This is a genomic window from Pseudoalteromonas sp. APC 3691 (assembly GCF_030408135.1).
In the GTDB taxonomy this organism is placed as follows: domain Bacteria; phylum Pseudomonadota; class Gammaproteobacteria; order Enterobacterales; family Alteromonadaceae; genus Pseudoalteromonas.
On sequence record NZ_JASDCB010000005.1, the window covers coordinates 1 to 110,321 of the forward strand.

The 110,321-nt window shown below is 39.1% G+C and carries 95 protein-coding genes, 6 tRNA genes and 2 pseudogenes; 50 read left to right on the forward strand and 53 right to left on the reverse strand.

Annotated elements, in window-relative coordinates; genetic code table 11:
* The 3 genes from QL998_RS02625 to QL998_RS02635 all read right to left on the reverse strand — a co-directional run.
* A partial coding sequence (locus QL998_RS02625) for a reverse transcriptase domain-containing protein (RefSeq protein WP_290192101.1) occupies positions 1–557 on the reverse strand: 557 nt, incomplete at its 3' end.
* Between the two features lie 794 nt (positions 558–1,351).
* Positions 1,352–1,654 carry a DUF6172 family protein gene (locus QL998_RS02630; RefSeq protein WP_002961433.1) on the reverse strand — a complete coding sequence of 101 codons (303 nt, stop codon included), beginning with the start codon at positions 1,652–1,654 and terminating at the stop codon, positions 1,352–1,354.
* Between the two features lie 179 nt (positions 1,655–1,833).
* Positions 1,834–2,361 carry a VC2046/SO_2500 family protein gene (locus tag QL998_RS02635; protein WP_182196896.1) on the reverse strand — a complete coding sequence of 176 codons (528 nt, stop codon included), beginning with the start codon at positions 2,359–2,361 and terminating at the stop codon, positions 1,834–1,836.
* Positions 2,362–2,473: 112 nt separating this feature from the next.
* Here QL998_RS02635 and QL998_RS02640 point away from each other — a divergent pair.
* Positions 2,474–2,558 (forward strand) — tRNA-Tyr (locus QL998_RS02640).
* Positions 2,559–2,607: 49 nt separating this feature from the next.
* Positions 2,608–2,692 (forward strand) — tRNA-Tyr (locus QL998_RS02645).
* Between the two features lie 95 nt (positions 2,693–2,787).
* Here the strand turns inward: QL998_RS02645 and QL998_RS02650 are convergent.
* On the reverse strand, positions 2,788–3,486 hold the full coding sequence (locus QL998_RS02650) for a SprT family zinc-dependent metalloprotease (RefSeq protein WP_290192102.1): 699 nt from the start codon (positions 3,484–3,486) through the stop codon (positions 2,788–2,790).
* 316 nt (positions 3,487–3,802) lie between these two features.
* Between QL998_RS02650 and QL998_RS02655 the strand changes: the two genes are divergently transcribed.
* Complete coding sequence (locus tag QL998_RS02655; RefSeq protein WP_165742752.1) at positions 3,803–7,135, forward strand: MHYT domain-containing protein; 3,333 nt, start codon at positions 3,803–3,805, stop codon at positions 7,133–7,135.
* Between the two features lie 3 nt (positions 7,136–7,138).
* A complete protein-coding gene (locus QL998_RS02660) occupies positions 7,139–8,131 on the forward strand; it encodes a two-component system response regulator (protein WP_002961438.1) in 993 nt (330 codons plus the stop codon).
* Here the strand turns inward: QL998_RS02660 and QL998_RS02665 are convergent.
* Together QL998_RS02665 and QL998_RS02670 are read right to left on the reverse strand one after the other, a co-directional pair.
* Complete coding sequence (locus tag QL998_RS02665; protein WP_182672825.1) at positions 8,128–8,568, reverse strand: VOC family protein; 441 nt, start codon at positions 8,566–8,568, stop codon at positions 8,128–8,130. The two genes, QL998_RS02660 and QL998_RS02665, sit on opposite strands and share 4 nt — an antisense overlap.
* Position 8,569: 1 nt before the next feature.
* Positions 8,570–9,226 carry an HD domain-containing protein gene (locus QL998_RS02670; protein WP_039487345.1) on the reverse strand — a complete coding sequence of 219 codons (657 nt, stop codon included), beginning with the start codon at positions 9,224–9,226 and terminating at the stop codon, positions 8,570–8,572.
* A 140-nt stretch (positions 9,227–9,366) separates the two neighbouring features.
* Here QL998_RS02670 and QL998_RS02675 point away from each other — a divergent pair, with 140 nt between their 5' ends.
* Positions 9,367–10,557, forward strand: a complete 1,191-nt coding sequence (locus QL998_RS02675; protein WP_290192103.1) for a class I SAM-dependent methyltransferase — start codon at positions 9,367–9,369, stop codon at positions 10,555–10,557.
* Positions 10,558–10,587: 30 nt separating this feature from the next.
* On the opposite strand, the gene QL998_RS02680 is transcribed toward QL998_RS02675, so the two are convergent.
* From QL998_RS02680 to QL998_RS02730, 11 genes are all read right to left on the reverse strand, one after another.
* Complete coding sequence (locus tag QL998_RS02680; protein ID WP_007581065.1) at positions 10,588–10,884, reverse strand: PilZ domain-containing protein; 297 nt, start codon at positions 10,882–10,884, stop codon at positions 10,588–10,590.
* A 9-nt stretch (positions 10,885–10,893) separates the two neighbouring features.
* Complete coding sequence (locus QL998_RS02685) at positions 10,894–11,274, reverse strand: response regulator (RefSeq protein WP_024597850.1); 381 nt, start codon at positions 11,272–11,274, stop codon at positions 10,894–10,896.
* A gap of 75 nt (positions 11,275–11,349) precedes the next feature.
* Positions 11,350–15,237, reverse strand: coding sequence for an ATP-dependent RNA helicase HrpA (gene hrpA / locus QL998_RS02690; protein WP_290192104.1), 3,888 nt, complete (start codon positions 15,235–15,237; stop codon positions 11,350–11,352).
* A 194-nt stretch (positions 15,238–15,431) separates the two neighbouring features.
* Positions 15,432–16,463, reverse strand: a complete 1,032-nt coding sequence (locus tag QL998_RS02695) for an isoaspartyl peptidase/L-asparaginase (protein WP_290192105.1) — start codon at positions 16,461–16,463, stop codon at positions 15,432–15,434.
* Positions 16,464–16,590: 127 nt separating this feature from the next.
* Positions 16,591–17,295, reverse strand: coding sequence for a SapC family protein (locus tag QL998_RS02700; protein WP_290192106.1), 705 nt, complete (start codon positions 17,293–17,295; stop codon positions 16,591–16,593).
* 336 nt (positions 17,296–17,631) lie between these two features.
* The gene (gene pgl, locus QL998_RS02705; RefSeq protein ID WP_290192107.1) at positions 17,632–18,342 is read right to left on the reverse strand and encodes a 6-phosphogluconolactonase; all 711 of its coding nucleotides are present in this window, start codon (positions 18,340–18,342) and stop codon (positions 17,632–17,634) included.
* Between the two features lie 2 nt (positions 18,343–18,344).
* Positions 18,345–19,817 carry a glucose-6-phosphate dehydrogenase gene (gene zwf, locus QL998_RS02710; RefSeq protein ID WP_197153092.1) on the reverse strand — a complete coding sequence of 491 codons (1,473 nt, stop codon included), beginning with the start codon at positions 19,815–19,817 and terminating at the stop codon, positions 18,345–18,347.
* Between the two features lie 269 nt (positions 19,818–20,086).
* Positions 20,087–21,733, reverse strand: a complete 1,647-nt coding sequence (gene pgi, locus QL998_RS02715) for a glucose-6-phosphate isomerase (protein ID WP_290192108.1) — start codon at positions 21,731–21,733, stop codon at positions 20,087–20,089.
* Positions 21,734–22,132: 399 nt separating this feature from the next.
* Complete coding sequence (locus QL998_RS02720) at positions 22,133–24,388, reverse strand: aminotransferase class V-fold PLP-dependent enzyme (protein ID WP_290192109.1); 2,256 nt, start codon at positions 24,386–24,388, stop codon at positions 22,133–22,135.
* Between the two features lie 135 nt (positions 24,389–24,523).
* Complete coding sequence (locus tag QL998_RS02725) at positions 24,524–25,600, reverse strand: AI-2E family transporter (protein ID WP_024606584.1); 1,077 nt, start codon at positions 25,598–25,600, stop codon at positions 24,524–24,526.
* Complete coding sequence (locus QL998_RS02730; protein ID WP_002961455.1) at positions 25,593–25,811, reverse strand: sulfurtransferase TusA family protein; 219 nt, start codon at positions 25,809–25,811, stop codon at positions 25,593–25,595. Before QL998_RS02730 ends, QL998_RS02725 begins: the two co-directional genes overlap by 8 nt.
* A gap of 145 nt (positions 25,812–25,956) precedes the next feature.
* Here QL998_RS02730 and QL998_RS02735 point away from each other — a divergent pair, with 145 nt between their 5' ends.
* From QL998_RS02735 to QL998_RS02755, 5 genes are read left to right on the forward strand one after another with little or no spacing between them, the layout of a single operon-like run.
* A complete protein-coding gene (locus QL998_RS02735) occupies positions 25,957–26,622 on the forward strand; it encodes a hypothetical protein (RefSeq protein ID WP_290192110.1) in 666 nt (221 codons plus the stop codon).
* A gap of 1 nt (position 26,623) precedes the next feature.
* Positions 26,624–28,081, forward strand: a complete 1,458-nt coding sequence (locus QL998_RS02740; RefSeq protein ID WP_290192111.1) for a M48 family metalloprotease — start codon at positions 26,624–26,626, stop codon at positions 28,079–28,081.
* Between the two features lie 53 nt (positions 28,082–28,134).
* Positions 28,135–28,482 carry an arsenate reductase (glutaredoxin) gene (gene arsC / locus QL998_RS02745; protein WP_182196880.1) on the forward strand — a complete coding sequence of 116 codons (348 nt, stop codon included), beginning with the start codon at positions 28,135–28,137 and terminating at the stop codon, positions 28,480–28,482.
* Positions 28,482–29,036 carry an NAD(P)H:quinone oxidoreductase gene (gene wrbA / locus QL998_RS02750; protein ID WP_182196879.1) on the forward strand — a complete coding sequence of 185 codons (555 nt, stop codon included), beginning with the start codon at positions 28,482–28,484 and terminating at the stop codon, positions 29,034–29,036. Before arsC ends, wrbA begins: the two co-directional genes overlap by 1 nt.
* Positions 29,033–29,476 (forward strand): DUF2069 domain-containing protein, encoded by a 444-nt coding sequence (locus QL998_RS02755; protein WP_002961460.1) that lies wholly within the window; start codon positions 29,033–29,035, stop codon positions 29,474–29,476. The genes wrbA and QL998_RS02755 overlap by 4 nt, the downstream gene beginning before the upstream one ends.
* An 82-nt stretch (positions 29,477–29,558) precedes the next feature.
* On the opposite strand, the gene QL998_RS02760 is transcribed toward QL998_RS02755, so the two are convergent.
* Positions 29,559–30,896 (reverse strand): ankyrin repeat domain-containing protein, encoded by a 1,338-nt coding sequence (locus QL998_RS02760; RefSeq protein WP_182194280.1) that lies wholly within the window; start codon positions 30,894–30,896, stop codon positions 29,559–29,561.
* Positions 30,897–31,126: 230 nt separating this feature from the next.
* Positions 31,127–31,720, reverse strand: coding sequence for an ABC transporter substrate-binding protein (locus QL998_RS02765; RefSeq protein WP_101163304.1), 594 nt, complete (start codon positions 31,718–31,720; stop codon positions 31,127–31,129).
* Between the two features lie 244 nt (positions 31,721–31,964).
* Between QL998_RS02765 and QL998_RS02770 the strand changes: the two genes are divergently transcribed.
* Both QL998_RS02770 and QL998_RS02775 read left to right on the forward strand, forming a co-directional pair.
* Positions 31,965–32,501 carry an acyloxyacyl hydrolase gene (locus QL998_RS02770; protein ID WP_101163303.1) on the forward strand — a complete coding sequence of 179 codons (537 nt, stop codon included), beginning with the start codon at positions 31,965–31,967 and terminating at the stop codon, positions 32,499–32,501.
* 126 nt (positions 32,502–32,627) lie between these two features.
* The gene (locus tag QL998_RS02775; RefSeq protein ID WP_007583912.1) at positions 32,628–32,774 is read left to right on the forward strand and encodes a DUF2897 family protein; all 147 of its coding nucleotides are present in this window, start codon (positions 32,628–32,630) and stop codon (positions 32,772–32,774) included.
* 30 nt (positions 32,775–32,804) lie between these two features.
* Here QL998_RS02775 and QL998_RS02780 read toward each other — a convergent pair whose 3' ends face one another.
* Together QL998_RS02780 and bamC are read right to left on the reverse strand one after the other, a co-directional pair.
* Positions 32,805–34,175: a YjiH family protein gene (locus QL998_RS02780; RefSeq protein WP_138489349.1), complete on the reverse strand. Its 1,371-nt coding sequence runs from the start codon at positions 34,173–34,175 to the stop codon at positions 32,805–32,807.
* Positions 34,176–34,241: 66 nt separating this feature from the next.
* Entirely contained in the window at positions 34,242–35,303 is a 1,062-nt protein-coding gene (gene bamC, locus QL998_RS02785) for an outer membrane protein assembly factor BamC (RefSeq protein WP_182194271.1), read from the reverse strand.
* A gap of 358 nt (positions 35,304–35,661) precedes the next feature.
* On the opposite strand from bamC, the gene QL998_RS02790 reads away from it, so the two are divergent.
* Positions 35,662–36,195, forward strand: coding sequence for an ACT domain-containing protein (locus tag QL998_RS02790; protein WP_007583906.1), 534 nt, complete (start codon positions 35,662–35,664; stop codon positions 36,193–36,195).
* Positions 36,196–36,206: 11 nt separating this feature from the next.
* Positions 36,207–36,686 carry a thioredoxin-dependent thiol peroxidase gene (bcp, locus tag QL998_RS02795; protein ID WP_002963124.1) on the forward strand — a complete coding sequence of 160 codons (480 nt, stop codon included), beginning with the start codon at positions 36,207–36,209 and terminating at the stop codon, positions 36,684–36,686.
* 576 nt (positions 36,687–37,262) lie between these two features.
* On the opposite strand, the gene QL998_RS02800 is transcribed toward bcp, so the two are convergent.
* From QL998_RS02800 to queE, 4 genes are all read right to left on the reverse strand, one after another.
* Positions 37,263–38,441 (reverse strand): AAA family ATPase, encoded by a 1,179-nt coding sequence (locus tag QL998_RS02800; protein WP_290192112.1) that lies wholly within the window; start codon positions 38,439–38,441, stop codon positions 37,263–37,265.
* A 26-nt stretch (positions 38,442–38,467) separates the two neighbouring features.
* Entirely contained in the window at positions 38,468–39,451 is a 984-nt protein-coding gene (locus QL998_RS02805) for a hypothetical protein (protein WP_290192113.1), read from the reverse strand.
* Between the two features lie 363 nt (positions 39,452–39,814).
* A complete protein-coding gene (locus QL998_RS02810; protein ID WP_290192114.1) occupies positions 39,815–40,558 on the reverse strand; it encodes a class I SAM-dependent methyltransferase in 744 nt (247 codons plus the stop codon).
* A gap of 285 nt (positions 40,559–40,843) precedes the next feature.
* Positions 40,844–41,509 carry a 7-carboxy-7-deazaguanine synthase QueE gene (gene queE / locus QL998_RS02815; protein ID WP_024591014.1) on the reverse strand — a complete coding sequence of 222 codons (666 nt, stop codon included), beginning with the start codon at positions 41,507–41,509 and terminating at the stop codon, positions 40,844–40,846.
* A 145-nt stretch (positions 41,510–41,654) separates the two neighbouring features.
* On the opposite strand from queE, the gene queC reads away from it, so the two are divergent.
* Positions 41,655–42,311 carry a 7-cyano-7-deazaguanine synthase QueC gene (gene queC / locus QL998_RS02820; RefSeq protein WP_002960416.1) on the forward strand — a complete coding sequence of 219 codons (657 nt, stop codon included), beginning with the start codon at positions 41,655–41,657 and terminating at the stop codon, positions 42,309–42,311.
* Positions 42,312–42,404: 93 nt separating this feature from the next.
* On the opposite strand, the gene QL998_RS02825 is transcribed toward queC, so the two are convergent.
* Positions 42,405–42,854 (reverse strand): isoprenylcysteine carboxylmethyltransferase family protein, encoded by a 450-nt coding sequence (locus QL998_RS02825; RefSeq protein ID WP_290192115.1) that lies wholly within the window; start codon positions 42,852–42,854, stop codon positions 42,405–42,407.
* 469 nt (positions 42,855–43,323) lie between these two features.
* Between QL998_RS02825 and QL998_RS02830 the strand changes: the two genes are divergently transcribed.
* Entirely contained in the window at positions 43,324–43,566 is a 243-nt protein-coding gene (locus tag QL998_RS02830) for a hypothetical protein (protein ID WP_010553668.1), read from the forward strand.
* Positions 43,567–43,570: 4 nt separating this feature from the next.
* On the opposite strand, the gene QL998_RS02835 is transcribed toward QL998_RS02830, so the two are convergent.
* From QL998_RS02835 to QL998_RS02855, 5 genes are all read right to left on the reverse strand, one after another.
* Positions 43,571–44,593: a hypothetical protein gene (locus tag QL998_RS02835; protein WP_290192116.1), complete on the reverse strand. Its 1,023-nt coding sequence runs from the start codon at positions 44,591–44,593 to the stop codon at positions 43,571–43,573.
* 101 nt (positions 44,594–44,694) lie between these two features.
* A complete protein-coding gene (locus QL998_RS02840; RefSeq protein ID WP_182194257.1) occupies positions 44,695–45,375 on the reverse strand; it encodes a tRNA (adenine(22)-N(1))-methyltransferase TrmK in 681 nt (226 codons plus the stop codon).
* A complete protein-coding gene (locus QL998_RS02845; RefSeq protein ID WP_290192117.1) occupies positions 45,376–46,314 on the reverse strand; it encodes a class I SAM-dependent methyltransferase in 939 nt (312 codons plus the stop codon).
* Between the two features lie 2 nt (positions 46,315–46,316).
* Positions 46,317–48,311, reverse strand: a complete 1,995-nt coding sequence (uvrB, locus tag QL998_RS02850; RefSeq protein WP_290192118.1) for an excinuclease ABC subunit UvrB — start codon at positions 48,309–48,311, stop codon at positions 46,317–46,319.
* Positions 48,308–49,687, reverse strand: a complete 1,380-nt coding sequence (locus tag QL998_RS02855) for an MATE family efflux transporter (RefSeq protein WP_290192119.1) — start codon at positions 49,685–49,687, stop codon at positions 48,308–48,310. The genes uvrB and QL998_RS02855 overlap by 4 nt, the downstream gene beginning before the upstream one ends.
* A 1,051-nt stretch (positions 49,688–50,738) precedes the next feature.
* On the opposite strand from QL998_RS02855, the gene QL998_RS02860 reads away from it, so the two are divergent.
* The 13 genes from QL998_RS02860 (at position 50,739) to QL998_RS02920 (ending at position 62,464) form a co-directional block, all read left to right on the forward strand.
* Positions 50,739–50,815, forward strand: a tRNA-Asn gene (locus QL998_RS02860).
* Between the two features lie 21 nt (positions 50,816–50,836).
* Positions 50,837–50,913 (forward strand) — tRNA-Asn (locus QL998_RS02865).
* A 21-nt stretch (positions 50,914–50,934) separates the two neighbouring features.
* Positions 50,935–51,011: transfer RNA gene (locus QL998_RS02870), tRNA-Asn, on the forward strand.
* A 29-nt stretch (positions 51,012–51,040) separates the two neighbouring features.
* Positions 51,041–51,117 (forward strand) — tRNA-Asn (locus QL998_RS02875).
* Positions 51,118–51,265: 148 nt separating this feature from the next.
* Complete coding sequence (locus tag QL998_RS02880) at positions 51,266–53,209, forward strand: GGDEF domain-containing protein (RefSeq protein WP_290192120.1); 1,944 nt, start codon at positions 51,266–51,268, stop codon at positions 53,207–53,209.
* A gap of 212 nt (positions 53,210–53,421) precedes the next feature.
* Positions 53,422–54,003, forward strand: a complete 582-nt coding sequence (rsxA, locus tag QL998_RS02885) for an electron transport complex subunit RsxA (protein WP_008134172.1) — start codon at positions 53,422–53,424, stop codon at positions 54,001–54,003.
* 1 nt (position 54,004) lies between these two features.
* Positions 54,005–54,559 carry an electron transport complex subunit RsxB gene (rsxB, locus tag QL998_RS02890; protein ID WP_002960333.1) on the forward strand — a complete coding sequence of 185 codons (555 nt, stop codon included), beginning with the start codon at positions 54,005–54,007 and terminating at the stop codon, positions 54,557–54,559.
* 8 nt (positions 54,560–54,567) lie between these two features.
* A complete protein-coding gene (rsxC, locus tag QL998_RS02895) occupies positions 54,568–57,126 on the forward strand; it encodes an electron transport complex subunit RsxC (protein WP_290192121.1) in 2,559 nt (852 codons plus the stop codon).
* Entirely contained in the window at positions 57,123–58,181 is a 1,059-nt protein-coding gene (gene rsxD, locus QL998_RS02900; protein WP_290192122.1) for an electron transport complex subunit RsxD, read from the forward strand. The genes rsxC and rsxD overlap by 4 nt, the downstream gene beginning before the upstream one ends.
* A complete protein-coding gene (rsxG, locus tag QL998_RS02905) occupies positions 58,178–58,819 on the forward strand; it encodes an electron transport complex subunit RsxG (protein WP_170072889.1) in 642 nt (213 codons plus the stop codon). Before rsxD ends, rsxG begins: the two co-directional genes overlap by 4 nt.
* Entirely contained in the window at positions 58,816–59,514 is a 699-nt protein-coding gene (locus QL998_RS02910) for an electron transport complex subunit E (RefSeq protein ID WP_007585346.1), read from the forward strand. The genes rsxG and QL998_RS02910 overlap by 4 nt, the downstream gene beginning before the upstream one ends.
* Before the next feature lie 49 nt (positions 59,515–59,563).
* Complete coding sequence (gene nth, locus QL998_RS02915) at positions 59,564–60,196, forward strand: endonuclease III (RefSeq protein ID WP_182194139.1); 633 nt, start codon at positions 59,564–59,566, stop codon at positions 60,194–60,196.
* A 357-nt stretch (positions 60,197–60,553) separates the two neighbouring features.
* A complete protein-coding gene (locus tag QL998_RS02920) occupies positions 60,554–62,464 on the forward strand; it encodes an aminotransferase class V-fold PLP-dependent enzyme (RefSeq protein WP_290192123.1) in 1,911 nt (636 codons plus the stop codon).
* Positions 62,465–63,002: 538 nt separating this feature from the next.
* Here QL998_RS02920 and QL998_RS02925 read toward each other — a convergent pair.
* The 3 genes and pseudogenes from QL998_RS02925 to QL998_RS02935 form a co-directional block, all read right to left on the reverse strand.
* A complete protein-coding gene (locus QL998_RS02925; protein ID WP_121954066.1) occupies positions 63,003–63,452 on the reverse strand; it encodes a flavodoxin in 450 nt (149 codons plus the stop codon).
* Positions 63,452–64,216: a tRNA pseudouridine(65) synthase TruC gene (gene truC / locus QL998_RS02930; RefSeq protein WP_290192145.1), complete on the reverse strand. Its 765-nt coding sequence runs from the start codon at positions 64,214–64,216 to the stop codon at positions 63,452–63,454. Before truC ends, QL998_RS02925 begins: the two co-directional genes overlap by 1 nt.
* Before the next feature lie 27 nt (positions 64,217–64,243).
* Positions 64,244–64,528 (reverse strand): annotated as a pseudogene (locus QL998_RS02935) (YqcC family protein); the annotation flags it as partial.
* Positions 64,529–64,632: 104 nt separating this feature from the next.
* Between QL998_RS02935 and QL998_RS02940 the strand changes: the two are divergent.
* Both QL998_RS02940 and QL998_RS02945 read left to right on the forward strand, forming a co-directional pair.
* A complete protein-coding gene (locus QL998_RS02940) occupies positions 64,633–65,661 on the forward strand; it encodes a DUF3549 family protein (RefSeq protein ID WP_290192124.1) in 1,029 nt (342 codons plus the stop codon).
* Complete coding sequence (locus QL998_RS02945; RefSeq protein WP_007378202.1) at positions 65,662–65,961, forward strand: DUF3301 domain-containing protein; 300 nt, start codon at positions 65,662–65,664, stop codon at positions 65,959–65,961.
* Positions 65,962–66,810: 849 nt separating this feature from the next.
* Here QL998_RS02945 and QL998_RS02950 read toward each other — a convergent pair.
* Positions 66,811–67,464 (reverse strand): GNAT family N-acetyltransferase, encoded by a 654-nt coding sequence (locus QL998_RS02950; RefSeq protein ID WP_024597670.1) that lies wholly within the window; start codon positions 67,462–67,464, stop codon positions 66,811–66,813.
* Between the two features lie 153 nt (positions 67,465–67,617).
* On the opposite strand from QL998_RS02950, the gene QL998_RS02955 reads away from it, so the two are divergent.
* The 3 genes from QL998_RS02955 (at position 67,618) to QL998_RS02965 (ending at position 69,004) form a co-directional block, all read left to right on the forward strand.
* The gene (locus QL998_RS02955; RefSeq protein ID WP_002958240.1) at positions 67,618–67,854 is read left to right on the forward strand and encodes a DUF2789 domain-containing protein; all 237 of its coding nucleotides are present in this window, start codon (positions 67,618–67,620) and stop codon (positions 67,852–67,854) included.
* A gap of 96 nt (positions 67,855–67,950) precedes the next feature.
* Positions 67,951–68,217 carry a hypothetical protein gene (locus tag QL998_RS02960; protein WP_007378199.1) on the forward strand — a complete coding sequence of 89 codons (267 nt, stop codon included), beginning with the start codon at positions 67,951–67,953 and terminating at the stop codon, positions 68,215–68,217.
* 13 nt (positions 68,218–68,230) lie between these two features.
* Positions 68,231–69,004 carry a Zn-ribbon-containing protein gene (locus tag QL998_RS02965; protein ID WP_002958242.1) on the forward strand — a complete coding sequence of 258 codons (774 nt, stop codon included), beginning with the start codon at positions 68,231–68,233 and terminating at the stop codon, positions 69,002–69,004.
* Between the two features lie 66 nt (positions 69,005–69,070).
* Here QL998_RS02965 and syd read toward each other — a convergent pair whose 3' ends face one another.
* Positions 69,071–69,610, reverse strand: a complete 540-nt coding sequence (syd, locus tag QL998_RS02970) for a SecY-interacting protein (RefSeq protein WP_290192125.1) — start codon at positions 69,608–69,610, stop codon at positions 69,071–69,073.
* Between the two features lie 59 nt (positions 69,611–69,669).
* Here syd and queF point away from each other — a divergent pair, with 59 nt between their 5' ends.
* A complete protein-coding gene (gene queF / locus QL998_RS02975) occupies positions 69,670–70,515 on the forward strand; it encodes an NADPH-dependent 7-cyano-7-deazaguanine reductase QueF (RefSeq protein WP_290192126.1) in 846 nt (281 codons plus the stop codon).
* Positions 70,516–70,887: 372 nt separating this feature from the next.
* On the opposite strand, the gene QL998_RS02980 is transcribed toward queF, so the two are convergent.
* Genes QL998_RS02980 through QL998_RS02990 form a run of 3 tightly spaced genes read right to left on the reverse strand, consistent with a single transcriptional unit; the run spans position 70,888 to position 77,224 of the window.
* Entirely contained in the window at positions 70,888–71,775 is an 888-nt protein-coding gene (locus QL998_RS02980; RefSeq protein ID WP_290192127.1) for a peptidylprolyl isomerase, read from the reverse strand.
* A 32-nt stretch (positions 71,776–71,807) separates the two neighbouring features.
* Positions 71,808–75,497 carry a translocation/assembly module TamB domain-containing protein gene (locus QL998_RS02985; protein WP_290192128.1) on the reverse strand — a complete coding sequence of 1,230 codons (3,690 nt, stop codon included), beginning with the start codon at positions 75,495–75,497 and terminating at the stop codon, positions 71,808–71,810.
* Positions 75,497–77,224 (reverse strand): autotransporter assembly complex family protein, encoded by a 1,728-nt coding sequence (locus QL998_RS02990; protein WP_182194108.1) that lies wholly within the window; start codon positions 77,222–77,224, stop codon positions 75,497–75,499. The genes QL998_RS02985 and QL998_RS02990 overlap by 1 nt, the downstream gene beginning before the upstream one ends.
* Before the next feature lie 214 nt (positions 77,225–77,438).
* Between QL998_RS02990 and QL998_RS02995 the strand changes: the two genes are divergently transcribed.
* Entirely contained in the window at positions 77,439–77,774 is a 336-nt protein-coding gene (locus QL998_RS02995; RefSeq protein ID WP_165725436.1) for a ribonuclease E inhibitor RraB, read from the forward strand.
* A 35-nt stretch (positions 77,775–77,809) separates the two neighbouring features.
* Here the strand turns inward: QL998_RS02995 and QL998_RS03000 are convergent, their stop codons facing one another.
* The 5 genes and pseudogenes from QL998_RS03000 to QL998_RS03020 form a co-directional block, all read right to left on the reverse strand.
* Positions 77,810–79,561, reverse strand: coding sequence for a DEAD/DEAH box helicase (locus QL998_RS03000; RefSeq protein ID WP_290192129.1), 1,752 nt, complete (start codon positions 79,559–79,561; stop codon positions 77,810–77,812).
* Positions 79,562–79,684: 123 nt separating this feature from the next.
* A complete protein-coding gene (locus QL998_RS03005; protein ID WP_002958250.1) occupies positions 79,685–79,987 on the reverse strand; it encodes an H-NS histone family protein in 303 nt (100 codons plus the stop codon).
* Positions 79,988–80,154: 167 nt separating this feature from the next.
* Positions 80,155–82,971: a TonB-dependent receptor gene (locus QL998_RS03010; RefSeq protein WP_182194103.1), complete on the reverse strand. Its 2,817-nt coding sequence runs from the start codon at positions 82,969–82,971 to the stop codon at positions 80,155–80,157.
* Between the two features lie 505 nt (positions 82,972–83,476).
* Positions 83,477–86,347, reverse strand: a pseudogene (locus QL998_RS03015) (TonB-dependent receptor).
* A gap of 225 nt (positions 86,348–86,572) precedes the next feature.
* Positions 86,573–88,915: a DNA polymerase II gene (locus tag QL998_RS03020; protein WP_290192130.1), complete on the reverse strand. Its 2,343-nt coding sequence runs from the start codon at positions 88,913–88,915 to the stop codon at positions 86,573–86,575.
* A 193-nt stretch (positions 88,916–89,108) separates the two neighbouring features.
* On the opposite strand from QL998_RS03020, the gene dinG reads away from it, so the two are divergent.
* The 6 genes from dinG to QL998_RS03050 are packed head-to-tail and all read left to right on the forward strand — an operon-like array spanning position 89,109 to position 93,946.
* Entirely contained in the window at positions 89,109–91,184 is a 2,076-nt protein-coding gene (gene dinG, locus QL998_RS03025) for an ATP-dependent DNA helicase DinG (RefSeq protein WP_290192131.1), read from the forward strand.
* Complete coding sequence (locus QL998_RS03030) at positions 91,184–91,960, forward strand: TSUP family transporter (RefSeq protein ID WP_024599782.1); 777 nt, start codon at positions 91,184–91,186, stop codon at positions 91,958–91,960. The genes dinG and QL998_RS03030 overlap by 1 nt, the downstream gene beginning before the upstream one ends.
* 1 nt (position 91,961) lies before the next feature.
* A complete protein-coding gene (locus QL998_RS03035; protein ID WP_024599783.1) occupies positions 91,962–92,570 on the forward strand; it encodes a primosomal replication protein in 609 nt (202 codons plus the stop codon).
* A gap of 13 nt (positions 92,571–92,583) precedes the next feature.
* Positions 92,584–93,477, forward strand: coding sequence for a histone deacetylase (locus QL998_RS03040; RefSeq protein WP_290192132.1), 894 nt, complete (start codon positions 92,584–92,586; stop codon positions 93,475–93,477).
* A 51-nt stretch (positions 93,478–93,528) separates the two neighbouring features.
* Entirely contained in the window at positions 93,529–93,810 is a 282-nt protein-coding gene (locus QL998_RS03045) for a late competence development ComFB family protein (protein WP_165725429.1), read from the forward strand.
* On the forward strand, positions 93,794–93,946 hold the full coding sequence (locus tag QL998_RS03050) for a DUF2496 domain-containing protein (RefSeq protein WP_007584045.1): 153 nt from the start codon (positions 93,794–93,796) through the stop codon (positions 93,944–93,946). The genes QL998_RS03045 and QL998_RS03050 overlap by 17 nt, the downstream gene beginning before the upstream one ends.
* A 2-nt stretch (positions 93,947–93,948) precedes the next feature.
* Here the strand turns inward: QL998_RS03050 and QL998_RS03055 are convergent, their stop codons facing one another.
* The gene (locus tag QL998_RS03055; protein ID WP_182724952.1) at positions 93,949–94,476 is read right to left on the reverse strand and encodes a sel1 repeat family protein; all 528 of its coding nucleotides are present in this window, start codon (positions 94,474–94,476) and stop codon (positions 93,949–93,951) included.
* A 105-nt stretch (positions 94,477–94,581) separates the two neighbouring features.
* On the opposite strand from QL998_RS03055, the gene QL998_RS03060 reads away from it, so the two are divergent.
* On the forward strand, positions 94,582–95,466 hold the full coding sequence (locus QL998_RS03060; protein WP_290192133.1) for a DMT family transporter: 885 nt from the start codon (positions 94,582–94,584) through the stop codon (positions 95,464–95,466).
* A 17-nt stretch (positions 95,467–95,483) separates the two neighbouring features.
* On the opposite strand, the gene QL998_RS03065 is transcribed toward QL998_RS03060, so the two are convergent.
* The 3 genes from QL998_RS03065 to QL998_RS03075 are packed head-to-tail and all read right to left on the reverse strand — an operon-like array spanning position 95,484 to position 97,250.
* The gene (locus tag QL998_RS03065; protein WP_290192134.1) at positions 95,484–95,996 is read right to left on the reverse strand and encodes a hypothetical protein; all 513 of its coding nucleotides are present in this window, start codon (positions 95,994–95,996) and stop codon (positions 95,484–95,486) included.
* 25 nt (positions 95,997–96,021) lie between these two features.
* A complete protein-coding gene (locus QL998_RS03070) occupies positions 96,022–96,762 on the reverse strand; it encodes a hypothetical protein (protein ID WP_182716184.1) in 741 nt (246 codons plus the stop codon).
* Positions 96,759–97,250 (reverse strand): RNA polymerase sigma factor, encoded by a 492-nt coding sequence (locus QL998_RS03075; RefSeq protein ID WP_182737156.1) that lies wholly within the window; start codon positions 97,248–97,250, stop codon positions 96,759–96,761. The genes QL998_RS03070 and QL998_RS03075 overlap by 4 nt, the downstream gene beginning before the upstream one ends.
* A 130-nt stretch (positions 97,251–97,380) precedes the next feature.
* Between QL998_RS03075 and QL998_RS03080 the strand changes: the two genes are divergently transcribed.
* The gene (locus QL998_RS03080; RefSeq protein ID WP_290192135.1) at positions 97,381–98,727 is read left to right on the forward strand and encodes a S8 family serine peptidase; all 1,347 of its coding nucleotides are present in this window, start codon (positions 97,381–97,383) and stop codon (positions 98,725–98,727) included.
* Here the strand turns inward: QL998_RS03080 and QL998_RS03085 are convergent.
* The 3 genes from QL998_RS03085 to QL998_RS03095 form a co-directional block, all read right to left on the reverse strand.
* Positions 98,711–99,664, reverse strand: coding sequence for a surface lipoprotein assembly modifier (locus tag QL998_RS03085; protein WP_182749247.1), 954 nt, complete (start codon positions 99,662–99,664; stop codon positions 98,711–98,713). The two genes, QL998_RS03080 and QL998_RS03085, sit on opposite strands and share 17 nt — an antisense overlap.
* A gap of 62 nt (positions 99,665–99,726) precedes the next feature.
* A complete protein-coding gene (locus QL998_RS03090) occupies positions 99,727–100,608 on the reverse strand; it encodes a hypothetical protein (RefSeq protein WP_290192136.1) in 882 nt (293 codons plus the stop codon).
* A 144-nt stretch (positions 100,609–100,752) separates the two neighbouring features.
* Positions 100,753–102,945: an exonuclease domain-containing protein gene (locus QL998_RS03095; RefSeq protein ID WP_290192137.1), complete on the reverse strand. Its 2,193-nt coding sequence runs from the start codon at positions 102,943–102,945 to the stop codon at positions 100,753–100,755.
* 89 nt (positions 102,946–103,034) lie between these two features.
* Here QL998_RS03095 and QL998_RS03100 point away from each other — a divergent pair, with 89 nt between their 5' ends.
* Positions 103,035–103,529, forward strand: coding sequence for a dual specificity protein phosphatase family protein (locus tag QL998_RS03100; protein ID WP_290192138.1), 495 nt, complete (start codon positions 103,035–103,037; stop codon positions 103,527–103,529).
* Between the two features lie 99 nt (positions 103,530–103,628).
* Here the strand turns inward: QL998_RS03100 and QL998_RS03105 are convergent, their stop codons facing one another.
* Both QL998_RS03105 and QL998_RS03110 read right to left on the reverse strand, forming a co-directional pair.
* On the reverse strand, positions 103,629–104,270 hold the full coding sequence (locus tag QL998_RS03105) for a hypothetical protein (protein ID WP_290192139.1): 642 nt from the start codon (positions 104,268–104,270) through the stop codon (positions 103,629–103,631).
* A 221-nt stretch (positions 104,271–104,491) separates the two neighbouring features.
* A complete protein-coding gene (locus QL998_RS03110; RefSeq protein WP_290192140.1) occupies positions 104,492–105,025 on the reverse strand; it encodes a hypothetical protein in 534 nt (177 codons plus the stop codon).
* Between the two features lie 400 nt (positions 105,026–105,425).
* Between QL998_RS03110 and QL998_RS03115 the strand changes: the two genes are divergently transcribed.
* From QL998_RS03115 to QL998_RS03135, 5 genes are all read left to right on the forward strand, one after another.
* Positions 105,426–106,841 (forward strand): sugar porter family MFS transporter, encoded by a 1,416-nt coding sequence (locus QL998_RS03115; protein WP_290192141.1) that lies wholly within the window; start codon positions 105,426–105,428, stop codon positions 106,839–106,841.
* 383 nt (positions 106,842–107,224) lie between these two features.
* Positions 107,225–108,484: an outer membrane protein transport protein gene (locus QL998_RS03120; RefSeq protein ID WP_290192142.1), complete on the forward strand. Its 1,260-nt coding sequence runs from the start codon at positions 107,225–107,227 to the stop codon at positions 108,482–108,484.
* Between the two features lie 2 nt (positions 108,485–108,486).
* The gene (locus QL998_RS03125) at positions 108,487–108,900 is read left to right on the forward strand and encodes a YeeE/YedE thiosulfate transporter family protein (protein ID WP_290192143.1); all 414 of its coding nucleotides are present in this window, start codon (positions 108,487–108,489) and stop codon (positions 108,898–108,900) included.
* 3 nt (positions 108,901–108,903) lie between these two features.
* Positions 108,904–109,305, forward strand: coding sequence for a DUF6691 family protein (locus tag QL998_RS03130; RefSeq protein ID WP_165721623.1), 402 nt, complete (start codon positions 108,904–108,906; stop codon positions 109,303–109,305).
* A gap of 201 nt (positions 109,306–109,506) precedes the next feature.
* On the forward strand, positions 109,507–110,151 hold the full coding sequence (locus QL998_RS03135) for a mechanosensitive ion channel domain-containing protein (RefSeq protein ID WP_290192144.1): 645 nt from the start codon (positions 109,507–109,509) through the stop codon (positions 110,149–110,151).
* Positions 110,152–110,321: the final 170 nt, after the last annotated feature.

Here is a 110,321-nt window from a genome sequence, read left to right on the forward strand (position 1 = left end):
TGTTCGCCTATCATTACCCCGCTTTTTAAGAACTGATTAATCAGCTTTAAAATACTACTGTCCGTCACTTTGCGTCTAACACTGCTAATTATCAAAGCATGATCAAGCAGGTCAAAACACTTCGACAAATCCATGTCTACGACCCAGTCGCGATGGTATTTACGGATAAATACACTCGCTTTACTGATAGCGTCATGACAGCTTCGTTTCGGCCTGTACCCATAACTCGATGGGTGAAAGTCGATGTCGAATATCGGTTGGAGTATGTTCAATAGTGTTTGTTGCACTATTCGGTCTCGAACTGCGGGGATACCTAGCATTCTGACACCGCCATCATCTTTGGGTATTTCCACCCGTTTGACAGGTTGTGCCCTATATTGCTTGGTTTGCAGCTCACCTTGCAGTTGTTTTAAGTTTGCTTCTAAATTCAGGGCAAATGCGCCTACGGACTGCCTATCTATTCCGGCCGCTCCTTTAGCTGCTTTCACTTTTTTGAATCCCTTGTACAGGTTATTAATGTCTAATAATTGTCCGTACAAGCTGTAGTAAACTGTCATTTTCTGCCTTTGCTTGCGGTATGTCTGCTCGTGTCATTCTACTTATCGCTGAATCTTCATGATGACATTAGGTGTGCTAGCCTTTTTTTTGGCAATCTGCCTAAGTGGTCAGCCATTACTCCATTGCTCGCCCTTCAATTCTCAGCGTCTACATTCCTGCTTGGCCGTCATGTCTTGGCTATTTCCGTCGAAATACTTGTGAGCCAATAAACAAAAGTCTTCGTCTTTCATACGCTTAAAGAATACTTCCCCCCTTCGCAATCAATTAAAGCTTTTGGCTAAAATTGACCCCATCAAACATAATGTTGATGGTCGGCTTGGTTTTCCCCTCCACACCATTACTGGCTTTCATCGGCCTAGCCTTACTCACTACTACGGGTTCATCTGCCACCTCACACCGACACTAAATCTTGGCTTTCACCTTGTATTTAGGCCACTTACTCTCATTAAGTTTAGATGCCAGGCTTCCCCAGTTACTGCACTGGCTCCCTGTTAGAAATCCCACCCTCAAGCACAGTATTGGTCTGACTAAGTATAGGGCGTTGCGCTATTTTGCACGCTGACCCACCAATACTGCCGAAACAGGTTACGGTTAGTTGTGTACCTCTAACTTCTTATGGCTTCCTTCAGACCCCACCGTTGGCCAGTGACGCCCTTGCCATTCAGATTATCTTCCCCTTAGTCAGGGTGATAAGGCATCTTTCAGCCTATCGGGTTTGCCAGCTTCGCTGGGCAAACAAAAAATGAGCCACTTGGGCTCATTTTATAACTTTGAATACTTTATTAGTTAAGTATTATTCGTCATCATCTAAATCTAATTGCTGACGTTGAGCAGGTCGAGCTAAAATCTCTACATAGAAAGAGGTCAAACCTTGCTTTTCAATTTCGCCAATTTGGTTACTTAATTCAGCAACGTGCACAACTTGCGCATCTTCAGCTGTGTTACCAAACTTACAGTCAAATGCCCAATAGTCAGCATCTTCAGGTAGCGTTTTATTACGCTCTCTTTTCAAATATTTTTTCACTTCGTGCTTTGCAGCATCAACCATACGAGGGTATTTGATTTTCTCGTGATTTAGCGTGAATGTTTTCTTCATTACGTTCCTAATTACCTTGGTTTAATGATAATGGCATTTCATGTCATACCATTTGACGCCATTATAGCAATTGCATTTAATTTTTGGATGCTTTTTTTTCATTAAATCAATTATTAGCAAATATATAAAGCAGACCCGTTATAAAGCATATATTAACTGATGATTATTACAATCATATATCACACCGCAATAAGCTGAAGTGGTTGATGTATTGCATCACTATTTAGGCTGTCGTAAAAAGCAACTGCATTTATAGGGGGATTCGCTAATTGTGTTTGTTCGCTTTTAATTCTTCTTCTGACAGCAAGCTCACAGTTATCTATTATATTAAGTGGAATATGCTTATCATCATTTCTAATCGCAAGTGGTTCAGGGCTTAAGCATTGCCTTAACTTAATACTTGTCATACCACAGCGCTCCCCTTCTTGAGATATTAATGAGGCATTAAACTGTCCAACCAACATATTGTATTCATCAGGGGCTAAAAGTTGCTTTGTACCTGCGCCAAATTGCTTTCTTAATGCCTCTTCTTCTATAACTAAATTATCTATTTCAGTTTTTGGTAAATGAAATTGGCTAAAGTCGAGTGCGTCATGTGACAGCATCGCTAATAATAGAGAAAATTCGCCACGGCGATTTTCATGCACACTATTATTGAGCCTACTGTTTAACTGACTCTCTGTGATTAACAAATCATCTATTTGCATAGTCTTTAGTCGATTGTGGTAACTGATAGATATTTATCGGCTTTATTTCAATTTTCTTTAGCTTTTTTCTTTACTTAAATACGCAATTTGCTATTATCAGCGCCGTTGCATTGGAGGGGTTCCCGAGCGGCCAAAGGGATCAGACTGTAAATCTGACGGCTCAGCCTTCGCTGGTTCGAATCCAGCTCCCTCCACCACTTTTCTTACCGCTAAGTTAAGTGGGGCCAAATGCAATAAAATTAGTGTGGAGGGGTTCCCGAGCGGCCAAAGGGATCAGACTGTAAATCTGACGGCTCAGCCTTCGCTGGTTCGAATCCAGCTCCCTCCACCACTTCTCTACTATTCCTATATTCCTATATTCCTATATTCCTATATTCCTATATTCCTATATTCCTATATTCCTATATTCCTATATTCAGGTTAACTTCAAAACACCCATTGTAAACTCATACTGTTTTTCTTTAGCCATGTTGATGATGCTTTATAATTAGGAAAAAAATGCTTAACGTGTTGCCAAAAAGCTTTGCTGTGGTTTAAGTGACGTAAATGCGCTAACTCGTGGACAATCACATAATCAATAGCATGATAAGGCGCTCCGATTAAGTGCAAATTAAATGTTAGCTCTCGCTTACTATTACAACTTCCCCACTTTCGCTTATAAATAGCTACTTTTAGACTCGTAGGTAATTCTTCACCCATTTGTGCGCAGAAGTACGCTAAACGCATTTCTATATATGCAGTTAGTTGCTCTTTTAAATATTCTTCAAGAAGTTGCTGATATTTTTGCGAAGTATTTTTAACGCGCGAAGAGTGCGTAATAAGCAAGCTGTCGTTACTGTTTATTACTTCGGACTTAGTACCTTGCTTAAACTCTATGTTTTCAATGCTATCAAAGATTAAAATTTGTTTGTCTTTGAGCGGGCTTTGTCTGCTATCAGCAATATTGTGCTGTTTAGTTAATTGAGCATTTACCCACACCTGCTTATCAAAAAGCCATTCTTGAATGTGTTTATTACTAACAAACTGAGGGGCATATACAGTCACCTTCTTGTTATGTACTTTAATGGCAACCGTTTTACGTTTTATACTTTTCTTTAACTGATATTCAAACACTTTCATACTCATTAATGATATTGCTACGAGAAAATTCACCAGCAATTAATAAAACCAAATAAAGTGTAATTTTCGCTTAGTTAAGCCAATTCATTAGTTTTATTAAGGTTACTCGATAGAAACTTAAATATGACCATATAAATCTAACTTAGTCCTGTGACAGGCAATACATTAGAATAAAAAACACCAACTAAAAAACTAATGCCTGATAAATAAAAGAAAACTAAAAGTAATAAATTCGTTATTTTAATCACTTCATTGAATTAACAGTTTATTTATTAATTAATTAGATTAAACTTGATAAATAAAGATTATATTTTGAGCCATTATGTTATCAGCTTTTTTTATCACAGACCAAGATCCTAGCTTAATCATTAATGGCGTTTACGATCCTCTATTAGTTTCAATGTCATTGCTAATTGCTATTTTTGCAGCCTTTTTCACCATTCGGCTTATAGAGCTCGCAAAAGAAACTCAATTTCCTAGCTACCAACGTTTAGCAAATGTGACCGCTGCTACTGTTTTTTCGGCTGGTATTTGGAGTATGCACTTTATTGGTATGCTTGCCTTTTCACTGTGTACTAATATTGATTATGATCCAACAATCACTCTCCTTTCTTTTATACCAGCATTTATAGCATGTCAGTACGCTGTATCAATGCTAGTAAATAGTAAAGGGAATCTAAAAGTATTGTCGATTTGCTCCGTGTTACTAGGAGCTGGCATTGGCACTATGCATTATAGCGGCATGGCTGCAATGGATCTTGCTCCTTTACTTAGATATGATCCATTGATATTTTCGTTATCAATCATTGTTGCTATAGCCCTCTCCTTTATAGCCCTTTACAGTCGCTTTAATCTTGAGCGTTTTTTACCCTCTTTATCACCTCTTCAAAATAACTCAATTAGCGCTGTTATTTTAGGGTGTGCTGTTGCTGGTATGCACTATATGGGTATGGCCGCTACACGTTTTGTAGCTACATCGCCACTAATCTATGATGATGCTAATGCAACCGCAGGACTAACTTTTATCGCCATTGCAGTCGCCACAGCAACTATCGCGATTACAAGCGTGGTTGGTGTAATAAATGGTATGGTTCGCTATCGCATGCTACTTGAGGAGAAGTCGGCAAAAGAATCCCGTCTAAATGCTATTTTAGGTACCGCTATAGATGGCATTGTTACCATTGATCATGCTGGTATTATTTTAAGTTTTAATGAAGCCGCAAGTAAAATTTTTGGCTGGCAAGAAAACCAAGTTCAAGGCAAAAACGTAAAAATGCTAATGGACGATAACATTGCCAAGCACCACGACGAATACCTCTTAAATGCTCACAATGTTGATCTAGGTAAAATAATAGGCATAAACCGTGATGTATATGCAAAACACATGAACGGACATGTTTTTCCTATTCGCTTAGGTATAGGCGAAGTAAATCAGCCGGGCCATAACCCTTTATATGTTGGCTTTATCACCGACTTGACCGAACAACGCGCTTTGCAGCAAAGTTTAGAAGAGAAAGAACAAAAATACCGCTCTCTTATCGATAACATGCCCGGAGTCGCGTTTAGATGCAAGTTTGATGACAACTGGACTATGTTATTTATTAGTCCAAATATAATTGAGCTTACAGGGTATAACCCAAATGAGTTTACAGAGCATTGTATCGAGTTTAATGACTTGGTCTTGAAATCAGATCAAAAACAAATAGTTGATGAAGTCACTAAAGCTGTTGATGCAAAGTCTCAATATTCTATTGAATACCGAATTAGACACAGAAATGGCAAAATTTTGTGGTTGTTAGATAAAGGGAGTATCGACTTTGATGCTCAAGGCAACCCAAAGTGGATTGATGGTGTTTTAGTCGATATTACTGAACGCAAAGAATATGAAGAAAAACTTGAGCAAGCTAAATTTAAAGCTGAAGAAGCTGCTCATGCAAAGCAATCTTTTATGGCTAATATGAGCCATGAAATACGCACCCCAATGAATTCTATAATAGGTTTTAGCGATCTATTAATGGACACCCCACTTGATCAAGAACAACAAAAGCACTTGGTTACCGTAAATAATGCAGCGCGTTCATTGCTAAGATTGTTAAATGAAATTCTTGATTCTGCAAAACTAGAACGCGGTAAGCTCACCATTGAGCCAGTCCACTTTAGCTTAAAACCAGTGATAGACAGTATTATTTCTACTTTTTGGCTAGAAGCTAAAAAGAAAGATTTAGAACTTAAACTCCATATTAAAGAATCAGTAAGTTCTACGTACTACGGCGACCCAGATCGACTCAGACAAGTACTCACTAATCTAATTGGTAACGCGATTAAGTTCACCGAAGAAGGCTCTGTTACGGTCACCGTTGGCATGACACAAAATCAGCATCTGTTTTTTGAAGTGCAAGATACCGGAATTGGTATTGCAAAAGATCGTATTCAAGCTGTATTTCAACCTTTTGAACAAGCCGATGGCACTACTACTCGCCGCTTTGGTGGTACAGGCCTTGGTACAACCATAAGTAAACAACTTGTAGAGCTTATGGGCGGAACAATAAACTTAGTAAGTGAGCTAGGTAAAGGCACCTGTTTTTACTTTTCATTGCCGCTTACTTTAGGTGACGAATCTAAAATAGATTATTTTGATGGTCTACACACCCAACTGCCTGCACTTAGAGTGCTAGTAGTTGATGATATAGAGCAAAATACAGAACTACTGTCTTTGCTTCTGTCACGCGATCAGCATTCAGTTACCAAAGCGTCAAACGGACTTGAAGCGATTAAAGTATTTGAAGAGCAATACTTTGATGTCATATTAATGGATATACATATGCCATTGTGTGATGGCATACAAGCAGCACAAAAAATAAGAGCAATAGAAAACCAAAGGCAGCTTAAGTACACGCCAATTATCGCGCTCACAGCAAGCGTATTACAGCAAGATAAGCTTACGGCTAAAAAAGCAGGCATGAATGGCTTTGCCAATAAACCCGTCGATATAAATCAGCTTAACCAAGAAATAGCGCAAGTGCTGGGGCTTGGTATTGCAAAAGAAATGGTTATATCGCAAAGCGATCCTAAAGCGCAGCATATAGATTTTGAAAAAGGATTAGCACTTTGGGGTTCTAAGTGTAAGCAACTTACAGAGATTACTAAGTTTGTTAGTGATAGTGATAAGCGGTTTGAGAGATTATTTAATGATAAACTATCAAACATAAAAGATGTCGATAGCCTCATTCACACACTCAAAGGTGTTGCTGGTAACTTAGGGCTAACAACGTTAATGAAGTTATTAACCGATTTAGAGCACAAGCAAAGTGATGCTAAAGTTATTAGTCTTTTAGACGATATCAAAAACGAACTACTTATTATAACGCAACTGCTGTCATCAAATACTTGCGATGAGCCAAATAGCAAGCCTGAAGATAATAGCTCAGACACTCTATCAATAGATGAGATTAAGCAATTGTGTGAAACACTTCATCAAGATGCGCAAAACGCAGAATTAAATGATGAACTACTCGCAAAGTTGCAACGCGGCGCACCTTCTACTTTTCAAAATGAAGTTGATGATATAGCCGAAGCCTTTGATGAATTTGATTTTGATAAAGCACACGTAATACTAGAAACCTTAATTGAAAAACTAACAAACAATGAGTATTAATTAATGGATTTTACGACAGATAGGCCACGGGTATTAATTGTTGACGATGAGCCTGCAAATCTAAAAGTAATGCGCGAAGTGTTAGGTAATCAATATCGTATGTCGTTTGCTAAATCGGGTGATGCCGCACTAGCACTACTTGAAAAAGAGCTACCTAAGCTAATTTTGCTCGACATAATGATGCCAGATATGAATGGCTTTGAAGTGTGCCAAATAGTTAAGAGAAATCCTAAAACATCACACATCCCAATTATTTTTGTGACTGCGCTTGGCGATGAAAGCGATGAATACAAAGGTTTTGAGTTAGGCGCAGTAGATTATATTACTAAACCAATAAGCCCTGCCATTGTAAGAGCAAGGGTTAATACTCACTTGTCGCTAGTACAAGCAGAGCAATTAAAGCAAGCTCATGTAGATTTAGTAGAACGTCTAGGCCGTGCAGCGGAATATAAAGACACCGACACGGGTGAACATATAGTGCGCATGAGCCAATACAGTAAAGTATTAGCGTTAGCACTAGGTATGGATGAACAACGAGCAGAACTTTTACGTCAAGCTGCCCCAATGCACGATGTAGGAAAAATAGGTATCCCTGACGCTATCCTACTCAAACCTGGAAAGTTAACCTCTGAAGAGTTTGATCATATGAAAGAACACGCCACCATTGGCGCGCAAATTTTAGCAAACTCATCATCTCCTTTACTACAACTTGCGCATACACTTGCAATTGAACACCACGAAAAATGGGATGGCTCAGGCTATCCTAACGGGATCAAAGGCGAAGAAATATCAGTTGAAGGTAGAATTGTTGCTATAGCTGACGTATTTGATGCACTTACCTCAAAACGCCCTTACAAAGAGGCTTGGAGCGTAGAGAAAACAGTTTTGCACATGCAAGAGCAAGCAGGAACTCATTTCGATCCCGCTCTAATCGAGCTATTAGTAAAAAACTTAGACGATATTATTGCTATAAAAAATGCAAATCAAGAAAGCTAATTCTTTTTAGCACTGTGAGAGCCAAGCTCAACATTTGGGTAACAAGATTTTATATAACGATAGTCATGTGACGTAATTTCATGGCTATTGCCACTTTCATCTTTAAAGTACATAGAAAACGTTACACCATGATCTGCTAAAACTACTTTTATATTTAAACTCTCAAGATGAATACGCCATTGAATAAATTGATCCCCTGAGGCCAAAAATGCAATCCCTTTACTGCGCCCCTCTCCTTCAAACAATGCTAAACGAGTGGTTGAACAAGCATCTTCAAGCGTTAAAGGGCCTCGCCCATCCTCATCCCAAAAGGCAAGCTCTGGCACTACGCTAAAACCTAAAACCCGTTCATACCACTTAACGGCATTAGCTAAGTTATCAACATTTAAATGGCAATGATCAATGCCAGATAATTTCGGTATGCTTGTATTATTCACATTACTCACCAATTTCTGACTTTAATTGCTCTAAAAACTCATGCATATACCTTGTTCGTCTATTCGCCTCTGCTTTAGCTGATGGGGTATTCATACTATCGGCAATATGTAATAACTTTATGAAAAAATGATCAAGCGTGTATGTTTTATCATCAGCCTCGCGTTCAACACAAAAAGGGTCATTTGGGTTATATAATAACCGAGAAATTGAGCCACCAACTTTCATGCATCGGCTAACGCCAATAGCGCCCAACGCATCCATTCTGTCGGCATCTTGTACTATTTGCGCTTCAACTGTTTTAATTTTTATATTTGCGCTGAAGCTATGCGCTGCAATTGCATGATGAATCTCATCAAAAAGTGACTCGTCATAATTAATCGATTTTAAAAACTCCAATGCCTTATCAGCTGCCATAGTAGAGGCTTTTGCACGATCAGGGTGGTTTTTAGCCACCGCCACACAGTCGTGCATCCACGCTGCAGGTAATACTACTGACATGTTTGCCTGCTCCGCATTACATAACTGTATTGCAACACGCACCACTCGCTCTATATGAGTAATGTCATGAGCAACATCAGCATGCACTAAAGAGGCGATAAACCCTCTACATTGTGAGTTAAGTATTTCTAAATCAGGGCTTAAAGCGACGTCAGACAAAGTTAGGTTCCAAAAAGCTAATTAATCAATGAATTATCCGTACTTTACCGTGCTTTATGCCCCCCTTGCAAAACATTCATTGTATGTTGCTCCTTGCTTGACTAAAATACAGCGCTTATTTATTACTACTGAGAAGCCTTATGTCATCTGCCGTTTACCTACAAGCTGGTCGCGATAAATCATTAAAAAGAAAACACCCTTGGTTATTTTCAAAAGCCATCAAAAAAATTAAAGGTAAACCTGGATTAGGCGACACAGTAACGATTCACGACAGCGAAGGTAAGTTTTTAGCAACTGCTGCGTATAGCCCTCACTCACAAATTCGTGCACGTGTTTGGAGCTTTGACGAAAAAGAAGTCATCGATCAACACTTTTTTGAACGCCGTTTACGTCGCTCATTAGAAGCCCGTAGCCAAGTTATTGAAGAAGGCGGATTAACAGGGTTTCGCTTATGTGCTGCTGAGTCTGATTACTTACCAGGCGTTACAATCGATAAGTTTGATAACGTATTAGTGTGTCAGCTACTAAGTGCGGGTGCCGAGCGTCATAAAGGCGAGATTGTTGGCGCGTTGATGTCTATTTTCCCGGGTTCTAGCATATACGAACGTTCAGATGTAGAAGTACGTACTAAAGAAGGCTTAGAGCCAATAAAAGGCGCTCTTTGGGGTAATGAACCAACACAGCCAGTACTTATTAATGAAAACGGTTTTAAAATTGAAGTCGATATAATCGACGGACATAAAACGGGCTTTTATTTAGACCAACGCGATAGCCGTGCCGCACTTGAGCGTTTTTCAAAGGGTAAAACGGTACTTAACTGTTTTAGTTATACAGGTACATTTTCGTTGTACGCTTTGCGTGGTGGATGTGAGCATGTAACTAACGTAGACGTATCTCAGCCAGCGCTTGATACTGCAAAACGTAATGTTGAGCATAATAACTTAGATTTAGATAAAGTGAGCTTTGTTAAGCAGGATGTATTTAAGTTACTACGCCAATACCGCGACGAAGGCAAACAGTTTGATACCATCGTAATGGACCCACCAAAGTTTGCTGATAATAAAGCGCAGCTAACAGGTGCGTGCCGTGGTTATAAAGATATCAACATGATAGCCATGCAAATACTAAAACCAGGCGGAACACTACTAACATTCTCATGTTCTGGTTTAATGGAACAAAACTTGTTTCAAAAAGTAGTCGCCGATGCAGCTCTTGATGCAGGTAAAGACCTACTTATAATGGAGCGATTAAACCAGGCAGCTGATCACCCAATTGCTGGCAGCTACCCTGAAGGCTTTTACTTAAAAGGCTTAATCTGTAAGGTTTTTTAATATCTACTATTGAGTTTAACTGAATTCGATTTAGTTAAACTGAATGATTTCAAGACCTGCTGTTACCGTGCCATCATCTTCTTTGCTGGCACGTATTACTTTTGCTGTTGCATTTAAAGGCGCAATACTTGGATGAGTCGAATCAATGTTCACCGTCAGTAAGGTATTAGGTTCAAGCAATTCATCTAAATGAATTGATAAACCTGTTGCACTTAAATCCACGCACTCTGCGGCAAAACTTAAACCCGCTATTGGTTCTATCGTTGTTAAATTTGCAGGAGTGTTAATCTGCATGCGTCTAAAATTTCGCTTATCATCAGTAAACATATGTTACCTCTAAACAACCGTGTTAATTTCTTCCAACAAAGCACCCACTGAAAATGGCTTTACAACATACGCGTTACAACCAGCATCAAACCCTGCTTGTTTTTCAGATGGGGACTCTAGGCCCGATACCATAACAACAGGAATATTTTTTGTTTCAGGTGTGTGCTTTAGCATTCGGCATGTATCATAACCATCAAGACCAGGCATACAAACATCAAGCAAAATTATATCTGGCGGACTCGCAATTGCTGACGCAAGGCAGCTTTGCCCTGAATCTGCGTAACTAACATCAAATTTCGACGCTAGTGCGGCTTTGAGCATTTCAAAATTAAAATACTCGTCATCTACCACTAAAAGTCGCTTTGTTTTATGTTCAATCGATGAGGACATAACTATGTCGCTTCCTTTTCAAAACAAAAATAAATCCTTCTATTAAGGTACTAAGCTTAATAGAAAATGCAAGTTTTATTCTATCTCTTTTATCGCATTAAGTACCCGCTTGGCTGAAATTGGGTAAGGCGTTCCTAGTGTTTGAGCAAATAGCGACACTCTAAGCTCCTGTTGCATCCAGAAAATAGCGGTTACCTCTTGTGGTATAGGTAACCCTTTAGGCGTTTTATTAACTACTTTTTTATACTCTTGCGCAACTTTATCTAGCTCTAGTACGCATAACCTATCACGATTTGGATCCACAGGCAGCTTTTCTAAACGTTTTTGAATCGCTTTTAAATAACGAATTAAATCCGCTATTTTATCTGCGCCATGCGCGCTCACAAAACCTTTAAATATAAGTGACTCAAGCTGTGACTTAATATCGCCGTGCGCAGTTATCATGGTTAAATCAACGCGCCTTTTCATTTTTTTATGCAGGGCATGAGCAATACTTAATACTTGCTCAACTTGCGTTGCAATCGATACAACGGCATCGCCCAGCTCACCGCGTATTTGCTCTTTTACTGTTTCAAATGCTTTTTCGTCGCGTATATCACCGTGTTTTACTAATAAGCTATCAACACCTGCGGCAATACAGTCATCAATTAAATCAGCTATTTTACCAAATGGGTTAAAGTACAAACCCAGCTTTGCCTTATTCGGTAAGTTTTGTTGTAAGTACTTAATTGGCGATGGCACATTTAATAGTACTAAACGGCGCAAACCTTGTTGATGTGCTTGCTGCGCTTTTGCTTCGCTATCAAAAAGCTCCACTGCAGCGGCTGATTTTTTATCCACCAGCGCAGGGTATGCTTTTATCTCATATTGACCTTGCTTTTTAACGTATGAAGCGGGTAACTCACCAAAATCCCATTGTGTTAGGTCTGACTTTTCAATGCCTTTATCGGCTACTTTAGACAGTGTTTCGGTTACTTCACCTTGCAGCTCTGCTTTGAGCTTGGCTAAATCAAGTCCTCGTGCAAGTAACTTATCGTGTTCATCACGTACTTCAAACTGTAATCGTAAATGCGGTGCTAATGCACTTAAATCCCATGCCTCGGGATCAACCCTCACACCTGTCATTCTCAATAAACGCGTCGTTAATGCATCAATTAAGCTCCCTTGCATTGGCTCAATAGCTGCCAGCACTGCATCAGCATAGTTTGGTGCTGGCACAAAATTACGACGAAGCGATTTAGGCAATGACTTTATAAGCCCACTTATTAGCTCATGCCTAAATGCTGGTATGTGCCAGTCAAAACCACTTTCTTGCACTTGATTCAACAGCGCGACCGGTATTTGTACCGCAACGCCATCAACTGCTTGGCCTGGATCGAAATGATAAGCAAGCGGCAATATAATATTGTCTTGCTGCCATGTGTCAGGGTAGTCAAACTCAGTGATATTACTTGCACCATGCTGCATTAGCTCTTCACGAGTCATGTGTAGGTAATGCTTATTTTGTTGTTTTTGTGTTTTATACCATTTTAAAAATGCAGCGCGGTTATTAATTTCTTTGGGTATTTTTTTATCGTAAAACTCAAATAACGTTTGCTCATCAACTAAAATATCACGACGACGTGACTTATTTTCCAGAACTTGAATATCTTCTATTAGCTCACGGTTAAACGCTAAAAAGCCCTCGTTTAAGCCCAGTTCTTGCTCAACTAATGCAGTGCGCACAAAAAGCTCTCGACTCACTTTTGGGTCTATGTTGCTATAAACACAGCGGCGTTTATTTACAACAAGTAAGCCGTATAAAGTTTGCTGTTCAAACGCGATTACCGCACCTAGTTTTTTCTCCCAATGTGGTTCAGTGTAACTACGTTTTACTAAGTGCTGTGCTAATGGTTCTACCCAGTTAATGTCTATCTTTGCATTTGTGCGGGCATATAACTTACTGGTCTCTACCAACTCCGCTGACATGATCCATTTAGGGCTCTTTTTAAATAAACCTGAACCCGGAAAAATATGAAACTGACTATTACGTGCGCCTTTGTATATTTGTTTTTCATCTTTAAAGCCAATATGGCTTAGCATCCCGCTTAACAACGCTTTGTGAACAAGTTCGCCATCAGCCGCTTGGCTGGTTGCTTTCATGCCCATTTCGTTACACACAGTACTTATTTGATAAACAATATCTTGCCATTCACGCAGGCGCATATAGGCTAAGAAATCTTTTTGACACAACTTTCTAAATTGGCTATTAGTCAGCTCGCTTTGCTGCTCTTCTAGGTAATTCCATAAGTTTAAAAAAGCGATAAAATCAGAATCTGGATCATCAAAACGACCATGTTTTTCATTGGCAGCAGCACGTTTTTCTTGTGGACGTTCACGTGGGTCTTGAATAGACAACGCCGCCACAATAATAATCACTTCACGCAATACGCCAAGTTTATGGGCTGTTAGCACCATTTTTGCTAAACGTGGGTCAACGGGTAATCGACTAAGCTCCCTGCCCGATTGAGTTAGGCTGGTTTTACTATCGCGTTTAGCTGGTTTTACCGCTTGTAGCTCTTCAAGCAATGTTAGGCCATCATTAATATTGCGGCTATCTGGCGCTTGTACAAACGGAAATTGCGCCATATCACCAAGCCCTAGCGCCAACATTTGTAAAATAACAGATGCAAGATTAGTACGTAGTATTTCAGGGTCGGTAAACTCTGGGCGCGATAAAAAATCATCCTCAGAGTACAACCTAATACAAATACCCGCTTCAACACGTCCACAACGACCCATACGCTGATTAGCACTTGCTTGCGATATAGGCTCTATTGGTAAGCGCTGTACTTTTGTACGATAGCTGTAGCGACTTATACGCGCAGTACCTGGGTCTATTACATAACGAATACCCGGCACGGTGAGTGACGTTTCGGCTACGTTAGTCGATAAAATAATATGACGACGAGAATGCGGCGCAAATATACGGTTTTGCTCTGCGTTAGATAAACGCGAGTAAAGTGGCAATACATCGGTGTGTTTTAAATTACGCTTGCTAAGTGCATCTGCGGTATCGCGTATTTCACGCTCACCATTTAAAAATATGAGAATATCGCCAGGGCCTTCAGCGCACAGCTCATCAACGGCATCAAAAATACCTTGTAGCTGATCGCCCTCCGCTTCCATATCATCTTTATTAATATCAGTAATAGGGTTGTAGCGCACATCAACAGGGAAAGTACGACCCGATACTTCTATAATGGGCGCATCATCAAAGTGCTTTGAAAAGCGCTCAGGATCAATAGTCGCTGAGGTAATTATTATTTTTAAATCAGGGCGTTTTGGAAGCAGGTTTTTTAAGTAACCTAAAATAAAATCAATATTTAAACTACGCTCATGCGCTTCATCAATAATAATCGTGTCGTATTGATTTAAAAAACGGTCTTGCTGAATTTCAGCCAGCAAAATACCGTCAGTCATTAATTTAATATACGTATTATTAGATACCTGATCGCTAAAACGAATTTTAAAGCCAACTTGCTGGCCAAGTTCACACTTCATTTCTTCAGCAATACGATTAGCCACAGTACGCGCTGCTAATCGACGTGGTTGCGTATGACCAATTAAACCATCAACACCGCGACCAAGCTCTAAACACATTTTAGGTATTTGCGTTGTTTTACCTGAGCCCGTCTCACCGGCAATAATAACCACTTGGTTATTTGCAATGGCGTCTTTAATTAATTCCTTTTTTTGACTTACCGGCAATTGCTCAGGGTAAGTCACTTTAGGGAGGCCAGCTAAGCGTTTATCGCGTAATTCTTGGCTACGGGTTATATCAGCCGCTATTTTTTCAAGCGCGTTGGCATGCTTGTTTTCATCCGTTATTTTTTTTACGCCATGTAAGCGTTTTTTGAAAATGAATTGATCTTTTTTTAAGCACGTTTTTAGCTCGCCAAACAACTGACCTAGGTTTACCACCCGCATACCTTATAAAATTAGTTAAAGAGCCGTAATTGTATCAAATTAAACGGCTGGGGTTAATCCTACAAAATGCATAACGCGGGGTTGTTTGTTATATAAACGCTGCTATTGAACTAAACTGTGAATAATAAATTTATTTTAAACAATTATTTTCAGGGCTAACTACATTGAATAAATTAAATGACGTTGACTTATTCGTCACTAAAAATGCCCACGTAGGTCGCTTGCGTATTCGATTTACTTGCCCGATACATGCCAGAGGTATTAAACGGTAAGCTAATATTACCCTTTGCATCAATAATAATTACGCCGCCAGTGCCGCCAATAGGCTTAAGCACACCGTTTATAACTTCATCCCCTGCCTCAGCAATGGTTTTACCTTGGTACTTAACTCGCGCACATATATCGCTCGCTACATTATAGCGAATAAAGTATTCACCATGCCCTGTTGCCGATACCGCGCACGATTCATTTTCAGCAAATGTTCCGGCCCCAATTACCGGCGCATCCCCCACACGACCATAACGTTTTGCGGTCATACCACCTGTTGATGTACCTGCCGCTAAATTACCATTTTTATCAAGCGCCACTGCGCCAACCGTGCCCATTTTGTAAGAGTTAGGTAATGCTTTGTGCGCGGCTTGGTACTCTTTACTGGTTGCTTTGGCTTTATCTAATTTTTGTTTTGCTTTTAAAAGCGCTTTGTAGCGAGGCTCGGTATCAAATAAGTTATTTTCGACAAGCTCAACACCTTGCTCTTTAGCAAACTCTTCAGCGCCTTGCCCACTAAGCATTACATGTACAGAGTTATCCATTACCAAACGTGCTAAGTTAATTGGGCTCTCAATATGCTTTACACCCGCAACTGCGCCTGCTTCACGGTTTCGACCATCCATTATAGATGCATCAAGTTCATGCCCGCCATCGTAGGTGTATACCGCTCCACGCCCTGCATTAAAATAAGGGGATTGCTCTAATACTGCAATTGCTGCAATTACCGCATCTAAGCTTTCGCCGCCTTGGTGTAATACTTTATAACCTGTCTCTACTGCTTGCGTTAATTTTGCACGATACTCTTTTTCTTGAGCGGGTGTAAATCGTGCTTTTTCAATTGTCCCTGCCCCACCATGAATCGCAATGGCAAAAGGAGTCTCTGCAGCTACTGCGCTATTACTTAAAGCAACAAAGCTGCTCGCAAAAATCGCTAATAATGGTGTTTTCATGATGAGTTCTTTTATGGGGAAGTTATAAACTAATGTGAATGGTTACGGACTTAATTTCAACTAAAGTGAGTTTAATGGCATAAAAAAAGCGCCTTAAGGCGCTTTTTAAAATTTTACGTGTTTGTAATTAAGCTTGTTTAGCTTTTAAACGCGCTAAACGTGCTACTTGGTGAGTAGACGTTAAGAACGAGTAAATTGGTGCTAAGTAACCACGTTTACGAAGCTCTAAGAAATCAGCATCGCTTAACTCGTTTAGTTTTTTCTCATCGATAAGGTAAATACCGTTGATGTCTTTTTTCTCGCCTTTAATGTCTACTGTTAGCGTTTGCGCAATTAGTAGCTCTTTATCAGCTAGGAATTTAGTGAACGCTTCAGTTACTTGAGAAAACTCAATAAATGATACTAGCGCTTCTTTACGACGTTTTAGGTAATCTGTTTCTTCGCCGTTTTCAAATAATGCATTACCTTCTTCTTCACCAACAAGCGCACTTGCTTCGTCAATTACGATACCGTATTGATCTTGATCTGGGTGTTTAACTAAACCCAGTGGGTAACGAGTAGATGCCATAGGTGCAAATGCTGCAGTCCATTTACCATCTTCTACAAAAAGGTTTTCGCCTGGCTCTAAGCCAAACATAGCAACTGCTTGAAAAGTGCCGGTTTCGTTATTTTTAACGAATGACATTGGAAACTCGTTTGCTACACGTGCAAACTCATGTGCAACTACTGGCACTAAGTGTTGAGTTTTCATGAATTCTACATTGATGCCGTTTTGAATTTTAGTGTTGGCATGTTTTTCGTTGTGTAAAGGCTGTACTTGTTGCTCCGCCATGTTACTGCTCCGTTTATTTTAATTTATATGTTTCATTGTTAATGCCTTTAGGCTAATGCTTTTGAGCTAAAAAAGGAAGGGAAACTTTTATGACAACAAACATGAAAGAATAAAATTTAACTAAATCTGAACGTTGCTAAAAAACATACAGCTCAAACTCATAAATTTTGTTCAAAAACAACACACTTCATGGTTAATTTTAATACAAATCAAAGTTATTCATTAACATTGGTTAACAGTTCAAAGCTATTTTTTTGCAGTGTTTAGGCTTAAATTTAAGCAAATAAAAAAGGCCGCTTATATAAGCGGCCTTTAAAAGTTAAATTGGCATCTAAATTAAGGCGCCCAATATACTTCAATATTTATATTTGGGTGATTAAGCACAGCGCGAAGTGGCATGTCATTAACATCGCCGCCCGCTTTTGCTTGCTTATAAACAGCGAGTTTTTCTTCACCGCTAATTAAAAGCTTAACCACTTTAGACTGCGCAATGGCATTTAACGTAAGCGTCATTCGCTCAGTAATACTACCCGTCACATCACTTTGTATCGCATTAATTGCACATACTGTTTGCTCAGTTGTTAAACCGTGCTCTAAACCTTCTGCATTTGGGAATAACGATGCAGTGTGACCGTCTGGGCCCATGCCTAGAATAGTTACATCGTATGGCGCTTTTAAAGCACTGTAAGCGGCTTCACACACTTCACTGCCTTGCTGCGCGGTTGCAGCATCGTTTTTCATGGTTATAAAGTTTGCAGCACTGCCAAAATTTTGTAATAACGTGCTTTTAATAAAAGCTTCGTTACTTTTTTCATGGCTTGAGTCTACCCAGCGTTCATCAACCATAGCAACATCAACATGTTGCCAGTCTAAATCAAGCGTTGATAAATGCTTATACGCGGGTGCAGGAGAAGAGCCGCCTGATACCATGAGTACAGCACGGCCATCGTTTTTAATACCATCACGTAGTGATTGCTCAAGCGTTGCAGAAAGCTCAGCTGTTAACGCGTCTTTATCGTCAAAAAACTTTTCAACTAGTGTTGCCATGCTTATACCTTATCGCCTGTGTTAAACCACACGTGGCTTTTTTCTGCCAATAATTCATCAGCATCTTCAGGACCCCAGCTACCAGCTCGGTAAAGCGCAGGTTTGCCCTTGTCTTGCCATCTATCAATAATTGGATCAATCCATTTCCACGCTTGACGAACTTCATCACGGTGAATAAATAACGACGGGTTATCAGCAGCAGCATCAAGCATTAAACGCTTGTACGCATCTGAGTGGAAACCATTGCTGTAAGCTTGTGAAAGCTCAATATTCATTGTTACTGGCTCAAGTTGCATTTGAAGATTATCAAGGCGCTTAGACATAAGCGTTAGTTGAATTGTTTCCTCTGGCTGCAAACGAATAACAAGACGATTTGGCTCGATATTACCCACGTTATCTTCGTAGATATTGTGAGATACTTTTTTGTATTCAACCACAATTTCTGCACAGCGCTTAGCCATACGTTTACCCGTACGAAGGTAAAATGGAACACCTGCCCAGCGCCAGTTATCGATATGCGCGCGAATAGCTACAAACGTTTCTGTTTTACTAGAACCTTCATTTAGCTCTTCTAAGTAACCCGGTACAATTTTACCGTTTAAGTCACCTGGTACGTATTGACCACGAACAATATTTTCATCAACATCACCATCTACAAGCGGGCGAAGTGCTTCTAATACTTTTAGTTTTTCGTTACGAATGCTGTTAGCGTTAAGCTTATTAGGCGACTCCATTGCAACTAAGCAAAGTAGTTGTAATAAGTGGTTTTGAACCATGTCACGAAGTGCACCGGCTTTATCATAAAAACCAGCGCGGCTTTCAAGGCCAACCGTTTCTGATAAGCTAATTTGAATGTTATCGATAGATTTAGCATCCCACATATTTTCAAACAATGAGTTTGAAAAGCGCAGCGCCATTAAGTTTTGTACTGTTTCTTTACCTAAGTAATGGTCAATACGGAAAATTTGCTCTTCGTTAAAAAACTCTGCAATTTTTCCATTAATTGCTTCAGCAGAATCACCGCAATAACCAATTGGCTTTTCAACAACAACGCGTGATGTAGGTGTAATTAAACCTTTAGTCGATAATATTTCACAACACGTGCCGTAAACAGCAGGCGGAAGTGATAGGTAAAACACGCGAGACTTAGTGCTTTCGTGCTCATCTAAAATGCCTTTTAGCACATCCCAGTTGTCGTCTGCTTCTGTAACATTACTTACCACTGGCACTAAAAAAGTAGAAAACGCTTTCCAATCTTTAGCGTTAAACTCACCTTTGCTTAAAAATTCTTGTAATGCTTTATGCGCTGTTTCTATGTATTCAGCACGTTTCGATTCTTCGCGCACTGTTGGTAGGATACGTGAGCCTTCAGGTAAGTTACCTTCTTGATATGCTCTGTACATTGCAGGTAGCAATTTGCGTAACGCAAGATCACCACCGCCCCCAAAAATTATAATATCAAAAGGATTAAGCATAGTTACTCTCTACGTTGTGATACCCAGTACATTTTGTAAATGCGCGGGTATGCCTATTTATTGCTAGATTAGATGGCTTTTATAGCTGTATTTAAATAAAAGCCTGCTGAATTGTTCTGTATCGATGATTTATTATTATTGTTTATCATTGCGCTTATTAAATGAGCCTTAGGGGCCCTGTATCTCCTCTCACAAAAATACAGACCCTAAGCACTCCAGCGCTACCCGTTCAAAGGTACTCGGTTTACTTACTTGCGTAAGCGAATTTTTTACTGCGTACGGTTTTGTTTGTAGTATGCCATTAAGCCGTTTGTAGAACTATCATGAGCGTGTTTCACGCTTTCATCAGTGAGTTCACTCTCAATTTTAGATGCTAAACCTTTACCCAGCTCTACACCCCATTGGTCAAACGAACATATTTCTAAAATAATGCCTTGGCAAAATATCTTATGCTCATACAGTGCAATTAAACGGCCCACTGTTTTAGCATCTACTGTATCTAATAGCATAGACGTTGTAGGACGATTGCCTTGATGAATTTTATGATTTAATAACTCATCAATCTCTGCTTGCGATTTACCCTTAGCGGTTAAATCAGCTGTAACTTGCGCTGCATCTACACCACTCATCATCGCTTCTGTTTGTGCAAAGAAGTTCGATAATAAAATATCGTGATGCTTATCAACATTCACTTGTGGCTTAACTGATGCAATAAAATCTGCAGGTACAATTACATTACCTTGGTGTAAACACTGATAAAAGGCATGCTGACCATTAATACCCGTCATGCCCCAAATAATTGGAACAGTAGTATAAGGTACTGTTTCGCCTGCAAAGTTAACGTGTTTACCGTTACTTTCCATTTCGCCTTGCTGTAAATACGCAGGCAACATATGCAGTGCTTGATCGTACGGTAATATAGCTTGCGCTGTATAACCTAAAAAGCTCGTATTCCATACACTAAGCAATGCCATAATTAATGGTATATTTTGCTCAAACGGCGCTGATTTAAAGTGCTCGTCTATTTCAAACGCACCTTCTAAAATTGCTTCAAAGGCGTCGTAGCCTAAATATAAAGCAATTGGTAAGCCTATCGCACTCCAAAGTGAAAAGCGACCACCAACCCAATCCCACATAGTGAATACGTTTTCGTCGCTGATACCAAAGGCTGCCGTTTTTTCTAAATTTGTACTTACTGCAACAAAATGCTTTGCAATTGTACTTTCATCTTTTGTTGTTTGTAAAAACCAGTCAACCGCCGTCTTTGCGTTTGTCATGGTTTCTGACGTCGTAAATGTTTTTGACGAAATAACAAATAATGTTGTTTCAGGGTCAATGGCTTTCAATATAGATGAAATCTGCACACCGTCAGCATTAGATACGTAATGAACATTTAACGTATCATCAGCAAGTGCCTTTAATGCCTCGGTTGCCATTTGCGGGCCAAGGTTAGAACCACCTACACCAATACTTACAACATCTTTTACCGCTTTACCGGTATAACCTAGCCATTTACCACTACGCACTTTTTCAACAAACACTTTAATTTTAGCTAATTCGTTGTCTACAGCTTGTGTTACGTTTTCGCCATCAACAATTAATGGTGTGTGTGCGCGATTACGAAGGGCCGTGTGCAGTACTGAGCGATCTTCGGTGATATTTATTTTTTCACCGCTAAACATTTTATCACGCCACGATGCAATATCGCATTCTTTAGCAAGCGACATTAAATTAGCAAAAACATCGTTATCAATAAGTTGCTTAGAATAGTCGAATAATACGCCATGTACTTGAGTCGAAAACTTAGAAAAGCGCGTGTCATCTTGTGCAAATAACGTTTTTAGATGTGTTTGTTTCATCTTAGCTGCACTTTGTTCTAGTGCTTGCCAACTTGCTAGTTGCGTTCGGTTAGACATGTAAGTACCCTCTAATTTTTTCAATCAATTGATTTAAAAATGCTTTTTATAAAAGCAAAACTCTTAAAACTGCTTATTTATACTAAAATAAAGCGTCGATAGTATAACTAAAAATGCAAAAAAAGTGCTGTTTTTATAATTTTAGATGCCGATGATAACGCAATTTTTAGCTTTTGACACCGGTATCATAAAAATTTTATAAATTAATTTACCCTCAATTTTAAAGGCAACGGCATAGCTTAATCAATCAAAATGAAATATTCATGAATTTTCATAAGTACTACTAATTACTTTTTATACTCATTAACTAATTACTGTGCATGTTTACATTGCGTGCAATAAACCTTAAAAACAAAAAATCGGCTCTAAAGCCGATTTTGTATAAATTACAATCTTTGTTTAATTGCTAAGCGCCAACCCACCACTTAGGTTATAAACAGTTTTGTATCCTAGTTGCATTAAATTAGTTGCAGCAATTTTTGAGCGGTTACCACTACGGCATAATAAAATGTACTTGTTATTTTTGTTTAATTGGCCTTCAAATACCGCATTTGCCATTCTGCTAAGTGGTATATTTAATGTTTTTTCATCTAGCGTATTAAATAACTGAGCAACATTATTTGCTCCATGTTCATACGGTTCTCGGGTATCTATTAAATATACATCGCTGGTGTTTAACATCACTTTAGCGTCATCAAAATTTAATTGCTGTGTATCAACCTCAGGTAATGCATTTACATAACCACACAATTGCGTGTTATTTATTTGCTTTGAAGCGTCGTGCTGCTGTTTTTGTATTGCAAATTCATCAACTGAAATACTGCCGCTCACTAACGCATCAAGTAGTGGCGTTTGGTTTTGCTGTACAGCCCAGTTCATGGCAAAACATTGTTGGTAGTCGTGCCCTGAGCAAATAATGCTGGTGCTTTTAAGCTGCTTGCTCATTGCTAAAACAGATCGAGCCATTGCTTTTGCGTCGCCACCTATGAGCGATGTATTGCCAAGCCCAGCAGGCAATATTAAATCACCACAAAAGCAATAACGCGTTTCGCCATTACTGTTTTTTAATAAATAACTTACGCTATCTTTGCTGTGCCCAGGTGTAGCTACTTTTTCAAGTGCTTCATTTGCCAAATTAATACTTGCTGTATTTAGCGGCCAACCTAGCGAATCAACCTCACCTTTGACAACTCTTGAGGCAAGAACGCTGGTTAGTAAATTAGTCGCTGACTCTCGCTCTTGATGCAGGTGAGTATTAAGCACCGCTGATATAGTTAAGTTTTGTGTATTGGCTATTTTTTCAAAACGCGGAATAAGCTCAATAATCGGATCAATTATAACTGCGTGTTTATCATCGCTCACATAAAGCCAACTACATGCACCTTGGTGCCTAAATTGAGTAAGGCCCAGTGCGCATACTTCTTGTTGTGGTGTGGTGCTGTCTGACACGATTAAACAGTTTGCCTGTAATATTGCTTTTAGAGCGCGAATTCGTACACAAGCATCATCAATATCATGTTGTGTTGCAGCCGGTCCAAACGATAGCCTAATCGCGTTTTCGCTTTGCCACTTACTTGCACCCATTGCATCTAAAACAAAACTTGTTGATGCACCTGTACTACAAGCCGAGCCTCCACTTACGCGAATACCCGCAGCATCAAATAAATCAATCACCTCTTTACTCGTTAAGTCGTTAACAGCAAAGTTAAGTGTGGTAGGTACGCTATAAGCAAAATCATGGTTGAATGTAATATCGCCAAAGGTGTCTTTTATCGCGTTTTGTAACTGGCTTCGATAAGAGTTAAGTACACTAACTGATTTAAATGTTTCGTCTGATATATCAAGCAACATACTAAATAGCTTATTTAACCCTGCAATACCGGGTAGATTTTCGGTGCCTGAACGCATGCCACCTTCTTGACCACCACCCGCAATAAAAGGAGTATACGCACTGCCACTACGAATATATAAAAAGCCGATACCTTTAGGTGCATAAAGCTTATGCCCCGAAAAAGGTGCGTAATCTATTGTTGTATCACTAAGCGCGAGTGCTTGTTTACCGAGCGCTTGCACGCAATCCACCATCCACGATACATTTTTATTACGGCTACGAATCACCTGTTCAATAGCGGGTAAATCTTGATACACACCGGTTTCGTTATTAACGGCCATGGTGCAAATCATCAAAGCGTTATTAATATGCTCTGCTATAAAATCTAAATCTAAAATACCGTTACTATCAACCGGAATAGCAAGCACTTCAGCATTAACGTCAAGTACGTTATTCCAGTGCTTAAGTGTATTTGGTACCGCTTTATGCTCAGTAGCGCCATATAACAATACAGGGTTTTTAATCGGGTGTTTTTTAGCATCAATTAGCGTAGAAACTACCGCAGTTTGAATGCCTTCTGTTGCGCCAGAGGTAAATAAAATATCGCCATTACTTGCGCCAATAACCGTGTGGGCTTTTTGACGCGTTTGTTCTAATAAATGCTTGGCTTGAATACCTGTTATATGAGGACTAGAAGGATTACCAAAACATATTTGCATGGTATGAGAAACAACATCAGCAATACAAGGCAACACAGGGGTCGTTGCATTTGCATCAAGGTAAACTTGTTTTACTGGCTCATCGTGCAATAAAAACTCAGACATTAAAAAACGCACCTTATTACTAAAAAATATACCTTATTACCAATAGTACATAAATTTACAGGTAATGAGTAATAATCAATTAGCACTAGAGGTGCGTTTACTATGCTTTTTTAAACTAAAAGTCTGTTTGCTTAACTATTCACTGAGCTCTTTGCTGATCTCTTCGTGCGTTGACGACCAAGCTGTTATTAGCGCTTTTACTAATGAGGCCAACGGGATGGCAAAAAATACGCCCCAAAACCCCCATAAACCACCAAAAAATAATACCGCGACAATTATAAATACCGGATTTAAATCAACTGCCTCAGAAAACAACAGCGGTACAAGTACATTGCCATCAAGCGCTTGAATAATTCCATAAATAATTAAAATGGTCCAAAACTGCGTTTCTAATCCAAACTGAAACAGTGCAACTGCCGCTACCGGAATAGTGACGAGTGCCGCGCCAATAAATGGAATTAATACCGAAAAGCCAACAAGCACACCAAGTAAAGCTGCATAGCGCAAATCTAAAACAGTAAATGCAATGAAAGACACACCACCAACAATTAAAATTTCGAATACTTTACCGCGAATGTAATTCATAATTTGTTGGTTCATTTCGTTCCACACTTGTAAAATCAAGCGTCGTTGCTGCGGGATCAGTTTAGCTATACTCCCTGTCAGCTCCAGCTTATCTTTAAGCATAAAAAACACCAGTAACGGCACAAGTACCAAATATATAAGCCAAGCAACAACATCTTTTAAAGACGTAAGTGAAAACGATAATACCGCTTGACCAAACTCAATAATTTTAGCTTCTACGGTTGCAACAATAGCTTGTACTTGTTCTATATTAATTAAACTTGGGTATTGTTCAGGTAAAGCCATTAAATAAGACTTCCCCTGCTCTAGCATATGCGGTGTTTCTTGCACTAAGTTACTGGTTTGCTTCCAAAGCACTGGGCCAATAACTAAAATAAGAGTGAGCATAATGCTAATAAATATCAACATTACAATAATTGTTGCAGTAAAACGTTTTAAGCCAACACGCTCTAAATGAACAACCGGCCAATCTAGTAAATAAGCGATAACCAGTGCAACAAGCACAGGAACAATTAACGCGCCAAAAAAGTAAAGTAAGGCAACTGATACCAATAATAAAAATAATAAGGTAGACGAATGAGGATCAGAGAACTTCCTTTCGTACCATGTTTTTACGTATTCAAACATGTAATGGCTCCACTAATAACAACCCACGTTGTTTATCAAAATTGTAACTATAAGCATTTTTTTGCAAAAAACGTTCAATGTCGTTCGCACTTTCACCTTTATTAAGACTAAAAGTGATACGTTGCTTTGATGACTGCGCACTTCGAAGCGCAAGCTTGAACTGCACAAATTGCTGAGGACACTTAAACTCTTTTAAATCGCGCTCTACCATAACTACTTTATCCGTATAGTAAATGAATAATAAGTCGCATATTTACGGTCAATATACTTATATACGCAAACCGTTGTAACTTTTTGTTAAAACAATTCCTGCAATAGTTTATCCTTATAACATAACTAGCAGTAAGGATAAGTTAATGCCTGGCACGCATAATAAAGCGCAACTACCAAGTAATCCAACACTCAAAGAGATTAATTGGTTTAAAAAGCAGATTAATTGGGGCGAACTACCTCCTTTTTATCACCTTGTTGCCTCATCAATAAGCGAATCAGAAGGAATTTTAGATCATGGGTTCGACAATGCAGTTAAACAACTTTTAGATAAACGCAATTGGAACTTAGATTTATTAGAAGGCTATGAAGATAACTTAGGTGAAATACATACCAAACATAAGCCACGTATTGCGCTGCACCAAGTATTTACCGACAGAGGCTTTGAGCTATGGGCACAGCCTTATGCTAAAGATGTTATTGTTGATCAATACATAAAAAACAATCGCTTTATGGAGTTTAGAGTGTGGGACCCACATTCAATGAAAAACTTGATCAGAATAAGTCAGTTACATAAGTTTATTGGCTTTTATTTTGAACGGGGCGACAAAGCAGATAAAGCCATTATTTTACATGCACACAAAGTAGTACATAAAATTACTACTTTTTTGCAGCGAGAATTGAACGTTGTAAAGCTTGATGGAGTCACAATAAAAGAACTATACCAATTGTGCGAAAAAGACAGCCGTGCAAGCAGTGACGAAATAGACATAGCCAAAATTGCAATTGGCGAACAAATTAACAAGGAATAAAATGCAGCTAAAATCAGCATTTATCACTTTATGCAGTGCTGCGCTTACGTTTAGCTTATTAATAAGCGAACCTTTAAAAGCGCAAACGAACTTTACGCTTCCTGATTTAGGAACATCTGCATTACAAGCACTGCCACTCGAAAAAGAACAAGCCATTGGCGAAGTAATGATGATGCAAATACGAGGTTCATCGCCAGTTATAAACGACCCTGTGCTAGATGAATACCTCACCACTATTGGCCGTAAACTTGTTGCTAATGCTAACGATGTACGCTTTCCGTTTTCATTTTTTTGGATAAATAACTCAGAAATAAACGCATTTGCCTTTTACGGCGGCCATGTTGGAGTGCACACAGGATTAATAGCGCAAGCAGATAACGAGAGCCAGTTTGCTTCGGTACTTGGTCACGAAATTGCTCACGTAACACAGCGCCACTTAGCACGTAGGATACAGCAGCAACAAGATAACAGCGCACTGACCATTGCCGGTATGATTGCTGGTATATTAGCAACCGTTGTTGCACCCGACGCGGGTATTGCCATTATATCAGCAAGCCAAACACAATCTGCTTTTAGCCAATTAACACATAGCCGCTCAGCTGAGCAAGAAGCTGACCGCATAGGCATGCAAACACTTAATAATGCTGGTTTTGATGCACGTGCATCGAGTGAGTTTTTAACTAAACTTGCAGCGCAAATTCGCTATAAATACAAGCCACCTGCATTTTTGCTAACTCACCCATTGCCAGAGAGCCGAGTGTCAGACGTACGTTTGCGTGCAGAGCAATTTCCTGTGCGTCTTATGAATGCGAGCCTTGAATTTAATTTAGCAAAAAGTCGAGTGCTTGCCCGCTACGACAACAAACCAGAAAACGCAGAAGACTTATTTAAAAAACTACTGCGCGAAAACAACTATAACAATACCGCATTAAAGTATGGCTTAGCCATAAGCTTGCTTGATCAAAAAAAGCTTGATGAAGCAGCGCCAATATTAGACGAGCTTTTAAAAAACGATCCTAAAAACCTATTTTATATAGATACCCATACCGATTTACTTATCGCACAAGAAAAGGCAGATGAAGCCGTTAAGTTTTTAGCTGATTTAAATCAGTATCGCCCTAATAATCAGGTAATTACGCTTAACTATGCCAATGCAGCTCTCGAAGCTGAGCAATATGAGCTTGCTGAAAATATTTTAAAGAGTTTTTTACTCGAAAAGCCCGACCACAACTTAGGTAAACAACTCCTTGCTGATGCGTATAAAAAACAAGATAAATTAGCCTCTTATCACGAAGCGAACGCCGATGTATTAGCGCAATATGGCGCTTATTTAAAAGCCGCAGACGAAGTACAAAAAGCACTTAACTTTGTAGAGCCTACCCAACTTGTTAAGCAACAACGTTTAAAAGCACTACTTACCCAGTATCGACTTTTACAAAAAGAGCTTGCAAGACTTTAAGTCTGCAAGCGCTTACCCTAAAATAGACGCAATTCACACTTTGGAATCATTTTATGTCTGTTACCATTTACCACAACCCACGTTGTTCTAAATCACGCGAAACGCTAGCACTACTGCAAAGTAAAGTGATAGAGCCAAGTGTTGTAGAGTATTTAAAAAACCCTCTTACACACGAGCAAATTGCAACGCTTGTAATCCAACTTGGTTTTTCATCCGTACGTGAATTAATGCGCACAAAAGAAGATGACTACAAAGCGCTTAATTTAAAAGATGAAAGCAATGAATCAGCATTAATAGATGCCATGGTACAAAATCCAAAACTAATTGAGCGCCCTATTGTGGTTAATAACAATAAAGCCGCGATTGGTCGCCCACCAGAAAACGTACTAAGCGTTTTATAATGAGTGCAACCATAGTGGTGCTTTATCACTCAAGCCATGGCTCAGTTGAAGCAATGGCTAACGAAATAGCAGAGTCGATAGAGCAACAAGGTGCTAGCGCACTACTTCGCACCTTTGTGGCTAAAAATGCGCACGACATTGTGATCACCAAAGATGACTTAATAAACTGCGATGGTTTGGCATTTGGTACACCAACCCGATTTGGAATGATGGCCTCTCAAGCTAAAAGCTTTTGGGAAACCACCAGCGACTTGTGGCTAAAAGGCCAGTTAATAGATAAGCCAGCGTGTGTGTTTTCGTCATCAAGCAGTATGCATGGTGGTAATGAAGCAACCTTACTTAACTTATCTCTGCCACTATTACACCACGGTATGATGCTACTGGGCGTGCCGTACGATGTACCCGAACTACTTGCAACACAAACAGGTGGAACACCATACGGTGCAACACACGTTGCTGGCAGCGCTAATAGTGCACAACTTAGTAAAGACGAAATTAAAATATGCCAAAGCGTTGGTAAACGCCTTACTCACATTGCGAGAAAACTTAAATGAATACAGCTGACAACCCAGCTAAAAAGCCAATTACAGTAAAATTTCAGCGTGCCGCACTCTTTGGCTATGTAGGTTTACTTGTTCTTATTCCACTGTGGATGTATTTTGTACCACCTTTAAATGGTAATGCGAGTTTAGTGTCTTTATTTGTGCCTATTATTCCATTACTACTGCCGCTAAGAGGCATAATAAAAGACTATACTTACACTTATGCGTGGGCTAACTTTATTGTAATGCTGTATTTTATACACGGCTTAACCATGCTTTGGGCAGCTCCTGATGAGCTTATATGGGTATTGTTAGAGCTTGTGTTTGCCTCTTCAATGTTTATTGGCTGTACGTATTATGCAAGGCATCGCGGACAAGAACAGGGTTTAAAAATCCGTAAGCTTAAAGAAGAACTCGCTGAAGAAAAAGCAGCAAATGAGCACAATAAATAATATTTATTCATAAACGGTTATAAATACAAAAAACGCGCTTAAATTGCTTTAAGCGCGTTTTTTATTAACTTTTTAAAAGTGACTAAACCAAATCACTCAAGGCTGCTAGTACCACAATACTCGCCAACCCTATTTGAGCAATTAAGCTAATAAACGAAAAGCCCCTAAGCACAAATAAACCCCAAGGATGTTTAATATGTGGATATAACGCACAGCGTTTTAAAGTGGTCGCAAAGAAAAAACAAATCACTGCAACCATGGTTAAACCCAGCGTCAGCTCGCTTTTAATTGAGAGTGTTTCATCAAAAAAGAAGAACAACTGCAAAGGCAGCAATATAGTGACAATAGCGTGCAGCACATGTACTTTTTTAATACGATCAAACTGCCCTTCCGGCGAAAGCTCTTTAATACCAAAGTCACGCTCTAAGCATTTAACTAAGTTATTGGCTTTAATACTAACCGCCAAACGGTAACAACTTAAGCCTTCTTTATTGCGCGCTCTAAAGTTATAACCCGCTTTAATTAACAGCACCATTAACGATTCATTTTTAGCAAATACAGCGTAATGAAGCGCTGTATTACCTAAATTATCAACCGCTTTTTTATCTTGCTTTGCAAGTAGCGTTTCAACCACATTTACATAGCCTTTTTCGGCGGCCCACATGAAGGCTGTTTTATTGTTCTCGTCAGCAAGAACGCCTGTGGCGCCTTGTTCAATAAAACGCATGGCCATTGTTTGCTTGGCTGTTTTTTTACGTAAGTGCGTTAATAATGCTTTTTCTAGCAGTACAACAGAGTCAACATCAGGAGAAACCTGTGTAAGCAACGTAAAGTAGTCTTTACCCGCCGCTACTTTTTCGCTAGCAAGTTCAGAAAGAGTATCTAAATCAGCAATAGACTCTGGAATAAACGCACTTAAGCGCTCTCTAAAATCAACTTCTTTCCAAAGGGCTAATGTATCTTTTGCCGAAAGTTTACTTTTATTATTTAGCGCATGCTCAATTAACGTGAAATAGCGTTTACTAAAAAACAAATCGACTAAAGACAGTGGCGTATCTATGGTATTTTGCGCAGCCACACTTGCGTATTTTTCAAGGCGTTGGCACAACATAAGCACTAAGCTTTCAGGGGTGTATTCATTATCGTAGTAATGGCTTTTAACCGCACTAATATACGCTTGTGCGTCTTCGTCATATTCAGAGATATGTTGAAAGTAACATTCTTCAAATGGTTCTAGCGGGGTTAGCCATGCCAAATAATAAATAGGCGGTAACACGGTGGTGCATACACCATCGTCTTCATTTGTAGAACGACAAGCAGGCCAAGCTTCCAAAGCATCTAAAATAAAGGCACCGTTTTGTTCTACCAGTCCTTTAATAAGTAATGGGTATTCCTTTGGCCAAATCAGTACATTTTCCATTAAAACAACACAACTCCAGTGTGGCTTGGGGGTGGTAAGTTATATCAGTTTTTAGCTGACACCACGCTTAATCAAAGTGTCGATATTCTAGCACACCTTTGTTTTGCTGCTAGCGCAAAATTACGCAATAGCAACAATCCTTTACTTACAAATATAAAAACGGCCAAGTACATAAGTAATTGGCCGTTTTTGAGGTTGGAGTTGGGCTTAATCAGAGCCAGACAAATAGTCTATTTACTTTTTAACTCGCTAATAACTTGATCTAAACCCACTTCAGAAATACGTTGAATAATCTCTTTTTGCTTAGCACTTAATAGTGAAATGCCTTCGGCAACAATATCGTATACTTTCCACTCATCATTTTTACCTAAACGAAGCTTAAAACTTAAGTCGATTGTAGGCGCATTTGGCTCAATAATTTGTGTATTAACTGTTGCGTACTCAGAGTCACTTTTTGCGTTATTACGCTCAAATACTACTTTTTGACCTGTGTACTTCATTAGTGCACCAGCGTATGTGCCTGTTAAGTAATGCTCTACTGCATCTATAAATTGAACAGCCTGCTCGCGCTCAATGCCTTTAATGTGTTTACCTAATAATTTAAACGACACAAACTTAACATCAATATGCGGCATTAAACGTTTTTCAACAATGGCGGCCATCGCGTCTTTACTTGCTGTGCCTTTTGAATTTACTTGGCCAATGTCTGCAAATAGCTTATCGGCTACTGATTCAAGTAACTGATCTGGCGATTGCTGAGTTTGTGCAAATAACGAACTACTAAAAAAAGCAGTAGCTAAAACGAATAGTTTAAAGAGTTTCATAATTGTATATGTCTGTGTGATTAAGATGGCTTTAGTTTACGCGAACTATACGCAATAAAAAAGGCACAAATAAGCAACTTATTAATGCCCAAAACGCACCAATAAAATAACTAAAATAAATTCAAGCAGTTAGAAACCACCGTTAACAGCTCATATACAACCGGCATTTTGTCCTCATTGTAATTGTTAATAGGTCGCCCTTATCATATAGTTATCACTTGAATCAGACAAACATTTGGCACCTATGAAAACGTCACTTAAAACACTTATTATTTCTTTTGTATTAGTAGTTTCACTTTTTGGCAAACTTGCTTTTGCTCAATCGAACCACGGTTATGCCGTTGATTTTCTCAAAGGCGAAGGTAACGTAAACGGCGTTAAGCTTGCGTATCAGTATCATGCACCTAGCATGCAAAATATAATTGGTGATGCACGCTTTTACTTTGAAACCAGCGTAAATATGTGGGAATACCGCCACGGCGATGAAACACAATCAAACCTAGTACTTGCTATGTCACCTGTGCTGCAATTTCCTGCCTTTAGTTTTAACAACACCCCATTTTATGTAGAGGCAGGGATTGGTGTATCACTGATTGATGAAACGCAGTTTGCCGGTAAAAACATAAGTACTCACTACCAGTTTGAAGACCGCATAGGCCTTGTTGCCGACTTTGGTCATACTAACGTTGCCCTTAGAGTTATTCACTATTCAAACGCAGGCTTTAAAGAGCCAAACCCAGGGCTTAACTTTTTAACGCTTTCGGTAGCTAGACGTTTTTAAGGTTATTGATTGTGTTTAAAGTTATTGATTGCGTTTAAAATTATTGATTGTGTTTTGAGTAATTTAATTGCTGTTATAGCGTAAAACGGTCACACTTAAACGTACTAAATATTAAGTGATACTGCGATGCAAACTTGGCATATTGTAATTATTGTCGCCGTTGTTTTTGCTATTGTCATTGGTAATATTGCGCTGATTAGACTCTCTGCAAAAACGGAGTTTAAAAAGCCCAACGCCAATATTAAAAATACAACAGACACAAAAAAGCCCTGATTAATCAGGGCTTTTTAATACGTGCTAAACCTAGCCTACTAGCCAATGCGCCATCAGCGCAATAACAGGTAAAGTAATTAGCGTTCGCAAAATAAATATAATAAACAACTCTAAAATATTTACCGGTATTTTACTGCCAAGTAAAAGTGCACCCACCTCAGACATATAAATAAGCTGCGTTACGCTCATGGCTGCAATAATAAAGCGCGTTACATCACTTTCAATAGTACCTGCTGCTAATATTGACGGAATAAACATATCAGCAAAACCAACCATAATAGTTTGCGATGCTGCTGCCGCTTCGGGTACTTGCAATAGCTCTAAAAATGGCACAAACGGCATACCTAAATACTGAAATATAGGCGTATGCTCAGCAATGATCAGTGCAAATGTGCCTACCGCCATTACTACAGGTAACACACCAAACACCATATCAAGCGCATTATGTACGCCCTCTTTTATAGTGCCTTTAACACCCGTTGAGTTATCAGCTTTTGCTAATGCAACATCTAACGAATGCCCAAATAAAGTTTTATGACCCGGAATTGTTTCAGCGTCTCTATCTGGCTCAGTGCCATCAATGAGTAAGTCTTTTTTAAAGCGCAGTGGCGGTAATCGCGGCACAATAATAGCGGCAACAATACCGGCTAAACATACCGTTGCGTAAAACGGTGCAAATAGGTATTCAAGTTTAACTTGCCCAAGCACCACTAAACTAAATGTAATTGAAACCGCTGAAAACGTAGTACCAATAATAGCCGCTTCGCGTTGTGTATAATGCTTTTGATCGTACTGCCTTGCAGTCATCAAAATACCCACACTGCCATCACCTAACCACGATGCAGTACAGTCAACCGCACTTCTACCTGGTACACCAAATACAGGGCGCATTACTTTGGTCATTAACGTACCAGCAAGCTCTAATAGACCAAAGTTAATTAATAGCGGCAGTAATAAGCCCGCTAAAATAAATACCGAAAACAACACTGGCAATAAGTCATTTAATACCAGCGCGCCAGTATTGGCCGAGGTAATCATCTCGCTGCCTAAGCTTAAGTACGTCATTAAACCAAACGCCATACCAAATAAGCGCACCACCAGCCATGTCCAGCTCACATCAAATAAATGCTTTAACAAAGGTGAGTTACATATAGCGGCGGGTTTAAACACTTTAGTAATTACAGAAATAACCCCTGTAATACAAATAATGAGAGTAATAATTGCTTGAGCAGAGCCAAGCATCATTGCTTGAACCGCTTTTGCCATAACGGCAATAGGAATGGTCATCCCTTGCGAAGTACTAATGGGTGTCATAAATAAAAACACACCAATTAACGAAGGAACCAAAAAAGTAAACCAAGTGCGCCACGTATAGTGTGAACGTTCAGGTAGCTGAGACATATTGTTTAACCTATAAAAACCACAAAAAGAGCATAGCGCTCTTTTTATGGTAAAACTTATTATTATTTAAATTTTAATGCCGCGCTGAATGAGTGCTGCTTCTAATGCTTGTTGTAAACCATTCATAGTACCTGGCTCAAGCGTTTCGCCTTTATCATCCATCCACGTTAAGCTAGTACCGCCTTCTTTAGTTTTACTTACTAAAATTTGATATTGGCCTTCATCAATAGGTAGTTGAGCTACGTCATCACCCCAAATTGAATCCCAAACGCTTGTTTCTGGTTTAGTATAATCTGCAGTAATTAAGCCCGTATCTGGGTTAATTTCAACAATAGAGAACGACAAGCGCTCTAAAAAACCAGAGAAGCGGTCAAACACAGCTTCGTAAGATTGCTCAGTTACAAGTGCTGCATTACCTTTGTTATCAAAGCCCATTTCAAGAGAAATAATACCTTGGCGTTTACGCATATCAACTTCAAGTTGACGGTAACGGTAATCAAACTCGCTCACTACTTGGTTAAGCGCACGTACTTCTAACTGCTGCTTTAACAAATCAGTAAGTGTATGGTCGCCTTTAAAATCTATCAGCTCTACACGTAAAGACGCAGTACGCTGATGTGACTTTTCTTCAATAGTGAATCTAAACTTTTCTAAGTCATCGTTAACTTCATCGCCCCACCACCAAAAGCTTTCTTCTGTTTTGATGATTGAGTACCAATCAGTTTCAATAATACCAAGTAGTTTATCTTCTTTAGTAGTTGCCGCATTATTATCAGCTAGGACAGATTTAATCGTATCCCAAAGAAATTCATCTAAATCAGCAATGCCATCGTTTTTATCAAAATAAATACGCGCTTGTTTATCTGTCTCTTCTACCCAACTGCCTTTCGCAATTGTTAATACTTGTGCCGGTGGGCGGTAATTTGTAGCTTCAGGATTATTGTCGTATTGACCTACATCCATTTTATAAACTGGGTCTTGAGCTGGTTGAGATAACGACGCTGGTGCTTTTACAGGCTCATGCGTACGATAGTTACGCTCGTCATGTGCCTTATTAATAAATACACTACACCCTGATAAACTTACCAATACACTTACTGCAAGTGCTTTTGGGATCCAATACTGCACAGATATTTCTCCTTAGCATACCCTTTAATTGTTTTAACAAATATATGAGTGGGTAATACCGATTTGGTTCAGTGTAAAATCAATATTAACTTTACATTTATTATTTGGCTGCCTAAATGCAATAAAGTTCAGCACTTCAACTTAGTAAGCAACTAAGCGCAAATAAGCAAATTTTAGCTATGGTACTTTCCCGTGCCAGTAAAAACAAGAAACACCGCACTTTAAAAGCGCTTAATTAGCGTGTGCTGTAGTTTAGAGCCCTTTTTGTGTTAAACTTCGCCGCCGTGCAACTTCTCGTGTGTATTTTTGGTGTTGCCAACTCGGTTGATATAATCCAAGTAACAAGGTATTTGAACTCATGACTGCATTTTCAAATCATCAAATTGTTTTAACAGCGATTGGCGAAGACAGACCCGGTATTGTAAGTGAACTAACCCAACTGGTTAGCGATTGCCACTGCAACATTATTGACAGCCGTATTGCTATTTTAGGCTGCGAATTTACCTTCATAATGCTACTTAGCGGCGACATGTCGGCAATAAGCCGCATAGAGCACGTACTGCCCACTAAAGCCATGGAACTTGGCCTGCTAACCATGATGAAGCGTACAGCAAGTCATACTCCTAGCGAGTTTTGTGCAGGTTACACCCTAGAATACACAGGCATAGACACCCCTGGTACATTGAGCAAAGTAACGCGCTTTTTTGCCGACAATAATATTAGTATTTGCTCACTTAAGTCAGACACTTATTCTCAAGAAGACAACATTAAAATGCGTTGTGAACTTGAATTCAACATACCTGTTGATGTAGATATAGATCAATTTAAAATTAGTTTTGAGAGCCTTTCTCACACACTAAACGTAGATTATATTTTTAAACGAATTCGTTAAGGATGCTAAACATGAACACAATTAGTCCATTACAAGCTGGCGATACTGCACCCGCTTTTAGCCTACAAAACCAAAACGACGAAACAGTAACATTAAGCGAGCTGTTAAAAGAGCAACAAGTGCTTGTGTACTTTTACCCTAAAGCGTCAACGCCGGGTTGTACTGTACAAGCCGAAAACCTACGCGATGAGCAAGCACAGCTTGCTAAATTTAACACCCGCGTTGTAGGTATTAGCCCAGATCCAATTAAGCGCCTTAAAAACTTTGAAACTAAAAAAGAGCTTAACTTTGATTTATTAGCCGATGAAGACCACGCCATTGCAGAAGCATTTGGTGTATGGGGCTACAAAAAGTTTATGGGTAAAGAGTACGATGGTATTCACCGCCTGACATTTTTAGTAGGCCAAGACGGTAAAATAAAACACCTATTTGATAAGTTTAAAACTAAAGATCACCATCAAGTGGTTTTGGATTATCTTGCAGCAGAATAAGCTAGCGGCAGAGTAAGTTACTCGCTGCTAGAAAAATACAGAAAAGCGTTGCTCAAGGGCAACGCTTTTTTTATGCCTACACATTTGCCTATATAAAAACTTAAATAGTAATTGAGTAAATAATTTGTTAAAACTGCCAAAGCACTTATTATTAGCACCTTGCCAATTGGATATTTAAACCTTGAATAAAAGCCTAAAATTTAAACTTTATTTAACTGCCTTAATCATCTGTATTATAGGTTTTAATTTTTCAGAGCCAAGTATGCAATTTTACTCAAACCCGTTTTATATCGGTAGTTTCGTTTTTGCCATTGCGCTTATAATCTCTGCAATTAATTACGCCTGCCCTGCCTGTAAGAAAAACCAAGTAATGCACTCTATTTCTAGTTATAAGCTCCCAACTAACAATTGTTATAATTGCGGGAAAGAGATTGATGAGAAGAGTCATTAAATAGACGGAGTTATTACTGGAGAGTCTGGTATTCAGGGTTATATAAAATAATAATTTACCGCCTAAACCTTTAGTGTATAAAGGCAGTAAATTAACTTGCTGCTTGAAACGACTAAAATTTAAAACTAAAGACCGTCCCACGTAAGTTCTTTAATTGTTTGATACAATGAGATCAAGTGATGATTGGACATATCCATTAGTGGCTCATACATAAAAGAATTCATATGTATATTTTCTGGAGTCATTAGTACAACTTGGCTAAGCGTTTTTCTAATATTTTTAAAAGTCTCACCTTTATCAATATTTTCTTTCGATAAACGATCATATAGTTTAGCTGTTTGCATACCGTTAATTGGCGTAGTATCAATAATGTGATCTAACATAAATTCTTCAGCTTTTAATCTTATAGCTATTGATAAGGCAACTTTGTTTTCTAATCGAATTTCATCCACACTATCGATTAGAGTTTGAATAACTCTATCAGCAGTTGTATAAATAAAGTCAATAACAGGCATCGCTTTATCTATATTCTCTGAAAGCTGTAGCTCATTCATTGTATTGGATATCATGACTTCTAGGTCGCCAAGCTTAAATTCTTTTGTATTAGATTTTATATGAAGTAAAGACGTCAAATCTAAATAATCGTTGCATTTATTTCCGCTTCTATATTCGACCAAATTACGAACAAAAGGAATCATTGCAATAATAATTTGAGGTATTTCGCCAAAATGCTTTTTCCAGTAATCAAATGGTTCGGTAATAAAATTATCACCGCCACCTATTAAATTGACTGTATTATCATTTTTTTGAGCTATAAAAGAATGCTTTCTTTTACTCCCATTACCTAAGACTCTACTTTGGAATGTTCTATAAAAATCAAAATTATGTGTTAATACTAATAGATTAAAAAGGCTATTTTCAGATAGTTCTTTTAGATATTCGATGATTGCGTATTTATTTTTATAATCAAAGGAATCTGCAATATCATCTATTATAATTAAAGTATTTTGCTCTTTAGCTTCCCTAGCTTTGAATTCAAATATAACGTAAAGCAAATACATTGCTCGTCGCTCACCTACAGATAAAAAATTTAGTGAATTGAGCTGCCCTCGATCAAATTTAACTGGCTGATCACTACCTTTTTGAAAAGTGAATACTATATTTGGTGCAATAGTTCCAAGTATGGCATTAGATTGGTTTTCAATACTTATTGAAAAGTTAACATGAAACCTTTCTTTAAATACCTCTGTAGCCTCGTGCCAAAGAGTTTTCTCAATTTCAGCTTCAGCCTCTATTGCCGCCAACTCTGATTTACCTGCATCAAATAAGGCTAATAAATTATCGAAAAGTACTTTTTTTCAATATAGTATGAACACCAAATTATTTTTTTGAAATTTTGAATATCATTTAATTCAGTTGAAATCTCAGGGCAATCTTCTAGTAATTCTTGAAATGCCTTTACAGGAGCAACACCTTGAATAATTTTTTGTGATATAACTTTTAAATTACCATCACCTAAAATAGTTTCTTTTTCATGTTCGATTGCTACCTCTAATTCTGCAAGAGAATTTAGAGGCTCCCCATTTCCATTAAGCAACACTTTGTGTTCAGCTTCAAAGAATTTTTCTTTTTTCAATGAACTAATTATGGTGCTAGCTTTAACTGGATTAAAACCATTTTTCTTAAATATAGGTGATCTTTCGATCAAGTCGTTATATCTGTCTGTATAATCAGCAATACCTGATTTAATAGTCTCATCTGACAATAATTCTGTAACTTTTGGGTCAAATATCTTTGTATATGGCAGTTTCGAGTACGAGTCATTTCCTATATTAGCTAATTGGAGAAACCTTATAGATTCAAATAGGTCGGGGAGACCTAGGTCGCTTTTTATTGTACTTTCTAATTCTTCTTTTTTTACTTTTGATACTTTATTTAATTCAGTAATTAACCTTTTTTTCGCATCTAATATATCTTTATAGACTTTATCATAAACCGTTTTCATTTCTTGGTTCACTAATAAGGTTGATAAATTTTTCGAATCAAAACTAGGGCTAAATGGCTCAACTACCAATATATTTTCAGCATTAATATTCGTACCATCTGATTTTATCTCGAAGAAAGGAGTTTTTTCATAAACTAATTCTTCTGGTACTTTTCCTTCCGATATTTTTAAAAAAGTTTTTGCTAATGAGGTTTTCATCACTCCATTTGGTGCATATATCAGATTCGCATTTACACCTTCAAAGCTAAGTGTTTCGTTTAGTTGCTCTATTCCGTAACAATTTTCGAGATTTATAGATAGGGTTTTCATTTGCTTTCCTTAGCCTTAAATACAATAAATAATCATTTTCTAATAAATATATCAATATTTTGTAATTTTATACTGGTATTCACTTTAAAAGATCTCACTACTCAATTTAGTTGAGTCTCTAGATATTCGCTCAAGTAAATCTCAACCACAATAGATAGAAGAAGTTATTAATAAAATAATTGGGCTAAAGGTTATTACTTTGGGATAAAATTTACTGTGTCGGATGGCGCTTCGCTTATCCGACCTACGTTTTCAAATATATAATGCGGGGTTATTGGGTGTGGGTATTGGAGGTTCGTTGGAGCTCGTTGGGTTTCGCTGCGCTCTACCCAAACTTTTATCTCTTCTTGATGAATGTTCGCCTTAAATTTTTACGCAGACAAAAATGGCGTTGCCTGAGCGCTCTGCCCATGGGGTTATTTTGTCGTAGTCATGTTCAAATATGTGGATTTCGAAGTACGGTTTTAAGGCTTCTTTAAGCTCGGTATAACTAAAAGCCACCATTGGGTGCTCGTCGTGCCATACGAGTGTTTTATCTGCGGTGGTTTTTTCTATGTTGAGTTTTAATAACTGTTTACTGCCAGTGCCACTGTAGTGCCAACCAGAGCGAAATGTGAAGAAGCTATTTTCGCTTGTTGCGGTGTGCTCTACAAATGAATCGCTGTCGATTTTGTTTTTATCAACCGTGTTAAAGCAAAATATTCCACCCACATTTAATGCGCTGTGTACGCTAGCAAGGCATTCTTTTAACTTATTCATACCGTCGCAGTAATGGATTGAATACAAAAAGCAGGTAATTAAATCCACGTGCTCAGTTACCTTAAATTCACTCATGTTTTGCAATGAAAATTGCGCTTCTGGGCAACGAATTTGTGCTTTATCGAGCATTGGCTGGTTTAAATCAAGGCCACTGCTTTTATAACCGTTATCTATAAAGTGACGTACATGCGGGCCGGTGCCACATGCTAAATCGAGATGGGTATTTGCGCCATTACCAAAAATTTGGTGCAGCCTGTGAATAGAATTGCTTTGGGCTTGATAATCTATATCTGCGCACATTAAGTCGTAGTAATCAGAAAGGTCGGTGTAGAGTGCATTTGCGGACATATAAGCCTAGTGGTAAGTAGTAGAATATTTTTAAGTCGCGCATAGTAAACTAATTAGCACAATTAACGAAGAAGATATGAGCTTTAGGGTAGATGTAATCTTAGGTTATAAAGTACAGGCTATAGAGTTCAGGCTATAAAGTACAGGGTTGCCGGATGGCGCTTCGCTTATCCGGCCTACGTATTTAAGTACTATAAAACGTTATTAGAAAATGGTGTGGAAGTGGAGGTTTGTTGGGTTTAGCTTCGCTCTACCCAACATACGTAATATAACTTTAAGCTGGCTTTAACTAATTCCTAAATACTTATGTACTTGTATTGATAGGCGCCAGTTTTTGGCAATACAGGTGTCGATTGCTAATTTTGTTGCTGATACTTTTTGGCTAATTGGCTGCAAATAAACAAGCTTAGGGTTAACGCCTGTTTTGGCAAATAATTCTTCTAACTCTTCTACATGCTTTTGCATGGCAACGGGGTGTTTAATTTCGTTGGCACGCTTCATTGCACTGGTAAGTACTTCATAGCCACCGCGCATATTGATTTTTGGCGATACCGTTACCCATGTTTGCTCTGGGGCGAGTATTTCAAACGTGCCGCTGGTTTCTATTTGTGTGCTAAAACCGTGTTCATGTAATAAGTTACATACTGGATTTAAATCAAACATGCATGGCTCGCCGCCAGTAATTACAACATGCTTTGCGGTGTAACCACGTGATTGAAACAGCGCTAAAATTTGCTCTGCACTTGCGTTAGCCCAATGATCTGAGTCGGCTTTTTTTTCTACGGTTTCATCCAGCGATACTTTATATACATTATCAACATCCCACGTTTGCTTAGTGTCGCACCAAGAGCAACCTACTGGGCAGCCTTGCAGACGTAAAAATATTGAGGGTGTGCCAGTAAAGCTAGCTTCACCTTGAATGGTTTCAAACACTTCATTAATTTTGTACAAAAGAGATCTCACTTACTACCTAGCAGCCAAATTGCTACTATTAAAAAACCAAAAAGCGCTGTGCAAAAATTGTTATTTAAGCTGCGGCCGTGTAGTATATCGCGCCCTGATATAAACCTCTATTAAAACTAAGAGCAAAACAGATATGACGCAAAAAGTAGTTGTTATTTATTCCGGCGGTATGGACTCATTTACCGTATTAAATAAAGCCCTGCAACAAGGCCATGATGTATATGCCCTTTCATTTGACTATGGTCAGCGTCATGTAAAAGAGCTTAAAGTAGCGGCAAGTGTGTGTGAAAAATTAAACGTTCCACATAAAATTGTTGATATTTCGGCGATTAACCAACTTATTGGTGGCTCATCACTTACTGATGATATTGACGTACCTGAAGGCCATTACGAAGAAGAAAGCATGAAAAGTACGATTGTACCTAATCGTAATATGATTTTGCTCTCGCTTGCTGTTGGCTACGCGGTATCACTTAAAGCTAGCCAAGTTTATTACGGCGCTCATTCTGGGGATCATGCTATTTACCCTGATTGCCGTCCTGAATTTGTGCAAAAAATGGATGATGTGTGTCGTATTGCGAACTACGACGCGGTAGAAATTTTTAGCCCGTATTTAAATAATACTAAAATTGGTATTTTAACCGACGGTATTGAAATGGGTTTAGATTACAGCCAAACGTGGACCTGTTATAACGGCCGTGAAAAGGCCTGTGGTAAATGTGGCGCGTGCCAAGAACGCCTTGAAGCATTTGCACTAAATAACATTACAGACCCGTTAGAATACGAATAAGCCGCAATTAATTAGTAATACAATTGCTGCAAACAAAAAAGGCTATCATCGATAGCCTTTTTTGTTTGTCAGGTTTTAAGTCAATGGTATTGATTACAGCCAGCGTTTTACACGCGCTTTATAGGCGGTAAACTCTTCGCCAAATAATTTAGTGAGCGCACGCTCCTCGGGTATTATTTGAAAAAACGTTAAATACACAATAAACCCGATAATACATAAAAGCGCCCACAAGGAACTTAACCAAACACCCCACCCTGCTAAAATAAATGCAAAACCCACATACATTGGGTTACGCGAAATTTTATAAATGCCGCTCGTAATAAGTTTTGACGCTTGCTCAGGTTTACTAGGGTTTACTGTGGTGTTTGCTATTTTAAAGCTCGCTACCCCTGCAATACAAAAAACACACCCAATAATGACCAAACTTGCTGCTAAGTAGGTAATAAAGGCGGTGAAATCAATAACACTGTAATGCGCAATAAGCGCCATTATGCCTGCAAAAAACAGCACAACGATAACCGGTGGAATTTTATTATTTAACATGGCAACTCACTGTATTGACTAATTATGTTTATTATATGGTGATTAGGGCGTGTTGTTCTTTGGTGATTGAATTTGCAGCAGTATGTTTGGTTATTAGGCAAGGCAGAGCCTATGTAGTGTGGCTATCCCCCATAAATAGGCGATAACGCAGCATAAAGACCAAACATGCGCTGCCCTTTGGGTTCTTTCTAGGGACAATTAACTCTTTGTTGCTCGGTTTTTACTTAGCCCACTAGGTTACAAACCTCGCGCCGCGATTTAATCGCCCCTAGATTGAACAAATTTCAATCCACAAAGATTAACACGCCCTAGCTATTAAACAATATCTTAAGTGTATAAATGATGAACACACTCAAAGCTGAGCTTAAGTAAAGTATACAAATTAAGTTACAATTGTCAGCTTTATCAAAAGCGCTTAAAGGTTATACTTTAACCATAAACGAATAATAAAATGAGAAGGAATGAGGTTATGTCTGGAACTACGATGATTGTACTTATTGTGCTAATTTCGGTTGGCTCAGGAGTAGTTTACGATATGTATAAAAAGCATCTTGAGTTTAAGCATAAAATGCAAAACAACAACAGCGATGCCCATAAACAATTAGCTGAAACAAACGCACAAGTGCTTGCATTAAAAGAGCGTGTACAAACACTTGAGGCTATTGTTACTGATTCAAGCTTTAACGTTAAAGATGAAATTAATAAACTTTAAGTTGTTATAGGTAATTTGGATATAAATGTGCATTTTCTGGCTGCTCAATGCCGTGAGCAGCTAAAAACCCACCAATAGCTTGCCCGCAGCCCTGTGGTGCTCGCCCACTGTCTATCTCAAAGTTTAACTGATTAGCATGTTGCTTACCCATAGAGCAAAGCCCTACGGTACTTGGCGAGCGCATAGCGATACTTAGGTTACCTATTTGTTCAACCACTACGTGCTTACTAAAACGGGCAAAACCTTTGTATTTAAACTGCTCGTTTACGTAGTCGTTACTTGTAGCCACCAATGCCGCAATTAAGCCGTGTAAAAAACTATTAGCGGATGAGTCTGCTGTTAAAAACGCAATCGTTTTTTTATTAAACTCACTAAGCTGGCAATCCTCACACAACAGCTCAACAGTATATAAATGTTGCTCGGCTACTTGCTGCTGACTTTTAAGCTCAATACTTTTTCCTGCAAATACAATACGTTTAAGCACTTCATCAACGTTACTTGTAATCGCTTCGCTTTTAACAAGTTCAGGGTTTTGCGCCATTACAGGTAAGTCGTGGTGATTGTTAAATGGCGTGCTTGTTGCGCCGCTTTGCATTAACTGAAAAAGTTCTCTTACTTCATGTTCTCGCGCTACTTTTAACGCTAAAAATGCAGTTTGGATAAGTTCTGAAGTAGGTAGGTTTTCCTCTACAATCCAGCGTCTGCCAAATAATAGTTTTTTAGCTTTGGCTTCATTAGTAGATGCGATTTTTTGGTAGTTATCAGGGCTCAGCACTGCTACTTGCAGGTAAATTTCTTCACCTTTTTGTGCAGCAAGCACTCTAAAGTGAGCCGAAAATTCAATACTCTCAAGTACTTCGTTTACGCTTTGAAGCGTGTGCTTGTAACGTAAAAAATGCTGTGGCACCACCCAATTACTATTAGCCAATTGCACAAGGGGTGCATAAGAAATAGGTTGCTCGTAACTGTGTTGCCATTTTTGCTCATTGCTAAGCAAATGATTAATGTGACTCTTGTTATCTGACATAAATAAACCAAATAAACTCGCGTTGTGCGATATAAACTATGAACACATTACGTCATCAATGTCGTAATTAGATCACATGTACGCCCTACTTTTGGGCTTTTTTAACTATCGGTGAGTTCTTGATAGTCTGTTATAACTTTTTGATAGTATGGCTTATCTTTATTGAGCATTTTATTATAATGATTTATGAGTTGCCGTTGGTACATAGCGTGCTCTGTACTAGCAAAGTCCCACATTTTGTTGCCGGTATGGCTAATCTCAATATTGGTACTAAAGCTCACTTCAATCACTTCATAAAAACGTTTGTTGTCGTAAACTATTTGCTCACTTATAAGCCCTAAACCAAGTTGTTTTAAACCCACTCGCAACTTATAAGTGTGATGCACGGGGCATAAAATAAACCGAACATTATTTAAATGCTCCACTGCGTTATTAGCAATAATTTGTTGTACTAAACTTAACAACAGCTCACCGCCAACACCTGCTATTACAACTACTTGGCTTTTACTTTGAGCAATTTCAATTTTGCCTACATCCTGACATAAGACCTGCCACTGCGGGTTTTTATCACAGGTTTTTTGTAATTTATTAATAGATGATAATTGCGCTTCTAAATCGTTCATTAAAGTGGCGACTATATCTACAAAAATAACCTGGTTTGCAGCTGCGCGTTTTAATAGCGCCATGCCTAAATAACCATGGTCGCAGCAACAATCCCAAATAATATCATGATGCTGCGAAATTAATGTATCAATGGCAGTTAGGCGTTTACTGAGCTTCATTTAAGCAGGTGTTTGTGACGTTTTATAGACAAGCGCTTTTAAACTTTTGTCGCTATCGACTTCAATAAAACGCTCGGTGGGGGCTAGCCGCTCAACAAATTCAATTGCGCCTTGGGTGTTCTCGTTTATTAACGCTTTAAATGCATCTTCGCTAAGCTCTGGGCTATTCGCACATAATAGTAATTGTGTGGTATCGCAAAGTAGCTCTGGCAACCTGCGCAGCACTTTTTGATAGTCTTTAGTTAATATAAAGCTGCCTTTTTGAAAGCTTGGCGGATCAACTATTATTAAATCAAACGGGGCTGCTTTTTTTAGTTTTCCAAAGGATTTTAAAATATCGTGAGGTAAAAAACTTACGCCGCGCTCAAAACCATTTAGCTGATGGTTTTGCTTGCCGACTTTTAGCACGCCTTTGCTCATATCCATGTTCATCACATGATCTGCCCCGCCTTGCATGGCGGCAAGCGAAAACCCACATGTATATGAAAACAAATTAAGCACTTTGCCATGCTTGCTATTAGCCATTACAAATTCACGGCCACTGCGCATATCGGGAAATATTCCGGTATTTTGGCGGCTTTGTAAATCAACCAAAAAGCGAATGCCATTTTCGGTTACAACATGTGGGTTAGGTAATTGCCCATAAACCACGGTGTTTTGGCTTTGTACGCCAGCACGTTGCTGGTACACAAGTGACGTAATAAGTTCAGGCTGATTTTTTTTTGCCCACTGCCACACAACATTGGTGAGCTCGCTTAGTGTTTGCTCGTCAATTTCATCGTACGAAACCAAAAACAAACTGGGTGGGTAAAAGTCTAAATTAATATGGCTTAATGCTTCGACGCTGTGGCCTCGGCCATGAAAAACACGACACAGTTCATTTTTTAAAATTGGCGCGTCTTCAAGCGCAGTAATAAGAGGTGTAAAGTTTGCTGTCATTTTTAATTAATCAACTGTTGTTGTAGTTCATGTATTTCATCGCGAACAGAGCCCGCTTTTTCAAATTCTAGGTCGCTTGCGTATGCATGCATTTTGGTTTCAAGCTGCTTAATTTGCACGGCAATTTCTTTCGCACTAAGAACCTTTTTAGACTCTTTACGAATAAGTTTAAGGTTGTCTTTAGGGGATGCTTCTTCGCCTACATCCATTACATCAAGTATTTTTTTAGCCAGAGCATGAGGCTCTATGCCGTGCTCAACGTTGTATGCATGCTGAATTTCGCGCCTGCGTGCTGTTTCGTCCATGGCTTTTGCCATTGATTTTGTAATTCTGTCACCATATAAAATAGCGCGGCCATCTAAGTGACGCGCAGCACGGCCAATGGTTTGTATCAGCGAGCGAGCTGAGCGTAAAAAGCCCTCTTTGTCAGCATCAAGTATGGCAACAAGTGCCACTTCTGGCATATCAAGGCCTTCTCGCAGTAAGTTAATACCCACTAACACATCAAACACGCCAGCTCGTAAGTCACGAATTATTTCTACGCGCTCAACGGTATCAATGTCTGAATGTAAGTAACGTACTTTAACATTATGCTCGCTTAGGTAGTCAGTTAAATCCTCAGACATACGTTTAGTAAGTGTAGTTACCAGTACGCGTTCGCCCTTCTCCACACTTTTGTATATTTCTGAGAGTAAATCATCAACCTGATCGCCCACAGGACGTACTTCTATAAGTGGGTCGAGCAGCCCTGTTGGGCGAATTACTTGCTCTGCAATTGCGCCCACACAACGTTCTAATTCAAAGTCGCCTGGCGTTGCCGATACATAAATAGTTTGAGGTGAAATAGCTTCAAACTCTTCAAAGCGCAGCGGTCTGTTGTCCATTGCTGAGGGCATTCTGAAGCCATATTCAACTAGGTTTTCTTTACGGCTTCTGTCGCCTTTATACATTGCGCCAATTTGCGATACGGTTACGTGCGATTCATCAATAATCATCAATGCATCGTCTGGGAGATAATCAAGTAACGTAGGCGGCGGATCGCCTGGCGTGCGGCCAGATAGATAGCGGCTATAGTTTTCGATGCCAGAGCAATAACCTAGCTCTCGCATCATTTCCATATCGTATTGCGTACGCTGCGTTACGCGTTGCTCTTCTACTAATTTATTAGCACTTAGTAACTGGGCTCTTCGATCTTTTAGTTCTTCTTTTATTTTTTCGATAGCGCCAAGTATTTTTTCACGCGGGGTAACATAGTGCGTTTTAGGATAAATAGTAGCGCGCACTATGTGCTTTTCAATTGCACCGGTAAGCGGGTCAAAAATACTTAAGCGCTCTATTTCATCATCAAACATTTCTACACGTACAGCAAAAGTGTCTGACTCAGCTGGGAATATATCAACTACTTCGCCACGTACGCGGTATGTACCTCGGCTAAAATCTATATCATTGCGGGTATATTGTATTTCAGCAAGGCGGCGTAACATATCGCGTTGATCGACTTTTTCGCCCACTTTTAAAAGCAGCATCATTTTCATGTACGATTTAGGGTCACCCAAACCATAAATAGCCGATACCGATGCCACAATAATGGTGTCGCGACGCTCAAGCAATGCTTTGGTCGCGCTTAAACGCATTTGCTCTATGTGCTCATTTATCGAAGCATCTTTTTCAATAAATGTGTCGCTAGATACAACATAGGCTTCTGGCTGGTAGTAATCGTAATACGATACAAAGTATTCAACCGCGTTTTTAGGAAAAAACTCTTTCATCTCGCCGTATAGTTGCGCAGCCAATGTTTTATTGTGCGCCATTATTATTGTTGGACGGTTTAAATCGCTAATAATATTGGCCATGGTAAAGGTTTTACCTGTACCGGTGGCACCTAATAACGTTTGGTGTGCAAGCCCCGCTTCTAACCCTTCGCATAGCTGTTTAATGGCGGTAGGCTGATCGCCTGCTGGTTTGAAATGTGATTTTAACTGAAAATGGTCGCTCAATTATTGCACTCCTGTAACGATTCGCCGCTCAGCGCTTCTAGTTTTTTCATAAACCATTTATATGCCACTATTGCTGTAAATAAATTACCTATGGCAGCGCCTATAAATAACCCTAATAATCCGGCTATTTCGTTGCCGATATAAGCAAATGGTACATAAAATATGAATAAACGAATAACGCTTAGTACCAATGCGTTCATTGGTTTGTGTAAAGCATTAAACGATGAGTTTGATAATATGATCACCCCTTGTAAGCCATAGCTTAGTGGGATGGTATAAATAAAGAGCTTAATTACATCTATTACGGCTTGTTCTTTACCAAATAATTGGCTTATAACACCTGAAAATGCAATTAGTAATACGTAAATGGCAAATTGCCATACCATCACAAATTTTAGTGTGCCGGTATACGCTTCTTTAACACGGCATAATTTGCCAGCCCCAAAGTTTTGACTCACAAATGGCGGTAATGTCATCGATAGCGCAAGCACTAAAATACTTGCAATAGATTCTATCCGGCTTCCTACTCCAAATGCGGCCACGGCTTCTGGCCCATGATGCGCTACTAAGGCGGTCATTACCGCCATTGCAACAGGTGTAAGCATGTTTGCGCCGGCAGCAGGTAAACCAATTTTCAATATTTTACGAATAGCGCCAGTTACAGTTTGCTTGCCCGCTTTTAGACTCAACAAACGTTTTTTAACCGCTAATATATATAAAATAATAACCACAGCGACCGACCATGCAACAACACTTGCTATGGCAGCGCCTTGAATTCCTAACGCGGGTACCGGCCCAAAGCCAAATATAAGTATTGGGTCAAGCACGGCGTTTATCAGCCCTGCTCCGCCCATTACTATACTTGGCGTTTTGGTATCACCGCTGGCACGCAGTACCGAATTACCAATCATTGGGGTTATTAAAAATACGCTACCGATAAACCATACATTCATGTATTCGTGTATTAACGGCAATACTTGCGCGCCCGCTCCTAGCAAAGTAAATATGGGGTCAATCAGTAAATATCCAACAGATGACAACACAATAACCAGAACCACACCAACCATTAAAGAAATACTGGCATCAAAACGTGCTTCATCAATTTTATTACTGCCGAGCGCTTTCGCTATTACTGCTGATGTACCGATCCCCAGCCCTATTGCTAAGCTGATAACGGTAAAAGTAACCGGAAATGTAAAGCTCACGGCAGCTAGTGGTTCGGTGCCAAGTAAGCTTATAAAAAAGGTGTCTACAATATTGAACATCATTAGTGTGATCATGCCGAATATCATCGGAATGGTCATCGTCTTTAATGTTGGCAAGATGGGATCGTTTAGTAAATCTGGGCGATTCTGAGATTTTGAAATTGCGCGCATGAAATAAATAGGCCTCTTTTACTGAACGAATCATTTTAAAGCATCAAGGCAGTTCAAGCCACGGATTTATCACTACAATTGAAGTAATTAAAGAAGTAAAGATTCGAAAAAATAGTAAAACTTAGTTTTTACATCTTTTTGTTAAAATAGAGCCTAAACACCGCAAAAAACAATTAAAACACATTTTTATAACTTTTATTACAAACACCCAGTGATATCTGATGCTTTTTTACACAAAGGTGATGCTTGGTTTATCGTTACGAAAAAATTCCCTCATCGAGTTGCATCTATTCTGCATCAAATCATAACTCATTGTTTTATATTGAATTAAAAATAATGATTTAAAAGCTTGAAATCGTTGTAGCGCCCTAAACCATTGGTGCCGATGATGTTCTTAATATTTCATAAACAGAGTTATCCACAGAAACCGTGGATAACTCATTCAAACCCGCATTTATAAAGGCTTTGAGAGAGCCGCCATTTTCGGTGATATCTAGCCAATTGATCATTTGCTATTTGTAGTATTTTTATAAACTCACGCTAAAAACTGAAGCTTTGCAATTTTTCTTCTTAACATAGTTGTACGTTTGGTATAAAAATACGTTTACCGTAAAGTTAAGTTATTGATTGTTCTATTTTTGAACGGATAAAGTAAATACCCACTTTATTTATAGTAATTAGATCACAATTTAGATCACAAAATATTTCTGTGGATATACGCGTAGGTATATTTTTAAAAATTTAAAACAAAAACAAATTTAATATTGAAAATACCGCCAAGTAAAAAATGAGTTTTTATGTTTTTGAGTTGTTTTTTAATAACAAGCCACTTTAATAACGTGTTTAATTTAACCAATTTAAAGACTCTGCAATAATAAAAGTCACACTGTTATTCTTAAATTTCAAAAAAAATAACTTTAATAGAGCTATAAAACACGCAGATCGAACACAAAAACAACGAATAAACCTCTTTTTTCAATTTATGACTTTTATATGTTGACACTTTGCGGCTCGGTCATTAATATTTCGCCCCGTTGAAAGGCAAGACGCTTCCCCCTTAGCTCAGTTGGTTAGAGCGACGGACTGTTAATCCGCAGGTCCCCCGTTCGAGTCGGGGAGGGGGAGCCAAGTTTTTCAACCATAAACGATTCCCCCTTAGCTCAGTTGGTTAGAGCGACGGACTGTTAATCCGCAGGTCCCCCGTTCGAGTCGGGGAGGGGGAGCCAAGTTTATGTTTATGATGTAGTTCCCCCTTAGCTCAGTTGGTTAGAGCGACGGACTGTTAATCCGCAGGTCCCCCGTTCGAGTCGGGGAGGGGGAGCCAAATCATCATAATAATATCACTACTTTAGTTCCCCCTTAGCTCAGTTGGTTAGAGCGACGGACTGTTAATCCGCAGGTCCCCCGTTCGAGTCGGGGAGGGGGAGCCAATTCTAAGAATTTCATAGACATCTCAAGCTAATTACACTACTCTTCCTTATATAACTAAAGCATTAGTTTACTCTTTGATGCGCTGTACTTAGTTTATTAATCAAGGACTTGATTCCTTCCCTTTTGAAATATTAAAAGACTGAAAACATGGCTGGATTTAAAAAACTTATTTTTATACAAATTATCACTTGGTTATTGTGTGTTGCAGCAGGAAGCTACTTCATATCTATAAGCTTTGATACTGCAGTAAGTGATGCACAAAAAAATGCGCAAACAACTGTTACTAAGTATATTAATGACCTTTCTTTAGACGATATTTCTGCTCAAAATTTAAAACAATCAATTGCAGATGGTAAAACGTTTTCAAGCTTTACGCTAAGAGATTACCAAGGGGCTGAAATATTTAGCATTAACCCCCCTACTCAATTACCAATGTTTGCTGAATTTGTACTCTCTAACTTTAATTCTGTACGCCCTCAATTTGCTGTAAATGATGCCTCAGATATAAAAGTTGAGTTTGTACTTAACATTGAACATTTAGCGTCGCAACTTCAAACGTCCCTCTTTATCGTTATTTTGATTTCTGCGATTTTAGTTATTATTCCAATAATTTTAATGCAATCAATTTTCTATCAGCTAAATAAAAACATAAGTACAACAGTTGCTGACATTATCGATATTTATATCAATCAAAACCAAGTTGATAATGATTTAGAAACAGCGTTAGATGGCACTCGATTGAAAAAAATGGGGAAAGACTTAGTACCTAGTTTTAATCGATTATCTCATTTTTTAAAAAACAAAAACGAAGACATACAAAGCGCTGCTATGACTATTAAGCATGAAGCGTACAAAGATGTAATTACCTCGCTTGGTAATCGTAATATGTTTGTTGAGTACTACGAAAAAAATATTGAAAACACTGAGCAAAGTACATTTGGCTCTTTAGCTATGGTACGTTGTAGCGAACTACAAGCTATAAACCAAACCCGTGGTTATCAAAAAGGTGATGAGTACGTTAAAGGCGTTGCCGATATTATTAAGCACATAAGCGGCACTTACACTGGTAGCCAAGTATTTAGATTAAACAGCTCTGACTTTGCTGTAGTACTGCCCCACACCCCTTTAAAAGAAGCAGAGCGCTTTGGTGAAAATCTACAATCGCGTTTTACTCAGTATCAACAAAACCAAGAGCTAAGCTCTGTTGCTAACACGGGCATTGTCGGTTACGAAAAAGGTAAGCCTTTAGGTGAGCTACTTTCTGTTGTTGATAACGCGATGAGTATGGCGCAATCAAAACAAGTAAATGCATGGCACGTGCAACGCGAGACCGATTTAGTTAATAACGTAAGTGCAGGTTTTGGTAATCAAAACTGGCGTAAGGTTATTAACGAGGTTATTGAATCTAAGCGTGTACATTTAGTTATGCAGAATATTATGCCGCTTGGTAAAAGTATTAAAGCCTATGCTGAAATACAAGTGCGATTTAAAACAGAAGACAATCAAGTACTCCCTACCGCTTCTTTTTTAGCAATGGCCGAAAAGCTTGATATGGCAATAGAAATTGATCGCCTGATCATCGACTCTTCTCTTGAAAAGGTTAAAAGCCGTAACTTATCCGAAAAGTTTTTTGGTTTAAATGTAACAGCCTCTAGTGCACACAACGATCAGTTTGTAATTTGGCTAGAACGCCGATTATTAAAAGATACGCATATTGCATCTAAACTAGTATTTGAAGTAAGCGAGTTTGGTTTACAGCAAAACATAAAGGCTAGTAAGCGCTTTATCGACATGGTGCACAGAGTTGGCGCACGCGTTACTGTTGAACGTTTTGGTGTTGGCTTGACTTCATTTAAGTTTTTCCGCGATTTAAAACCTGACTTTATTAAAATGGACGCAAGTTATACTCGCGGCCTAGAAGACGATAAAAACAATCAGTACTTTATGCGCTTAATGGTCGATTTAGCCCACCGTATTGGTGTTAGCGTATTTGCTGAGGGCGTTGAGAGCCAAGAAGAGAAACACATAATAGAAACTTTGTGTTTAGATGGCGTTCAAGGTTATTACATAGAAAAACCTAAAGATATTTAATTAGTTTTTAATTAATAAAAAAAAGAGCATTCGTTGCTCTTTTTTTGTTTCTGCTATTTGAGTAATTCCTTACATCAAAATCACATTAATTTTACAGCCTTGTGATCAATATGTTTGTCCTTGCGTTTATTTAACTGATAACGACTCGCAAATGTTGTTTATCGGGGCAGAAAAAAGGATAATACGCAGGACTTTAATAGCGTGAGGCACACATGACAGAATATGTCTTGTTATTGATTGGAACCGTTCTGGTTAATAACTTTGTATTAGTACAATTTTTAGGCTTATGTCCGTTTATGGGCGTATCAGGTAAGCTTGATACAGCGATTGGTATGTCTTTGGCAACCACGTTTGTGCTTACCCTTGCCTCTGTAACTAGCTATTTAGTTAACCAATATATTTTAATCCCTCTGGATATCGAATTTTTACGTACCATGAGCTTTATTTTGGTAATTGCCGTTGTAGTGCAATTTACCGAAATGGTTGTACGTAAAACAAGCCCTACTCTATATCGTTTACTAGGCATATTTTTACCGCTGATCACCACTAACTGTGCGGTATTAGGTGTAGCTCTATTAAATATCAAAGAAGATCATTCATTTTTACAATCTGCAGTGTATGGTTTTGGTGCTGCGGTTGGTTTTTCTTTAGTGCTTGTATTGTTTGCAGCACTACGAGAACGCTTAGCAGCAGCTGACGTTCCTACGCCTTTTAAAGGCGCCTCCATTGCAATGATCACCGCAGGCTTAATGTCGATGGCGTTTATGGGTTTTACTGGATTAGTGAAGTTTTAATATGACCTTGTTTTATGCCTTGATAGCGATTGGCTCGCTAGCACTCGTTTTTGGACTTATTTTAGGATTTGCAGCAATTCGCTTTCGTGTTGAAGGCAACCCTATTGTTGAGCAAATTGATACCATTTTGCCGCAAACTCAATGCGGGCAATGTGGCTACCCGGGCTGTCGCCCTTACGCCGAAGCTATAGCCAATGGCGATGAAATAAATAAATGCCCTCCGGGCGGCGAATCAACTATGAAAAAGCTTGCCGGCTTAATGGGGGTTGATGAAAAACCACTTGCAGGCGGCGAGCAAGCAGAACCTATAAAAACAGTGGCTTATATTCGCGAAGATGAATGTATTGGCTGTACCAAATGTATTCAGGCCTGCCCTGTTGACGCTATTTTAGGCGCGACTCGTCAAATGCATACCGTGTTAATTGATGAATGTACTGGCTGTGATTTATGTGTTGAGCCTTGCCCTGTAGATTGCATTGATATGCTACCTGTAGCCGAAACTAAACAAAACTGGAAATGGCAGCTAGATGCTATTCCTGTTACACAAATAGATTAGAGGTTTGAGTGGACAAGTTACTTGAACAAATAAAAAAAGGCACCGTGTGGGCATTTCCTGGCGGCATACACCCACCACAGCAAAAATCACTCTCTAATAGTGCGAGTATCACTCGCCTACCTTTGCCCGACAAACTCATTGTTGCGCTTAAGCAACACATAGGCGCAAACGGTAAGTTACTTGTAGAAAAAGGCCAACACGTCTTAAAAGGCCAACCACTTACAGCGCCTGCTGCTAACTGGTCGGTACCTGTGCATGCGCCAAGCTCTGGTGTGGTTACTGATATTGCACCTATGCCATCAGCACATCCATCGGCCCTACCTGAACTAAGTGTTATTATTGAACCAGACGGTAAAGACGAATGGGTAGCTCTAAATAAAAATAAAAATCCTGCTGAGCTTAGTCATGACGAGCTAATAAATATTATTCACCAAGCCGGCATTAGTGGTATGGGTGGTGCTGGTTTTCCTACTTATGTGAAAGCAGATACTAAGCAGCCTATCGAATTTTTGATTGTAAATGCTGTTGAGTGCGAACCTTATATTACTGCCGATGACGTTTTAATGCGCGAACACGCTAAAGAAGTTATCCAAGGCATTGAAATTATGCAGCAGCTTTTAAACCCAACACTGTGCATTGTGGGTATAGAAGATAATAAGCCAGAAGCTATTGCAGCAATGAAGCAAGCAGCTGAGCATAACTCAAAAATAATTATTCAAACGGTGCCCACTATTTACCCCTCTGGCGGTGAAAAGCAGTTAATTAAATTACTTACTAACCGTGAAGTTCCTAGCATTGGTATTCCTGCCGATATTGGTATTTTAGTGCACAACACGGGTACTTTGTTTGCCGTACAACAAGCCGTTTATGAAGGCAAACCGCTAATTGAGCGTATAGTTACAGTAACAGGTAACACTATTCATAAGCCTGGAAATGTATGGGCACTACTTGGCACTGAAATAAAGCACTTACTTGATTGCCAAGGGTTCTCGCCTGTACCTCAGCAAAGTGTTGTGATGGGCGGCCCGATGATGGGATTTACGCTACCCACAGTACGTATTGGCATAGTTAAAACAACTAACTGTATTTTAGCGCCCGATCATAAAGAGCTAGCAGAACCCGGCCCTGAAAAAGCCTGCATTCGTTGTAGTGCTTGTGCCGATGCCTGCCCTGCTTCTTTATTGCCACAGCAATTACAGTGGTTTGCTAAATCAAAAGAGTACGACAAACTACAAGAACACAATTTATTTGACTGTATTGAATGTGGTGCTTGTGCATATGTGTGCCCAAGTGAAATCCCTCTTGTACAATACTATCGTGTGGCCAAAGTTGAAATTAAAGAACAGCAAGCTGACAAAATAAAAGCCGACAGAGCAAAAGAACGTTTTGATGCACGAAAAGAGCGTTTAGATCGCGAGCAAGAAGAACGTCAAAACCGCCATAAACGTAAACCTGCCGCTAAATCAGCTGACGAAAAGCAAAAAGTAGCTGATGCATTAGCTCGTGTTAAAAATAAAGCCGATAACGGCGATGAAAAATCAGCTGTTGCTGCCACTATCGCACGCGCAAAAGCTAAAAAGCTAGGCGATCAATCTGCTGAATTAGAGCCAGACAATAGCGAAGTAGCAAAAGATCGCGCACTACGTAAAGAACAAGCGCGCAAATATAAAGAGCAAAAATCGCAAAAAGATGAATCGGCCGAGACTGCACCCGTTGATGATAAAAAATCAGCAGTCGCTGCAGCCATTGCTCGATCTAAAGCCAAAAAAGCAGCACAAGCAAGTGACGAATCACAAAGCGATGCCCCTGTTGATGATAAAAAAGCAGCGGTAGCTGCGGCCATTGCTCGTGCTAAAGCCAAAAAGGCGGCACAAGCAAGTGAAGTGGCTGAGCAGACAGTAAGTGAAGAGTCACAAAGCGTGGCACCTGTTGATGACAAAAAGGCAGCCGTAGCTGCTGCCATTGCTCGTGCTAAAGCTAAAAAAGCGGCTAAAGCATTAGAAGACGCTGAGCAATCCGTGAGTGAAGATCCACAAAGCGTGGCACCTGTTGATGACAAAAAGGCAGCCGTAGCCGCTGCCATTGCTCGCGCTAAAGCTAAAAAAGCGGCTAAAGCATTAGAAGACGCTGAGCAATCCGTGAGTGAAGATCCACAAAGCGTTGAGCCTGTTGATGACAAAAAGGCAGCCGTGGCGGCGGCCATTGCTCGTGCAAAAGCTAAAAAAGCAGCTAAAGCATTAGAAGACTCTGAGCAAGTCGTGAGTGAAGCGCCACAAAGCGATGAGCCTGTTGATGACAAAAAGGCAGCAGTAGCGGCGGCCATTGCTCGTGCTAAAGCTAAAAAAGCGGCTAAAGCATTAGAAGATACCGAACAAACTCAGCCGCAAGAGCTACAAGTTGATAGCGCAGCACCGAAGAGTGCAGAAAATAACACCGATGACTCATCAGTTCTTATTAACGCAGATAAACCTAAATCAGCCGACGATAATAAAAAAGCCGCCGTGGCTGCTGCAATTGCGAGAGCAAAAGCTAAAAAGTTACAAAAAGAAGGAAATAATCAGTCATGAAATTAACCATGGCCAGTTCGCCGCATAATCACAGCCATAAATCGTTAACACGATTAATGCTTAGCGTTATTGCTGCGTGTGTTCCTGGGCTAATTGCTCAAGTTTTCTTTTTTGGTACCGGGGTGCTTATTCAGCTAGTACTAGCCCTTGTTGCTGTAAGTGTATTTGAAGCTGCAATAATGCTAATGCGCAAACGCCCTGTTTGGCCTGCATTAAGTGATGGCAGCGCATGGCTTACTGCTGTGTTACTGGCACTGAGTATCCCTCCACTTGCACCTTGGTGGATAATTATTATTGGCTGTTTATTTTCTATTGTTATCGTTAAGCAACTTTATGGTGGCCTTGGTTTTAACTTATTCAATCCAGCAATGGCGGCTTATGTACTGCTTTTAGTTTCGTTTCCAGTACAAATGACCGCATGGTTGCCTGTTACCGATTTAATAAATACACCAATAGGCTTTGCTGATCAGCTAAGCCTAATATTTACAGGTTTTACGGCCTCTGGGTTTAGCCTAGATCAAGTGCGTGCAGGGGTTGATGGCCTAACAATGGCAACACCGCTGGATACCATTAAAACAGACATAGCACACGGTTTAACCGTTACCGAAAGTATGCAAAAGCCACTATTTAACGAATGGGCTGGCCTTGGTTGGGTGTGGGTTAACTTAGGATTTTTAGCGGGTGGTTTATATTTATTAAAAGCAAAAATAATTAACTGGCATATTCCTGTAAGTTTTATTGCAAGTTTAGCACTATGTAGTGCGATTGGTTATATTGCATCACCTGGTACAGAGCCGGGTACCCTATTTCACTTATTAAGTGGAGCCACAATGATGGGGGCCTTTTTTATAGCAACCGATCCGGTATCTGCAGCAACAACTAACAAAGGGCGCTTAATTTATGGCGCGCTAATTGGCTTACTAATTTATTTAATTCGTACCTTTGGTGGTTTTCCTGATGCCATCGCATTTAGCGTATTATTGATTAATATTGCAGTGCCGCTAATAGACTACTACACACAGCCACGTACTTATGGCCATGGAGCAGTAAAATGATCATTTCGTCAATGGCTAAAAATGGTGCTATTTTAACTGCGTTTGCGTTAGCAACGACGGGCTTAGTTGCCTCTATCAATGCACTTACTGCCGATAAAATTGCAGAGCAAGAACAACTACAACTTACTGCGCAGCTACAAGAAGTGCTCGACCCAAAATCATACGACAATCAACTATCACAAGATTGCGTAATTATTACTGACGAAAAACTAGGTCCACACGCAAATCAAGTAATTTACCGTGCTCGTAAAAACAATAAACCAGTCGCTGTTGTTATTAGGCATGTTACGCCAAACGGCTACAGTGGCGATATAAATCTATTAACCGCCGTTTTAAGTGATGGCACCATAGCGGGTGTACGCACTACTAAACACGAAGAAACTCCTGGTTTAGGCGACAAAGTAGAAGTTAAAAAATCACTTTGGATCACAACATTTAAAAGCTTAACCGTTGAAGGTGAAGATGACGCTCGTTGGGCTGTAAAAAAAGATGGCGGCCAGTTTGATCAATTTACAGGTGCAACCATAACGCCCCGTGCTGTAGTGGGCTCCGTTAAAAATGCCGTATTGTTCGCACAAACTAATTTTGATGATATTTTTGCAGCACCTAATGCCGAATGTATGGAGGTAGCTAAATGAGTGAGTTAAAAACATTATACAAAGAAGGTGTGTGGGTAAATAACCCTGCCCTTGTACAGCTTTTAGGTTTGTGTCCACTGCTTGCCGTTACCTCAACTGTAACAAATGCCTTAGGTTTAGGCTTAGCAACTTTACTCGTACTAATAGGCTCAAATGTTACCGTATCAATTGTGCGTAACTGGGTGCCAAAAGATATTCGTATACCTGTATTTGTCATGATCATCGCGGGCTTTGTAACTATAGTTCAATTACTTATGAACGCTTATACCTTTGGTTTATATCAATCATTGGGAATTTTTATCCCGTTGATTGTAACTAACTGCGCCATTATTGGCCGCGCCGAGGCATACGCCTCTAAAAATCCTGTTCATTTATCAGCATTTGATGGCTTAATGATGGGTTTAGGCTTTATGATTGTGCTTGTTGTTTTAGGCGCTATGCGTGAGTTAATTGGCCAAGGTACGCTGTTTGACGGCGCCGACTTATTACTTGGCCCATGGGCACAGAGCTTGCGCATAGAAGTATTTAACTTTGATAACCAATTTTTACTCGCAATTTTACCTCCGGGTGCCTTTTTAGGGCTTGGGCTGCTTATTGCTGCAAAAAACGTAATTGACGCACAAATAAAATCAAAGCAAATTGCACCGCCAGAGGCTGAAAAAGGCCCTCGAGCACGTGTTACTAGCTTAACTTAAGGGGAAAACGTATTAGAGCAACAATTAGCACTAATACGTTTTAAGTTGCATGAATAAAGAAAAACGTCACCAAATATTATCCCGCCTGCGCGACGATAACCCGCACCCAGTTACAGAGCTTGAATATTCAAGCCCGTTTGAGTTACTAGTAGCAGTAACACTCTCAGCGCAAGCAACCGATGTAGGCGTTAATAAAGCCACTCGAAAGTTGTTCCCTGTTGCTAATACACCGCAAGCCATTTTAGATATAGGTCACGATACACTGCGTGATTATATAAAAACCATCGGCTTATTTAACTCTAAAGCTGCCAACGTTTATAAAATGTGCCAAATTTTGGTGAATGAACATAACAGCATCGTGCCAGAAAATCGTGAAGCATTAGAAGCCCTACCAGGCGTTGGCCGTAAAACCGCTAATGTTGTCCTCAACACAGCTTTTGGCTGGCCTGTAATAGCCGTGGATACACATATATTTCGTGTTTCTAACCGCACTAAGCTTGCTATGGGAAAAGATGTTGTTGCTGTAGAGCAAAAGCTTGAAAAAGTAGTCCCTGCTGAATTTAAAGTAGACGTGCATCATTGGCTAATACTGCACGGGCGTTACACCTGCGTAGCGCGTAAACCTAAGTGTGGCAGCTGTATTATTGAAGACTTGTGTGAGTTTAAGGAAAAAACTGATTAGTTCCAAAAGCGCGGCATAAAGCCGCGCCTACAAACATAACACCAGCCCCGTAGTCGCGAGTTTACCTCGCGCAAAAAAGCACAAGCCCCAATAACGCGGCATAAAACCGCGCCTACAAATACAACGCCAACCCTGTAGTCGCGAGTTTACCTCGCGCAATAAAGCACAAGCCCCAAAATCCCAAAAGCGCGGCATAAAGCCGCGCCAATCAATCCATCTAGATAAAACATTTTTATACGTAAGGCCGTGTTAGTAAAATTGTACAATTAATAGAACATTTTCAAAGTATTAATTTCACAAGTCTCAGTCCTTTAGTTATGCTAGTGAGCATTATAAAATTTTATTGCGAAACCCTCTATGCTACCTCTACTTCGTATCTTGATAATTGAACAAGACCCAGCCACTTTACAAGGGCTTTCAACGAATCTGTCAAAGACCATTCCTAATTTTGAGCGAGATGATATCCATATCGATATTATTGAATGCCTCGAGCTTAAACACGCGCTGGAATGTGTAGAGGAAGATGGTGATATTCAAGCCGTAGTTCTAAGCTGGGATATGCACAACAAAGTGGGTGAGCGGATGTATAGCCGCTTTATTGAAGAGTTAAAGGCAATTCGTCTCGAGTTACCGGTTTATGTTATTGGCGACGACACTAAAGGGCTAGAGATCGTAAACGAATCAGAAGAAATCGAATCATTCTTTTTTAAAGATGAAGTAATTTCTGACCCAGAAGCTATTTTAGGTTATATGATCAACGATTTTGACGACCGCTCAGAAACGCCATTTTGGACGGCTTATCGCCGTTACGTCGGTGAAGCAAATGACTCTTGGCATACACCGGGTCATAGTGGGGGTTCTAGCTTTAGAAACTCACCTTACATCAAAGATTTTTATCAGTTTTACGGCCGCAATGTATTTGTTGGCGACCTGTCGGTTTCGGTAGACTCACTAGGTTCATTGTCAGACAGCACTAATACCATTGGTCGCGCTCAAGAGTCAGCAGCGGCGACGTTTGAAGTTAAGCACACCTACTTTGTTACAAATGGTTCATCTACCTCAAATAAAATCATTTTGCAGACACTCCTGCGCAAGGGGGATAAAGTAATTGTCGACCGTAATTGCCATAAGTCAGTACATTATGGCATCTTGCAATCAGCCAGTTACCCCATTTATTTGGCGAGTATTTTAAATCCAAAATATGGCATTTTCGCGCCGCCGTCGTTGGCCGACATCAAGTTAGCAATTGAAAACAATACTGATGCTAAATTACTAGTGCTTACAGGTTGTACTTACGATGGCCTACTTAGCGACCTGAAACAAGTCGTGGATTATGCTCATCAATATGGTATTAAAGTGTTTATAGATGAAGCCTGGTTTGCATACTCTTTGTTTCATCCTAGCTTTCGTCATTATTCTGCGATACATGCAGGGGCTGACTACATTACGCATTCGGCACATAAAGTAGTATCGGCGTTTTCTCAAGCATCTTATATTCATATTAACGACCCAGATTTTGATGCTGACTTCTTTCGAGAGATTTATAGCATCTACGCTAGTACATCGCCCAAATATCAGCTTATTGCATCGCTTGACGTGTGCCAAAAGCAATTAGAGATGGAAGGCTATAAGCTGCTCAATGCGCTGCTAAATCATGTTGAGGAGTTTAAACAACAGATGGCCTCGCTTAAGCAAATTAAAGTATTAGCTAAGCAAGACTTTATGGAAATATTCCCGCATTTTAGTGGTGATAATATGGGTCACGATCCATTAAAAATCCTTATTGATATTAGTGAGCTACCTTACTCATTAAAAGATATTCATAAATATCTACTGGATGAAATTGGGCTAGAGATAGAAAAATATACACACAGCACCATCTTGGTTTTACTCACGCTTGGCGGCACGCGTTCGAAGATAATTCGTTTGTACAATGCATTGAAAAAGCTAGACAGCGGTAAAGTAAAACTATCGAAATCGACGCGCAGAGCTCGCTTACCTGAAAACTTACCAGCCATAGACTTGGCGTGTATTCCAAGCGATGCTTTTTATGGCGACCGCGAATCTGTGCCTATCAGTAAAAGCAACAACCGCATTTGTGCAGGTTTAGTTACTCCATATCCACCGGGGATTCCGCTTTTGGTCCCGGGCCAGCATATTACTGAAGATCATATCGAATATTTGCAAGAGCTGGCAAGCCAAGGACTGACGATTCAAGGCAGTTTTGATGGTGAAATTTATGTTCTTAAGGGTAAGGTTAATAAGTAAAGTATTCACTTAATACTATCCCAATAATGATTACTGGCGGCTGTGTCGCAAGATATTGCCGCTGTATTGCAGCTTCATTAAATCGACTAATCAAGTAATCCCCTATTAAACATTCACTTTTATTTTAATGTCCCTAATTGCCTTATGGGTGGTCAACTAAATTTGGGCTTGGATAAATGCATAGAGGTCGTTGCGCAAGAGCTTGATATCACAAGCGTTTAATAAATATGCATCATTGGCTAATACTACACAGACGCTATATCTGATTGACACGTAAACCAAAGTCTGGAAATTGTATTATCGAAGATTTAGTAAGCTTAAAGATAGAACTGATTAAGCGTTAATTGGAAACTCGATAATACGCTACTTCACATAAGTGTGTTTTAAATAAAAATAGAGATGGAGTGAAAAATTGTTTGGAGTCAGTGGTTTTTATATGCTCAAAGAAGACTTACTCTTAAAATAAAAATGCCTAATAAATTATTTCAGACGTTTTTATTCAATTATTTTCCCCTACACTCAGACAGGGTAATAAAAATTAAGCCGGTAGTTTTTCTAGCCATACCTTTAACCAAGGCTCTGCTACTGGCCATGGTTCAAAATCTTCACATGCATCTATTTCTAGGCGGTTGCCCACAGGCTTTGCTTGTAAATCGCGTAGTAACTCGTCAAAGCTACGCCCTGCGCCACAAAATGTATCGCCGTAGCACCTGTCACCCATTGCAATTACACCAAACGGTTTATCTGTAAGCATTGGGAAAGTGCTATTCATTGCAAAGTACAACCCTGCCAAATTACTCGGTACATCACCTTGGCCTGTTGTGGAGGTAACAATTAAAATATGCGATGCATTTTTTATATCATCAAGTGATGCTTCAGTAATTACTGTTGCAGTATGACCCGCTTGCTCAATTGTGGTTGCAACTTCATCGCTTAAACGCTCTGCACCGCCATTAACGCTGCCTACAAAAATACTAATATGTGCCATTAATAATCCTTTTCTTGCTCTGGCCAACCTAGCTGCTTACATATTTCAAGCATGTCTTCACCTAGTGGCGCTTTAATTGTTATTGATTCATTACTATAAGGGTGCACAAAACTAAGCTCTGTTGCAAATAACATTAGGCGTCTTAGCTCAAAGTGATCTCTAAAAAATTGATTATGCTGGTTATCACCGTGATTTACATCACCAATGATAGGCAGTGATAAGTGCTTTAAGTGTCTGCGAATTTGATGCTTGCGCCCGGTTTTTGGAAAGCACTCAACTAACGAGTAACGCACTGTTGGGTACTTACCAATAGGAATAGGCAGTGCAACTTGGTGCAAGCAATTAAACTGGGTTTGCGCTTCTTGCGGTGCTTTATCTTGATCTGCAAACTTATCGGCTATTTTATCAAGTTCTTCTTTAAGCGGTTTATCTAAAAATACTGACTCTGGTGCAAAACCGCGCACTAAGGCCAAATAGCGCTTAGCAATGGTGCCTTCAATAAATAATTGGTTCATATCGCGAGCTGCTTCCGAGCTCAATGCAAACAGCAATACGCCCGACGTAGGTCTATCGAGCCTATGTACTGGAAATACATGTTGCCCTAGCTGGTCACGCAACATTTGCATAGCAAACTGGGTTTCGTGTTTATCTAAAAACGAGCGATGCACTAATAAACCTGAAGGCTTATTTATAGCCACATAACTTTCATCTTGATACAAAATAGTCAGCTCGCCATATTCAATAGGCGCTGGACGCTCACTCATTGGTTCTCCTAAAAAGGTATCAAGAGCTGTTAGTAATTCAATTATTTCATCACTCCCTGCTTTATTCACAAGTGTCATTTGCGCCATAGGAGCAATAGCAAAGTTACGTGGCAGTGGTTGCTTGTGCGTTATTAATTGTTGTATTTTATCAATAAATACAAATTGTAACCACTGCTCAAATGCCATTGTATCGTGACAAAAAGGAGTATTTGAAAGCAGTGCATCAGCGTCTATTGGCTCACTTTGCCAAAGCTGATGCTTTTGTAAAAGTGCCGTTAACTGCACTAAATAAGTTTGGGTTTGCTGGTACATAACCACCCTCTTTTATATATGTAATGCAATTATACCCTGTTCCCTCATAGGCGGCTATGGCGTATAATTGATGTAATTTTGCAGTAAAAACAGTTGAGAAAACAATGAGTGATCAAATAGCTACATTAGGTCAGCTTTTAGATGGTGCGGGTACTCAGTGGCGTGCTTTTGATATTGGCAGGCATATTACTAAGCTTGATAAAAAACAATTTTTAGCTATTGAACAAGCTCAAGTGCCTTACCCTTATCCTCTTGCTGGTCATGCTTGGCTAGCTATTCAATTTTGGGATACTAAAGCAAGTAAAGAACCTTATGTATGGTTTTTAAAGTTTCCACTAGACGAGCAAAGTATACTTGTAAGTGCTAGTCGCGATCATTTTGCTGATATGATTATTCAAGCCCTAGGCACTGAAATTACAGGTGAGCAAGCTGATGGAAAGCTTGATAATAACCCTTATGTTTTTACGCCAAACGCAAATAAATTAGCGGCATTTAATGCCCAAGTAAAAGTACTATTAAAACAGCCTGCGTCGCAGTATTACGAGCATGCACAATTATACTTTAGCGGTAAAATTGGTTTTGATAATTGGCAAAGTGTTGCACTGCAGGGTATTGCCGATTTTGCACTACGCTTAGACAGCGATACAAACTTAAGTAATCTTCAAAAAGCATGGCCGCATTTACCCATTGAAGTACTGCAACCACTCAGTGCCATGCTTGAACACGTTGAAATACCAACATCAATGAGTGAGTTACTTGTTAATTACACGCAGACCGCAATTAGTAACAACGACACAGTGGCTATAACCGCAGCACTAAGATCTGCATCAAAAGGTCAAGCTCAAGGGCTATGCGCTCAATTAGTTGATAATGTATTAAGCTCACCTGTGGGACAAGACTCTGATGTATTATTAACAATAGCTGGACGGTGTTTTAAGCAATTAGAGAACCCTGAACGCTTACATGTATTTATGGATAATTGCGCACATCATCAAAAAATTGAAGAATTGTTTCCAAGTATTTTTGCTGACTTAGTTGCAATACCGACTATTCGCCCGCATTTATTAGGCTTATTACGTAAAGAAAATCGTAGCGAAACCCTCGCGCGTGCAATTGGAAGGTTATTCTCTTAAATGGCAAGCTTATGGACGTTCATACTTATTGGTAGTGTAATTTACTTATTTTGGCTTAACCGAAAGGTTGCTGAAGCGGCGAACGTTCATGCTAAACGTCAAAGTGAACAATTGCAGGTGCAGTTGATGAGTGTTGCATGCACAAAACGCCGCTTTGGTTTTTTAAAGAGCGGCAAGCCAGGCATTAAAAGTGAATTTATATTTGAGTTTTCAAGCGACGGTGAAAATGCTTATCAAGGTGTGTTAATTATGGAAAATGAGTTTTTGAAAAGTGTGGTTGTTCCACCGCATAAAATATAAAACTTAATATACTTTAAGAATGTGTCTTAAATTAATAAATTTAATTTAAGACAAAAAACTAAGGCGTAACTAAAGTTACGCCCCAATTGGACTGCATCCTGCTAGATATCCATTATCTTAAATCCGTATTATCATCCCCTGAACGAGTAAACAACCTTGTTTACCCTCACATTGCATCCTGCAATATCCATGGCCACCTTGGCAAACCCACGAAATCTATCGTTTGGCTACATCTGTAGCATCATCCCTGGTAATCCTTTAAAGTAGCTCCTGCCACTTTTTGCATCCTGCAATATCCATAGCCATCTTGCCTAACCCACGAAATCTATCGTTTAGCTACGTCCCGTAGCATCATCCCTGGTAATCCTTTAAAGTAGCTCCTGCCACTTTTTGCATCCTGCAATGTCCACTTGCCATCTTGGCAGTCCTGCGTAAACTAACGCTCCTGCTACTTCCTGTAGCGTCATCCGTGATTATCCTAAAGTAACTCCTAGTTACTAAGTGCTTCATGCACTTCCTTATTCTTCCTTGTATCCGTTTTAGCTTGTCCTTTATGCTTCCTGCTAGCGTCTGCTATGTTGCCTATTCCGTATCCTTGGCATTAACTCAATCATTGGGTTATGTCGTCTTGACAAAGAGAAGTTTAAAGCAATCAGGGGGGAGAAATAGGACTTAACATTAAATAAATAAACGTCACAAAAATGAAAAAACAAAATAAACACTGCAGAACAATAACTTAGAACAAAAAAGGCTACTTATTAGTAGCCTTTAAGTGACAATGCTTACGATGATGTGAGATATATCTTACGGTCTTATGTCCGTTTGGGCGCATTGGCTTACATTATAATTTTAAATAGTTGGCTCAATTATTGATTTAAACAGTAACTCGCCCTCTACTTGATTAAAAGTAAGGTGTTTAAATGCTTCAAACTTTTCAGTTTTAAAAAATTCAATGTGCTCCTTACGTGTTACAAATACAGCCATCCCTGTTGACTCAGCGTTACATTTAACCAAGTCATCAAGCCCGCGTAGTAAGTAACGACCAAAGCCTTGTCCATGAAAATGCGGATCTACGGCAATAAAAGCTAAAAAATAGTAATTGCCTTTTTGTTTAAGGGCGTCTCTAATTGTTTGTTCTTTATCTATTAATTGATTTGTTTGTAAGTAGCCCGCACTCAGCATTAATTTTAAACGCCAGTGCCAATAACGCTGCGCTTGTAATTGGCTATTAGATTCAAATACACACGCTACTGCTTTTAATTTATCGTTGCGGTATAAACCAATTAATGGCTGTTTTTCTTGCCAAAAACTACTGAGCTCTTCGCGAATTAATGATCGTAATTTTTTTTCGTAAACTGATTTATTTTCGTCATTGTAGCTAAGCATGTTTAGTAATACAGGATCGTCATGATAAGCCTGATAAATTAGGCTCGCTGCAGTACTAATATCTTCTGCAGCTAAATACTGTACGCTGAACGTATCAGCTGGTGTGGTTACACTCATTGTATTTCCTTTATTATTTTAGCTATAGGCTGTTTAACTTTAAACCTAACTATATACCTAAAATTATTAACCGTAAATTCAGCGAGAGTTTAACTAGCAGGAGGTACAGTTAGGTACTAGTATGAATTTTCATTCATTTAAAGGAGCAATATCATGGATACGACAAAACACGACATTAACACACTTTTTGCACAGCTTGGATTACCAAATAGTGATGAACAAATAGATGCATTTATTGCCTCACATGAATTAGAAGACACAACATTACTCCAAGAAGCTTCTTTTTGGGATGAGGCACAACAGCACTTTTTAGCTGAATCCCTTGCACAAGACGGAGATTGGAGTGAAGTAATTGACGAGTTAGATGTACGCATTCGTCAAAGTAAGTAATTTTATTTAATGTACCCTCCCTTATTTATTGCTAACATAGCATCTGCGCAGCATTTATATGCTGCGTATTTATTTTATTAAAGAGTTATATATCTAATGAATTCAGTTGTATTTGATGCAATCAAAGCCCTTCTCGATGAAGGCAAAACCCCTACTGTAGCACTAACTAAAAGCCGTTTGGCGCAACCGGTTCCAATGCCGATGATTATTGCAGCAGTAAGCCAATATAAAAACAATCCTGATTCAATTAATAACTTCATGAGAAACCCACAGCAGTCAGATAATACTGAGCTTAAAACAAGTCAATTAGATAGAATTGAGCAAAAACTCGATAAACTTCTTGCGCTGCTAGAACAAAAATAATTTGAGACTATAAATGTTCGTTGTTGATTTAACTTTTGATTGCTACCAAGACACCACCCTAGAACAAGCCGAACAAGCAATAAATCGCTTAGTAAATGCACTGCGTTTTAATGGTCAAATAATGGGGGAAGAATTTCCAACCGTTTTAAAAGATGGATTTTTTATTACACGCGTAATGTGCCCTACTGAAGATGCAATGCACCCGCTAAATAACAGCCCGTTTGTTAAGCACAGTATCGAAAAGTTACATAGTGCTGGGCTACTTGCGCCAAAAGTAAAAGTGATTGGACAAGATATTCACTCCAACGGCGCTGATTGCTGCAAAGAACCATCAAGTTATATTTTATATACAACCTATGTGCATACGTGCAGCCCGCTTTATTGTGGTGATGACTTTTTGCCTGTGCCGCTATTTCGTATTCCGGCAATTGCTAATGGTGACTATAAAACGCTTATAAAATGGCAAGAAGATTGGCAAGCCTGCGATCAAATCCAAATTAATGGCGCAACCCGTTGTGAGTTTCCGGCGCTTGAAGAAATATCGAGTATTCAAAGCGACCTATATAGACGCGGAAAAGACATAACAAAGCGAATTAGTTTTTTAACTAAAAAGCCAACCTATTATTATTTATACCGTGTAGGCGGCGTAGATAAAGCGTCTGAACTTGAACGAAAATGCCCTAGTTGTAATGGCGACTGGAAATTACCTGAATCGTGGTTTGGGTTATTCGACTTTAGGTGTGAGCCATGTGGCTTAGTGTCTAATATATCGTGGGATTTTCAGTAATTACACTAAATTAATGAGCAACAATAGCTTGGTGCTAGCTGCACCGAGCTGATTGTTGAATAGACTCTAAACCTCTAATGCCTTTAAAAAAACATTAATGTTAGGCGCTAGTACATGGTGTGTTTTTTTGCCGACAAACTCTAAACATACTTCACCAGTGTGCACCAATACACTTACTAGTAAATCATCTTGATCTGTTAAACCAATAAATACTGTTTCTGGCTGCTTGAGCTTGCGTTTCATTAAAACGTGGCCCGTTATATTTTGCTGTAGCAAATTAAAGTCTTCTTCGTTCCATGCTTGTAGTAATTCAACCTGATGCCCATCAATACTTGCTAAAATACTTCCACCGTACATATGTCCGTATAGCTCGCTAAGCTCTTTTGGGAAATCAAGCTCAAGTGCACTGGCTAAATCATTAAGCGAACCTGCAGGTTGCTGACGCGCGCCCTGCCATTGAATGTTTCCTTGCTCGTCAACCTCACCAACTTCACATGGGCTTGGCCATTGCTCGTCATGCGCAATAAGTGGGTACTTTGTAGTGTTTTTCAGGATATTTTCGCTAAATGTTTGATGAAGTTGTTCTATAAGCAATGCAACAGACATACTGTGAAACTCATTTAAATTAGATATAATGTCCCTATTGTAACTATTTAAGAGCAAACATGACAGATTACAGCAATTCTCCAGACCTTAAAGGTAGCGTATTAGGCCAATCTACTGAGTATGTAGATGTGTACACGCCAAGCTTGCTTTTCCCTATTGCGCGCAAACTAAATCGTGATGCTTTAAATATTGACGAAGCAGAGCTGCCATTTAAAGGCCAAGATATTTGGACTGGTTACGAACTATCGTGGTTAAACGCTAAAGGCAAACCGCAAGTTGCCGTGGCATTATTTACCTTTGAATGCCAAAGCAGCCATATTATTGAGTCAAAGTCGTTTAAACTTTATTTAAATAGCTTTAACCAAACCCGATTTGAAAGCATTGATGTAGTAAAACAGCATTTAATTGATGATTTATCAAACGCGGTTAACAGCCCTGTCAAAGTAACTTTATACAACCCTGATGATTACAATTGCTTAGCGTGTACAGCGCTGCCAGGTGAATGTATTGATGATTTAGATATTGAGATTAATAATTACGATATTGATGCCAATTCACTTAAAGCAAAAAGCGATGAAGTAGTGACTGAAACGCTCTATAGCCATTTACTTAAATCGAACTGTTTAATTACCTCCCAGCCTGACTGGGCAAGTGTAATTATACGATACACAGGCGAGCAAATATGTCGCGAGTCATTACTGCGTTACTTAATTTCGTTCAGAACGCATAACGAATTCCACGAGCAGTGTGTTGAGCGTATTTATAGCGATTTAACAACACAACTTAATATCAAAGAGTTAGAGGTTTACGCGCGTTATACACGTCGTGGTGGGCTTGATATAAACCCGTATCGCTCTACGCATTATAACGATACGCCATTTGCAGTTAAAATTAATCGTCAGTAGGTTATTTTAAACTGGAATATTAGGGGCTGTTGACCTTTCAAGGTTAAATTTGAAGCAGCCTGTTTGGTATTTAGGCAAGGCAGAGCCTAAGTAGTGTGGTTGTTCCCCATAAATAGGCGATAACGTAGCATTAATGCCAAACAGGAGTTGCCCAAAGGGTTCTGCCTAGGGGCTATTCACTCTTTGTTGCCTGCATGGATGTAGGTAAGGGGCGTGAGCAGGACGCGGAAGCTTTGCTCGGTTTTTACTTAGCCCACTAGGTTACAAACCTCGCGCCGCGATTAAATAGCTCCTAGATTGAACAAATTTCAATCCGCAAAGTTCAACAGACCCTCGTATTAAAAAAGGAGCCTAGGCTCCTTTTTATATTTTTTAATTAACTTCGCGCTTAGTGGGTATGGGCATACCACACACATCAACGTAGTTGTGTGCTTTAACAAACCATGGTTCAACACGGTTTTTACGAGCACTGATTAAGTTTTTAAACACCGATGAGTTTGTTTTCATCACTTTAAATATACTTTTATCACTTTGTACATCGCCAAGGACTTGTATATTAGTAATTGGGTTAAATGCTTTTTCTTCAGTTGGTGTGCGCGCTAAACGGTTAAAATGCTCTATACCTTCTAGCACTCGACCAAACACCGTAATATTTTTATCAAGGTAGCGCGGGCCTTGCCCTATTGTTACAAAAAACTCCGTGCTCGCACTATTTATATCGTTGTCGCGCGCCATTGCAAACACGCCACTACAATGCACTTGCCATGTTTGCGTATGTGCTGAGTTTTGAGCTACTGCAAAGCCGTTTAAAAAACCGGTAACTGGTGCATACCCGTCGCCATTTAGCTCAGTAATTATAAGTGGTTTGTTTGTTGTTAAATAAAACTCAGCAGGGACTGTTTTATCCGCAGTTTTAATTAACTTTTTACCCGAGCTGTCGCCACCTTGCGCAACAAAACCCTCAACAAAACGATAAACGCTGGTATTTTTATAAAACCCTTCTCGCGCTAACTTTTTAATATTTTGAACGTGCTTTGGGGCAAGCTGTTCATTAAGTTCAATATACGCATCGCCCGTTGGCAGCGTTACCTTTAAAATATTTTGAGCATCCACTACTCGCCAGTCATTATCCGTTGCACTAGCAATTACCTCACTCGCGCTCAATAAAGGTAGCTCTTGTTTAGCAACCCCATCACCTAGTTGTTGAGCACAACCGCTCAATAAAACACTAAGCAGAGCTGGCAATATAATTTTTTTCATCGCTTATATCCTTATAATTATTATAGCTTTGGTTATTCCCAATCAAACTTATATAGCACATCAACATTTTGATATAGGCCGCTCGTTATTTCTATGTATAACTGCGAAAGTAACTGATAACGCACAGCCACTTCACTGAGCGAATCAAATACACCCACGCTATATTTAACTTGCAAACTGGGTGCTACGTATCCTGATATTTCTACCTTGGTACTATCACCACTACCTGATGAGCTTAAACTTACATCTGACAACCCAAAGGTTTCACCTACCTTAGAAACAACCCCTTCGCTGCGGCTAACCCCTTGAGAAAGTAATAACTGTGTGAGCATAGCATCGCTTGACGAACTTTCTCCATCGCCTAAAGGTTGGCCATTAAGTAAATATGCAAGTGCTTGAGCTTGATCCATCGCAGGCTCAGAAAATATTTTAAGCGTTGGTTGTTCAACATTACCCGTAAGCGTAACCCCTGCAATCACACCATTTGCAGTCGTATCGGGGTTACGTATTGCTTTAATATTTAAAAATGGTTGTTCAATTGAACCGCTAAAACCTACTTGCCCGGTGCTGATTATTAAATCTTGCCCAAAAGCTAAGTAAGTACCTTCAATTAAGTTAAGCTCACCTGTGGCTATAATTGGCGCACCTTGACTCATTTTTATCGCTAAATCACCCGCAACTTTTGATTCCAAGCCAAACGATTCTACTTTTACATCGTTTTTAACAATCACTTTTAAATCTATGTCGTAATCAAACGGAACTGTTTCGGTGGCCTCGGTTTTTTGATCAACAATAATTTCATCATCGCTAACTTGCACTGCGCCCTCTGGGAGCTCTTCAATCATTATACGACCGTAAGGCACAACTACCTCACCAGCAAGCTTGAGTGCATTATTAGCCAAGCCTATTTTTAAATCCGGCGATACTTTAAAAGTAACCCCTTGCTGCGCACGTACATAAAACTGCTCGCCAACTACCGCCACATTTACAGCAGGTTGCGCACCTTGCCAATCAACGTCACCGGTGAGATTTATTTTACCGCCCTGATTGTCGTTTAAGTTGCCTTTTATTGTGGCTGTTGTTTTATCAAACAATACGTTTATATTTGATTTTTGCAGCGCTATAGGTAATTGCTCGCCCTCTAAACTAATATCGCTCACATTAAGCTCGCCATTTAATAATGGATCTTTTAACGTACCTGCTAACGCGACTTTTCCGCTAATATCACCTTTTAACTGCTCGAGGGTTTCAAGAAATGGTTGTAAGTCTGAAAGGAGTATTTTATCAATATTAATAGTGCCGTTAAGCGCTTGCGTATTTTGTATGTCGTCAATATCAATTTGTGTGATTATTTTACCAAGCACACTTGATTCTAAATTAGCTTCAAGCTTGCCAACTTGAGAGTCTGAAAATGCACTAACAGTTAGAGTTTCGATTGGTAATTTAAAACGATCTTCTTCCGAGGTAAGCACCGCTTCTAAGTCGCTAGAATCGATATTTGCGCGTAATGTTTTAAGCGCACCGCTTTGCCAATTAAGTGCTACATCGCCAGCTATATTACCGCGAGTACGAATGCTATTAGGTAAAAAGTGCTTAAGCTCCTCAAGTGCTAAGTTGCTTAGTTTAGCATTTAGCTGACCGAGGTTTTTTGATTGCGCTAAGGTGTCTATGCACAATTTACTTTGCTCAGATGCCCAACAATGTGCACTTACATCAAAGTCGCCACTTTGCGTATTAACCATAATGGCAATTTTTTTAGTATTACTAAAACTAAGCTTTTTATCGCTGAGCATTACATTACTAAGCTCGCCATTCCAAGTGGTATTATTAATTTTGCCATTAACTTCAAGCTCTACACTGCCTTGCTCGGCATCTACAGATGCCGTAAGTTGGTGATCTGTTTTGTCGCCGCTAATATCAATTTTAACGCTATTAATTTGCTGTTCGGCTACAAGCGCCGAACCAACACTTACCGAAACATCAGTTTGCCAATCGGCTGCGGTATCTAACTGCCCTTTTACTGATAATTTATTAATGTTTATTTCATCAAAAATAAAGCGATCGAGTATTAGCGCTAAATCAACAGAGGGCGTTAACCTTTCCCCTCTCACTTTTAAATTTGCGTTGCCATCGGCAGTATATGGAATATTAGCTTTTTCATCACTTTTTAGCGTTACTTTGCCATCAACCTGCCAAGTGTCATCAACTTGCCCGCTTAGTGCTAATTTATTGGTGCCGCTACTTAAATAAAAACTATCAATATTAGCTTTTAACGTGTTGTCGAGCTTAAAGTTCGAGGCAAATTCTAGTGGCACGTCGTTAAGTAATCCGTTTAACTTTGTATTATTCATTTGCAGCTGCCACTTGTCGTCAGCTGCATTAAACGAGCCTTTAAACTGTCCCGAAATATCACTGGTAGCGGCATCAGTTAAGTACTGCGCTTTTAAGTTAGCAAGCGTGCCATTAAAGTTAGCCTGTATGCCTTTTTGCCAATCAACATTGGCTTTTATAGTTGCACTGCTTTCGTTTGCTTTAATGCTTAGCGCTTGTAAAGTTGCTTTGGTGAGACTGCCTTTTAATTGGGTATTTAAGTCAACAGCTGGGTACGCGCCTAATTGGCTATTCCCCTGTAGGCTAAGCTGGTAATCGTCGGCATTACCTTGTGCATTGAGGCTTACATTTCGCACTTTAAGCTCATTACTTTGTGCATCAATAAGCCACTGTTTAATTTTGCCATTTAACTCAAACGGATAGTTTTTTTGCTTTAAATCTGCCGTTGCCGTTAAACTAAGTGGATATTGCCCCTGCGTTTCTAAATTTAAGTTTAGATTTGACAAGTCACCATTCAACTGCAAATTGGCTTGGTGCTCGTCGCTTTGTAAAACAACATCCCCTTTCACGGGCAAATTCCCTGCAAGCTCAGCGTTAAGATGCGTATTAAGCTGCCACTGTTCATACTTTGCTGAGAATGACTCTAAATTAATAACCGCATCTTCCACACTTAATTGCAGCGAGATGTTTTCAATAACATGTTGGGCTTCGTTTTGCTCAATCGTAATGTTAGCTATTTCAAAGTCTTCAACAACTAAATCAAGTGGTGAAGTAAATTCTATATTAGGTAATGCGGGTAGGTGCGTTAAAGGCGCTTGAGTATTTTGCGCCGTTTGTGTTTTCGCATCTTGTTCTTGCTCTTTTAAAGCAACAAGTATGGTGGGAATATTCAGGCTTTTAACCGTCAGCTTTGAACCCTCTGCTTTTGCTGAGAGTTTAAAGTGATTAACGCTTACGTTTGCACTTGGGTGCTCTAGAGTAAATTTATTGATCGCAATGTTTTTTACAGCAATATTAAAAGGTAAGCTGATTTTTTCAAGCGGCTCTATCGGGGCTTCTTCTTGTGACTCTGCAGTTTTTGGTAATGTTAAATTTATAGATTTAGCACTTAAGTTATCTATACAAATTCCATCGCACTGCCACCAAAACAAATCAATTTTCAATTGTTGAGCATTAAAATCCAGCCCATTGTTAGTAAAGTGCACATTAAAGGCATCATTATAAATAAAACGGCCATCTTTAATTTCAATATGTAGGCCATCTACGGCTTTGTTTGCACTATAGGCAATAAATTGATTACCGGGTGCGGTAAATAACAAACAAAATAGTGCAACAACTAACGTGACAAAAATAGCACTTACGGCGGCTGTTATCTTTTTTAATACTGACATTAAATTTCTGGCCCTATGGTAATACTTAAACGTGTGCTTTTACTTTCTTTTGTTAATCCCCAAGCGTGATCTATACGCACAGGGCCAACGGGTGTTAAATAACGAAAACCAAAACCAGCGCCTACTTCAAAGTCATCAGAAAAATCATTCGTCGCAGTACCACCGTCAACAAATAAAGCCGCGCGCCAGTTTTGAGCAAACTGATAGTTGTACTCTATTGTACTGGTTAATAAGTATTTACCACCGATGAGGTCGCCATCATCATTTTCTGGCGATATTGATTGGTACGCAAAACCACGAACACTTTGATCGCCACCTGCGTAAAAACGCAGTGAGTAAGGTACGTTTTCAATATCATCAACTAGCATTGCACCTACATTTGCTTTTAAAAACACTAAATGCTTATCTAAATAAGTACGTAACCATGCATGTTGCATTTGCACCCTAATCAAATTAGTACTCGAAAGTACATCATCTAAACCAAACTCAGCAGATATAAGCCACTGCTCTCCCCAATAAGGAGTCGTGCCGCCTTTTGATTTTTTGCGCGCGTAGCTAATGCCGGGCATTAACATTTCGGTGCTTTCTTCAGGCTCATCACCAATGCGATAAGTTTCTTGGTCGCGGCGTAAAAATGCAGTACGCACCCACTTATTTTCGGTCAACCATTGTCGCTGAACTTGCCCCGTGAGTATTTCACTGTAAGTGTCGTTTGTTAGTTCATCTTCTAACTTGTAGCCAACAGAGAAACGCCATAAATCATCACTAGGATCATCAACTGGAATTGTATAGGCCATGGAAATATCTTGCTGTTTTTGTGCCACATTTAGATTAGTTTCGAGGTAATGGCCGTCTTCTGTGATCCACGGTTTACTCCATTTAAAACGCACTTTGGGTCCTAAGTCAGTGCTATAGCCGCCACCAACTTCATAGCTATTAGCGGGCTTAGGGAGTACATCTACTTTAATAGGAACTTGGCTATTTTTACGTGCTGCAATGTCAGCATAAACACGCACGCTTGCGAAATAAGGGGTGCTTGATAGATCTAAATTATAATCAGCAATATGTGTTGATTTATAAGGTTGGCCCTGCGAGAAAGGCGCTATAGAGCGTATGTATTTTTCAGCGGGTGTATTAGTGGCAATTTGTATATTGCCAAACTGATACCTGACTCCGGTATCAATAACAAAAGTAATAACAGCACCATTTTTTTTAACCGACACTTCTAATTTACGTGCTGGCCACTTAGCATCAAAATAACCAAGTTCTAATAGCATTGATTCTATTTTTTTATGGGTTGAGTCGTATTTACCATGATTTAGAACATCGCCCTGTTTTAAGCTGATGTTGTTAATTAATGCCTGTAATTGGGTATCGCTTTGGCCATCCCCATTTAAAGTAATGTTAATTGCTTCTATACGAGTTGCAGGCCCCCGCTCAACTTTAACAATTAACTCACTGTCGTCTTTATCAAACTCAACTTCAACGGTCGGGCTATAATAACCAAGTGCTTTAATGCTATTTTGTACTTGCTTTTGGGCATAACGACGAAGTGTACGGGTTGGTTTTTCACCAATTAATTGCTTGAGATAAAGGGCTACGTTATTTTCTAAATCACCACTTAACCCTTTAATTTCGTAATCTTCTATGACTCTTTCTGCCGCATAGCTATTTGTCGCAATTAAAGCGCTCACAACACATATGCAACGTAAAAACTTAATAAACAAGTAAATATCCTTACTTTTAATATCTTACATAAAACTGGCTGATTACGCGCATATTAGCATAGCCATAATGAGCAACACATTAACTTAATGACAATCTAACGCGTAAATTTAACTTTGAATAAATATCAGCATAATTAAAATTAGTACGCGTTAAGACAATATTTTAGTTACAATAGTGCCTACGAATAAAAAATTAATTTTAAATGAGTTTTTAATGCAATTCCCTGATGATGATAACGGCCAACTTTTAGCCGAAATAGCCGCTGCTGGCATTGATTTAAATAAAATGCACCAAGTCGATTTTTTTATTTTATTTGAACAAGAAGCCGATGCTGAAAAATTTGCTAAAGAAATAGTCTCTGATGCATTAGTTCAAAATGCTGAGCTTGAAAAATGTAAAGACACTGGCGTTTGGGAAGTTATCACTCAAGTACAAATGGTGCCAGAGCACACCCTTTTAGGACAAGCAGAGCAATACATTGAAAGCATTGCTAATAGCTTTAATGGATACGGTGACGGCTGGGGATTAATGGACGGTGAGGAGGCTTAATTGCCTTTTGGTTCAATATACTCTATCAGTTAAGCTTAGCGGCTTAACTGATTTGCCTTCCTAAAATTGCCTTTATAATCAAATAGCTTATCAGCTACTTTCCAACCATATTTTTTGCTTTTTCGTGCAATAACAAAATCCGGTGGTACTAATTCAAATTGTGCTTTTACTACTTGCTCTGCAGTTTTAAAGTCTATCGGTGTTTGCCCAAGCCCCACGCGTTGACCAAATTGCTTATTAAATATAAATTGCCCGCCTTTATTTGCCAGGTTATATACCTCATCGCAACTTGCACCATCTTCATCAAAATACGTTATTTTAAAGAGCTCATCTTTAATTTGAGTTACTGATAAACCACTACAACGAAGTACAAGTGCGTCTTTTAGGTTTAAGGCATTACGTAATTTATCATCAGGATCGGCCATTACCGCGCCGCAATCGTGGCATTTACGTGCAGCAATATCATTTTGGGCACCGCACTGCTCACACTCTTTAAACCTAAAACGATAATCGCACTGCTCTTTATGCCCATCATCATCTTCTAACAGCCCTTTACATCGCCTGCCAAAGTGCTCTATTACTTTTCCTGCGGAATCAGTTTTACCCCAAAATATATTTGCAAAACCACAGCCAGGACAAAGTACCTGCACAGGTTCATTATCACTATCGCCTTTTTTATCGCCTACTTCTGGGTGAAATAAATTAAAACCATTGCCGGCATAATCGATTACTAAGCAATCTGTTTTTGATTCAGATAACCTGAGACCTCGCCCCACAATTTGTTGATATAAACTAACTGATTCTGTAGGTCTTAAAATAGCTATAAAATCGACGTGTGGCGCATCAAAGCCGGTCGTTAGTACCGATATATTAACTAGATACTTTAATTGCTTAGCTTTAAATTGCTTAATGATTTTATCGCGCTCAGTGTTTGGCGTATCACCTGTTATAAGTGCGCTTTGATGAGCTGGCAAGTAGCTTAATATTTCCTGAGCATGCATTACCGTGGCGGCAAAAACCATAACACCTTCACGCTCTTCACTGTATTGAATAACTTGCTGTAATATAGCTTTCGTTGCGCGCTCACTGTTTTTTAAAAGCGCATTCATATCATCAGTCTTATATTGCCCAAATGCATTGCTATCTAAGGACGAAAAATCATAATGGCTAATCGCTGCATCAACTTCGTTTGGCGGCGTTAAATAATTATGTTTGATCATATACCTGAGCGGCAATTCAAAAATACAACTTTTAAACGGACTTTCTTGAGTACCTTTAACAAAGCCATGATAATGATGATGGTATATCCACCCCGTTCCTAGCCGATAAGGTGTTGCTGTTAAACCCAATACTTTTAACTGAGGGTTATATTCTTTTAAACTGTTTATTACTTTACCGTACTGACTTTTTTTATCCCCATTTACCCTATGGCATTCATCAATAATAAGTAACGAATAATGCTCATTTAATTTATTTAAATTACGAGAAAGTGATTGCACACTAGCAAACGTTACTTGATGGTTTAATGACTTTTCTTTTAAACCTGCTGAAAATATACTCGCCTCTAAACCAAAACTTTTATATTTTTGCGAATTTTGCTCTACCAACTCTTTTACATGAGCAAGTACTAATATTTTTTGCTTAGCAATACGGGCAAGTTCAGCAATAACAAGGCTTTTACCTGCACCAGTTGGTAGCACAATAACGGCAGGATCATTACTCTTTCTAAAGTGTAAAACGGTGCGTTCTACGGCTTCTTGCTGGTAAGGTCTTAGTTTATAGCTCATGGGAAAACAAATAGGTTTGAGTAAGGAGATTTTAGCAAATAATAGCTGGGAGTTTTAAACTTAAATTATATTTTATTGAGGGTAAACAAAAAAGAGAAGCCGAAGCTTCTCTTATATTTAGCTTTAGGCTAAAAATTTCTCAAGCTCAACACCTTCAAACGCTTTAGGACGACGGCCACGGCCTGTCCATTCAATAGTCTCACCATTAAGTTCCATACGGTACTTAGGCTTAACTTTAGTACGTTTGTCAGATGCTCCATCTTGTAAATCCTCTAGCGTAAGTCCTTTTTCTTTTAAAAGATCCAAAACTTCCTGTTTCGCTTTTTGCTGCTGGGTATATTTTGAAATTGCATCATTGATAAGCTGTTGAGCTTTTTCAAGCTCTGTTAATGATGCTGTTTTAATAAAAGATCGGACTTCTTTCATTTATATCTCGCTAAATTATATGATTGGAATTATTTAAATATTCTTTTTTAGTATAAGGGTATTTTTCAAAAATAACTACGACACATAATTTATTAAGGTATATAAAATTTATTTATAAAAAAACCGCGATTAAAATCGCGGCTTTTATCATTCTATATAAATAACAATTAGAACTTAGTAGTAAAGCTTAACTGGAAATAACGACCAGTAACATCATAAGCTTCACCAACAGTGTTTATACCTGATGCACCACTTACTGAGCTTTGATTTGCTACAGGAGGTTGCTTATCAAAAATATTTCTAACTGACAAAGTAACGTCTGTTCCATCAGTGATGTTATAAGTACCTGATAGATCATGATAAATAACAGTCGGAAAGCGATTAAACTTGTCTAAAGGAGCACCAGTTGAGAAATTTTGGTTTCCTTCAATATTACTATCATTTGAACTTGCCCAGTACTTCATGCGCCATGATACTGCAAAGTCATCAACTGCATAGCCTAAATTCAAATTTGCACGATTAGTAGGCGTTAATACTTCACCTCTGTAATCTATCTCTTCACCAGATTCAATTGATGTTTCAGCATACTCATACAAGTGATTCCAAATCAAGTCAGCTGATAATTGCCCGTAAGAAAATTCTTGTTTGTAGCTTAATTCAATATCCAAGCCTTTTGTGCTTAAATCATTTTCATTGCTAGTACCAGAGCTAACTTCTGTCAAAGCACCTCTTGTATCACGTATTGCCCCACCACATGTCGCATCAAAGTCAGATGGATCAACACCGTAGCATCGGTTTAATACAGTTGTTCTAGCAGTTGTAGCAATAGCGTTATCTACAGCAATATCGTAGTAGTCAAGCGTTAATGAAAATTCATCAGTCACTTGCCAAATAGCGCCAACACTAAATGAATCAGATGTTTCTTCTTTTACATCTTCATTACCACCAACATAACCGCCAGTGCTTTGACGTTCAATAGTTGTTAAATTGAATGCGCCTTCAGTGGCAACTCGATTTGCCACTTCAGCGATAGAAAGACAGTTAGCCGCTACATTTCCTGTAGATGATGCAGTAATTGCATCACAAGGATCTGCAACTCCTGCAAATGTTTCGCCTCTACCACCAAATAGATCTGCAATATTTGGAGTTCTAATCGCTCTCGCTGCTGATGCTCTTAATTTTACTGTTTCTGTAGGAGAGTATTGTACACCTGCATTCCATGTTGTTTGTCCACCAACAATTTCATGATCTGAATAGCGAGCGGCTAAATCTAGTTCAACATTTTCTAAAACTGGTAGAACAGTCTCAACAAAAACGTCGTTAGTGTAGAAGCTACCATTTGTAGGCTCAGATTTATTTGTACTTGAAGCACCAGTTTGCGCTAAATCACCTGGAGAGTATGAACCTTTTTCAAGACGATGTTCTGCACCAACAGCTAGCCCAACCATACCACCTTCTAACTCAATTGGTAATTCACCAGAAAGGGTTGTTGAAAATATAAACTGCTCAACTTGACCTTGAGATTTTGCAGGTGATCTTACATATGCAACAGCTTCATCAGACAAAGTTCCTGCACCGAACAAATCTAAAGGCACACACCCTTGAAGTACTGCTAAATCATTAGAACATTGAACGTTACCTTCTGCATTAGTATATACATCTAATGCATTTGCAGCACGTTCAACATTTATTTGACCACCATTTTCTTGGCGCTGGTCAGTTTTACCCCATGAGATATAAGAGTTTAAAAGCCAGTTGTCATTAATTTCCCAATCTATACCTGTCGCAATACGAATAGTATCACGCTCTAAATCTGTTGAGCGAGCACCAAACTCAACCATACGGCGAACTAACGTTGGGATATTATCATCCATTGTTAAATCAGGATTATCAGACATTAAATTTTGGCGTAAAAGGTCTGGAACTAAAGGGCTTCCCAGTTTAATCCCACCAACACCACCACGTGAAGGTAGATATACATCATCCGTAGTAAAAGGAGTTGGTTCAATAGTCGAGTTGTATGTTTTAGATGAATTCCAGTTTACTTCCGTGAAAGAGTGAACACTATCTGAAATATCTTGTTTAAAGTTAACTGCTGCGTATTTACGTTCAAGCGGAGTCACTAACTGTCTGTAAGAAGCACGATTGAATGAATTCTCATCACCTACATATGGTGTACCATCTGCATTATATCCGCCAACACGGCCTTGAGGTGGGTATGAAGAGTTTTGAATACCTACATATTCACCACCTTCATCATTCAAAAATATAGCTTGATCGTATTTAGAGAAATTACGATCAGATGATTTAAGGCCTTTATCGTCATCATATCCAGCAGCAATTGTAACACTACCTGAATCCCATGTATTACCAGCAGTAAGGTTTAAAGAGTATTTTTCACGATCAGATTCATCTGAAATACCTGTTTGAGCATTAACCTCAACACCTTCAAAATCACTTCGCGTAATTATGTTCACAACACCAGCAACAGCATCTGAACCATAAACTGCTGAAGAAGCACTTTTAAGAATATCAATACGTTCAATCATTGATGCTGGTATTGCATTTAAGTCAACCGCATAACCGCTTGAAGGAGAAACACCTGATACAAAGCGACGACCATTCACTAACACTAAAGTTCTTGAAGAACCTAAGTTGCGTAAAGACGTAGTGTTAAGACCAACGCCTGTAGTACCAAATGCGCTATTTGATTGGTTTGAACCAGCAATAGTGACAGGGGATTGATTCAAAACATCAGCTACATTCAATGCGCCCATTTGAATAATATCACTTCGGCCAATTGATGTAATTGGTACAGTTGTTTCAATATCAGTTCGCTTTATGCGTGAACCAGTAACTTGAATACGCTCTACTTTTTCCACACCTTCATCAGCAGCTATTGTACTTGCAGAAAAAACAGCTGTAGATGCTGCACCAAAAGCAATCGCTAAGCGGACGGCTTTTGAAACTTGATTATTTAACATTGGATTCTCCCTAGAATACTATTTTAATTATTTTACTTGCTTGGTCTGTAATTAATCACAGTACCTATTTCGATTTGAATAGTAGTCCCAACCCAACCAAAAGGTCAACACTTGAATAACTAAAAAAACGCCTTTATTTACAACGGGTTAAAGTAACATAAAATAAACAAAATGCATTAAATGCATTAATGCATTAAATGCATTAATGACCAATGCATTTTTTACGCTAATTGTTTTTTTGGAATGAACATTTAGAAAAATAGCTTTGCAATTTTCTTACAGCAAAAGAGTTACAAAAGTAAATGTGTATCTTTTAGAGTGGGGCAAGGTTTGAATCGGGGGAGGTTAAATTTAAAAAGTAAACATCACACTTAAAATTCACGATAGCTAGAAGTATAAAAATTCATATTAGTGTCTAATTTAAAAACACTTATTAAAGCAATGTGTTAAATACAAAAAGGCCCGTAGTCACGTGACTATGGGCCTTTTAATTAAATTTCTAATATTAGAATTTCAAGTTAAAGCTTACATGAACAAAACGACCTAGCGTGTCATAAAAACCAGCTACAGTGTTTGCATTAGAAGCTACAGTATTACCAACTAACGGTGGCTCTTTATCGAAGATATTATTCATACCGCCAGTAAAGGTTAAATGCTCGTTATATGAGTAGCTACCTGAAACATCAATAAAGTTATATGCTTCAATACCGCCATCATCAATTAATAACGTATCTGCAGTTCCTTCATAATCTACAGATCCGTAATAACGCCATTTAACACCAACACGCCAATCATCGCGTAGGTAATTTACATTAGCCGTGTGACGCCATTTTGGAGATGCAAAACAGTCTGTACTAATAGTGCCTGAACAATCGTAAGCTAATTCCGCATCACCTAAAATAGGTTCAACTTCTTTTTGAATGCTGTAGTAACCATTAATATCAAAGTTTAACGCACCTTCTTCTAGGTCCATTTTGTAAGCTGCTGTAAAGTCAACACCTTCCCATGTTTGACCACCAATGTTATCGCTCAAGTTTGTAACGAAACCAGCTTGGCCTAACCATAAGCTGCCAGATGGGCTACGAGTAACATTGTCACAGAAGAATGCATCGCCTGTTTCAGCACAGTTGTTAATAATTCTTTCTGCACCTACAACACCAATTACTTTTTCAATTTCAATTTTGAAATAATCAATTGAGAAGTTAAATCCATCTAATGGATTTGCAACTAAACCGATTGTGATTGTATCGCCTTCTTCTGGCTCAAGTAACTGATTACCACCAGCGAACTGATTATATTGACCAGCTGGAGACTCACCAATACCGCCGTACTATGAAGCACTTACACCTGTATTAGCACATTGGCTAGCAGAATAAGTTGGACGGTCACCTACAGCAGCTGCATTTGGATCACCAGCACAAGGGTCATCACCACTCCACAAGCTAATGCTTTGTGCAGAAAATAACTCACCAACATTTGGTGCACGTACAACTTTTGCATAACTTGCTCTTAGTTTATATGCATCTGCAATCGTATAATCTGTACCAATTGAGTATGTAGTGTCTGAACCTGTTGTTGAATAATCAGACCAGCGAGCAGCGGCTGATACATTTAACTCGTCAAGTACAGGAATTTGCAATTCACCATAAACTTCATTTACATCAATAGCACCGTACAAACTTGGAGATGGACCACCTTGACCTAACAGTTGACCTTCTTCGTATACCGTATCTGAAACACGTTCGTAATCTTGCTCACGACGTTCAAAACCGAATACTGCAGCGATAGGAGCTGATGCAGAAGGTAGGCTCCAATCAAGTTCACCGGTAACGTAACCACTGTAAATAATCTGTGTTACTAAACCGGTTTGTGTTCCAACACCAGCTAATTGTGCAGCTTGCTCTGCGGTAACACCATCTAATTCAAATACGTTATATAACAAACAACCATCTTCAGTATCACACTCTGTACCTACAGCGCCAACGCGTGGAGCAATTTTTGGCGAAAGTAAGTCATTTTTATAAACTGAGCTTGACGTTGTTGCAGAGTAGTTATAGCTAATATCGTAAGACCAGCTATCGTTAATCTCACCTTCCATACCTGTCAATATTCTGTATGACGTATGCTCAAGGTTATCCTCTCGCGGACCACCTTCAACGTTACGTTTACCAATGTATGCAACGAATTGATCATCGCTGCCTTGGCCAAATAACGTTTGTAGTTGTTCTTTTTGAAGATCAGATAATAACGGGTTGTTATAATCGAATAGAATTTCTTCGTTATAAAAAGTACCAGATTCAGCGATTTGGCCTGCTGTTCTGTTGTGCATAAATGAAAATTCTAAATATGGTCTAAAGTGTTCATTTATTTCATAATCAATAAATGTACCAAACGTAAAGCGCTCATTTGGACGTAAAAAATGGTTTACCGGTGCAAAGTTATAACGGTAGCCATCATCTTCCATAAAACCTTGGCCATTTGGGTTCAAATAACCAAAAAGATTCTGATCGTAATCAACTTCACCGTCTACAACCGGGTAAATATCAAAATGAGGATTTGGAGTAGTAGCAGAACCACTACATGACTGGCCATTGCCACCTAAAGCACACGATGAATAGTCTCGAGTACCTTGTACTAATTCGTTTTGACGGTTATAAGTAACATAACCTACGGCATGACCTTTACCACCATCAAATCCACCACCAACAGTAAAATCGATGCTATAAGCTTTACCATCGATTCCAGTATTACCTGTATCGTAGTCATAACCTTTGTCATCCATCAAACCTTGCATGTACTTGTTATCGTTGTTGTGCTGAAAGCCTGATGAGCCCACATTTAGTGAAATACCATCAAACTCATCATCCATAACAAAGTTAACAACACCAGCAACGGCATCTGCACCGTATACTGCAGCTGCGCCACCTGTTAGTACATCAACGCGTTTGATTAAAGAGGCTGGAATTTGGTTAATGTCAGCAACTTGAGAGGTAATACTACCAGCCTGCATTCTGCGACCATTTATTAACACTAGAGTTCTGTTTGAGCCTAAACCACGTAAATCAACAGTTGCAGTACCTGTTGCGCCATTAGCTAAGAATGAGCTTTGAGCGGCTTCTATTTGTGGAAGTTGGTTTAAAACATCTTCAACACGAGTAAAACCACTTAGCTTGATTTCTTCTGCTGTAATTATGTTTACTGGCGAAGCACCTTCTAAATCTGTACGTTTAATACGTGAACCAGTAACTTCAATTCGTTCTACTTTTTCTACGCTATCTTCTTCTGCAGCAAACGAGCTTGCCGAAAATGCAGCAGTAGATACTGCACCAAATGCAATCGCTAAGCGAACTGCCTTTGAAACTTGATTATTTAACATTTGATTCTCCCTGGTGTTACAACTTTATAGAAGCAACTATTATTTATTTTATTGTTACATATTTTTAACGGAAACTAAGGCAAATAATAAACAAAACATTAAAAGGCCAACAAAAGTTAACAACACTTTGCAGAAAAGAATAAATAACGCAATAAAAAGGAAGTTTAAGAAGATTTAGAAGATTTAGAAGATAAAAACACCACAGCGTTACTATTTTGGGTATTATTAAAAAAGTCCACCCTGATAATTTAACCCAAAATAAACATTGTAGTTCGAAATAAGATCAACCATTTCAATTAGCGGTACAATCTGCTTTTCTAAATAAGTTGCATAGTCATACCTATGAAAGCCTTGATACAGCTCAACTCCGCGAGTGGTGTAAACGAATGTAACAAATTCACCTCTATTAACTGTAAATTCGCTATTTTTTTTCTGGTGTTTTTTAACTGCTTGAACATGAGGGGGGATATTTTTCTTATAATCGATTAAGTTTTGACCTAATCTCTTTTTAAATATGAGTAAATCATCAAACTCACCTTTAAATAGCTTTGTTGTATAGTCTTTTACAAGGTCATTTATGTTTAAATTTCCATCAAAAAGACTAGTAAATAAATCGAACTGAAATTGTTGAGCAAGTTTAGTCCAATCACTTCTTACCGTTTCTAATCCTTTAAATACTAGTTTTGATTCGTTTGGTTTAATTAATTTACCTACGTAGCGCTTTTTAGAGCCAACTAACTTCCCTCTTATTGTTGGTAAAAAGAAAGGGCTATAAAGAGATTCAAATTCTATTTCTAAATGACTTTTTAAGTTGTGCGTTTGTTTCATCTCGTCAATCCAATCTGTAGTTATCTTTTTAGCTAAAAACACACCAATTTCATTACACTCATCTGGTGTTAGCTCATCATCCAACTTAATAAACGTAGAATCGGTATCACCATAAATAACGCTATAACCAAGATCTTCTATCCATCTTTTAGTTTGTAGCATAATTTCGTGCCCTCTTAACGTAATAGAGCTCGATAACCTGGGATCGTAAAACCGACAGCCTTTTGAGCCTAAAACACCATATAAGCTATTCATTATTATTTTAATTGCTTGAGAAAGCATTTGATCTTGATTATCTTTGGCAAGCTGCCTTTGAGATGCCAGGCTTTTGATAAGTAGAGGGAGGTGATGCTTCTCTCGCGAGAATACGGCTTCGTTAAAACCCTGAACACTTTGGTTTGGATTTTTTAAACCTTCTATTAGTCCAAGTGGATCAATGTAAAAAGTTTGCATAATACTGGGGTACAGGCTTTTAAAGTCTAAAACAATGACATTTTTATAAAGGCCAGGAATAGACTCCATTACATAACCACCAGGGCTTTCAAATGTAAGTCCATGATCGCCCATATTTGGGGCAACATAGCCACTGCGATGCAGTAATGGTAAATACATATTAATAAAAGCAGCGACAGAGCCGCCCTTTTTTTCAAGCTCTAACCCCGTAAGCTTTGTTCTTATAATAGAAAAATCGAGTAGCTTTAATTTATCAAAAATTTTATTTACCAAAATACAATCTTGTCGATTATATTTTGCTAAAGAAAGTTTATCTTCGTTAAATTGCCTAATAATTTCCTGCAAACTATTAGCCGTGTCAATTAATTTAGACTCACCCAGCACTTGATTTGAAACATTAGCTAGAGAAAAACTCTCAAAGCTATATGTACCATTTTTTAAAGTGTCTATTCCATCAACCACACATCGCCCAGGGATCGATACTCGAGTAAAGTGTCCTTTACGAACATATAAAGGTTGATCTCCCCTACCCAGTAATAACTTAATGCCTAATGCCTCAGCTCTTTCATGAATAACCGAAAAATCGAACTCAATTACATTCCAGCCAATTATTACATCGGGATCGCTAAGCTTAATAAAATGCTCTACCCCCTTAAGCAGCTCAGCCTCATCTACACACCAAATAATATCAAACTCTAGGTTTGCGGCTTCTCTATCTGGCTCGCCAATCATTAAAACACAGTCTAAATTACAGCCCACAAGTCCAACAGAAAACAAAACGCCACTTTCGTTACATTCAATGTCTAACGAGAGTTTATTAAGAGCTGGGGAATACTCATCATTCGCTTTTAATTTAGCGTTGGTTATTAATGTATAGCTATCTTGCTTAAATACATTACCCGTTATCCAAGCACCTCCTTTTATAAAGCGCTCCATTAGGTAGCGCTCTATTGGTCGAATATCTTCTTCAAATAATACAACTCCACGCTGCTTTAAAGCTTTAGTAGCACAATAAAAGTGTTTAAGTGACTTGAAGTAACAGGCCGACATATCTTCTTGCTGAAAGCTTTTTAACTCAAGACTTTTAATATTAAAGATAAATGACTCAGCTGCTAATATTTCATTCGCTATTTCAGCATCTTTACTTTTGATAAAAAACAGCGCATTTTCGTTAGTCGACACCGTTTTTATAGGCCCTTTATCACTACAAAACCACGCTTCGTAGCAGATGCCGTTAGCAGTATCATAAGCATGAGAAGAAACAATAAAACCAGCTGTTAAGTACATTATTACTAAACCTTATACATATATATGTAAGTTTTTACTTAATTCAAAATGCTTTAAAGCCATACATTCAACCTAAATAAACACTCAGATACTTTATTTGCTAAATTAATCTCATCACTTCTTGTAGTTACACCCTTATAACTCTAAAATCCATAGCACTGTAATTATATACATACTTTAGGTAAATCATCCCATGCTTTCTGACTCACTAAAAAAAACAATTAGGCAAGTACACCAGCATGTGGCTAGTAACCTAAACGATTATCGCCCTCGTAGCAGTCAAAACTACCTTGTAGCTGAAATAGCAAAAACCCTTGCAGGCGAATACCATAAAAAGCAGCGCATATGCGTAATTGAAGCTGGCACCGGTACAGGAAAGTCTCTTGCCTATTGTTTAGGCGCATTACCGCTTGCCTTAGCGCAAAAAAAGAAGCTAGTTATTTCTACCGCAACCGTTGCATTGCAAGAACAATTAATAGCAAAAGAACTGCCATTTTTTAAAAAGCATTCAGGTCTCGACTTTAAATTTGATTTGGTAAAAGGTCGCCATCGTTATATTTGTGCCCACAAACTACATAATGCTGTAAACGGCGATAGCCAAACACAAATGGACTTTATGCCAACGCTTACTTCACCACTGAGCACAATGGAAACCAAGTGTTTGAATGATCTATATAACGCCTATGTTAATAAAAAATGGCAAGGCGATAGAGACAGCTGGGCCGATACTGTACCCGATAGAGTGTGGAGCTTAATAGCCTGCGATAAACATTCATGCCAGCGCCAAATGAAGGCGCATCAAACGTGTCCGTTTCAGCTTGCTCGTAATCAATTAATGCAAATGGACGTACTAGTAATTAATCACTCATTACTACTTGCCGATTTAGACTTAGGCGGTGGTAAAATTTTACCAGAGCCCGACAACACCATTTATGTAATTGATGAAGCGCATCATTTAGCACATATAACACGCGATTTCTCATCGGCTGCAGCAACGATTAAAGGCACAATAGAATGGCTTGATAAGCTCACCAAGTTTAGCGGGAAAATGGCGAAGGTTTTAGTAGGGCAAAGAGCCATTGGTCAAAACTTTAAACTTTGCGACAGTATTAACGATGCGAATAAAGATTTAAAAGTAGTTCGCGATATTCTTGATAATGCCGACTTTGAATACTCAAAAGACGATACTTATCGCTTTGAGCACGGTGAAATCCCAGAATCATTGCACAGTAAAGCTAAAGATATAAGCGAAGCCACGCAAGATGCGCTGCGCTGTTTAAACAAAATGCACGACACCCTTACCCAAGATGTTAGCGATGGCGATATAAAACCTTATGTTGCCGACCCCATATTGGGCGAAAGCGGACAATACATAAACCGATTAGAGCAATTAAATAAACTGTGGTTTAGTTACGCTAAAAAAGGGGAAGGAGCTCCCCATGCAAGATGGATAAAACGCCTTGAATACAAAAGCCATCACGATCACCTATTAAGCGACTGCCCTATCGAAGTAGGTTACTACCTAAAAGATAAATTGTGGAGAGAATGCGCAGGCGCTGTTTTATGTTCGGCCACATTAAGCGCGTTGGGTTCGTTTGATCACTTTGCCTACGAAACAGGACTTGCTAAAGAAGAAGGCGTTAAATTTATTAAAGTACCTTCTCCATTTGATTACCCCAAACAAGCCACTTTACGTATTCCGGTATCAAAAGTAGAACCTACTGATAAAGACTTTAGTGACCACTTAGCTAAAACATTACCAGAGTACATAGATGATAAAAAAGCGAACCTAGTATTGTTCGCTTCTTACTGGCAAATGGACCACGTAACAAAGTTTCTTAGAACAAAAGGTTTTAACTTATTAGTACAAGGTGAAATGTCGCGAGAAGCATTGCTTAAATTACACACTAAAAATGTAGACGAAGGCAAAGGCAGTATTTTATTTGGAACACAAAGCCTTTCGGAAGGTCTTGATTTGCCTGGGAAATATTTAGAGAACTTAATAATTACTAAAATTCCGTTTGCGGTACCTACTTCGCCAATAGAAGAAGCGCAAGCAGAGTTTGTACAAAGCAAAGGTGGCAACCCGTTTTTAACGATTACCGTACCAGACGCCGCAAAGAAATTGGTGCAAAGCTGTGGTAGACTGCTGCGAAAAGAGAGTGATGAAGGCTGTATTACTATTCTCGATAGACGCTTAGTTACTAAGCGATACGGTAAAGCCATGCTCGACACCCTACCACCTTTTAAAAGACAAATAGATTATTAATGTTTGAACTCGCACTCGATCCAACAACCTGGGCTGTTTTATGTGCTGTAGCACTTGCCGCAGGTTTTATAGACGCTATCGCCGGTGGCGGTGGTATGTTAACTGTGCCCGCTTTATTAACTGCAGGCTTACCTCCACATTTAACATTAGGCACCAATAAACTCGCGGCTAGTTTTGGCTCCTTAACAGCTAGTTATACGTACTATAAAAAGAATTTATTTAGCCCGAAATTTTGGGCAGCCTCCATCATAGCTACTGCAATAGGTGCATTGATAGGTACTGTTATTGTTGATCATTTAAGTATCGATTTTTTAAACAAACTACTACCCATTATTATTATTTTAGTTGCCGCCTATAGCTTATTTGGGAATTTAAGTACCACAGAAGGCGATGAACTGCCTAAACTAAACAAAGCGATGAAAATAAAACAATGGCTACAGGGTTTAGCATTAGGCTTTTTTGATGGTTTAGCAGGCCCAGGTACGGGTACTTTTTGGACTGCTTCTAATGGCATGCTTTATAAAATGAACTTGCTACTCAATTGTGGTTTAGCGCGTTCAATGAACTTTGTTTCTAACTTTATATCTTTAATTACCTTTGTAGCACTCGGACATGTAAACTTTTTACTTGGCATTACTATGGGCTTTTTTATTATGCTTGGTGCATGGATTGGAGCGCATTCAGCAATACGGTTTGGTAGCAAATTTATTCGCCCTGTATTTAATACTATGGTTATACTTTTAGCATTAAAGCTAATTTATGAGGCTTACTTTTAATATGCACCCTACAGCTTTAGATAAACTACGCCAACAAGTTGCAACGCTAAAACAACAAGCTGAGCAATTTGATAAAGCTAAACTTTTTTCTAAAAATCGTTACATGCAAGCACAACCTAGCTTGTTTGACCGCGCCGTTTTTAGTACAAAAAGCATGAACCTAGTCGATTACGTAATAGAAATAGAAGACGAAGTGTCACGATTACCGCCAAGTGAGCATCGCCATGCTTATACCTACGCGCTTGAACGTATAGGAGCTCAGGTACAAGCTGTATTCAATGTTATTAAATCAACGCCTATTTGGATTAAAGAAAACAAAAGCCATTATAAACCTCGCCCTAAGCAAACTGTTTATAAGCACGCTGTACAAAAAATAATGCAATCATCGCATGAGCTTTACGACGAATTAAAACAAAACCATGAGTTTGAACGCCGTTTAGTACTCATGATTGAAGAACGTAAGATGCAAATGGATAAAGCCTCGCCAGCTAAAGCACAAAAACTTAACCTTGAAATATTAAGCACACACGCTCGATTAGGTCGCTGCAGAAAAGCAATTTCTGCCACCGAAGACAAAATACAACAAGTAGAAAAACAGCAGCTGCGTTAAGGCGCACTTTACTATGCAGCTTTATTATCATCCATTGTATTCAGACCTTATACTCCCAGAACGTCATCGATTCCCTATTCAAAAGTATAAGTTACTTAAAACCGAAATAGAAAATCTAGGTGTTTCGGCTATTCACTTTAAAGATCCTAAAAAAGCAACCGCATCTCAACTTGCGCTATGTCACAGCCAACGTTATATAGATGATTTTTTAAATGGAACGCTAAGCGATAAAGCAATTAAAAAGGTGGGATTTCCCTATTCGCAACAACTTGTAGAGCGTACTCTTTTATCAATTGGCGGGAGTATTCAAGCTGCTGAAGCGGCTTTTAGTCACGATCTAACCTTCAATTTAAGCGGTGGTTATCATCATGCCTATAGCGATTTTGGCAGTGGCTTTTGCATTTTTAATGATTTAGCTATTGCAGCAGCACATTTAATAAATACAGAGCAAGCCGACACTGTTTTAATTTTTGATTGCGACGTACACCAAGGCGATGGCACAGCGAAAATCACTCAAAACTATAATCAAATTATTACCTGCTCAATTCATTGTGATCAAAATTTCCCGCGTAATAAACAAGAGTCTACTTACGATTTTGCATTGCCCGCTAAAACAACCGACGATGAGTACCTTGTTACATTAAGGCAAGCTCTCGATTTTTGCGTGCGCATACATAACCCTGATATTATTTTGTATAATGCAGGCGCTGATATTTACACTAAAGACGAGTTAGGCTTGTTTAATATATCTCTCAATGGCGTATATGAGCGCGACTTGTTTGTTCTCAACTTCTGTAAGCAACATCAAATCCCACTAATGTGCGCTTTAGGTGGCGGTTATCAGCGTAATTTGAGTTCACTAATTAATGTTCATAAACAACTATTTAAAGCCGCTATCGATTTATAGTAAGCCTTAGTATAGACTCAGTTAAACGGATTATTTTAAAGCGGTGGGAATATGCGATTACACGAAGATATACACAACTATTACGAAAAGATTGTAGTTGAAGAAATCATCAAACTTAAACTTGATGAAAAATATGGTGAAGATGTAATGGCTGACTTTTGTTGTACGGTACTAAATCAGCTCCCGCCACGATATATTCGCTACGATGTAGATATGGCGTTTTATTTACCGCAATCAGAACGCATACATATGGAACAGCGTGTGCAAACAGCAATAAATGTCGCCATTAGTCAAATATCAAAAAAGAAAGAGTTAAATGACAAGCCCACTTGATCAAGCCCCTACACATATTAAACTTGCAGTAGATTTAATTATGATACTAGAGCAACACGATGTTGCTCCAGAAGAGGTCTTAAAAGCACTCGATATTGTTAAAAGCGACTTTGAAAAAAAGCTAGAAAAGCCATAACTCTATTCTATTATTTGTATGTCGTACTCGGTAACGATACCTTCGTGCTTAGTGCAATCAATTTTAACTTCACCAAATGTGCGCCTAGGCGAAGTTGAACGACGACAGGTCATATTTTGTGCTTTAACGCCAAATTGCGTTATATACAACGCAACTGTTTCATCTATTAGTTGTTTTTGCTGTGTACTCGCTGCACTATAAAATGCATCGTATTGCGCAGTCCAATTTTCAACCCCCGCTTCTTTTGCAACGCCTAGCCAGCCCATCCCTAGTTTAGTAGATTGCTCCAAGTATTGGCCTTTCAAAAACATAAACGCCAACGTGTATTGTGCGCTTTTATAGCCTAGCCCAGCAGGCTCTTTTAAATAATTGAAAGCGGCCTCAAACTGTCCTTTTCGATACGCTTTAATACCATTGTATTCATTCTTTTTCATGGTGGTATCACTGTAAAGGTTGATTGGGCTTGAATTACATCCACCCAACAAAGTGATAAATACCATAGAAGCTGCAGCTACTGAGAACTTTTTCATTCTTATCCTTAATTTATTATTTTTATATGCCGGCTCTGAATATGGCTTACAGTGTTTATAAACCCTGCTATTCTAAAAGCCAATCAGCATAATTAAAATACTATCATGACCTTAGCAAGCTTACTGCGATTATTTTTTCTGGCCGCTATTTGGGGCGCATCATTTTTATTTATGCGAATGGCAGCTAACAGCTTGGGGCCTGCGGTATTAATTGAGCTTAGAGTAGGCTTTGCTGCAGTTACTTTATTTATTGTTGCTTTGTATTTAAAACGTCGCTTGGCGTTTACTAAACACAAAAAGCACTTTTTTATAATTGGCGCTCTTAACTCCGCCCTGCCTTTTTTACTTTTTGCTTATGCCGCGCAAACTATCAGCGCATCTACGTTATCTATTTTAAATTCTACAACGCCTATTTGGGGCGCAGTTGTGGGTATTACCTGGAGTAAAACCAAGCCAACTAAGAGTATGGTTTTAGGCTTGCTGTTGGGTTTAGTAGGTGTGGCAATTTTAGTTGGGCAAAACCATCTTATACTAAATACTCAGTCACTTATTGCTATTGTAGCAGCGCTAAGCGCTTCATTTTGTTATGCCATTGCATCCCATTACACAAAAAATGCGCCAAAGCTTGCACCGTTTGATAACGCACACGGCTCAATGTGGGCAGCAAGTTTTATGGTACTGCCCCTTATACTTTTTATGCCAATGCGTGAAGTACCAACCACCAACGTTATGCTTGGCGTTTTAGCCCTTGGCGTAGTGTGTACAGCGCTTGCTTATATTTTATTTTTTAAACTTATTGAAGATATAGGCCCAACCTCAGCTTTAACGGTCACGTTTTTAATTCCGCTATTTGGCATTTTTTGGGGACATTTAATTTTAGACGAGCAAATTGGGCCAAACACGTTACTAGGCGCTTTATTTGTTATTGTGGGCACTATGCTGGTTACTGGATTTTTACCGCGAAAAAAGCACCTAGCTAAAACACGCTAAGTGCTTTTACAAAGCGCTTACTTTTGTGCTTTTTTGCTTAAGTTTTCAATTAAGTCTTGTGCGCTATAGCTATTGTCGCTGGGTTTAATGCCTTTACCCATTTTAATATCAATCAGGGTGTGTACTTCTTTGCGTTTATCATTGTTGCTCACCTGCACGCCTACACTGCTTGTTGGGCGTGCGCGTGTTTCGCAAGTTAATAAACCACAGCTTCGCTCATATTGCTGGCTTTGTGATGCACTAATAGATGACGCGGGAGCTTGCGATTTAGACTCAACAAAGGTTTCTTTGTTGGTTACAACAAACCAATCGTAGCCTTGTGCTTGGGTAAGCTCAGCCGCGCGTAATAATGCATAGTCACCGGCATCGGCTACATTATTTGATACGCTTTTAAACTCTACTCGGTATTGATCGTCGCTAATTTTTTGCTCGCTGTAACCTTGTGAGCCATTATTTGCGGCGCGATAATCAGGTTTAGATGCACAGCCCGCCATAAGTAAAATACTGATAATTAAAATAGATGTTTTCATAGTTCACCTCGTTTTATACACATTATTATTTGTTTAACTGCCACTTTGCGCTAATTGCTTGCTGCTCTTGCGCTCTATCGAGTGGTGCGCCGCTGATCATGCTATCTATAACAGCATCTAACTCACTGTTATTAGACGCCGTTTGATATTGCGCGCCACTGTTACTTTGCTGCACGGCTGTTTGCGCTTTAATTTGCCAACCGCTTTGCGTTTTACAAGCAATGCTTGTTTGCATTGTATTATTTGAGCTTAGTGCATACTGCCTACAAAGCTCACCTTGCTGATTTTTAAAACTAAGCTGTGCACTAAATAGTGAGCCATCACTTTGCTTATACTCACCACTACTTAGCTGTGTATTAAGTGCTGTGGCTATGTTACTGGCTACTAAATTTTGCGACTCATTGGGTTGTAAATAGCTCGTCATTGCAACACCAAATACCACGGCAACGCTTGCAGCTATTGCTAAACTTTTATTAGCCGATTGCTTAACCTTTTGCCAAGGCGTTAAGGTTACTACATTACTGTTTAACGTGTTTTTTGTCGTTGCTGTATCAAGCTTTACAACCGTTTTAGCTAATGAGTCACTAAGTGGTGCGTCGTCAATACTTGCTGCGTGCTCTTTTACTCGCATGTCTACTTCGCTTAGCTCTGCAAGTCGCATTACTAGCTCATCATCGGTTTCAAGGGCTTTACGCACTTGCTCCATTTCGTGCTCGCTTAGTTCTGAGTCTAAAAAGGCGCTAAGTGTTTCGTCGTTAATGTTCATACTTGCTCCTTTTTAAAGTCGGGTTTTATTAAATTATAAAGTGTACTGCGTGCGCGCGATAATTTACTCATTACACTGCCTATAGGTATATCGAGTGTATGTGCTACCTCTTTATAAGCCATGCCCTGCACTGCCACCAGCGATACTATGGCGCGTTGCTCTTCGGGTAATTGCCCAAGTGCTGTATTTACATTTTTAAGCATTTGTTTATTTTCGAGTGTTTGGTGTTCATTGCTTGTAATTGGCTCTGGTAAAATATCGGCCTGAGCCGTATTTTGCCTTACCTTGCGTGAGCGGTATTCGTCTATCCACACATTACGGCAAATTTTAAATGCCCATTTAGCAGGCTCAACGTCATCCGGAATGCCTTTTACTAATAGTTTTTCAATTGTTATTTGCACTACATCGTCTGCATCTGCTTTACTACCCGTTAGCGAATAGGCAAAACGCCTAAGTATGGGCAATAAGGTTTTTATAGTTTCGTTCATTAATTTTTACCCCTTTTATAATGAAGACGATTCAAAAAAACATTTATTCCCAAATAATTTAAATAATGAAATATTTCTATGTGTTAAACGTTAACTAACCAGTATGATAAATTTAATAGAGTAACCCACTATGAATATTAAAAACACACGCGTTAAACACATAATAACCGCTTCGCTTTGTATATTTAGCGCAACGAGTTCAGCCAACATAGTAAGAGTCGATCAGGTGCTTGGGCAGCTAAACCCAATAGAGCAGCGTATTGAGCAAACTATAGAGCGAGCACAGCGCCTGCCGCTTCCTGTGCCTGTTCCACAAATATCGATTGATGAACTAAAAGCGCAAATTAGTGAGCCAATTAGCAGCTTACCCAATGTGCTTAACATTAATATAAATAGCCAAAACACCGCATTTGTTGAAGTAGAGCTTGAAAACGGCTTTAGAGCAATAGAGCGCCAATGGTTATTAATGGCAAATAGCCAACAACTTAATACCCTAAAGCAGCAAAATGTAACCATTGTATCGGTAAAAAATTACAACGCACTTAACATGAGCTTAGTGCGCTTTAATGTACCCCAAGGTGTTAACTCTAAAAGTGAGTTATTAAAAGCACTTAACTTAGATGAGTCTGCAATACTTGACCGAAACCACATTTACCAAGCGCAAACAGGCGAGCCTGCCTTAAAAGTAACACCAAATAAGCCTGTTGCTCCTTACCGCACACAAAGCGTAAAAATTGGCATGATCGACAGCGCAATTGATACCAAACACAACGCTTTTAAAGGCGCAAATATCACCACGCAAAGCTTTTTACCTAAAGGGTTAAGCTCGCCAAATTTACACGGCACCGCCATAGCGGGGTTAATTACAGGTAAAGGAGTAATGCTCAGCCCGCTTTTAAGCAGTGCAGAGCTATACAGTGCCGAGGTGTTTTATAGGCAATCTGAATATGCACAAGGGGCTACATTATTTGCCATAGTAGAGGCACTTAACTGGCTAGTTAGTAATAAAATCCCCGTAATAAATATGAGCCTAACAGGGCCAAATAACGCAATTTTAGAAGCAAGTATTACTGCAGCAATAAAACAAAACGTATTAATTGTAGCTGCTGCGGGTAACCAAGGGCCGGCGTCGCAGCCGTTATACCCAGGCGCGTATAAAAGCGTGATAGCGGTAAGTGCTATTGATTCAAAAAACCACATTTATAGATGGTCAAATAAAGGCGATTACATAGACTTTGCAGCCCTTGGTGTAAATGTTGTTACAAGCCAAGGCAATGGAAAATTTGGGAGGGAGTCGGGTACGTCAATGGCGGCGCCGCATGTAAGCGCGGCATTAAGTTGTTTATTGTTAAAGCATGGGAATAATAAAACCAAAGCACTTAACGAGCTTACATCGCTGGTCGTCGATTTAGGCGAGCAAGGCAAAGACACCACCTTTGGTTATGGCGCCATTTACCCACCTAAAAGTGCACTTTAACTGACGCCGATAAAACCGATTGCGTATAGGTATTACTACTAAGCTTTGATTGATAATCGCCATATTCAGCCTCGGCTATGAGTGTTACGTGCTCAAACACAGCTAGGTTATAAAACGCATTAACTACATTTCGGTGCTCATCTCGCGACGGTATTTGCTCAAAAAAATCATCCGTTGTTTGCTCATCGTAATCTTTATTTTGATAACGCCAGCCAGCCCCTACTTTGTTAGCCACATTAAAGGCCGTAAATTTGTGCGTAACTTTAGTAGTAAAGCCGTAGCCGTTAAAGTCGTATTGGTTGTCGTCGGCGTTTTCTTTATCAGCACTTAGCGTTGCCATTAGCATGGTTTGGCCATTATTTATAAAATGATAAAGCGCTACATCGGCACCTACACCATCGGCATTACGTGCTTTTGCAGTAGCAAAACGTTTAGCTTTGGTTTTTATGCTCATACGCAAATACGTATGTGGGTTTAAAAAGTGGCCATAGTAAGCACTAGCTTGATTAAAATGTAAAAATGTTTCGCCATCTACATTTGCTTTTGCGCCATCGTAACGAACCCCTAGCTCATGGCTATTAAAGCTGTAGCTGCCATCTAAACCATATTGATGAAGGTCTAAATCGTATTGATCAAATTCATCGTAGTCTTGTTGTTCAAACCGATAGCTTGAGGTTAATTTGGCGCCTTTGGTTAATTGCCATTTTGCATTAACACCGGCTGCGGTTTTTATGCCACTGTCGCTTTGTGACGAAATATCGTCAAGCTCCTGAACAGAGAGCGCCGAGTTACTTAATACCCCAACTTCTGCATCTGCATTTAGCTCAAAGCTACTTTTAAAGGGTTTATTTTGCTCAGGTGTTTTAACGTGGTTGGTTTGTGCAAGCACCGCTTGGGCACTAAAAACACACAATGTGGCGGTTATAACTGCTTTCATATTTATTCTCCAACAGGCCGAATAGGTTTCCCTATTCGGCATTTGTACAAACACGCGGCGTATTAAAGGCCTAGGTCTAAGTCGTTAGTAATGTTGGTAACTACTTCACTTGCGGTGCTAAGTGCTACATCGTTACTAATTTGATCAGTAACCGCTGCACTCACCTGCCCGCTAACACTTTGTTGTACCGTGCTTTGTAAACTGCTAACCGTACTATCTTGCACACTGGCAATTAAAGATTGCTGAACACTGCTTACTACTTCATTACTGGTATTAATTGCATCACCTACCTGCAGTGTAGAACTCACTGAGTTTGCAGCCGTATTAGTAATTGCTAATTGGTTTGTAAGCTCACCCGCATTAAGCGCACTCGCTGCATCAGCTTGTGTTACTGAATCGGTTGCGCTACTCACATTTGAAAGTAAAGAGGCATCTGTTGGTGTATCAGTAGTGTCAGGCTGAGTGCCTTGCTCAGAGGTAACAGAAAGTAATGACGATTGACTCACAGCGGTTGTTAAATTACCCGCCGATGAGGTTAACTGCGTTGTTGCATCGAGCGCTGTATTGGCTGTGGTAATGCCTGTGGTATTTAAAGACGAGGCCGATGCGTTCAATGAGTTATTTAAAGATGAACTGGCAGATGCAACTAATGAATTTGCAGGCTCTGCGGCCTCACTGCTTTCTTGCGCTGAAGTTTGCGTGTTATTCGCCGTTGAATCTGTGTTTTGCGAGTCATCAGCCGTTACTTGTGTATCGTTAGATACGTTTGACTCGTTGCTACCACTGGCTGTTAAACCATTTTGTGAAAGCGCAATAGATGTAGATGTTTGTTGCTGCGCCGACGTTGACTGAGATATTTCAATATCAGCGGCATGCACTGCACCTGTAAAAGTACACACACCGCTTAACATCATTACGCTTACAATTTTATTTAATTTAGTCATTGTTTTGTCCTCTAGTTTGTCGGATTGACATAAAGAAGACGATTTACAAAAACACTTTATTCCAAAATAAATTAAAAAAATTACAATAAAATCACTTATTAACTAAATTTCAAATACTTAAAGGTAAGCCAATACCCTACGGCGTTAGCTTTCACTATTTTGTATCAGCAATAACAGCTCCGCAGTGGCGGTTGCGTCGGCCAATGCGCGGTGATGGCTAGTTAAATTTAAATTAAAATGCGCGCTAAGGTTACCAAGCGAATACGACTTTAAGCCTTTAAACGCTTTGCGCGATTCAACCACGGTGCACATTTTTGGCATTTTAAAAAAATGCCCTGCAACCTCGCATTCTTTTTTAATAAAACCGTAATCAAAATTAACGTTATGGGCTACAAAAATACTGCCTGAGAGTTTATCTAATAGCGGCTTGGCTATATCGGCAAATACAGGCGCGTTGTAAACCATACTGTCGCTAATACCGGTTAATGACGTAATAAAGCCAGGTATATGGCGCTGCGGATTAATAAGTGTAGTCCAAGTATCAATTACTTTACCGTGCTGTACTTTAACTATGCCAATTTCGGTAATTCGGTTGCCGCCTTTTAAGCCGCCCGTGGTTTCTATGTCAACTACGCTGTAAACACGGTTTGGATCTACAAACCACTTAACTGCGGCAATATGTACCGTAAAGCCCACATTTTTTAAATTATCTATGGTGGTTAATTGGTTGCGCCTAAGCTTATCGCCCGGGGCTTTTACCTCTTCAAAATGTACTTGGCCATTATTAATTACCATTAAGTCGGGGTAGCCATCTTTTAGCTGTAAATAATGTTTACTCATGGCTGTTAAGTGCGCAATTAACGCCTTAATAGGGCTGTTTAAAATGAGCGCTTCTAGTGGCTCTAATAAATTGCTACGCCATCTAAACAAGCCGTTAGGTTGCTCAAAGTATTGCGCTGCATTTTTGCATACCAAATTAAGTAATGCTTGCGACGTTTGGCACTGAGCTAAGCGCTCATTTATTTGTGTTTGCTGCGCTTCATAAAAATTACCAAGCCTTAATACTTGTGGATAAATATCAAATTCATTGCATGGCGGATAAGGCGAATCCACAAATAACTCATGCCAAAATACTAAACCAAACAAACTTTGCCAAAGCGTGTTTTCGGTATTAAATACAGCCATACCTTGGCGAGTATAATAATCGTTTACGCCCTGCTCTACTTCACCTCGGTAAAGTTCATCTATTTCTAGCACGCATTGGGTGTCGGCAAGCATGGCACTTAAACGCGAACGTGTTTTTTTATTAAACTTACGCATTAAAAAGTCGTCAGCAAAATACAGTAAATCATCAGTAAGTGGATTTTCGATAATGGCTTCTAATCGTGCTTTTACCCACTCTTTATTGCCAAGCCTGTATTGCTCTCTTATTTGAATTTCTTGTGCTTCGCTATCATCCACGCACCCTTCAAGTAAGCTAAAAGCAAGTTCGCTATCAACACCTTTTAATTGCCGATAAAGCCTTACTAATAATTTGTTTTTTAATACAACGGCTATTGCACCATGTGCAGCTTGCACTAAAACCTGCGACGCTAAAGCAACATAGTCGCTCTCATCTGTTATATTTTTAAATGCTAACCGGTAACGGTTTAGTAAATAGTTTGATTGCGCTTCGTCAAGTGTTTCAAAGCGTGACAAGCTCTCGCTATGTCCTTCGCGCGTAGCGGTTAAGCCTAAGTCTCGCATTACAAAACGATTTTGATGATTTACATCGCCACTGCTTAGTTTGCCTGCAAATAAAAACTCAAAATATTCGTAGTAGTCACTGCGGTTATTAATTACATACTGGTTATAAAGTGGCGCAAGCTCTTGTGGGCATGCCTTAAAAAACTCACGCGCAATATCCACCAGCGCGCCTTTAGCGGCGCTCTTTTTAAAGCTTATTTGCTCACTGTAATTACTTAGCAACTCAACCAAAGAAGGCTTAGTTAAGTGCGCTAAAAGCTTCTGGTAATGCTGCTCGTTTGGCTCAAATAAAATACCGGCTTTTTTTAGCGTATAAATAGCCTGATGCGGCGATGTTATTTCTTCATAATTAAGCGATTGCGCCTGCACCAAATAAGGCTTTCGCGAGTACACACGCGCCAACATGCACTGGCTTTGCTCATCTAGCTGATTTATTTTACTAATAAATTCGCTGTGTTTAGGCTCAAGTAAATGCATACATTTACTAGTTACAAACTCAATAAGCTCTCTAAAATGTGCTAAATAGTATTTTGCTGGTAATTCTTTTTTCATAATATTGCCATAACTGTATATAAAAACAGTATCTAGCATTTGTGCTTATTATTCAATCTTAAACTTGTAACTAAAACACGCTATAGTGATCGTATAAAAGCAAATTCATTAAAAATAAAGGACTTACCATGAGCGCGCACCCGTACGATGTTTTATCACTCAATAACGGCGCAAATATTATTTTTACGCCTTGCCCAGGTACAAAAACACAAAACCTAGCTGACTCAATCACCACATTAAAAGCCGCTGACACTAACATGCTACTATCACTTATGCCTCAAAAGGAGCTTGAAAAAAACAACGTAAAATCAATTAATAGTGAGTGCAAAAAGCATGGAATAACGTGGTTTCATTTACCTATAAATGACGACGAAGCACCTAAACAGCCTTTTACATCAAGCTGGAACACGCATAAAACCGAAATACTACAAGCCATATTACAAAAGCAAACCATTGCCATACATTGTAAAGGCGGCACTGGCCGCACAGGGCTGGTCGCTGCGCTTATCTTAAATTCGGCAGGTTACACAAAAGAAGAGGTATACAACCTAGTACAAGGCATCCGTCCTAAAGCGCTTACTATAGAATTGCAAAAAGAGTACTTTGAGAGCTTTGAGGTGTAAGTCAGGAATTGGGGAGGGTTTAAAACTCTAAATAGTGCTAAAAATACTTTAATGCTAGTAATTATTTAGCATTGATAAGCGAACAACTTGTTCGTTGTATTATTTTCCAAGCCTTTTATTTAAAATACCATGTAAAGTATCATTGCCGGCAATAACGGATTTACAAGTTGCTTCAATACTTGAGATTACGAGATTAAGCTTATTATTTATTAAATCATCTTTATCCAGCTCATCCCAGAAAATACTCTCATATTTTTCCAACTGTGCAATATGATGCTCCCAATGCTCATCATTCCTAAAGTTATCACGTGCCCACAATTTGGATAGCATACGAGCAGAAAATAATATTTCGTCTGTAATTAAGCGTAGGTCATCAAATGGCTTTGATTCATCCTTTCCTATTTGCGACATAAATTTATATCTTGAAGCGTAAATCTTGTTAAAGAGTTCCTGATGTTTATTGAAACGACTATATACAACGGATGCATCTTTTCTTGCTTGAAACTGTGCTTCATTTTCATTTTTACCACGCACAATGTCCTTTGTTTCAATAGAGTTACTTACGGGGTGCCTTATTTGTTTTATGACATCTATAGCTTCATAAAATAAAGCTAAGCTATCCTCTGCTAGTTCTATTTCTCTTTTACCTTTATGTTCTCTACGCCATGAGTCGATTCCATAAATAGCAACCCAAATACCAATAAGTAATGATATTTCCTTAATACCTGATAAATACTCCATCATTCACCTATACAGTTAACGAGGCTGTAGAATAACTCCAACAGCCAAATTCAATTAAAAAACGAGCTTTTATAATTTACTCTAAGCGCTTTTAAAGCATTAGGTAATTTATTTTTAGCACATAACGCTTACCGTAAACGGCCCAAAATAGCAGGCTGAAATTTGCGACAAAGGAGCATAAGCCTGCTGTTTGTGTCCACGGTTTAAAGGCTTTGTTATATTCACTTTCTTGAAGGTATGCCACCGAGGTAATTTTCAAGGCAACCATTGATTTTCACAAGTTGAGCAAGTAAATCATCGTTTGTTTCAACCCTAGAATTGATCCAATCGTAGAACTCCATAACCTCATCAGGTGTGTTACCAACAATTGAAGTAAATTTGCCGTAGCCAGTTTTTAGATCTAGCGGCTGATTAGTATTTTTATCAAATACATGAGCCGCATACTTGCTACGAAACTCATATACTTTTTTCGTTTCTATTTCAGCCTTAAACTTCCAACTACTTTTTACGATTTCCTCTGAACAACAAAGTTTTAGTTCATCAGCATAACCATTGAGGGCTTCACACAACCTCGATAGAGAGACTATTGCCCACATATGACACATGCGAACCTGACCCAGATGATACTTATTTTTAAATGGCTCATAATCGGGATTTGAAACGCACTCTCGGTAAAACTTAGATGACGTACCTATATCAACTATCAGGTCAGATAACACCCAGCTAAAATTCTCAATTCTTTCGCTTAGCTCCATATTACCTCCGTGAACATAACAACTTAGTTTACGACATTTGTCGTTTTATAAACCTACGAATGTCCCTATTTTATAATACATTTACTTTAACCACCAAATAACCACCTGTAAACAAATACTAAACCTCATATCAGTTTATGCAGTTGCCAAAACATACCCTAATGGGTGAGAACCGTAATATTAGTCAAACAGGCACTGACCAAACAGTACATATTATTTATTAAAATTCAGTCTGTGTTATTTAAAAAGGCGGTTACCTAATTTTAAAGCCTTTAAACTAAAACCTTTAAACGGCTTAATTTATACTCGCCAAACCCTTTATACCCGCACAAGCATATTCAACCATAACGCTTTACGATATTATGCTCTTTTATATTTAATTTAACTTTCAGGGCATATAATGACAACGCACACACCGCCTTCCAACACAGCTGAAAACACCTCTCTTTTTTACGTAATATTTATATCGGCCGTGGCTGCTATTGGTGGCTTTTTATTTGGTTTTGATTCGGGCGTTATTAACGGCACGGTGTCGGCGCTCGGTAATGCATTTAATTCAAGCAGTGTGGCTACGGGGTTTAACGTAGCGTCTGTGTTACTTGGCTGCGCCTTAGGTGCGCTTGCTGCGGGGCCGCTGGCTGATAAGTTTGGTCGCCGTGCAATTATGATCATCACCGCGATTATTTTTGCCATTAGTGCATTTGGTTCGGGCATTAGCGAAAGCTCTGCGGAGTTTATTTTTTACCGTTTATTTGGTGGTTTAGGTATTGGTGCTGCATCGGTATTAGCGCCGGCTTATATTGCAGAGGTTGCGCCACCAGCACTACGTGGTCGTTTAGCTACACTTCAACAACTCGCTATTGTACTGGGTTTATTTGCGGCGTTTTTAAGTAACTATTTAATTGCTGATGCAGCTGGTAGTGCGCAAAATATTTTAATGCTTGATACAGCCGCTTGGCGCTGGATGTTTTGGGCTGAGCTTGTGCCTGCAGTGTTGTTTTTAGTCGGTGTATTGTTTATTCCTGAGTCGCCTCGTTATTTAGTGGCACAAGGTAAAGTAGCCGATGCCAAAGCGGTATTTAGTAAAATATCGAACGACAATGTTGATGCGCAAATAAGCGATGTTAAACGCTCTTTGCATAGCGATAAAAAGCCAAGTATTCGTGATTTATTTATTGATGGCAGTAAAAAAGTACACCCAATTGTTTGGGTGGGTGTGGCACTGAGTGTATTTCAGCAATTTGTGGGTATTAATGTGGTGTTTTATTACGGCTCTGAGCTTTGGCAAGCCGCTGGGTTTGATGAGTCGCAATCGTTATTTATAAATGTATTAGCGGGCACCACTAATATTGTATCGACCTTTATTGCCATTGCCCTAGTTGACAAAGTTGGCCGTAAACCACTGCTGCTTGTAGGCAGTATTGGTATGTTTATTAGCTTAAGCGCGCTTACTTATATATTTGGCAGCGCAGGCCTTGATGAAGCAGGCAAACTTGCCCTTAGCGATAACATGGGTACGTTTGCACTTATTATGGCTAACTTATTTGTGGTATTTTTTGGCTTAAGTTGGGGCCCAATTGTATGGGTATTATTAGGCGAAATGTTTAATAACCGCATTCGTGGTGCTGCCCTTGCTGTTGCAGCAAGCGCACAATGGATTGCTAACTTTGCAATTACTATGACCTTCCCTATTATGCTAGCTAACATTGGCCTTGCCGGTGCTTATGGCTTTTATGCGTTATCGGCACTTATAAGCATATTCTTTGTTGTTAAATACATTAAAGAAACACGCGGTAAAACGCTTGAATCTATGTAATTTTTAAAAGCGGTGCTATTAATCGTAATCGCCGCTTTGCATTTACCTACAGTAGTGCTATTTAAGAATGATTGTTTAGATGAGCTAAACAATCATTCTTAAATATATTTTAAACTGCTATTGATACGCAAACGCTGCTTTACCAGCAAACTTTAATACCAAAGTGTATAGCTACCGATTGCATACTTAAATATCATTATAGCTCAATACGTTAGCGAACATTTTAACTTAAGCTAAGGCTGAATAGCAATCTACGCTCATTTATTTAAACTTTATAACCATTGCCGTATTACCTTTTATTATAACTAATCTATTTAAATTCCTTTTTAGAATATCAAAAATTAGCTATTGTCCGCCCATTCCAACTTTATGTATTTACTAAAATGAAAAAACAGTTAATTTCAGGCTTAGCTTTAACGTGTGCGTTAGGTTCGTTCAGTACATTTGCTACTAATGGTTATTTTACCCACGGCTATGGCATGACCCACAAAGGCATGGCTGGCGCAGGTGTAGCGCTATCAGAAGAGTTAATGTCTGGCGCTAATAATCCAGCAACTTTTTTACCTAATGGAACAGAGCTATCTCTGGGCTTAGAGCTTTTTTCACCTGAACGAAAATATACTGCATCAAAAGTAGATACTTTTTACCCTGGCGCATTTTATCTTGAAGCAAAAACACAAAAAAGCGACAACACCGTATTTGCAATTCCAGAGTTTGCTATTGGCCATCAATTAAATGAAAAAGTAAATATTGGCTTATTAGTGTATGGCAACGGCGGTATGAATACCGAATACGGCGCAGAATCCTCTCCTGAGGGGACTTTTTACGCTGGTACGGCAGGCGTTGATTTAAAACAACTCTTTATTAGCCCAACAGTAAGCTATAAGTTGAATGAACAAACACGCCTTGGTGTATCCCCTATTTACGTGGTGCAACAGTTTGAAGCACAAGGGCTTGGAAGCTTTGCTCCTTTTTCGCAATCGCCAGAAGCGCTTACAAATAATGGCACCGATACAAGTACAGGCCTAGGTATTCAACTGGGTATTAGCCAAGATATAAATTCGTCATTAAGCTGGGGTGCAAGTTACCGCTCTTCAGTGTCTATGCAAGAGTTTGATAGCTATAAAGGTTTGTTTGCAGAGCAAGGCGGATTTGATCTGCCAAGTTCGTTTCAACTTGGTGCTGCCTATGAGCTTACCCCAAGTAATCAAGTTGTATTTGATTGGCAAAAAATAAATTACAGCAAAGTAAAAAGTATTGCAAATCCAGTTAATAACTTGATGTCAGCGCCTTTAGGGGCTGATGCAGGAGCTGGGTTCGGCTGGAACGATATGACTATTTATAAGCTTGGCTATCAATGGCAGCGTACATCGCAACAAAAAATTCGTTTTGGGGTGTCTTACACCGAGCAACCGATTCCTTCTTCTCAAGTTATATTAAATATTTTAGCGCCGGGTGTTCAAGAGTGGCATTTTACTACTGGCTTTAGCCATTCTTTTACCAACAAGGTACAATTAAACGCTATGGCTTTTTATTCGCCAGCAAAAAAAGTAACGGGTGCTAACTACTTAGCGCCTAATCAACAATTATCAATCGAAATGAAACAAACCGGTTTAGGCGTTTCTATTGTTTGGGAAATTTAAAAATGATAACAGAATTCACCCCAGTATCGGCTGCAATAGGCGGTGCATTAATAGGCATAGCGTGTACGTTATTACTGGTTTTATACGGAAAAATTGCGGGCATATCAGGCATTGTTAAGTCTGTATTTGCTAAAGCAAATTCAGACTCTCGTTGGCAATTATACTTTATTTTAGGGTTATTGTTGGCAGGTGTAGCGGTAAGAGTATTTGCCCCTTCTTTATTAGAAGGCGAATTACAGTTACCATCTTGGCTTATTATTGTTGCAGGGCTTTTAGTTGGCGCGGGTACAACTTTAGCTAACGGGTGTACAAGTGGCCATGGCGTGTGCGGCATGTCGCGTTTTTCTGCTCGCTCTTGGGTTGCAACATGTACATTTATGCTTGTTGCCTTCATTACAGCAAACCTTGTAGGATAAATAATGAAAGCAATTATGATGGTTGTTATAGGCTTTATATTTGGCTTAGGGCTTATTATTAGCGGGATGACAAACCCTGCTAAAGTGATTAACTTTCTTACCTATGGAAACCAATGGGATGGAAGCTTAATTATAGTGATGGCTGTTGCCATGCTAATAATGATGCTTACATGGTTATGGGTTGCAAAAAAAGAGAAACCACTTATTTCAGGAACATTTAATTTAAGTAATTTAAAAAATATTGATGCACGCTTAATTATCGGCTCAGTATTTTTTGGTTTAGGCTGGGGTTTAAGTGGCATTTGCCCAGGCCCTGGCTTGGTTCAATTGGTATCTCTTAAAATGGAATTTTTGTTGTTTTTTGCAGCCGTCTTAGGCGGTATGTGGTTAGCCAAAAAAGTATAATATTTGCTGCCGACCAAAACTCGGCAGCTACTTTTCCAAACAAAGGTACATAACTTGCTGCAATATATATAAAACTATATTGAACAGGTTTAAGTTATGCTAAATAAAGCGCTGGAATTTTCCAACAGCACCCCCTGGTTAAGCGCGATTTCATCTCTCTTACTTATAGCTATACTACTGTTTTTAATTCGCTTTTTTGTAATGTACTGGCTAAAAAAATGGACTTCAAAAACCAAGTTTATATTCGATACTTTACTAATAGAGTCAATATCTAAACCGCTAACACTGTGCACAATTATTGTGCTACTCACCATTTTAGAGCACGACACCTTCATTATTAGTACTTCTATTTCTCAACAAATTCCTTTTAATAGCATTAATATTGTACTAGCTCTACTGGCACTTATTATGTTTTTAGACCGCTTTATTATTGGCACTATTAATTACTATGGTAAACAATCTGCCGTTGTTTTTAATTCAAAAAGCATAATTAAAGGCGTGATACGCGTTACATTATCATCCGTAGGAATACTAGTATTAATGGGCACGTTAGGTATTTCTATTACACCCATTATTGCCTCGTTAGGCATTACATCACTGGCTGTTGCCCTTGCTTTACAACCTACCCTCGAAAACTTTTTTTCTGGCGTGCAGCTAGTGATAGATAAACCCATAAGAGTGGGCGATTTTATTGAGCTTGAATCAAAAGAACAAGGCTTTGTAGATCACATAGGCTGGCGCTCTACATGGGTTAAAATGCTACCTAATAATATGATTATTATACCTAATAGCCAATTATCTAAATCGCGTATTATTAATTACTTTTACCCTGAAAAAGAGCTATAAAAAAGAAGGTATTGTAATCCCCTTCCCTATTACGGCTATTAACCTAAGGGATCCCCAAAAATAATTATTAAATTTCAATCACATCACTCACATCCATATTTTTCCAATCGAGTTGCACTACCACCTGTACGAAATAGGCTAGCCCTTCCAAGTAATCTCGCCGCCGCAGC

Coding starts and splice junctions, on each gene's coding strand:
- QL998_RS02630 (WP_002961433.1), bottom strand. CDS start 1,654: ATGAAGAAAACATTCACGCTAAATCACGAGAAAATCAAATACCCTCGT.
- QL998_RS02635 (WP_182196896.1), bottom strand. CDS start 2,361: ATGCAAATAGATGATTTGTTAATCACAGAGAGTCAGTTAAACAGTAGG.
- QL998_RS02650 (WP_290192102.1), bottom strand. CDS start 3,486: ATGAGTATGAAAGTGTTTGAATATCAGTTAAAGAAAAGTATAAAACGT.
- QL998_RS02655 (WP_165742752.1), top strand. CDS start 3,803: ATGTTATCAGCTTTTTTTATCACAGACCAAGATCCTAGCTTAATCATT.
- QL998_RS02660 (WP_002961438.1), top strand. CDS start 7,139: ATGGATTTTACGACAGATAGGCCACGGGTATTAATTGTTGACGATGAG.
- QL998_RS02675 (WP_290192103.1), top strand. CDS start 9,367: ATGTCATCTGCCGTTTACCTACAAGCTGGTCGCGATAAATCATTAAAA.
- QL998_RS02680 (WP_007581065.1), bottom strand. CDS start 10,884: ATGTTTACTGATGATAAGCGAAATTTTAGACGCATGCAGATTAACACT.
- QL998_RS02685 (WP_024597850.1), bottom strand. CDS start 11,274: ATGTCCTCATCGATTGAACATAAAACAAAGCGACTTTTAGTGGTAGAT.
- QL998_RS02695 (WP_290192105.1), bottom strand. CDS start 16,463: ATGAAAACACCATTATTAGCGATTTTTGCGAGCAGCTTTGTTGCTTTA.
- QL998_RS02700 (WP_290192106.1), bottom strand. CDS start 17,295: ATGGCGGAGCAACAAGTACAGCCTTTACACAACGAAAAACATGCCAAC.
- pgl (WP_290192107.1), bottom strand. CDS start 18,342: ATGGCAACACTAGTTGAAAAGTTTTTTGACGATAAAGACGCGTTAACA.
- zwf (WP_197153092.1), bottom strand. CDS start 19,817: ATGCTTAATCCTTTTGATATTATAATTTTTGGGGGCGGTGGTGATCTT.
- pgi (WP_290192108.1), bottom strand. CDS start 21,733: ATGTCTAACCGAACGCAACTAGCAAGTTGGCAAGCACTAGAACAAAGT.
- QL998_RS02720 (WP_290192109.1), bottom strand. CDS start 24,388: ATGTCTGAGTTTTTATTGCACGATGAGCCAGTAAAACAAGTTTACCTT.
- QL998_RS02725 (WP_024606584.1), bottom strand. CDS start 25,600: ATGTTTGAATACGTAAAAACATGGTACGAAAGGAAGTTCTCTGATCCT.
- QL998_RS02730 (WP_002961455.1), bottom strand. CDS start 25,811: ATGGTAGAGCGCGATTTAAAAGAGTTTAAGTGTCCTCAGCAATTTGTG.
- QL998_RS02735 (WP_290192110.1), top strand. CDS start 25,957: ATGCCTGGCACGCATAATAAAGCGCAACTACCAAGTAATCCAACACTC.
- QL998_RS02740 (WP_290192111.1), top strand. CDS start 26,624: ATGCAGCTAAAATCAGCATTTATCACTTTATGCAGTGCTGCGCTTACG.
- arsC (WP_182196880.1), top strand. CDS start 28,135: ATGTCTGTTACCATTTACCACAACCCACGTTGTTCTAAATCACGCGAA.
- wrbA (WP_182196879.1), top strand. CDS start 28,482: ATGAGTGCAACCATAGTGGTGCTTTATCACTCAAGCCATGGCTCAGTT.
- QL998_RS02755 (WP_002961460.1), top strand. CDS start 29,033: ATGAATACAGCTGACAACCCAGCTAAAAAGCCAATTACAGTAAAATTT.
- QL998_RS02760 (WP_182194280.1), bottom strand. CDS start 30,896: ATGGAAAATGTACTGATTTGGCCAAAGGAATACCCATTACTTATTAAA.
- QL998_RS02765 (WP_101163304.1), bottom strand. CDS start 31,720: ATGAAACTCTTTAAACTATTCGTTTTAGCTACTGCTTTTTTTAGTAGT.
- QL998_RS02770 (WP_101163303.1), top strand. CDS start 31,965: ATGAAAACGTCACTTAAAACACTTATTATTTCTTTTGTATTAGTAGTT.
- QL998_RS02775 (WP_007583912.1), top strand. CDS start 32,628: ATGCAAACTTGGCATATTGTAATTATTGTCGCCGTTGTTTTTGCTATT.
- QL998_RS02780 (WP_138489349.1), bottom strand. CDS start 34,175: ATGTCTCAGCTACCTGAACGTTCACACTATACGTGGCGCACTTGGTTT.
- QL998_RS02790 (WP_007583906.1), top strand. CDS start 35,662: ATGACTGCATTTTCAAATCATCAAATTGTTTTAACAGCGATTGGCGAA.
- bcp (WP_002963124.1), top strand. CDS start 36,207: ATGAACACAATTAGTCCATTACAAGCTGGCGATACTGCACCCGCTTTT.
- QL998_RS02805 (WP_290192113.1), bottom strand. CDS start 39,451: ATGAAAACCCTATCTATAAATCTCGAAAATTGTTACGGAATAGAGCAA.
- QL998_RS02810 (WP_290192114.1), bottom strand. CDS start 40,558: ATGTCCGCAAATGCACTCTACACCGACCTTTCTGATTACTACGACTTA.
- queC (WP_002960416.1), top strand. CDS start 41,655: ATGACGCAAAAAGTAGTTGTTATTTATTCCGGCGGTATGGACTCATTT.
- QL998_RS02825 (WP_290192115.1), bottom strand. CDS start 42,854: ATGTTAAATAATAAAATTCCACCGGTTATCGTTGTGCTGTTTTTTGCA.
- QL998_RS02830 (WP_010553668.1), top strand. CDS start 43,324: ATGTCTGGAACTACGATGATTGTACTTATTGTGCTAATTTCGGTTGGC.
- QL998_RS02835 (WP_290192116.1), bottom strand. CDS start 44,593: ATGTCAGATAACAAGAGTCACATTAATCATTTGCTTAGCAATGAGCAA.
- QL998_RS02840 (WP_182194257.1), bottom strand. CDS start 45,375: ATGAAGCTCAGTAAACGCCTAACTGCCATTGATACATTAATTTCGCAG.
- QL998_RS02845 (WP_290192117.1), bottom strand. CDS start 46,314: ATGACAGCAAACTTTACACCTCTTATTACTGCGCTTGAAGACGCGCCA.
- QL998_RS02855 (WP_290192119.1), bottom strand. CDS start 49,687: ATGCGCGCAATTTCAAAATCTCAGAATCGCCCAGATTTACTAAACGAT.
- QL998_RS02880 (WP_290192120.1), top strand. CDS start 51,266: ATGGCTGGATTTAAAAAACTTATTTTTATACAAATTATCACTTGGTTA.
- rsxA (WP_008134172.1), top strand. CDS start 53,422: ATGACAGAATATGTCTTGTTATTGATTGGAACCGTTCTGGTTAATAAC.
- rsxB (WP_002960333.1), top strand. CDS start 54,005: ATGACCTTGTTTTATGCCTTGATAGCGATTGGCTCGCTAGCACTCGTT.
- rsxD (WP_290192122.1), top strand. CDS start 57,123: ATGAAATTAACCATGGCCAGTTCGCCGCATAATCACAGCCATAAATCG.
- rsxG (WP_170072889.1), top strand. CDS start 58,178: ATGATCATTTCGTCAATGGCTAAAAATGGTGCTATTTTAACTGCGTTT.
- QL998_RS02910 (WP_007585346.1), top strand. CDS start 58,816: ATGAGTGAGTTAAAAACATTATACAAAGAAGGTGTGTGGGTAAATAAC.
- nth (WP_182194139.1), top strand. CDS start 59,564: ATGAATAAAGAAAAACGTCACCAAATATTATCCCGCCTGCGCGACGAT.
- QL998_RS02920 (WP_290192123.1), top strand. CDS start 60,554: ATGCTACCTCTACTTCGTATCTTGATAATTGAACAAGACCCAGCCACT.
- QL998_RS02925 (WP_121954066.1), bottom strand. CDS start 63,452: ATGGCACATATTAGTATTTTTGTAGGCAGCGTTAATGGCGGTGCAGAG.
- truC (WP_290192145.1), bottom strand. CDS start 64,216: ATGAGTGAGCGTCCAGCGCCTATTGAATATGGCGAGCTGACTATTTTG.
- QL998_RS02940 (WP_290192124.1), top strand. CDS start 64,633: ATGAGTGATCAAATAGCTACATTAGGTCAGCTTTTAGATGGTGCGGGT.
- QL998_RS02945 (WP_007378202.1), top strand. CDS start 65,662: ATGGCAAGCTTATGGACGTTCATACTTATTGGTAGTGTAATTTACTTA.
- QL998_RS02950 (WP_024597670.1), bottom strand. CDS start 67,464: ATGAGTGTAACCACACCAGCTGATACGTTCAGCGTACAGTATTTAGCT.
- QL998_RS02955 (WP_002958240.1), top strand. CDS start 67,618: ATGGATACGACAAAACACGACATTAACACACTTTTTGCACAGCTTGGA.
- QL998_RS02960 (WP_007378199.1), top strand. CDS start 67,951: ATGAATTCAGTTGTATTTGATGCAATCAAAGCCCTTCTCGATGAAGGC.
- QL998_RS02965 (WP_002958242.1), top strand. CDS start 68,231: ATGTTCGTTGTTGATTTAACTTTTGATTGCTACCAAGACACCACCCTA.
- syd (WP_290192125.1), bottom strand. CDS start 69,610: ATGTCTGTTGCATTGCTTATAGAACAACTTCATCAAACATTTAGCGAA.
- queF (WP_290192126.1), top strand. CDS start 69,670: ATGACAGATTACAGCAATTCTCCAGACCTTAAAGGTAGCGTATTAGGC.
- QL998_RS02980 (WP_290192127.1), bottom strand. CDS start 71,775: ATGAAAAAAATTATATTGCCAGCTCTGCTTAGTGTTTTATTGAGCGGT.
- QL998_RS02985 (WP_290192128.1), bottom strand. CDS start 75,497: ATGTCAGTATTAAAAAAGATAACAGCCGCCGTAAGTGCTATTTTTGTC.
- QL998_RS02995 (WP_165725436.1), top strand. CDS start 77,439: ATGCAATTCCCTGATGATGATAACGGCCAACTTTTAGCCGAAATAGCC.
- QL998_RS03000 (WP_290192129.1), bottom strand. CDS start 79,561: ATGAGCTATAAACTAAGACCTTACCAGCAAGAAGCCGTAGAACGCACC.
- QL998_RS03005 (WP_002958250.1), bottom strand. CDS start 79,987: ATGAAAGAAGTCCGATCTTTTATTAAAACAGCATCATTAACAGAGCTT.
- QL998_RS03010 (WP_182194103.1), bottom strand. CDS start 82,971: ATGTTAAATAATCAAGTTTCAAAAGCCGTCCGCTTAGCGATTGCTTTT.
- QL998_RS03020 (WP_290192130.1), bottom strand. CDS start 88,915: ATGTACTTAACAGCTGGTTTTATTGTTTCTTCTCATGCTTATGATACT.
- dinG (WP_290192131.1), top strand. CDS start 89,109: ATGCTTTCTGACTCACTAAAAAAAACAATTAGGCAAGTACACCAGCAT.
- QL998_RS03030 (WP_024599782.1), top strand. CDS start 91,184: ATGTTTGAACTCGCACTCGATCCAACAACCTGGGCTGTTTTATGTGCT.
- QL998_RS03035 (WP_024599783.1), top strand. CDS start 91,962: ATGCACCCTACAGCTTTAGATAAACTACGCCAACAAGTTGCAACGCTA.
- QL998_RS03040 (WP_290192132.1), top strand. CDS start 92,584: ATGCAGCTTTATTATCATCCATTGTATTCAGACCTTATACTCCCAGAA.
- QL998_RS03045 (WP_165725429.1), top strand. CDS start 93,529: ATGCGATTACACGAAGATATACACAACTATTACGAAAAGATTGTAGTT.
- QL998_RS03050 (WP_007584045.1), top strand. CDS start 93,794: ATGACAAGCCCACTTGATCAAGCCCCTACACATATTAAACTTGCAGTA.
- QL998_RS03055 (WP_182724952.1), bottom strand. CDS start 94,476: ATGAAAAAGTTCTCAGTAGCTGCAGCTTCTATGGTATTTATCACTTTG.
- QL998_RS03060 (WP_290192133.1), top strand. CDS start 94,582: ATGACCTTAGCAAGCTTACTGCGATTATTTTTTCTGGCCGCTATTTGG.
- QL998_RS03065 (WP_290192134.1), bottom strand. CDS start 95,996: ATGAAAACATCTATTTTAATTATCAGTATTTTACTTATGGCGGGCTGT.
- QL998_RS03070 (WP_182716184.1), bottom strand. CDS start 96,762: ATGAACATTAACGACGAAACACTTAGCGCCTTTTTAGACTCAGAACTA.
- QL998_RS03075 (WP_182737156.1), bottom strand. CDS start 97,250: ATGAACGAAACTATAAAAACCTTATTGCCCATACTTAGGCGTTTTGCC.
- QL998_RS03080 (WP_290192135.1), top strand. CDS start 97,381: ATGAATATTAAAAACACACGCGTTAAACACATAATAACCGCTTCGCTT.
- QL998_RS03085 (WP_182749247.1), bottom strand. CDS start 99,664: ATGAAAGCAGTTATAACCGCCACATTGTGTGTTTTTAGTGCCCAAGCG.
- QL998_RS03090 (WP_290192136.1), bottom strand. CDS start 100,608: ATGACTAAATTAAATAAAATTGTAAGCGTAATGATGTTAAGCGGTGTG.
- QL998_RS03095 (WP_290192137.1), bottom strand. CDS start 102,945: ATGCTAGATACTGTTTTTATATACAGTTATGGCAATATTATGAAAAAA.
- QL998_RS03100 (WP_290192138.1), top strand. CDS start 103,035: ATGAGCGCGCACCCGTACGATGTTTTATCACTCAATAACGGCGCAAAT.
- QL998_RS03105 (WP_290192139.1), bottom strand. CDS start 104,270: ATGGAGTATTTATCAGGTATTAAGGAAATATCATTACTTATTGGTATT.
- QL998_RS03110 (WP_290192140.1), bottom strand. CDS start 105,025: ATGGAGCTAAGCGAAAGAATTGAGAATTTTAGCTGGGTGTTATCTGAC.
- QL998_RS03115 (WP_290192141.1), top strand. CDS start 105,426: ATGACAACGCACACACCGCCTTCCAACACAGCTGAAAACACCTCTCTT.
- QL998_RS03120 (WP_290192142.1), top strand. CDS start 107,225: ATGAAAAAACAGTTAATTTCAGGCTTAGCTTTAACGTGTGCGTTAGGT.
- QL998_RS03125 (WP_290192143.1), top strand. CDS start 108,487: ATGATAACAGAATTCACCCCAGTATCGGCTGCAATAGGCGGTGCATTA.
- QL998_RS03130 (WP_165721623.1), top strand. CDS start 108,904: ATGAAAGCAATTATGATGGTTGTTATAGGCTTTATATTTGGCTTAGGG.
- QL998_RS03135 (WP_290192144.1), top strand. CDS start 109,507: ATGTACTGGCTAAAAAAATGGACTTCAAAAACCAAGTTTATATTCGAT.